Origin of the sequence: Curtobacterium sp. DN_7.5, assembly GCF_022655355.1 — a bacterium.
GTDB classification, from domain to species: domain Bacteria; phylum Actinomycetota; class Actinomycetes; order Actinomycetales; family Microbacteriaceae; genus Curtobacterium; species Curtobacterium luteum.
On the sequence record NZ_CP093378.1, the window covers coordinates 1770552 to 1884242 of the forward strand.

Genomic DNA, 113691 nt, shown 5'->3' on the forward strand with positions numbered 1-113691 from the left:
GGCCGGCCGCACTCGCGGCCGCCGTGCTCGTCCTGCTCGGGGCCGGGGTCCTGACGTACCGCTCGGTGCGGCACCGCCGTCGGGTACGCGCGGACGACTGACACCTGTCGTCGAACGGGGTGGGACCGCTCGGTCCCACCCCGTTCTGTGTTCCGGGAACAATGCCCGCCACCGCGCCGTTGGAGCGCTCCGAGGAAGTTCTCAGCGGCACCCCCTCGCGGTCGCCCGACAGGGCGTGCAACACTGGAGGGGCGCACTCGCCGTGGAGTCGTACCCACCACACACATCCACAGCTCGAGCGCGCAGCTCCTCGTCGTAGTCACGTCGTCGCCGTGCGCCCGGACGTCCCCAGCGAGGAGGTCAGCCCCGTGTCCACCACCACCCGAACCTCGGCCGTGCCCACGCACACGCGGCCGATCACCGTCACGACCGGATCGATCGTCGGCATCGCCGTGCTCGGTCTCGCCACGTTCTTCGCGATCACCACCGAGCTCATGCCCGTCGGGCTGCTCGGCACCATGAGTCGAGACCTCGGGGTGTCCGAGTCGACGATGGGTGTCGTCGTCACCGTGTACGCCGCGGCCGTCGCGCTGCTCGCACTGCCCCTGACGTCGTTCACCGCCCGACTGCCCCGCAAGACCGTGCTCGTCGCGACCCTCATCGGGTACGCCGTCTCGAACGTGATGGTCGCGCTCGCGCCGTCGTTCGCCGTGGTGTGCGCCGGCCGGGTCGTCGGTGGCGTCGCCCACGCGCTGTTCTTCTCGGTCGCTTCGGCCTACGCGACCCGCATCGTGCCGCCGCGGCTCGCCGGCCGTGCGATCGCGTTCGTGTACTCGGGCAGCTCGCTCGGCTTCGTGCTCGGCGTCCCGATCGCCACCTGGGTCGCCCAGACGATCGGGTGGCGGCCGGCCGTCGGCGCGGTCGCGGTCGCGTCGGCGCTCCTCGCCGGTGTCGCCCTCGCGTTCCTGCCGTCCGTCCGTGGCGCATCGTCCCCGCACATCGGCTCGCCGCGCGCCTGGGCCCGCACCGGGCTCCTCTCGGTCGTGGTCGCCGACCTGCTCCTCTTCGCCGGCCACTACGTCGTCTACACCTACATCGGTCCGTACGCGATCGACGCGGGCCTCGACGCCGCGCTCGTCTCCGGTGCCCTCCTCGTCCTCGGGGCGACCGGTGTGATCGGCCTCTGGCTCGCCGGACTCTTCGTCGACCGGGCCCCGCGCCAGACCCTCATCGCGGCCGTCGCGGTGATGGCGGCGGCGTTCGCGGTCCTGCCGTTCGTGCACGGCTCGCTGCTCGGCACGATGGTCGTCGCCGGCGTCTGGATGGCCGCGAACGGCACCACGGGCACGCTCTTCATGGCCGCCGCGATCCGCACTGGCGGGGTCTCGCCCGACATCGCCGGCGCCCTCGTCAACGGAGCGTCGAACATCGGCATCGCCGGTGGGGCCGCACTCGGCGGGCAGGCCCTCGGCGCCGTCGGGCTGCAGTGGCTGCCCTTCGCCGGCGGCGCGGTCCTGCTCGCCTCGCTGGGCGTGGTCGTCACTGCCCGGAAGGGCTTCCCCGTGCACACGCACGCGCAGGAGCACCTGTCGACGTCCTCGCTCGAGGCGATCACCTCGTCGCTCGCCGTGGTCACCACGTCGGTCCCGACGATCAGCCGCGCGATCCAGACGGTCACCGGCTCGGTCGCGGTCGTCACCGGCGCGGTCCGGACGCGGCGCTCCGGCGAGCCGACGACCTAGCCCGGGCCGGCGAACGCGAGCGGCAGGCCGCGCAGCACCCCGACGTCCTCCGGCAACGCGCTCAGTACGAGTCCGTCACCGTCCCCTGGACGCCTCCGCCGCGCAGCCACAACGTCAACGTCCCACTCCGGGACTGCGCGGACAGCGACACGCTGCCGTGCAGGGCGTCCTCCCGCGGGTAGCACGCCGTCGAGCTCTCGATCCGGTCGGCCGTCGCCACGAGGCAGATCGTCGACCGGTCCGTCCCGACGCCGGCCCACACGTTCCACGGTGTCTCGAGGTCGCCGCCGTCGAGCGCGCGGTTCGTGAAGACGAGGCGTGTGCTGTGCAGGCTGACCGGTGCCTCGACCGGTCCAGGGAGCTGGTCGGCGTACGTCTGGGGGACGTCGAGCAGCTGCTCGAGCGTCACCGCCCCAGCGGTGGGGGTGATGCTCGGCGCCGCCGGCACCGCCGGGCCGGCGGTCCCGACGACGGTGCCGGCCGCGAACGCCACGCCGACGGCCGCCGCGGCACCCATTGCGATCCAGACGCGTGGCCGTCGCGTCCACAGGAGCGCGTGCACGCGGTCGCGCCACCCCGTCGGGAGGCCCGGGGCACTCCCGTCCTGATCCGCTGCGTCCGCCTCGTGGTCCGGCCGCGTCCCGTCGGTCGCCGTCGCCGTCCCGGTCGCGTCGGCCGAATCGCCCTCGACGCTCTCCCAACGGTCGTGCCCGACGGGGTCGGTCGCGCGCGGCACACCGCCCACGGGGCTGCTCGGCACCTCCGGACCGTGGACCGGAACCGGGGCCGGACCGACCGACGGCGAGCCCGCTGTCGAGGGTGTCCGGCGGAGGTCCCTCGTCGGTGCCGGGCCGCCAGGGGACCCGCCCCGTCGTGGTCGTCGCCCGCTCCGGAGGTCCTCCAGCCGGATGCGGGCCCGGGCCGCCTCGGCGGGGGACGCGTCCGCGCCCCACGCCAGCGCCTCGAGCCGTGCTCGCTCCGCAGCCACGTCGTCGTCGGCCATGCCTACTCCCGTTCCGGGTCCTGCTGCCCGCTCCATGCTCGCACCCAGACACCGATCGTGTCCGCCCGGTGCGCTGTGTCCACCCAGTCCGCAGGGAGTACCACGGGTCCATGAGCACCCCGGCGAACGACCAGCCCCGACCGGCCGACGGCGAGACCCTCGAGCCCCTCAGCCACGACACCCAGTCCGGTGAGGCGGACTACGTCGCGACGAGCCCCGGCGGGACCGGCACCGAGCGGCACGTGCCCACGGCCGACGAGGAGCAGGGCCGCGGCACCGAGTACGACCCCGTCGACCAGGGTCCGCAGCAGGAGGGCCAGGGCGGCTGACCCCGACCGGCCGCGCGGTCAGCGCACCAGACGACGCAGGACCGCCCGCTCGCCCAGGGTCCAGCAGGCACTCGTCACCACGTACACCGCCGCGGCGAGCGGCGCGATCGCCGCGAACAGCACCGACACGAAGGGTGCGACCCTGGCGATCCGCGCCGGCGCGGCTGCCAGAGGATCGGCCTCGGGTACGGCGTTCCAGTGCCGGTCTGCCCGGCGACCTGCCTCGACCACGGCGACGAGGACCGCGAGGAGGACGAGCACGACCCACGCGTGCGTCCACAGCGGCGAAGCGAGCACGGCGACGAGCGAGTGCCCGAGGGGGACCCCGACGAGCGTGCCCTCGAGGAGCGTGTTCGTCGCCCCGCCGATCGTCGCGTGCGTGAAGAGCGTGTACACGAGCGACACCACCGGCGCCTGGGCCAGCGCCGGCAGGCACCCGGCGAGCGGTGAGACCCGCTCCGAGGTGTACAGCTGCTGGACGGCGCGCTGGAGCCGTTCCCGGTCGCCGCGGTGGCGACGGCGCAGGCGTGCGAGTTCCGGTGCCAGCCGTCGGCGGTCCCGTTCCGCACGGACCTGCAGGACGGCCAGCGGGACGAGCAGGGCGCGGACGGCGACGGTGACGACGACGACCGCGAGGGCCGCCGCGAATCCGTCGGCGACGGGGGTGAGTGTGGTGGTCAGGGTGGCGATCACGTCGGCGCCGGCGTGCAGGAGCGCGCCGACGACGGGCAGGGTGGAGATGTCCATGGTGGTCCGATCGGTCGAAGTGGCAGGGTCGTGGGACGGCCCGACCAGCGACGCGGTCAGACCGTGACGACACCGCCCGGCGCCCGCGGGCGCGCGTGCCCGTCGGCATCGGGGTGCGACGACGCGATGCGGGTCCGGAGGCGCGACCACTCCCGGTGTCCTGCCGGCACCGCTCGCGCCGACGGCAGGAGGAGTGCGGCGACGACGACGCTCAACACCAGGACCGCGGCGGCCGTCGCGCATCCCAGAGCGGCGAGGGCGGCCACCGGCAGCAGGTGCCCGGGTGTGCCGACCGCAGCGGGGTCGACGAGTCCCAGCGCGGTGACGATGCGCAGCAGGATCTCGACGACGGCCATGGTGGGTTCAGGCTACCGCCCGCGCGCCGCGGGGTCCGAGGCGGCTCGGGACGGCAGGATGCGGGCATGACCGCTGCATCGCCGAGCACCCCCGCGACGGTGGCCCTGGACCGCGCCGGCGTGCCGTACACGCCGCACGTGTACGAGCACCACGAGACCGCCACCAACTTCGGGGAGGAAGCCGCTGCCGCCCTCGGCCTCCGCGAGGAGCAGGTGTTCAAGACCCTCGTGGTGTCCGTCGACGACACCCTCGCGGTCGCGATCGTCCCCGTCGCGAACCGACTCGACCTCAAGGCCATCGCCGCGGCCGTCGGCGGGAAGAAGGCGACGCTCGCCGACCCCGCCCTCGCGGAGAAGCGCACCGGGTACGTCGTCGGCGGTATCAGCCCTGTCGGCCAGAAGACCGCGCTCCGCACCGTCCTCGACGAATCAGCACTCGCCTACGACAGCATCTTCGTGTCCGGCGGCCGTCGCGGCTTCGACATCGAGCTCACGCCCGCGGACCTCGTACGGGTCACGGACGCGGTCGCGAAGCCCATCGCTCGGACTTGAGTCGAGCCACCGCAAGTTCTTCCGCGGAACGGGAATGACCCCGGCCCTCCTGCGTTGCATTGAGTCGAAGGCACTCAAGTCCAACCAGGAGGTCCACTTGCCAGAGACGTTCGGCTCCGCCGGCAGCGACTCGTTCGACGAGTTCCTCGCCCGCCTGATCGCCGCCCAGCAGAGCGAGCAGCAGTGGGCGCGGCAGCAGCGTCCCGTGCCGTTCGGGCGCCCCGTCGACATCACGCGACTGCTCAGCCGTCGCACCCACCAGCTGCTCCAGCGCACCGCGGAGTACGCGACCGAGCAGGGCCAGCACGAGATCGACGCCCTGCACGTCCTGCACGTGCTCGTCCGCACCGACCCGTTCACCGCGGTCGTCCGCCAGGCCGGCGTCGACCCCGAGCGCCTCGCCGACGAGATCGAGCAGCGCCTGCCCGCGCCCGCCGACGACGCGGTCGCCACCGACGGCCGCCCGGCCCTCACCGGGACCGCGCAGCGCATCCTGCTCGAGGCGACCCAGGCCGCCAAGGGCTTCGGCAGCACCTACACCGACCCCGAGCACGTGTTCTTCGCGCTCGTGATGGACCAGGACACCGTGACCGGGCAGCTGCTCGCGAGCGCCGGCGTCACTCCGCAGGTGATGCAGGAGTACGCGCAGCAGGCCGCGGCGGCCGCACGAGAGGGACGCCCCATGCCCGGAACCACCGAAGCAGCGCAGCAGCAGCAGTCGGAGACCCCGACGCTCGACCAGTACGGCAGCGACCTCACGGCCCGCGCGCGCGAGGGTCGGATCGACCCGGTGATCGGCCGCGCGGACGAGATCGAGCAGGCCGTCGAGATCCTCCTCCGCCGCACCAAGAACAACCCCGTCCTCATCGGCGAGCCCGGCGTCGGCAAGACGGCGATCGTCGAGGGGCTCGCGCAGCGGATCGTTGACGGCGACGTGCCGGCGCTCCTCCAGGGCAAGCGCGTCGTCGCGATCGACCTGCCCGGCATGCTCGCCGGCGCCAAGTACCGCGGTGACTTCGAGGAGCGCCTGACGAAGGTCGTCGACGAGATCGCCGAGCACGCCGAGGACCTCATCGTGTTCGTCGACGAGCTGCACACGCTCGTCGGCGCCGGTGGAGGTGGCGAGGGCGGCTCGATGGACGCCGGCAACATCCTCAAGCCGCGCCTGGCCCGCGGTGACCTGCACATGGTCGGCGCGACCACGCTGAACGAGTACCGCCGCATCGAGAAGGACGCCGCGCTCGAGCGACGCTTCCAGCCGGTGACGGTGGGGGAGCCGAGCGTCGAGGACGCCGTCGCGATCCTCACCGGTCTCGCCCCCCGCTACGAGGAGCACCACGACGTCAGCTACACGCCGGAGGCCCTCCGCGCCGCCGTCGAGCTGTCCCACCGCTACGTGACCGACCGGCACCTGCCGGACAAGGCCATCGACCTCATCGACCAGGCCGGTGCCCGGCGACGTCTCGCCCTCTCGGGCGACGTCGACGTCGCAGCGATCCGCGCCCGGGTCGCGGCGCTCGTCGCGTCCAAGGACGCGGCGGTCGCCGAGGAGCACTACGAGGAGGCGTCGCGCCTGCGCGACGAGATCGACGGCCTGGAGGCCCGGATCACCGCCGCCTCCGAGGCGGACGCGAGCCGCGCCTCCCGTCCGGTGCCAGGTGACCGGATCATCTCGGAGGCCGACATCGCGACCGTGGTGTCCCGCGCCACCGGGATCCCCGCGACGCGCCTGAGCCAGGGCGACCGTTCGCGGCTCGCCGTCCTCGAGGACGAGCTGCACGAGCGCGTCGTCGGCCAGGACGACGCCGTGCAGGCGATCGCCCGCGCGGTGCGCCGCAGCCGCACCGGCATGGGCGACCCGCGTCGTCCGGTCGGGAGCTTCCTGTTCCTCGGTCCGACGGGCGTCGGCAAGACCGAGCTCGCGAAGGCGCTCGCGTCCTCGCTGTTCGGGGACGAGACCGCGATGCTCCGCTTCGACATGAGCGAGTTCGGCGAGCGGCACACCGTCTCGCGGCTCGTCGGTGCCCCTCCGGGGTACGTCGGCTACGACGAGGCCGGGCAGCTCACCGAGCGCGTCCGCCGGAACCCGTACTCGGTGATCCTGCTCGACGAGGTCGAGAAGGCGCACCCGGACGTGTTCAACCTGCTCCTGCAGGTGCTCGACGACGGCCGGCTCACCGACGGGCAGGGTCGGACGGTGGACTTCCGGAACACGGTGGTCATCATGACCTCGAACATCGGGTCCGAGTTCCTCGCGTCCCGGTCCGGTGCGCTCGGGTTCGCTCCCGTGGGCTCCGCTGACGGGTTCGCCGAGGACGACCTGCGTGCACGGGTCACGGCGAAGCTCCGTGAGGCCATGCGGCCCGAGTTCATCAACCGCATCGACGAGATCGTGCTGTTCCGGAAGCTGACGTCGTCGCAGATCACGTCGATCGTGACGCTGTTGCTCGAGGACACCGCGCTCCGGGTGCTCGGCCAGGGGATGACCCTGTCGGTGTCCGACGAGGCCGTCGCCTGGCTCGCCGAGCACGGCTACGAGCCGGAGTACGGCGCCCGGCCGCTCCGTCGCCTCATCCAGCGCGAGGTCGACGACCGCATCGCGAGCCTCGTGGTCGCCGAGTCGGTCCGGGACGGCGACACCGTCCGGGTCGACGTGGTGGACGGAGCCCTGCGCGTCGGTGCGGCGCGACCGGCGGAGGTCTGATCCGGCGTCCCGGACCGCCGACGAACGGCCCGGTGTCCTCGTGACACCGGGCCGTTCGTCGTCGTCGGGAACAATTCCGATCAATTTCTGCGAAAGATGCTTGCGCAGGCATTCCCGGTGTGGATAGTGTTCTCGAGCACACCGTCAGTACGAGACCGAAAGGGGGCGAACACCCATGATGATCACCGCCATCACGACGCACGGCACCACGCCGTTCCGTGGGATCACCGGGCTCTTCGGCACTCCTTTCCGAGTCCGCTGACCGGAAGCATCCGCTCCACGACACCACTGCGCACCCAGCGCCGCTGAGCCTGAGCTCGCGACCGCTGTCCGCGACGTCCGCCGTGCCCGAACCGCCTCGTGCGATCGGGTACGGCGGCGCCGAGGAATGCGCACGGCATGTCCGTGGTCAACGACGCTCACCTCATAGGACTGCATTCCGAGAATGCACCCGCGTGCATTCTCGTCGTTGCCGATCCGCCATTCTCGCGTGCGCGCCGTCGCGTTCTTCGGCTCGCACCGCTTTCGTTCCTTCGGCCCGCACCCCGGGTCGGTTCGTCGTGCCCGGGGACCGCCCGGGCGACCATCCAGCAGGGGATCCACACCATGTCCACGAAGACCACCACCCGTCCTCCCGACACCCGCGCGGTGCGCCGGGTCTCGCTGCCCGACCGCATCGCACTCCGCATCGGCCTCTGGCTGATCCTGTGGAGCCGACGCACCACGCCCGTGCCGGTGACCGTCGACTTCGCGACCCGGCAGCGGATCGAGCGCGAGCGCCGTGAGCAGCAGCTGCGGGTCCTGCTGCGGAGCGGCACGATGCACCTCTGGCGCTGAGTGGCGCTGGGCGTCCGGCACCGTGGCGTGCGAGGTGCCGGACGCCCGCCATCGGCGCGCTCGTTCGGTGCGAGGTTTCGCGCATCGTGCGACGCTTCCCGCCTCGCACCCTGTGCGGAACCTCGCACGCTGCCGCAGCACCCTCGCACCGTGCGAGTGACCCGCCGGCACCTCGTACCGTGCGCGTCCATCCGAGCGCCTCGACTGCCGTACCGTTGTGCGGTGACCGAAACCGCTGCTGCCCTCGTCGACCGACTCACCGCGATCGTGCAGGACTTCCCGAAGCCGGGCATCCTCTTCCGCGACGTGACGCCCGTGTTCTCGGACCCGGTGGCGTTCGGCCGGGTGTGCGAGGCCCTCGCGGCACCGTTCGCCGTGGGGGAGGGGTTCCAGGCCGTCGCCGGCATCGAGGCCCGTGGGTTCGCCCTCGCCGGTGGCATCGCCGCCCAGCACCAGGTCGGCGTCCTGACCGTCCGCAAGGCCGGCAAGCTCCCGGGCGAGGTCCTCAGCGAGCAGTACGCGCTCGAGTACGGCGAGGCCGAGCTCGAGCTCCGCCCGGGCCAGCTCCCGCAGGGCACGCGGGTGCTCGTCGTCGACGACGTCCTCGCGACCGGCGGCACCGCGGCCGCGACCATCACGCTGCTCGAGCGCGCGGGCTACGAGGCGATCGGGTTCGCCGCACTGCTCGAGCTCGACGGCCTCGCCGGCCGGGAGCGCGTCGAGGCCCGCGTCCCGGTGACGACCCTCGGGGCCGTCCCGGCCTGACGGACCGCGCCGTCCCGGCCTGACGGACCGCGCCGTTCCGGTCTGACGGACCTGCCCCGACGGGACCGCGCCGCGACCGACGGACCCGCACCGACGGGACCGCGCCGCGACTGACGGAGCCGCACCGTGCCTCCCGGCCGTTCCTGCACACCCGCGCCATCGCCGGACCCGCTCCACAGGCGAGCCGCACCCGGGCCGCCGCGCACTAGTCTTGACCCACCCCTGATCGAACCGAGGAGCACCACGATCGTGACCGACGCAGTCGCACCAGAGCCCGCAGACCTTCCCCAGGCACCCGAGCCCCGCACCGCGACGACCGCCACGACGGGCACCGAACTCTTCGACGGCGAGCGCGGCGTCGTCGCCATCCGGGTCGACGGCGTCCTCAAGGACCTCGCTGCGGACGTCCAGGCGGGCGAAACCGCCGAGGCCGTGACGCTGCAGGAGCAGGACGGGCTGGACATCCTCCGCCACTCCGCGGCACACGTGCTCGCGCAGGCCGTCCAGCAGATCAACCCCGACGCCAAGCTCGGCATCGGCCCGCCCGTCACCGACGGCTACTACTACGACTTCGACGTCGCCGAGCCGTTCACGCCCGAGGACCTCAAGGCGATCGAGAAGGGCATGGACCGCATCGTCAAGCAGGCCCAGCGCTTCCGTCGCGTGGTCGTCACCGACGCCGAAGCCCGCGAACGCATGGCGGGGGAGCCGTTCAAGCAGGAGCTCATCGGCCTGAAGGGCGCCGCGGAGTCCGGCGACTCGGGCGAGAGCGTCGAGGTCGGCGCCGGCGAACTCACGGTGTACGAGAACGTCGACCCGAAGACGGGCGAGGTGCTCTGGCAGGACCTCTGTCGCGGTCCGCACGTCCCGCACACCCGCTGGATCGGCAACGCGTCGAAGCTCATGCGCGTCGCGGCGGCCTACTGGCGCGGTTCGGAGAAGAACCCGCAGCTGCAGCGCGTCTACGGCACCGCCTGGCCCGACAAGGACCAGCTGAAGGCGTACCTCGTCCGCCTCGAAGAAGCCGCCAAGCGCGACCACCGCAAGCTCGGAGCCGAGCTCGACCTGTTCTCGTTCCCGGACGAGATCGGCTCGGGCCTGGCGATCTTCCACCCGAAGGGCGGCATCATCCGCCGCGAGATGGAGGACTACTCGCGCCGCCGGCACGAGCAGGAGGGCTACTCCTTCGTCTACACGCCGCACATCACCAAGGGCGACCTGTTCGAGCAGTCCGGGCACCTCGGCTGGTACAAGGACGGCATGTTCCCGGCCATGCACATGGACGAGGCCCGCGACGAGGACGGCAACGTCACGCGGCAGGGGGCGGACTACTACCTCAAGCCGATGAACTGCCCGATGCACATCCTGGCCTACCGTTCGCAGGCCCGCTCCTACCGCGACCTGCCCCTGCGGATGTTCGAGTTCGGCACGGTCTACCGCAACGAGAAGTCGGGTGTGATCCACGGGCTCACCCGTGTCCGCGGCATGACCCAGGACGACGCCCACATCTTCACCACACAGGAGAAGATGAAGGAGGAGCTCACCACGACCCTCGAGTTCGTGCTGTCCCTCCTGCGCGACTACGGTCTCGACGACTTCTACCTCGAGCTCTCCACGAAGGACCCGGAGAAGTACGTCGGTGACGACGGGGTCTGGGAGGTCGCGACGAACACCCTGCGCGAGGTCGCGGAGGAGTCCGGGCTCGAACTCGTGCCCGACCCCGCCGGCGCGGCGTTCTACGGCCCGAAGATCTCGGTCCAGGCCCGCGACGCCATCGGCCGCACCTGGCAGATGTCGACCGTCCAGCTCGACTTCAACCTGCCCGAGCGCTTCGAGCTCGAGTACACGGCACCGGACGGCACCCGGCAGCGCCCCGTGATGATCCACCGGGCCCTGTTCGGCTCGATCGAGCGGTTCTTCGGCGTCCTCACCGAGCACTACGCGGGCGCCTTCCCGGCCTGGCTCGCACCGGTGCAGGTCGTCGGCATCCCGGTCGCCGCCGAGTACGGCGACTACCTCGACGAGGTCGTCGCGAAGCTCCGGTCGCACGGCGTCCGCGCCGAGGTCGACCACTCGGACGACCGCATGCAGAAGAAGATCCGCACGCACACCAAGGCGAAGGTGCCGTTCCAGCTCATCGCCGGCGGCGACGACCGCGACGCCGGGGCGGTGTCCTTCCGCTTCCGCGACGGTCGCCAGGACAACGCGGTGCCGGTCGACGAGGCCGTGGAGCGCATCCTCACCGCGATCCGCGAGCGCGCGCAGGTCTGATGCCCCAGCCAGGAGGCCCCGATCAGGTCCCCGGGACCGGTCACGTCGACGGCGTGGTCGGCTCCCGGGCCGCTGGTCGGTCGGATGGTGCGTCGGAAGCGTCCGGTGCGTCGGAAGCGGCTGCTGCGTCTGCTGTCCCTGGTGCCGACGATCCGCTGGTCATCCGCGACGCGGCGACCGGCGCGGCCGTCCCCGATGCCTTCCAGCGACTCTGGAACCCGCACCGGATGGCGTACATCGACGCCGGCCGCGAAGGACGGGGTCGCGGCCACGAGGACGACTGCCCGTTCTGCGAGGCGCCGCACAAGTCCGACGAGGACGCCCTCATCGTCGCCCGCGGGGAGCACGCCTACGTGCTCCTCAACCTCTTCCCGTACAACAACGGGCACCTGCTCGTGTGCCCGTACCGGCACGTCCCCCTCTACGACGAGGCGACGCCGGACGAACTCCGCGAGATGGGCGAGCTGACGCAGACCGCGATGCGGGTCCTGCGTGCGGTCTCGCACTGCGACGGGTTCAACATCGGGATGAACCAGGGCGAGGTCGCCGGTGCCGGGGTCGCGGGGCACCTGCACCAGCACATCGTGCCGCGGTGGCAGTCCGACTCGAACTTCTTCCCGATCATCGCCCGAACGAAGTCGATGTCCCAGCTGCTCGGGGAGACCCGCCGAATCGTCGCGGAAGGCTGGCCGACGGACCACTAGACTGTCGGCATCATGAGCGACAGCAGCAGCACCCCGAGCACCCCCGGCACCTCGATCACCGGCTCCGACCGCGTCAAGCGCGGCCTCGCGGAGATGCTCAAGGGCGGCGTCATCATGGACGTCGTCGACGCCGAGCAGGCCCGCATCGCGGAGGAAGCCGGCGCGACCGCCGTCATGGCGCTCGAGCGCGTCCCCGCGGACATCCGTGCGCAGGGCGGCGTCGCCCGCATGTCCGACCCGTCGATGATCGAGGAGATCATCGCCTCGGTGTCGATCCCCGTGATGGCGAAGGCCCGCATCGGCCACTTCGTCGAGGCGCAGGTGCTGCAGGAGCTCGGCGTCGACTACATCGACGAGTCCGAGGTGCTCTCGCCCGCCGACTACGTCAACCACATCGACAAGTGGAACTTCACCACGCCCTTCGTCTGCGGTGCGACCAACCTCGGTGAAGCCCTCCGTCGCATCACCGAGGGCGCGGCCATGATCCGCTCCAAGGGTGAAGCCGGCACGGGTGACGTGTCCGAGGCCACCAAGCACATCCGCACGATCAACAAGGAGATCGCTGCCCTCCGGTACCTCAAGGAGGACGAGCTCTACGTCGCCGCGAAGGAGCTCCAGGCCCCCTTCGACGTCGTCAAGGAGGTCGCGCAGACCGGCAAGCTCCCCGTGGTGCTCTTCACCGCGGGCGGTGTCGCCACCCCGGCCGACGCCGCGATGATGATGCAGCTCGGCGCGGACGGTGTGTTCGTCGGCTCCGGCATCTTCAAGTCGGGCGACCCGGCCAAGCGCGCCGCGGCGATCGTCAAGGCCGTGACCTTCCACGACGACCCGAAGGTGATCGCCGAGGTCTCCCGCGGGCTCGGTGAGGCCATGGTCGGCATCAACGTCGCCGACGTCCCGGCCCCGCACCGCCTGGCCGAGCGTGGCTGGTAGTCCGACCGCGCACCCCCGCATCGGCGTCCTCGCCCTCCAGGGCGACTTCCGCGAGCACATCGCCTCGCTGACGGAGCTCGGCGCCGACGTCGTGCCGCTCCGTCGTCCGGAGGAGATCGCGTCGCTCGACGGCGTGGTCGTCCCCGGCGGTGAGTCGAGCGTCATGGACAAGCTGTCCCGGGCGTTCGGCGTCGCGGAACCACTGGCGGAGGCCATCCGCGGCGGGCTCCCGACGTACGGCACCTGCGCGGGCATGATCATGCTGTCCTCCCGGATCGCCGCGGGCATCCCGGGCCAGCAGACGCTCGACGTCCTCGACACGACCGTGCGGCGGAACGCGTTCGGCAGCCAGAACGACTCGTTCGAGATCGACATCCCGATGCCGGAGCTCGGCGAGGCGCCCGTGCACGCGGTGTTCATCCGGGCGCCCGTGGTGGAGGAGCACGGTCCGGGCGTCGAGGTCCTCGGGGCGCTGCCCGACGGCCAGGTCGTGGCGGTGCAGCAGGGCAACGTCATCGCCAGCGCGTTCCACCCCGAGGTCGCGGGGGAGGACCGGTTCCACCGGCGCTTCCTCGATCTCGTGCACGCCTCCTGACGCGGAGCGCGGTCGCGCCCCGCGCGGCGGTGCCGCGAGACTCGCCGTGGGCGACAGTCCTCGCGCCGCCAAGCCCGAGAACTGTCGTTCACCGCGAGACTCGCCCACAGGCGGGCGGGGGACCGTTTGCGTGAGGAGGCCAGCGCGCCGGAGCCGCACCGTGCCTCCCGGCCCGGTACACTGACCAGGATTTTCCGCAAGACGCAAGGAGCACCGTGTCCGGGCATTCCAAGTGGGCAACGACCAAGCACAAGAAGGCGGTCATCGACCAGCGCCGTGCGAAGTCGTTCGCGAAGCTGATCAAGAACATCGAGGTCGCCGCGAAGATGGGCGGCGCCGACCTGTCGGGCAACCCGACCCTGGTCGACGCCGTGCAGAAGGCGAAGAAGACCTCGGTGCCGAACGACAACATCGACCGCGCCATCAAGCGCGGCGCCGGTCTGACCGGTGAGTCGATCGAGTACACGACGATCATGTACGAGGGCTACGGCCCGAACGGCGTCGCCATGCTCATCGAGTGCCTCACGGACAACAAGAACCGTGCCGCGGCCGAGGTGCGCACGGCGATGAGCCGCAACGGCGGCACCATGGCCGACCCGGGCAGCGTCGCCTACAACTTCTCCCGCAAGGGCGTCATCTCGGTCACGAAGACGGACGGCCTCGACGAGGACACCGTCATGGGTGCCGTCCTCGACGCCGGCGTCGAGGACGTCATCGACCAGGGCGGCGGCTTCGAGGTCATCACCGAGGCGTCCGACCTCGTCGCGGCACGCACCGCGCTGCAGGACGCCGGCATCGACTACGACTCGGCCGACGCCGAGTTCGTCCCGGGCCTCAAGGTCCCGATCGACGCCGACACCGCGCGCAAGGTGTTCAAGCTCATCGACGCGCTCGAGGACTCCGACGACGTGCAGAACGTCTACGCGAACTTCGACATCCCCGCGGACGTCCAGGCCGAGCTCGACGAGGACGAGGACTAGTCCGATGCTCCGGGTGCTCGGGGTCGACCCCGGGCTGACCCGGTGCGGCGTCGGCGTGGTCGAGGTCGCACCGAACCGGCGTGCCCGGCTCGTGCACGTGACCGTCGTCCGGACACCGGCGGACATGGCGCTCGAGCAACGGCTGCTGCGGATCGCCGACGGCATCGCCGCGGAGATCGACGAGCACCGCCCGCAGGCCGTCGCGGTCGAGCGCGTCTTCGCGCAGGCGAACGTCCGGACCGTCATGGGCACCGCCCAGGCGGCCGGGCTGGCCCTGCACGCCGCCGCGGCGCGCGGCCTGCCCGTCGGGCTCCACACGCCCTCCGAGGTCAAGGCGGCGATCACGGGCTACGGCAACGCCGACAAGCGACAGGTCCAGGCGATGATCGCCGCGGTCCTCGGCCTCGCCGAGGCCCCCAAGCCAGCGGACGCCGCCGACGCGTTGGCCCTGGCCGTCTGTCATGCCTGGAGGCTCGGATCACCCGACCAGGTCGGGTCCGGCCCGTCGACGCTCACGCCGGCCCAACGCGCGTGGCGGGACGCCCAGCAGGGGACGGGCGCGGATTCGCCCCTCGCGCGGGCAGCGGCGGCCGCGGCGCGCGGCGGCGCACGGGGCGTCGCGCGTGGTGCCGGGGCATCGTCGGTGGGCGGCCCTAGGCTCGGAGCATGATCGCGAGTCTCCGGGGCACATGCATCGACGTCGCCGGGTCGAGCGTGGTGATCGAGGTCGGTGGTGTCGGGTACGCCGTCACCGTCACACCCGCTCACGCCCTCACGATGCGGCACGGCGCCGAGGTCTTCGTGCGCACCGCCATGATCGTGCGTGAGGACGAGCACCTCCTCTTCGGGTTCGAGACCACCGACGCGCTCCGCGTCTTCGACCTCCTCCGCAGCGTCTCCGGCGTCGGGCCCAAGTCCGCGCTCGGCGTCCTGGCACACATGGACCCCGGCCAGATCGCGACCGCCGTCGCGCACGAGGACGACGCCGCCTTCCGCAAGGTGTCCGGCATCGGCCCGAAGACCGCGAAGCTCATCACGGTCGCCCTCGCCGGCAAGCTCGCCGCGTTCGAGCAACCGGCCGCTGTGACACCCGGTTCGGCGACGGGCGCGCACCCGGCATCGGACGACGTCGTGATCGCCCTGGTCGGTCTCGGCTGGCGCGAGGACGCCGCCCGTTCCGCGGTCGACGCCGTGGTCACCGAGGACCCGGCCGCCGCGACGTTCGGCACGCAGGCACTGCTCCGTGCCGCACTCGGGGCCCTGCGTCCCGCCGGTGCCGGCCGGTGAGCGGCATCACGGCAGCGGGCGCCGAGTCGCAGGAGGAACTCGCGTTCGAAGGGGCGCTGCGTCCGCGGTCGCTCGACGAGTTCGTCGGACAGCGCAAGGTCCGGGGGCAGCTCGACCTCCTGCTGAAGGCCGCCGCGATGCAGGAGCGCACCCCCGACCACATCCTGATGGCCGGGCCGCCCGGGCTCGGCAAGACCACGCTCGCGATGATCGTGGCGCACGAGTCGGGCAGGCCCCTGCGGATGTCCAGCGGGCCGGCGATCCAGCACGCCGGTGACCTCGCCGCCGTGCTCTCGTCGCTCGTCCCCGGCGAGGTCCTCTTCATCGACGAGATCCACCGGATGGCGCGTTCGGCGGAGGAGATGCTCTACCTCGCGATGGAGGACTTCCGGATCGACGTCATGGTGGGCAAGGGCGCCGGGGCGACGAGCATCCCGCTCGACCTCGCGCCGTTCACCCTGGTCGGCGCCACGACCCGCTCCGGGCTCCTGCCGAACCCGCTCCGTGACCGCTTCGGCTTCACCGCGCACCTCGAGTTCTACGAGAAGGACGAGCTCGAGCAGGTGCTCATCCGCGCCGCCCACCTCCTCGAGCTCGACATCGACCGGACCGCCCTGCGTGAGATCGCCGGACGGAGTCGGGGGACCCCGCGCATCGCGAACCGGCTCCTGCGCCGCGTCCGCGACTTCACGCTCGTGCACCGACCGCGCGACGGCATGGCCGCGGTGCAGGGAGCGCTCGAGCTGTACGACGTCGACGAGCTCGGACTCGACCGGCTCGACCGGGCGGTGGTCGAGACGATGCTGACCCGGTTCGATGGGGGCCCGGTGGGCCTCAACACCCTCGCCGTGGCCGTCGGGGAAGAATCCGAGACCATCGAGTCCGTGGTGGAGCCGTTCCTCGTCCGGGTCGGTCTCGTGACACGGACGCCACGCGGTCGGATCGCCACACCCCAGGCCTGGCGGCACTTCGGCCTGGCGCCGGGGCAGACGTCGGGCGGCCCCGCGCTGTTCGACGACGCGGACTGAGCCGACCGCACCCCTCCGCACAGACTGTGCACGAGCCGGGTGGACAGGTTCCCGTCCGGCGCGTGCCCTAGACTGCTACGGCCCGAAACCGAGCAACCAGAGAAGGCATCGCATCATGGGTCAAGAAGTCGTCCTCATCGTCATCGTCGTGGCGTTCGCGGCCTTCATGTTCTACAACAGCCGCAAGCGCAAGAAGCAGCAGGCCGACCTCGCCACCAAGATGGTGCCGGGCGCGCAGGTCATGCTCTCGTTCGGCCTCTACGGCAAGCTCCTGTCGGTCGACGACGAGAAGGTCACCGCCGAGGTCGAGATCGCCCCGGGCACGATCGTGACCGTGCACCGTCAGACGCTCTCGCGCGTGGTCGACGAGACCGCGGACGACGTCGACACCGCCGTCGCGCCGGAGGACGAGCCGAAGCGCGTCACCGAGCTCAACGGTCAGCCGGTCATCGACGACCAGGCCCCGACCTACGGTGAGCGCACCGACGAGACGAACCGCAAGAACGACCACTGACAACCTGGGCTGCCGGGTCGTGAGGCCCGGCGGCACCGCTCCTGCCGTCGGCTCCCGTCGTCGGTCCTGACAGAAAGACGAGACGACCGGTGGCACGATCGACACCCGTCAAGAAGGCGCTCCGCTCGCTCACCTGGCTGGTGATCCTGATGGCGGTCCTCGCGGGGCTCAACACCGCCGCGTCGATCCTGGCGAGCACCACCAAGGACGACACCGGGAAGTGGTTCGCCGGCGCGAGCTGGGTGCCGGAGCTGGCACTGGACCTCCAGGGCGGCACGCAGCTGACCCTGGCGGCGCAGAACACGGAGGGTGACTCGGTCACGAGCCAGCAGCTCAACCAGGCCGTCAACATCATCCGCCAGCGCATCAACGCGACGGGTGTGTCGGAGTCGCAGATCAACACCCAGGGGACGAACAACATCGTCGTCTCCATCCCGGGCAAGCCCGACAAGGCGACGATCGACCGGATCGAGGCCGCGGCGAAGCTGACGTTCCGCCCGGTGCTCTACACCGAGGCCGCGACGAACGCCGCGGTCGGCGGCAGCGGCTCCACCGCCTCACCCACGCCGTACACGCCGCCCGCGTCGCTCCAGGCGACGCCGAGCACGAAGCCGACGAACGGCAGCGACCTGTCGCAGGTGACCCCGGCGCTGCAGGCCCTGTACGACAACTACAACTGCAAGGCGCCGGACGACGTCACGACCGCCCCGGACGACGAGCCGCTCGTCACGTGCGACCAGGACGGCACCGCGAAGTACATCCTCGGTCCGGTCGAGGTCTCGGGCTCCGGCATCAGCAACGCCACCTCGGGCCTGGCCACCGACTCGCAGGGCGCCTCGACCGGTCAGTGGGCCGTCAACCTGACCTTCTCGGGCAAGAGCTCGGACGACTTCCGTGACGTCACGAGCCGCCTGGTCAAGCTGCAGGCGCCGCAGAACCAGTTCGCGATCGTCCTGGACGGCACGATCATCACGGCCCCCGCCGCCAACGCCGCGATCACGAACGGCAAGGCGCAGATCTCCGGCAACTTCACCGCGGAGTCCGCGAAGACGCTCGCCGACCAGCTCAAGTACGGCGCGCTGCCGATCAACTTCCAGGTGCAGTCGAACGAGAACATCTCGGCGACGCTCGGTACGGCGCAGCTCGTCGGCGGACTCGTCGCGGGCCTGATCGGCCTCATCCTGGTGATCATCTACTCGGTCATCCAGTACCGGGCACTCGCGTTCGTCACCGTCCTCTCGCTGGCGGTCGCCGCGGCCCTGACCTACCTCGTCATCGCGATCATGTCGTGGCGCGTCGACTACCGGCTCTCGCTCGCGGGCGTCGCCGGTCTGATCGTGGCGATCGGCATCACGGCGGACTCGTTCATCGTGTACTTCGAACGCATCCGCGACGAGCTGCGCGACGGACGCGGTCTCGAAGGCGCGGTCGAGGCCGGTTGGCGCCGAGCCCTCCGCACGATCCTCGCGTCCGACTCGATCAACTTCCTCGCCGCGGTCGTGCTCTACATCCTCGCGGTGAGCGACGTGAAGGGCTTCGCGTTCACGCTGCTCCTCACGACCCTGATCGACGTCGTCGTGGTGGTGCTCTTCACGCACCCGATGATGCAGCTCATCGCCCGCAGCCGGTTCTTCGGCGAGGGGCACCGGTTCAGCGGGCTCGACCCGTCGGCCCTCGGCGCGGTCTACCGCGGACGCGCGCAGTTCCGCGCACCGGTGGTCGACGGCAAGCGCCAGCGACGCAGCGCCGGTGAGGCGCAGCGCCGCCAGACCATCGCCGAGCGCAAGGCCCGCGAAGCCGCGGGCGACACCGGCAGCACGCCGGACGGGAAGGACGACTGATGGCCAGCTTCAGCCAGTTCGGCAGCGACCTCTACACGGGGAAGCGGTCGTACGACATCGTCGGCCGGCGCCGCACGTGGTACCTCGTCGCGATCATCGCGATCGTGCTCTCGCTCGGGGTGCCGTGGCTCCGGGGCGGGTACCAGCTCGGGATCGAGTTCACCGGCGGTTCGGAGTTCACGATCTCCGACGTCAAGACCACCGACCAGACGATCGCGACCGACACCGTCGAGTCGATCGTCCCGGAGGGCATCCCGCGCGTCTCCCAGCTCGGCCAGCACGGTATCCGCGTGCAGACCGGCCAGCTGACCGACCGAGAGACCACCGAGGTCCAGGACGCCCTCGCGAAGGCGTACGGCGTGCCGGACAGCCAGGTCGCCGCGACCTTCATCGGTGCGACCTGGGGTGCGGACGTCCTCGCGCAGGCGATCCGGGGCCTGGTGATCTTCCTCGCCCTCGCCGCCGTGGTCATGGCGCTCTACTTCCGTACCTGGAAGATGTCGGTCTCGGCGATGGTGGCGCTGCTGCACGACCTGCTGATCACGGCGGGCGTCTACGGCATCGTCGGCCTCGAGGTCACGCCCGCCGCGGTGATCGGCTTCCTGACGATCCTCGGCTACTCCCTGTACGACACCGTCGTGGTCTTCGACAAGGTCCGGGAGAACACCTCCCAGGAGAGCTCGCGGACGTTCACGCAATCGGTCAACCTCGCCGTGAACCAGACGCTCGTCCGGTCGATCAACACCTCGGTCGTCGCCCTGCTGCCCGTCGCGGCGATCCTCTTCATCGGGTCCTACGTCCTCGGCGCCGGCACACTCCGCGACATCTCCCTCGCCCTGTTCATCGGCATCATCGTCGGCACCTACTCGACGATCTTCATCGCGTCGCCGATGTACGCCCACCTGCGCGAGAACGAGCCGAAGATCCGCCAGGCCGACGCCAAGAAGGTGCAGGCGGCGGCGAAGCGGCAGCAGCAGGTCGACGCGACGGCCGACGTCTGATGGCGGTCGAGATCACCGACATCGACGTCGCCGAAGCCCGTCGTCGTCTCGCTGCGGGCGCGAAGCTCTTCGACGTGCGCGAGCAGTCCGAATGGGACGAGGTGCACGCCCCCGAGGCGACGCTCGTCCCGATGTCGGAGCTCGTCGCCCGGTGGCAGGAGATCGACGGCGGGGACACCCCGGCGATGGTCATCTGCCACTCGGGTGGCCGCTCGGCCCGGGTCGTCGCGGCCCTCGAACAGTCCGGCGTCCCGGCGGTGAACGTCGTCGGCGGGATGACCGCGTGGGAGCAGTCGGGCGCCGAGGTCGTCCGCGGTGCTCAGAGCGAACCGCGTCACGAGCACTGACCGGACGCGCGTAGTCTTGTTGGATCGAACGCGGAGCGAATCCGCTCCGGACGAGGTCTCGGGAGGCGCATCATGACCGACACGCGCGAATCCACGCCGTCGGACGCGCCGAGCCGCCCGGCCTCGCCCGCCCGCCCGACGAGCCCCATCGGTCCGAACACGACCGGCAACATCGGGTCGCTCCGGTCGTTGCTGCCGCGCCTGTTCTCCCGCGCACAGCCCGCCGGCGCCGTGGACACGCTGATCCGCACGGTCCGCTCGCACCACCCGAAGGCCGACGTCACGCTCATCGAGCGGGCGTACTCGACCGCCGAGCAGGCACACGACGGCCAGAAGCGCAAGTCCGGCGAGCCGTACATCACGCACCCGGTGGCGGTCGCGCAGATCCTCGCCGACCTCGGCATCGGGACGATCACCATCGCCGCGGCGCTCCTGCACGACACGGTCGAGGACACCGACTACCAGCTCGATCAGCTCCGTGCCGACTTCGGCGACGAGATCGCGATGCTGGTCGACGGTGTCACGAAGCTCGACAAGGTGAAGTACGGCGACAGCGCGCAGGCCGAGACGGTCCGCAAGATGGTCATCGCGATGTCGAAGGACATCCGCGTGCTCGTCATCAAGCTCGCCGACCGCCTCCACAACGCCCGCACGTGGGGCTTCGTGGAGTCAGCGTCCGCGACGCGCAAGGCCAAGGAGACGCTCGAGATCTACGCGCCGCTGGCGCACCGGCTCGGCATCCAGATGATCAAGCTGGAGCTCGAAGACCTCTCGTTCGCGGTGCTCCACCCGAAGCTCTACGTCGAGATCGACAGCCTCGTCAAGGAGCGGCAGCCGAAGCGCGAGCAGTTCGTGCAGAACGTCATCGGCACCTTGAAGAAGGACCTCAAGGCCGCGAAGATCCGCGGCGACGTGATGGGGCGCCCGAAGCAGTACTACTCGATCTACCAGAAGATGATCGTGCGCGGGCGCGAGTTCGACGAGATCTACGACCTCGTGGGCATCCGGGTGCTCGTCCCGACCGTCCGCGACTGCTACGCGATGCTCGGGTCCGTCCACGCCCGGTGGACGCCGCTGCCGGGTCGCTTCAAGGACTACATCGCGACGCCGAAGTTCAACCTCTACCAGTCGCTGCACACCACGGTCCTCGGGCCGCAGGGGCGGGCGGTCGAGATCCAGATCCGCACGCACGAGATGCACCAGCGCGCCGAGTTCGGTGTCGCCGCGCACTGGAAGTACAAGCAGCGGGTCACCGGTCGCGACGTCGACACCTCGAGCCAGGACGACCAGGACATGGCCTGGCTCGCCCACATCACGGACTGGCAGGCCGAGACCAGCGACCCGGGCGAGTTCCTCGACTCCCTCCGCTACGAGATCGGCGCGAAGGAGACCTACGTCTTCACCCCGCAGGGCAAGGTCATCGGCCTGCCCTCCGGCGCGACCCCGGTCGACTTCGCGTACGCCGTGCACACCGAGATCGGGCACCGCACCATGGGCGCCAAGGTCAACGGTCGGCTCGTCCCGCTCGAGAGCGCGCTGTCGAGCGGCGACGTCGTGGAGATCTTCACCTCGAAGAACCCCGACTCCGGCCCGAGCCAGGACTGGCTGCAGTTCGTGCGGAGCCCCCGCGCCCGGAACAAGATCAAGCAGTGGTTCACGAAGGAGCGCCGCGAGGAGGCGATCGAGCAGGGCCGCGACGCCATCGCACGCGCGATGCGGAAGCAGAACCTGCCGTTGCAGCGCATCCTCAGCCAGGACACCATCGCCGAGGTCGCCTCGTCGATGCGCTACGAGGACGTGTCCGCGCTCTACGCCGCGATCGGCGAGGGTCACGTGTCGACCCAGTCCGTGATCGAGAAGGTGCTCGGGAGCGTCCAGACCGAGACCGAGACGGACGAGCCAGAGCTCGCGTTCCCGCGACAGATCACCAGCCGGCAGCTGCGCAACAGCGACTCGGGCGTGCTCGTCCGCGGCGCCCCGGACATCCTCGTGAAGCTCGCGAAGTGCTGCACCCCGGTGCCGGGCGACCAGATCGTCGGCTTCATCACCCGCGGGCAGGGCGTGTCGGTGCACCAGGCGGCGTGTTCGAACGTCAAGTCGCTGATGAACGAGCCCGACCGGATGATCGAGGTCGAGTGGGCGCCGTCGTCGAAGTCGGTCTTCCTCGTGCAGATCCAGATCGAGGCGCTGGACCGTTCAGGCCTGCTCAGCGACGTCACACGGGTGCTGACCGACCACCACGTCAACATCCTCTCGGCGACGGTCTCGACGTCCTCCGACCGCCTGGCGCTCAGCCGGTTCGTGTTCGAGATGGGTGACACCACCCACCTCGACCGCGTGCTGAACGCCGTACGCCGGATCGACGCCGTGTACGACGTCTACCGCGTCAGCGCCGGCTGACGCGGCCCCGCGCCGGGCTCACGCACCGGGCGCAAAGAACACGGTGGCCATCCGCCGCTCCGCCTGGCGGGCCATCGGGACAACGCCGAGCCGTTCGAGGGCGTGCCGGAGGTCGTCGAGCGGTACGAGCCCGGTGGCGACCAGGCCCCGCACGGCGTCCTCGTCCGCCCGGTGCATGCGACCCGCGGACGGCCCCGGGGCCCGCAGCAGGTCGACCGCCGTGCGCAACGGGACCGTGAGGCGAAGCCCCGCCAGTTCCGTGACGTCCTCCGGAGCGAGTCCGACGTCACGGACCCGGACGGTCGGGTCGTCGACCCGCAACCGGACTCGTCCGGGCAGCACGCACTCGTGGGGGAGCGGCGACCGCGAGAGCGCTCCCCACACCCAGGCTGCGGTGCGGGTCGCGGCGACGAGGCGCCGGTCCGGCAGCGACCAGGCGGCGGCCGCGGCGCGCAGCGCCGCGTCCTGCGGCTCTGCCGGGGACGCCCAGCACTCGCCGACGGCGACGAGTTCGCCGGCCAGGACGGCCGCGCGGAGTTCTGCCTCCGGCCAGTCGTCGGTCGTCAGCAGGCGCGGTCGGGGCACCTCGTCATCCTGCCCGACGCGCGTGCTCCAGCCGGCCGCCTGTGGACAGGACGGGCGTGCCGGAGGGCTGCCGTGCCTCCCGGCCGCAGCGCGTCAGCGCCCGACGACGCCGCACAATCGCTCCCGGTCAGCGCAGCACGTCGGCGCGGTGCACGAGTGCCGCAGCGCCGATGAGCGGCCCGTCCTGCGACAGCCCGGTCGGGACGATCCGCACCTTCGTGACGAAGGGGAACTCGGCCCGCTCCGCGACCGCCTGCCGCGCGTACTCGAAGAGGTCGGGGGAGACGTGTGAGAAGCCCCCGCCGATCGCGACGACCTCGAGGTCGACCAGGCTCGTGGCGGCGGCGATCGCCTGCCCGAGCGCGCGACCGCTGCGCTGGACGGCGGCCACCGCGACCTCGTCACCCGCGGCGTACGCGGCCGCGAGCTCCTCGCCCGTCGTGCCGGTGAACCCCTGACGCTGCGCCCATGCGACCGTCTTGGGGCCGCTGGCCACGGCCTCGAGGCAGCCGGTCCCGCCGCACGCGCACGCGTCGTCGAAGCCACCGCACTCGACGTGCCCGATGTGCCCGGCGTTGCCGGTGGGGCCGCTCACGGTCCGGCCGTGCAGGATCAGCCCGCCGCCGACGCCCGTCGACACGATCATGCCCATGACGTGGTCGGACCCCTGCGCGGCACCGACCCAGTGCTCCGCGAGCGTGATGGCGAGGCCGTCCATCCGGAGCGTCACCGGCACGCCGGCGGGGACGTGCTGCGCGACGCGGTCACGGAGCGGGTAGCCGCGCCAGACCGGCATGTTGAGCGGCGACACGAGACCGTTGACCTCGTCCACGGGGCCGGCTGACCCGATCCCGACACCGATGAGCGTCGCGTCCGCGGGCAGGGTCGCCAGGGTCGCGGTGACGACCTCGTCGACGGCGGCCTGCAGTTCGTCGGAGGTCCGGCCGGGGCCGGTCGGGCTGCGGTGCCGCGTCCCCGGCAGGACGACGCCCTGGTCGGTGACCAGGGCCGCCTCGACCTTGGTGCCGCCGAGGTCGACCGCCAGGGCGAGGGACGGGGACTGGGTGGTGCTGTCGGTCATGATCGCTCCGGTGCGACGGCCTGGAGGCTCACAGCACGTCCGGTGCGCACGCTGGCGCCCGGCGGGTGCTCGCCCCCGGCGGGGGGTTGAGGGTCAGTAGGACGAGGTGTCGTCGCCGAGTGACGACGCCGCACCGGTCTCGGTGCGGTGCGCGAGCTCGTCGAGGATGCGGGCGGAGGCGCTCGTGCCGATGCGGTCCGCGCCGGCTTCGACCATCTCGAGCAGGGTGTCGAGCCCGCGGACGCCGCCGGAGGCCTTCACGCCCGTGTCCGGCCCGACGGTCTCGCGCATGAGGCGGATGTGCTCGGCGGTCGCCCCGCCACCGGCGAACCCGGTGGAGGTCTTGACGAAGGCGGCGCCGGCGCGCTGTGCGGCGCGGGAGGCGGCGACGATCTCGTCGTCGGTGAGGAACGCGGTCTCGAGGATGACCTTCACGACGGTGTCGCCCGCGGCGTCGACCACGGCGCGGACGTCCTGCTCGACGCGCTCCCAGTCGCCGGACTTCGCGGCACCGACGTTCTGCACCATGTCGAGCTCGAAGGCGCCGTCGGCGAGGGCCTGCAGCGACTCGGCGACCTTGGTCGCGGTGGTGGTCGTGCCGTGGGGGAAGCCGATCACGGTCCCGACGCCGACCCCGGTGCCGGTCAGCCGCTCGACCGCGTGCGCGACGTCGCTCGGTCGGACGCACACGCTGAACACCCGGTAGGCCGCTGCCTCGTCGAGCTGGGCGTCGACGTCCGTGCGGGTGAGCTCGGGCTTCAGGATCGCGTGGTCGATGAGGGCCCGGACCGCGTCGGCGGTGACGGCGTCGGGGGCGCTGGGGATCGCTGCGTTGTCCACCCGGCAAGCCTACCCGGAGGCGACGCGCGTACCGTGCCCCGCATGCACGTCCTCGTCACCGGCGCCACCGGGTACATCGGCGGTCGCCTCGTCCCGCGGCTCCTCGAAGCCGGCCACACCGTCCGTGTCTACGCGCGGACCCCGCGGAAGCTGCAGGACGTCCCCTGGCACGACGACGTCGAGATCGCCGAGGGCGACCTGATGGACGCCCGAGCGGTCCGCGCAGCCGTCGAGGGGATCGACGCGGTCTACTACCTCGCGCACGCGATGGGTGCCGACGGCGACTTCGAACGCGCCGAGACGCAGGCGGCCGGGACGATGGGCCACGAGGCACGCGTCGCCGGGGTCCGGCGCTTCGTCTACCTCGGCGGTCTGCACCCGGACGGCGAGCTGTCGAAGCACCTGCGGAGCCGCAAGGAGGTCGGGGACGTCCTGCTGCGGTCCGGAGTCCCGACGATCGCGTACCAGGCCGGCGTCGTCATCGGCTCCGGGAGCACCTCGTTCGAGATGATCCGCCACGTCACCGACGTCCTGCCGTGGATGCCGGCGCCGAAGTGGGTGCGCAACCACATCCAGCCGATCGCCATCCGCGACGTCCTCTACTACCTCGTGCAGGCCCTCGAGATCCCGGCCGACGTGAACCGCACGTTCGACATCGGCGGCCCGGACGTCCTCCGGTACGGGCAGATGCTCAACGGGTACGCGGTCGAGGCGAAGCTGCCGCAGCGCGGGATCGCGTCGCTGCCGGTGCTGACGCCCGGACTCGCCGCCCACTGGTTCAACATCGTCACCCCCATCCCGCGGAAGCTCGCGCGGCCAATCATCGAGTCGCTGCAGTTCGAGTGCGTGCAGCGTGAACACGACATCGACCAGTACGTCCCCGCGCCACCAGGGGGCCTCACACCGTACCGGCGCGCGGTCCGCCTGGCGCTCGCGCGCATGCGGACGGGCCAGGTCGAGACGAGCTGGCGCAACGCGACGCTCGCCGCGACGCCCGCGGACCCGCTGCCGAGCGACCCGGACTGGGCGGGGCACACCGTCTACGTCGACGACCGCAAGCGGCACACCGACGCGTCCGCGGCCGACGTCTGGCGCGTCGTCGAGTCGATCGGCGGCGACAACGGCTGGTACTCGTTCCCGCTCGCCTGGGTGGCGCGGGGCTGGATGGACAAGATCGCCGGCGGCGTCGGGCTCAGCCGTGGCCGACGGGACCCGCAGCGTCTGGAACAGGGCGACGCACTCGACTGGTGGCGCGTGGAGCGGCTCGACCGCGGGCGCTACCTGCGCCTCCGGGCAGAGTTCAAGTCGCCGGGCCGCGCGTGGCTCGAGATGACGGTGACGCCGTCCGTGGACGGCGGGAGCGACTACCACCAGCGGGCGATCTACTTCCCGCAGGGGCTGTCCGGACGCCTCTACTGGTACTCGATCCTGCCCTTCCACGGCGTGATCTTCCCGGGCATGGTGGAGCGCATCACGGCAGCCGCCGAGCGGGAGTCGCACAACACCGACTCGACCTCCCGCAACCGGACCCAGCACAATGGGTCCGCGGAGACGTCGCACGAGGAGGCAGCATGACCGAGGACCGACCCACCGTCCTGTTCCTGGGGGACAGCATCACCGAGGCAGGGGATTGGGAGAACCGGCTGCCGGGGGAGCGCACCGCCAACCACGGCGTCGGCGGTGACACCACCGACGGGGTGCTCGCCCGACTGGACGCCGTCGTGGCCGCGGAGCCCGAGGTGATCGTCCTGCTCGTCGGCACGAACGACTTCGGCAACCACCGGGCGAGCGTCGAGCACGTCGTCCGCAACGTCGAGACGATCCTCGTGACCCTGCGTCGCCAGCTCCCGGGTGTGCGGCTCCTGCTCGTGTCGGTGCTGCCCCGGCAGGCCGAGTTCCGGTCGAAGATCGAGGAGGCGAACCGCCACCTCCGGCAGTTCGTCGCCACCTGCCACGCGCAGTACCTCGACGCCTGGCCCGCGCTGGCCGACGGCGACCACCTCGCCGACCGCTTCACCGACGACGGGCTGCACCTCAACGACGAGGGGTACCGCGCCTACCTCGACGAACTCGAGCCGGCGCTCGAGCGGGTGCGCGGCCTCCCGCCGATGTCGCGGCCGTTCCGCGCGATCGACCTCGACGGCGCCTCCGCCTGATGGCGGCACGGAAGGGACGACCCACCATCGGGTCGTCCCAGCAGGGCGTGCCTGCGCGTCCCGCTCCCCGCACGCCGGCTCGTCCGGCCCCCCGCAGCTCGGGCAGCGACAGGGAACTCCCGCCGTACACGCGGCCGGCGCTCGCACCGTCGCTGCTCGCGGCCGTGGTCCTCCTCGCGTGCGTGGCACTCGTCGACTCGTCGGCCTTCGTGTTCGCACGGTGGGGCGTCACCGTGCTCGCCCTCATCGTCCTGGTCTTCGCCGTCCGCGGTCGGACCTGGTGGGCCGGACTCCTCATGGTCGCCGTGGCGGTGTGCTGGAACCCGCTCGTCGTCGTCCCGGTCCCCGGCGAGGCGTGGGCTGCGCTCCAGGTGGTCGCCGCGGCGCTGTTCATCGCCGTCGGGCTCGCGGTGAAGGTGCCACGGGAGACCGACCCGACCCGGCCCTGAGCGGCCGCTGCGTCGCCGACGGGAGGGCCGTGACGGGCGCGACCCGCGCCTCCCGTCCGACGGCGACGGACGTGCCCCGACCGCCCAGCTGCCGCGCGCACCCGCGGTCTGTCCGGACGGTAGGATCAGTCAGTCGGGTGCAGGACCCGGCCGATCGACCCGAAGGGCATGGATGAGCGACGAGACCGAGCCGGTGACCGAGAGTCCACTGCTGAACCCTCGACCGTCGTCCGGCGGTCTCGACCGGCCCGACGTCGTGGTGCGCAAGGGTCGGCTGACGCTCATCAACGGCCACCTGACGCCGCAGCAGTCCATGATCGAGGACCTACTGTTCCTCGACGACGCCCTCACCGCCGGTGACGTCGACCACCTCCTCATCCGCGGCAACGACCAGCGCCCCGTCATCGCCGTGGACGAGCGGGACCGCCAGCGTGCCGAGAGCGCCGTGATGGCGGCGGCCGCGAACGAGCCCTTCTACGCCAAGCCCCCGAAGCGCCCGGCCGTCCTGGTGCTCGACGACGGCTTCGGCGCTCCCGACGAGCCCGTGCTCCGCCTCTTCCGTCCGCGGCTCGAACCCCTCGGACGCCTCCGCTACGGAGCCGAGACGAGCGTGCAACTCGAGTTCTGGCGCGTCACGGACATCGAGGTGCTCGCGCCCGTCGAGAACGCCCTCATGCGCCGCAGTCTCCCCATCGACGAGTTCGTGGTGGCGGACATCGAGCGGTACGGGCGGACCTGGCGCACGGTCGAGCACATGTTCGACGACCACGTCTCCGACATCCGTTTCCCGATCGACATCGTGTTCTCGTGGGTCGACGGCAACGCGATCGAGTACCAGCGCGCCCGCCAGGCCGCGCAGGCGACCGCCGTCCTCGGGGAGGGCGACGACGCCCCCGCCCGCTTCCGGCAGATCGACGAGCTGAAGTACGCCCTGCGTTCGGTGCACACCTTCGCGCCGTGGATCCGGCAGATCTACATCGCGACGGACTCGCCGGCGCCCAAGTGGCTCGCCGACCACCCGAAGGTCCGGATCGTCCGGAGCGAGGAGTTCTTCGCCGACCCGTCCGTCCTGCCGACGCACAACTCGCAGGCGGTGGAATCGCAGCTCCACCACATCCCGGGCATCAGCGAGCACTTCATCTACTCGAACGACGACATGTTCTTCGGGCGGCTCGCAGACCCGTCGGTGTTCTTCAGCCCGGGCTCGGTTACGAAGTTCATCGTCGCCGACACCCGCATCGGCCTCGGGTCGAACAATCCGGCGCGCAGCGGCTTCGAGAATTCGGCCCGGGTGAACCGGCGGCTCCTGCAGCAGCGGTTCGGCGCCGTCACGACGCGACACCTCGAGCACGCACCGACTCCGCTGCGCGCGTCGATCATGACCGAGATGGAGCACGAGTTCGCGGACGAGTTCCGTTCGACGGCGGCGTCACGGTTCCGTGCGGCGGACAACATCTCGGTGACGAACTCGCTGTACCACTACTACGCGCTGCTCACCGGCCGGGCGATCATCCAGGAGAACTCGTCGGTCCGCTACGTCGACACGACCATGCAGTCCGGGCTGAAGACCCTCGACGACCTGTTGAAGAAGCGCAACGTCGACTTCTTCTGCCTCAACGACGGCAGCTTCCCCGAGGTGAGCGACGAGGAGCGTACGGAGCGTGTGACGGACTTCCTCGAGAAGTACTTCCCGTTCCCGGCGCCGTGGGAGCGGCCCGGCGCGTAGGACGCGCCAGCGTCCGCCTGGGCCTGGGCCTGAGTCTGGGTCTGGGTCTGGGCTGGCCGTGGGTGTGGTCGCGAGACGCGCGCGCTCCGACGCTGCACCCGTCGATCGACCGGTGTTCCGTCGGAGCGCGCGCGTTGCCTCGGGCGACGACTACGGGTGGACGGGGGAGAGCGGTACCGAGTCCAGGGTGAAGACCGGGATGCTCGACGTCACCGGAGCCGGCTCGACGGCCGGGGGGATCCGGACGCCAGCAGCCGCGAGCCGCGCCTCGGTCTCGACGGCCGACACCGGTTCACCCACGGTCGCGTAGTGCCCGATCGGCACGACGGAGTGGACGACGTTGCGGCCGTACACGTGGACGAGGTTGAACGACTGTGCTCCGTCGCGACCCCGGGTCCCGGCTTGGAACTCCATGAGGTCCTGCGTGTAGCAGGTGGCGCTCGCGACCGACACCGGGATGCCCGCGAACACGGCGCTCGTCGAGTAGTGCAGGTGCCCGGCGATGATGCCGATCACGTCGCTGCCCTCGACGACCTCGGCGAGGCTCGCCTGGTCGCGCAGTTCGACGAGCACGGCGAGGTCCTGCACGCTCGGGACGGGCGGGTGGTGCATCGCGAGGATCGTGCCGTGCGGAGCCGCCTCCGACAGGACCTCGGCGAGCCAGTCGAGCTGCTCGGGGGAAACCTCGCCGTGGTGCGCGCCCGGCACGCTCGTGTCGAGGGTGATGACCCGGAGGCCGTTCACGTCGTAGACGAAGTCCACCGGGCGATCGGTGGGGTGCAGGCCGAAGAGCTCCTGGCGGAACGCGCCGCGCTCGTCGTGGTTGCCCATCGCCCAGATGATCTGTGCGCCGATGCGGGCCGCGGCGGGCTCCAGGAGGTCGCGCACCCGCGCGTAGGCTCCCGGCTCACCCTTGTCGGCAACGTCGCCGGTGACGACGATCGCTTCGGGGCGCGCCCCGGAGGCTTCGATGTCGGCGATGATCTCGGCCAGTCGCGCGGCCGGGTCGACGTCTCCGTAGAGGGGCCCGTCACCGCTGACGAGGTGGGTGTCGCTGAGGTGGAGGAGGAAGTGGTTCGGCCTGGGGTGTTCGGCCGTCCGGCTGTCCATCGGTTTCTCGTTCCGTTGGCGGATGCGTTGCACAACACGCTGCCACAGGAATCTGAATCGTTGATGAACTGCAGGGGGTGTTTCGGGACGAACAAAACGGCGAACCCCCCGACCACGACGTGGCCGAGGGGTTCGCTGTGCTTCGCGCGGGGGTGAGACCGCTTCCGACCGTCAGTGGTTGCCGGCGCCCACAGCGGCAGCGGGGTGCTCACCCTCGGTCAGCTCGGGCCCGTGGTGCGCGGCGTGCGCAGCCTCGAGCTCGGCCTTCGTGACCGGGGCGATGCGGTCCTCGAAGAAGAACCGGGACACATTCGCGCGGGCCTTCTGGAGACCGGTGATCCGACCCCGAGCATCCGGACGGACCATGAGCGGCTTGTACTCGTTGAACTGCAGCAGGCGCCAGCGCTCGTACTCGTCGAGGGGCTCGTGCACCTCGATGTACTCGCCGTGGGGGAGTCGGACGATGCGGCCCGACTCGTAGCCGTGCAGCACGATCTCGCGGTCCTTCTTCTGGAGGGCCAGGCACACGCGCTTCGTGATCCAGAAGGCGACGAACGGGCCGAGGACCGTCGTGGCCTGGATCACGTGGATCACGTGGTCGATCGACACCATGAAGTGCGTCGCGATGATGTCCGACGAGGCCGCTGCCCAGAGGCTCGCGTAGAGCGTGATGCCGGCGGCACCGAGGCCCGTGCGGGTCGGGGCGTTGCGCGGACGGTCGAGGATGTGGTGCTCGCGCTTGTCGCCCGTGACCCAGGCCTCGACGAACGGGTAGATGAACATCGCCACGATGAGGCCCAAGAGGACCGCGATCGGCACGAGGATGTTGAACGACACCGTGTAGCCGAACCAGACGACCTCCCAGTGCGGGGGCACCAGTCGGAGCGCGCCGTCGGCGAAGCCGATGTACCAGTCGGGCTGCGTACCGGCCGACACCGGGGAGGGGTCGTACGGTCCGTAGTTCCAGATCGGGTTGATCGTGAACAGCGACGCGATGAGGGCGAGGATGCCCGCGACGATGAAGAAGAACCCACCGGCCTTCGCGGCGAACGCCGGGAGGATCGGGACGCCCACGACGTTGTCGTTGGTCTTGCCCGGACCGGCGAACTGCGTGTGCTTGTTGATGACGACGAGGACGAGGTGGACGCCGAGCACGGCGACGAGGATCGCCGGCAGCAGCAGGATGTGCAGCGTGTAGAGGCGACCGACGATGTCCGTGCCCGGGAACTCGCCACCGAAGAGCAGGTAGGCGATCCAGACACCGATCACCGGGACGCCCTCGATCATGCCGACGATGATCCGGAGACCGTTGCCGGACAGCAGGTCGTCGGGGAGCGAGTAGCCGGTGAAGCCCTCGGCCATGGCGAGCACCCAGAGGACGAAGCCGAAGACCCAGTTGAGCTCACGCGGCTTGCGGAACGCGCCGGTGAAGAAGACGCGGGCCATGTGCAGCATCACCGAGGCGATGAAGAGCAGGGCGGCCCAGTGGTGGATCTGTCGGACGAACAGGCCACCGCGGATGTCGAACGAGATGTTCAGCGTCGACTGCAGCGCGGTCGACATCTCCACGCCCTTCAGCGGGACGTACGCGCCCTGGTACACGACCTCGGCCATCGACGCCTGGAAGAAGAACGTCAGGAACGTGCCCGACAGCAGGATGACGACGAAGCTGTACAGCGCGACCTCGCCGAGCATGAAGCTCCAGTGGTCGGGGAAGATCTTGCGACCGACCTCCTTCACCAGGCCCGAGATGCTCGTGCGCTCGTCGATGTAGTTGGCAGCGGCCCCGATGATGCGGGAGCCGCGTTCGGGCGCCGGCTTCGTGGCCGACGTCGTCGCGGGACGGGTGGTTGTGCTCATCAGCGCTCACGCTCCCAGAAGGACGGTCCGACCGGCTCGTGGAAGTCGCTCTGCGCAACCAGGTAGCCGTCGTCGTCGATCGCGATCGGAAGTTGGGGGAGGGGACGTGCGGCCGGTCCGAAGATGACCTCGCAGTTGTTCGAGACATCGAACGTCGACTGGTGGCACGGGCAGAGCAGGTGGTGCGTCTGCTGTTCGTACAGGGCGACCGGGCACCCGACGTGGGTGCAGATCTTCGAGTACGCGACGATGCCGTCGTACCCCCAGTTCTCCTGCCCCTTGGCGGGGTGGAGGTCCTGCGGGTCGAGGCGCATGAGGAGGACGGCGGCCTTGGCCTTCTCCTCCAGCATGTCCTCCTTGTCGAGCATGCCGTCCGGGATGACGTGGAACACCGAACCGATGGTCACGTCGGACGCCTTGATCGGCAGACCCGTCGGGTCCTTCGTCAGGCGTGTGCCCTTCGCCCACATGGTGTGGCGGAGGAGTTCGTTCGGGTCGGCCGCGGGCGCGAGGTCGCGCACGAGGACGATCCCGGGGAGCGGGAACGCCGCCAGGGCACCGATCATCGAGTTGCGGATCAGCTTGCGACGGCTGAACCCGGACTCCTTGTCGGCGAGCTGGAAGGCCTCGACGGCCTTGGCACGGGTCGCGTCGGTCCCGCGGGTGCCGTGGCGCATCTCGGTGATCTCACGGTCGACCACGAGGGACTTCGACCAGTAGACGGCACCGAGGCCGAGTGCGAGGAGCGCGAGCGTGATCGACAGCCCGAGCCAGAGGTTCGCGAGCCGGACCGTGCCGAAGTCGTCTTCCTTGATCGGGAAGGCGACGTACGCGGCGATGGCCAGCACGCTGCCGACGATCGACAGGTAGAAGAACGTCGCGACCTGGCGCTCGGCCAGCCGCTGCTTCTTCGGGTCGACGTCGGTGCGGCGCGCGCGGTGCGGCGGCTCGCCCGGGTTCTCGAACGGGTCCGCGGGCACGACCGCGGTGCCGACCGAGGCGGTGGTGCCGTGCGTCGTGCCGTGCTTCTCGACAGCCGAGGACGAGTTCAGTGCCTCGTCGTCGTGCTCTGCCATGGTGTTCCCTTCAGTGTCGTTCGACACGGACGATCAGTTGGACTTCGCGGTCAGCCAGACGGTCATCGCGACGACCGCGCCGAGTCCGAAGATCCAGATGAACAGACCCTCTGCCACCGGCCCGATGGAGCCGAGGGCGAATCCGCCGGGCGACTTGTTGTCCTGCACGTACTTGAGGTACGAGATGACGTCGGCCTTCTGCTGCGGGGTCAGGTTCAGGTCGTTGAAGACCGGCATGTTCTGCGGGCCGGTGAGCATGGCCTCGTAGATGTGCTTGCCGGAGACCTTCTGCAGGTTCGGGGCGTACTTGCCCTCGGTCAGGGCACCGCCGGCGCCGGCCACGTTGTGGCACATCGCGCAGTTGATGCGGAACAGCTCGGCGCCCTCGGCCGCGTCGCCCTTGCCGTCGGTGAGGTCCGACGACGGGACCGCGGGTCCGGGGGCGAGCGACGCGACGTACTGCGCGAGCGCGTCGACCTGCTCGTCGGAGAACTGCGCGGGCTTCTCCTCGGCCTGGGGGCCCGAGGCGGCCATCGGCATGCGGCCGGTGCCGACCTGGAAGTCGACCGAAGCGGCGCCGACGCCGATGAGCGACGGGCCCTCAGCCGTGCCCTGGGCGTTCAGCCCGTGGCAGGTGGCGCAGTTCGAGGCGAAGAGCTTCTCGCCCTCGTTGACCTTCGACTGCGTCGACGCGGCGGACACCGAGCTGGTGCTGCTGTCGGCGTTCGCCGAGGAGCTGAACAGCGCGTACGCACCGCCGGTGGTCATCAGACCGACGACGATGAGCGAGACGGTCGCCAGTGGTGACCGGCGGCCCTTCTTGGACTTGGTTCTGTTGAACATGCTGTGGGGGCTATCCAGTTCCTACTTGAGAAGGTAGATGACGGCGAAGAGGCCGATCCAGACGACGTCGACGAAGTGCCAGTAGTACGACACGACGATGGCGGTGGTCGCTTCCTTGTGACCGAAGTTCTTGGCGGCGAACCCGCGACCGAGGGTCAGCAGGAACGCGATGAGGCCACCCGTGACGTGGAGGCCGTGGAAGCCGGTCGTCATGTAGAAGGCCGAGCCGTAGGCGCTGGAGGAGAGCGTGACGCCCTCGTGCCAGAGGTTGGCGTACTCGAAGACCTGCCCGCAGACGAAGATCGCGCCCATGCAGTACGTGACGAAGAACCACTCGGTCATGCCCCACTTGAAGGGGCTCCAGCTCGTCCGGTGGACCTGGAAGCGCTCGGCGGCGAAGACCGCGAACTGGCAGGCGAAGCTGGACAGCACCAGGATGATCGTGTTCACCGACGCGAACGGCACCTCGAGCTTGGCGGTCTCGGTGGCCCAGAGCTCGGGTGAGGTGCTGCGGAGCGTGAAGTAGATCGCGAACAGGCCGGCGAAGAACATGACCTCGCTGCCCAGCCACACGATCGTCCCCACGGCCACGGCGTTGGGCCTGTTCAGGACCGGTGCGGTGGCAGATCTGGAGAGAGGGGTGCTAGTCACAGACTCCATTATGGCCGAAACCACCGACAGTGTTTTCGCAGCCAACTGGTGGGTCGCTCGAATTCACTACGATCGGATCATGCACGACCAACTCACCTGGCCCTCGGTGATCAGCGCGCTCATGGCGTGCCAGGACCTCTCGATCAGGCAGTCCACATGGGCCATGGAGGAGATCGTCCAGGGACGCGCGACCGCCGCCCAGATCGCGGCCTTCGCCGTGGCCCTCCGCGCGAAGGGCGAGACGGTCGACGAGGTCGTCGGCTTCCGCGATGCGATCCTCGACGCCGCGGTCCCGCTGGACGTCGACCCGATGGCGCTCGACATCGTGGGCACCGGCGGCGACGTGGTCGGCACGGTGAACGTCTCGACGATGGCGGCCATCGTGGTCGCGGCCGCCGGCGTTCCGGTCGTCAAGCACGGCAACCGCGCGAGCTCGTCGAAGTCCGGGTCGAGCGACGTGCTCGCGGCCCTCGGGCTCGACCTGACGATGGACGCCGCGCGTGTTGCGGACACCTTCCGGCGTGTCGGGCTGACCTTCGCCTTCGCCAGCGCCTTCCACCCCGGCTTCGCGCACGCGGCCCCGGTCCGCCGCGAGATCGGCGTGCCGACGGTCTTCAACTTCCTCGGCCCGCTCGTCAACCCCGCGCGGTGCGAGGCCAACGCCGTCGGGGTGGCGCAGCTCGAGCTCGTCCCGATCATCACGGGCGTGTTCCAGACCCGCGGGGCGACGGCGCTCGTGTTCCGCGGCGACGACGGGCTCGACGAGCTCACCACCACCGGTCACAGCCACATCTGGGAGGTCACCGGCGGGCGCATCATCGAGCACGACCTCGACCCGCGCGACCTCGGCATCGCCCGCGCGCGCACCGATGACCTCCTCGGAGGTGACCCCGAGCACAACGCGGCCGTGGTGCACCGGGTCCTCGAGGGCGAGACCGGCCCGGTCCGCGACATCGTCCTGCTGAACGCCGCCGCCGGCCTGGTGTCGTTCCGCCTGGCCGAGGACCCGGCCGAGGCCGACCGTCCGATCCTCCAGCGCTTCCGCGAGCAGCTCGCCGTCGCGGCCGAGGCGATCGACTCCGGCGCGGCGACGCGGAAGCTCGCCGACTGGGTCGGCAGCGCCCCCGCCGCCTGACGAGCCGCCCGTACCTGGTCCCGCAGGTACGACGCGTGCCGTCGCAGGCACGACTCGCGTCGTCGACGGCGCCCCGCGCCCACCGCGACGCCAGGGAGGCGCGGTGCCGGTCTCGTGGACCGGCACCGCGCCTCCAGGCGGTCGCGTCAGGCGACGACTACTGCACGTCCTCGTCGACCCAGTCGAAGGTCTTGGTGACGGCCTTCTTCCAGAGCCGGAGCGTGCGCTCGCGCTCGGCCTCGTCGAGCTGCGGCTCCCAGCGCTTGTCCTCCTGCCAGTTGGCGCGGAGCTCGTCGAGGTTCGCCCAGAACCCGACGGCGAGACCGGCCGCGTAGGCGGCGCCGAGCGCGGTGGTCTCCGCGACGACGGGACGCACCACGGGCACGTTCAGGATGTCGGCCTGGAACTGCATGAGCGCGTCGTTCGCGGTCATGCCGCCGTCGACCTTGAGCTCCGTCAGGTCCACACCGGAGTCCGCGTTCACCGCGTCGAGGACCTCGCGGGTCTGCAGTGCGGTGGCCTCGAGGGCGGCGCGGGCGATGTGCCCCTTGTTGACGAAGCGCGTCAGGCCGACGATCGCACCGCGGGCGTCCGGACGCCAGTACGGCGCGAACAGGCCCGAGAACGCCGGGACGAAGTACACGCCGCCGTTGTCCTCGACGGTCTTGGCGAGGGCCTCGACCTCCGGGGCGCTGCCGATGAGCCCGAGGTTGTCGCGGAGCCACTGGATGAGCGAGCCCGTGACGGCGATCGAGCCCTCGAGCGCGTAGTGGGTCTCCTGGTCGCCGAGCTTGTAGCCGACGGTGGTGAGGAGGCCGTTCTCCGACCGGACGATGTCCGTGCCCGTGTTGAAGATGAGGAAGTTGCCGGTGCCGTAGGTGTTCTTCGACTCGCCCTCGTCGAACGCCGCCTGGCCGAACGTGGCCGCCTGCTGGTCGCCGAGGATGCCGGCGATCGGCACCTCGCGGAGGAGGCTGGACGACTCGACGTGGCCGTAGACCTCGGAGGAGCTGACGATCTCCGGGAGCATCGACGCCGGCACGCCGAAGTCGGCCAGGATGTCGTCGCGCCACGAGAGCGTCTCGAGGTCCATGAAGAGGGTGCGCGAGGCGTTCGTGACGTCCGTCTTGTGCACGCCGCCGTCGACGCCGCCGGTCAGGTTCCAGAGGACCCAGGTGTCGGTCGTGCCGAACAGGAGGTCGCCGGCCTCGGCCTTCTCGCGCGCGCCGTCGACGTTCTCGAGGATCCAGGCGATCTTCGTGCCGGAGAAGTAGGTCGCGAGCGGGAGCCCGACGATCGACTTGTACCGGTCGGTGTCCCCGTCGGCGAGCTTGTCGACGATCGACTGCGTGCGGGTGTCCTGCCAGACGATCGCGTTGTAGACGGGCTGGCCGGTGGTCTTGTCCCACACCACCGCGGTCTCGCGCTGGTTGGTGATGCCGACGGCTGCGACGTCGTGCCGCGTGATGTCGGCGCGGGAGAGCGCCTGGCCGATGACCTCGCGGGTGTTGTCCCAGATCTCGATCGGGTCGTGCTCGACCCACCCCGCGCGCGGGAAGATCTGCTCGTGTTCCTTCTGTCCGACGGAGACGATCGAACCGGAGTGGTCGAACACGATCGCTCGGGTGGAGGTGGTGCCCTGGTCGATGGCGACGATGTAGTCGGCCATTGGTGCTCCTTACGGGTGTTGGGTGTGCCGCGGCCGGCAGCGGTGCCGGCCGCGGCGGTGGTGAGAGAGGGAGAGGACTAGGAGACGATCGGCAGGAGGAAGGTCGAGGCGCCGGCCGCGAGTGCGCCGCCGATGAGCGGACCGACCACCGGGACCCAGGCGTAGGACCAGTCGCTCGAGCCCTTGCCCTTGATCGGCAGGAAGGCGTGCGCGAGGCGGGGACCGAGGTCACGGGCCGGGTTGATGGCGTAGCCGGTGGGGCCACCGAGCGAGACGCCGATCGCGATGACGAGGAAGGCGACGGGGACCGCGCCGAGTTCCTTCGGCGTGCCGCCGTTCGTGAACGCGAGGACGACGAACACGAGGACGAAGGTGCCGATGACCTCGGTGACGAGGTTCCAGCCGTAGCTGCGGATGGCCGGGCCGGTCGAGAACACGCCGAGCTTGGCGGCCGGGTCCGGCTCTTCGTCGAAGTGCAGCTTGTAGGCGAGCCAGACGATGACCGCACCGATGACCGCACCGATGAGCTGCGCGATCCAGTACAGGAACATCTCGCCGACGGTGATCTTGCCGAGCAGGGCCAGCGCGAGGCTCACCGCCGGGTTGAGCTGACCGCCCGAGCTGTACGACACCGTGACGCCGGCGAAGACGGCGAAGCCCCAGCCGATCGTGACCATGAGGAAGCCCGCGCCGAAGCCCTTCGACTTCGTGAGGGACACGGCGGCGACGACACCGCCACCGAGGATGATGAGCATCGCCGTACCGACGAGCTCGGAGAGGAAATTGACGCCGATGCCGTCCATCGGTGACCTCCAGTGCGTGAGGGTGGGGGTCCCGGTGGTGCTGCTGTCCGGCACTCCCCGTTGAGTGATTGGGGCGAGCATACTGACGCGGATCAAGGCTCCGCGACGGAATCGCGAGCGATCCGCGGGAAAGTGCACGAACGTGCATCTGGCCTGCGAGATCGCCCGTCCTGGCGGTGCTGGTGGCCTGGAACATGGTGCACGAACGTGCACGTCGGCCGAACGGTCGGCCGCTGTAGGGTGAACGCGTCACCGTCGACACAAGGAGTTCCGCATGAAGAAGCTCATCAACGACCCGCACGCCGTGGTCGACGAGACCGTCCGCGGCTTCGCCCGTGCACACGCCGGGCACGTGGTCCTGGTCGAGGATCCGATCCACCTCCACCGGGCGGACGCGCCGGTCTCCGGCAAGGTCGGGATCGTCAGCGGCGGGGGCAGCGGGCACGAACCACTCCATGCCGGGTTCGTCGGGTACGGCATGCTCGACGCGGCCGTCCCGGGGCCGGTGTTCACCAGTCCCACCCCGGACCCGATCGTCGCGGCGACGAAGGCCGTCGACGGGGGAGCGGGCGTGCTCCACATCGTCAAGAACTACACGGGCGACGTGCTCAACTTCGAGACCGCCGCCGAGCTCGCCGGGATGGACGACGTCCGCGTCGAGTCCGTCGTCGTCGACGACGACGTCGCCGTGCAGGACTCGCTGTACACGGCCGGCCGCCGCGGGGTCGCCGGGACCGTGGTCGTCGAGAAGTGCGCCGGTGCCGCGGCCGAGCGCGGGGACGACCTGGATGCCGTCGCCGCGGTCGCGCGCCACGTCAACGAGGTCACCCGGTCCATGGGGCTCGCCCTGTCCTCCGGCACGGTGCCGCACGCCGGCGAGCCGTCGTTCACGCTCGCGGACGACGAGGTCGAGCTCGGCATCGGCATCCACGGCGAACCGGGGCGCGAGCGCATCCCGATGGCGCCGGCGGACGAGCTGGTCGACCGGGTGCTCGAGCCGATCCTCACCGACCTCGACGCCCCCGCGGGCTCGAAGCTGCTGCTCCTCGTGAACGGCATGGGCGGGACGCCGCAGTCCGAGCTCTACATCGCCTACCGACGCGCCGAGGAGGTCCTCTCCGCCCGCGGCCACGAGGTCACGCGTAGCTTGGTGGGCAACTACGTCACGTCCCTCGAGATGCAGGGGTTCTCGTTGACCGTCACGGTGCTCGACGACGAACTCACCGCACTCTGGGACGCCCCGGTGGAGACGCCGGCCCTGCGCTGGGGCCGCTGACCCCGCCGGACCACGACCCCGGCCCGGGACACGGGCCGGCCGCAGGAAGGGACAACGCATTGGCGCTCGACACCGCATGGGCCATCGACTGGGTGCGTCGCTCGGCAGCGACCATCGACGACCACCGCGCCGAGCTCGTCACGCTCGACCGGGAGATCGGCGACGGCGACCACGGCGAGAACCTCGACCGGGGCTTCCGCGCCGTGGTCGAAGCCGTCGACGCCGGCTCGTTCGACACCCCCGGAGCGGTCTTCAAGACCGTCGCGACGAAGCTGATCTCCACGGTCGGCGGCGCGGCCGGACCGCTCTTCGGCACGGCGTACCTCAAGGCCGCCCAGGCCGCGGGGGAGGCCGAGGCGCTCGACGCCGACGCCCTCGTCGCGGTCCTCACGGCAGCGCGTGACGGCATCGTGTCCCGCGGCAAGGCCGAGGTCGGCGACAAGACCATGGTCGACGCCTGGACCCCGGCGGTCGACGCGGCCGCTGCCGCCGCCGGTGAGGGCGCCAGCCCGGAGCAGGTCCTCGCGGCGGCGGCCGACGCCGCGGCGACCGGCGCCGAGTCGACGGACGCCCTCGTGGCGCGGAAGGGTCGTGCGAGCTACCTCGGCGAGCGTGCCGTCGGGCACCGCGACCCGGGGGCCCAGTCCTCGGTGTACCTCCTCCGCGCCGCGGTGGACGCCGCGTGACCGTCGGCATCCTCGTCGTCTCGCACAGCGCGTCGGTCGCGACCGGCACGGTGGAGCTGGCGCGCCAGATGGCGGCGGACGTGCCGCTCGTCGCGGCCGGCGGCACCGAGGACGGCCGGATCGGCACGTCGTTCGAGGCGATCACCGCCGGGCTCGAGGAACTCCGCGACACCGACGGGATCGTCGTCCTGTGCGACCTCGGGTCGGCCTACCTCACGACCGAGACGGCGCTCGACTTCCTCGACGAGGACGACCGCGCGCGTGTCCACGTCTCACCGGCACCCCTCGTCGAGGGCACGGTGGCCGCGGCGGTCGCCGCCCAGACCGGCGGTGACGTCACGGCGGTGCTCACGGCCGCCGCGAGTGCCGCGGGCACCCCCGACACGGACCGGCCTGGAGGCACGGCACCGGACCCCACGCCGGCTGCAGTCGACGAGACGGCCGGGTCCTCCGACGGCGCTGTCGCGTCGGCCGCGGTCGAGCTGGTGAACGAGAGCGGGCTGCACGCCCGGCCCGCTGCGGAGTTCGTGAAGACGGCCGCGCGCTTCGAGGCGCGGGTCCGGGTGAACGACGTCGACGCGAAGAGCCTGCTCGCGATCATGGCGTTGGCGCTGCCGAAGGGCGCGACGGTCTCGGTCGAGGCGTCCGGTCCGGACGCCCGGCAGGCAGTGGACGCCCTCGTCGCGCTCGTGCGGTCCGGCTTCGGCGAGTGACGCCGCGGTCGGTCATCGCACGGCGGTGACCGAGAGGGTCGACGCGAGGTCGACGTCCTCAGGAGTGCCCGCGACGCCGGCTGCACGGAGCAGCGCGGCGCCGAACGCCGCACTCCAGAACGTCCGGACGTCGCGTGCCAGCGCTCCGGCGGCCCACCCTCGGTCGGCGGCCACCCGGGCGAGGTAGCGCTCCGACCGGCGGAAGAGCAGGTCGAGGAGCTGCGCGCTCCGCTCCGGCCCGCCGGTCGCGAGCGCCCCGACGACGAGGGGGAGCGACGGCATCGCCAGGGCGGTGCGGGCGAGCAGGTTGCGGAACGCCTCGGCCGACGCGACCCGTCGTCCCGCCGCCTGCATCCGGCTCGTGTCCCGGAGGAAGAGCGTGAACGCGGCGTCGAGGACGAGGCGGTCCTTCGATCCGAAGTGGTGCGTGATCTGGTTCGGGTAGACGCCGGCCGCACGCGCGATCGCACTCACCGTGACCTCGGTCGACGCACCCGCCGCGAGGAGCCCGGCGGTCGCCGCGATGATCCGTGCCCGCGTCGCGGTCCCGCGTGCGGTCGTGCCGTCCCCGTCGGTTGCCATGTCGGAATTGTACGTGGTACAACTCAACTTGTTCAACGTACAAGCAGGAGGTTCCGCGTGGACATCGTCATCACCGGGTACGGCACCGTCTCCCCGTTCGGCCACGGTGTGGACGCGCTCTGGGACGCCCTCGTCGCGGGCCACTCGGGGGTGCACGTCCTCGAGCGGGAGGGCGACCTCTGGGACCGCGTGCCGATCCGCGTGGGCGCCGACGCGCGCCTCGACGCCGATGCAGCCCTCGGACGAGTCCGCGCCGCCCGACTCGACCGCAGTCAACAGCTCGCGCTCGTCGCCGCACAGGAAGCCTGGGCCGACGCGGGCACCCCCGAGGTCGACGGCGACCGGCTCGCCGTGGTGGTCGGCACGGGCATCGGGGGAGTGGAGACGCTCCTCGACGCGCACGACGTCCTCGGGGACGCCGGAGCCCGGCGCGTCTCGCCCCGAGCCGTCCCGATGCTCATGGCGAACGGGGCCGCGGCACAGATCAGCATCGAGCTCGGAGCTCGGGCGGGCGCCTACACCACGGTCTCGGCGTGTGCGTCCGGTGCCGAGGCGATCGCGACCGCCGCGCGCCTCATCGCGACGGGGGAGGCCGACGTGGTGGTCGCCGGCGGGACCGAGGCCGCGGTCACCCCGGTCACCATGGCCTCGTTCGCACAGTCGCAGGCCCTCGCGAAGCCCGGCGACGACGACCCGACGACGCTGTCGCGACCGTTCGACGTCGACCGGCGGGGCTTCGTGCTCGGCGAGGGCGCCGGGATCGTCGTGCTCGAACGGGCCGAGCACGCTCGCGCCCGCGCCGCGCGCACCCACGGCCGGCTCGCCGGCTGGGCGGTCACCTCGGACGCGCACCACATCACCGCTCCGCTCGCCGACGGCAGCGAGCAGGAGCGGGCGATGCGCGCCGCGGTCCGGATGGCCGGGCTGGTCGGCGCCGACATCGACCACGTGAACGCCCACGCGACGAGCACTCCGGTCGGCGACGTCGGTGAGGCCGCCGCGATCGCCCGGGTCGTCGGCACCGGGGCCGCGGTGTCCGCGCCCAAGAGTGCCATCGGCCACCTCTTCGGCGCGGCCGGTGCCGTGGAGTCGATCCTGGCCGTCCGCGCGATCGAGACCGGCACCGTCCCGCCGACGCTCAACCTCGACCGGCTCGACCCCGCGATCGACCTCGACGTCGTGGCCGGGCAGGCTCGACGCGGTCGAGTCGGTGCCGCACTCAACAACTCGTTCGGGTTCGGCGGCCAGAACGCCTCGCTCGTGTTCACGGCTGCCTGACCACCCGCGTGACGGGCGTGGCGGCGGCGATCCATGCCTCCAGGCCGGACCACCGGCGTGGACGCGTCCGGCGCGTCAGCGCCCGGCGTCGTCGACCAACGCTGCGCCCCGCGGCCGACCCCGCCCGCCGCGCCGACGCAGGACCGCGGTGACCGCTGCGACGATCGCGACCACCACGGCGAGCCCGCCGATGACCCAGACCAGTCCGCTGGAGTGCCCGGCGTGCGTCGTCGCGCCTGCCGGTGCAGCGGTGGCCGTGGCCGCCGCCGCGGATGCGCCGGAGGAGGCCGCGGCCGACGGCGTGACGGGAGCCGGCGACGACGCCGTGGGTGACGGCGTCCGCGTCGGGAGCGACGCGGTGAAGCCGTACTCGCCGGTGATCGGGTGTCCGTCGGGGGAGACGTACCGCCAGAGCACGCGGTACCGCCCGGACCCGAGGTCGACGGCCTTGGACATCGCCGTGCCGGACACCTCGACGTCACCGGTCGAGACGTCGGCGCCCTGGGCGTCGCGGACCTCGATGCGGAGTCCGGCGTCGAGCCCGGCCAACGGCGCCTCGGAGAAGGTGAGGGTCACCCGGTCGAGCGGCGCGGACACGGTGCCCTCCGCCGCCGGGTCACTCGACACCAGCGCCGAGTGCGCGCTCGCCGGCGCCGCTCCCAGCAGGGTCACCAGCGCGACGAGGAGCAGTGTGACCAGGACGGACCGTGAACGCATGCTCAGGAGCCTACGGGGTACGACCGACCTGCCATGATGGGCGGGTGCGAGCAGTGCAGTACTCCGAGTTCGGTTCCCTCCCCGCCGTCGTCGAGGTCCCCGGGCCGGACCTGCCGCCGCACGGCGTCCTCGTCCGGGTGCGCGCGACCGGCGTCTGCCGGAGCGACTGGCACGCCTGGAAGGGGCACGACGACTCGGTGACACTGCCGCACGTGCCCGGACACGAGTTCGCGGGCGAGGTCGCCGCCGTCGGGGCCGAGGTCCGACGGGTCGCGGTGGGGGACCGCGTCACGGCGCCGTTCATCTTCGCGTGCGGGACCTGCGAGCAGTGTCGTGCAGGGGCGACGCAGGTGTGCACGGCGCAGCAGCAACCCGGGTTCGACCTCGCCGGCTCCTACGCCGAGTTCGTCGCGGTGCCGCACGCCGACCTCAACGTCGTCGCGCTGCCGGACGAGGTCGGCTTCGCGGAGGCCGCGAGCCTGGGCTGCCGGTTCGGTACGGCCTACCACGCACTCCACGCAGTGGGACGGGTGACCGCAGGTGAGTGGGTCTCCGTCTTCGGCTGCGGCGGCGTCGGCCTCTCCACCGTCCAGGTCGCCGTCGCCGCGGGCGCCCGCGTCGTGGCGTCCGACATCTCGCCCGCTGCGCTCGAGCGTGCTGCAGCCCTCGGTGCGGCGACCGTGCCCATGGATGCCGGGGCCGTCGGGGCGATCCGGACGCTGACCGGCGGTGGCGCGCACGTCTCCGTCGACGCCTTCGGGAGTCGGGCGACGTCGGTCGCGGCCGTCGGGACCCTGCGGCCGCGCGGTCGGCACGTGCAGGTGGGGCTGCTGCTCGGCGACGAGGCGACCCCGGCCATCCCGATGGGCCGGGTGATCGGTGACGAGCTCGAGATCCTCGGGAGCCACGGGATCGGCGTGCGGGAGTACGCAGCCATGCTGGACGACGTCGTGGCAGGTCGGTTGCGTCCGGCGGACTCGATCGGTCGGACGATCGGCTTCGACGAGCTGCCCGAGGCGATCCTGGCGATGGACCGCCCGGCCGTCGGGTCGGGGATGACGGTCGCGACGTTCTGATCACGGAGCTCGACGGTCGGACGGACACGAGCACCGCGTCGGCGGTGCGTCGTGGGTCGGCGCTGTCGAAGGGAACGCCATCGATCGGCGGGGGACGACCGGAGACGTCAGGATGTGGACCCACGATCCCCAGCACGGGCCTGACCGTGCAGCGCCGACGGCGTCCCGATCGCCCGGTTCGACCTCGCACCGGGCGTGCGGGTGCCCGGTGAGGAGCTGACCCGAGCGGGCGTGGAGTGGTCTCGTGACCGCACGTTCGTCGTCGACCTGGCACATGCCTCCCTCGAGGGTGTCGTCGCCGGTCTGCACCGGAACGCGAAGCGGTCGCTGCGTGCTGCTGCGAGCAACGGCGTCGAGGTGCGTCCGGCGCGACCGGGGGAGACGGCGGCGTTGCTGCCGCGGGTGCTGAGCGAGTCGTACACGGTCCGCGGGGTGCCCTCGCCCTACCCGGCCGACATCGGCGAACGCGTCGAGCGGTGGGCGGCTGGTCGTGATGACGTGTACATCGGCGCCGCGGTCGTGGAAGGGGAGACCTCGGGTGTGATCGTGGCGTTGGGCTCTCACCCGGTCGCGTCCGCGTGGGCGGGTGGCACCTTGCGCCAGCACCGGGCGGCGAACCCGAGCACCTCACTGTACTTCGACGTGCTCCGGTGGTCACTCGAACGCGGGCACACGGCCGTCGACCTCGTCGGACGAGTGGACGATGGGATCGCCCGGTTCAAGACCGGGATGGGCGGGGTCGAGACGCCGTACACGAACGTCGCTTCCTCGCCGCTGCCACGTGCGGTCCGGGACACCGGGGTGAAGCTCTGGCAGACGATGCAGCGAGGATGACCGCGCTCGATCGGCGCGGACGCTGCTGGCCGCGGCGTTCTCACTCACCTCGGCCTCGTGCTTGAGCGAGTTGACATAATATGCATTATCGGCGCTTGCCGGTCGTGACGTCTGACGGCTTCGCGCAGAGTTCTCGCACCCCAGCGTTCCCGTGCTCGGCCGATGCGTAGGCTTCGGGCGGGCTCTGAAGACGGTGTCCGCGAACTGGAGGTCGATGTGGGTGGGACGATCCGGTTCAGGCCGACCCGGGACGCGGCCGAGTGGGACGCGCTCGTCGCAGCACACCCCGGCGCGACCGGGTTCCACGACTGGGGCTGGCTCACGCTGCAGGCCGAACTGTTCGACTGGCGGTTCGAGCCGCTCGTCGTCCTGGTCGACGGCGCAGCGGTCGGCGTGTTCCCGGTGCTCCTGCACCATGGAGCGCTGCGTCGGCCGGTGCAGGCGCCGTTCCCGTTCGTCGGACCGCTCGTCCCGGAGCACCGCCTGGCAGCGACCCTCCGGGCGTTCCGTCGGTGGCAGCTCCGGCACGGCGTGCTCGTGGCACGGTACGACCTCGGCCCGGACGCCGCCGTCGCTCCGGCCTCGGCCACGACCCGCGCAGGTGTCCTCGGCGCACCGGACCGGACGTACGTCGTCGACCTCGTCGACGCGACGATCGAACGACTGGAGCAGGGCATGAAGCGCGGCGCCCGACAGGCGCTCCACGTCGCCGAGCGCAAGGGTGTCCGGATCAGGCCGTCGGAGCCGGGCGAGCTGACCGAGTTCCTCCCGCTCGTGCTCAGCGAGTCGTACTCGAGCCGAGGCGTCCCGTCGCCGTACCCGGACGACATCGGCGCACGGATCGAACGGTGGGCCGCCGAGAGCGGCGATGTCCACACGGCGACCGCACTCGTCGACGGGGTCGTCGCCGGTGTCATCGTCGCGCTGACGCGGCACCCCGTCGTCACCGGGTGGGCTGGCGGGACCCTCCGGGCGTTCCGGAGCGTGAACCCGAGCACGCCGCTCTACTTCGACGTGATCCGCCATGCCCTCGAGCACGGGCACACGGCCGTCGACCTCGTCGGGTGGGTGGACGAGGGCATCAGCCGGTTCAAGATGTCGCTCGGGGCGACGGAGCGACCGTTCACGACGGTCGTCTCGTCTCCCCTGCCACCCGCGGTCCGCACCGGCGCACTGGCGCTCCGGCAGCGGGTGTCCCGACGTCGCTGAGGTCCGTGCTGCCGTCAGGCGCGGTCGTGGAGCGTGACGTGGTAGCCGTCCGGGTCGGCGAACGTGAAGGTCCGCCCGAACGGGCCGTCGATCGGCGCACTGACGATCCGGTGGCCGTCCAACACGAGGGCGTCGTGGATCTCCTGCACGCCCTCGGCGTGGAACCAGGCGGCGATGCCGACGCCGGGCTGCGGCACCGTCGCGAGGTCGGTGCCCTGGACGACGTCGCGCAGCGCGAACGCGATCGGCTTCGTGTCGAAGACGACGGCGTGCGGTGGGCCGGCCGGTGAGCGGACGAGACCGAGGTACCGCTCGTAGAACGCCTGCGAGGCGTCGAGGTCGCGGACCTGGAAGGAGATGAAGTCGGGGCCGGTGACGGGCATGGTGTCGCTCCTCGGTTGATGTGTCAGTTTCCTGACATGGAGCCTATGTCAGAATGCTGACATGCGTCAAGACTCCCCCGGCATCGACCTCGAGACGTCACTCGGCTACTTGCTGAAGGAGGCCTCGAGCGCCCTGCGTGGCGCCATGGAGGACGTCCTCCGACCGCTCGGCATGAACATCACGCACTACTCGTGCCTCGAGCTGCTCGCCCAGCGCCCGGGGCTGTCGAACTCGGACCTCGCCCGCGGGGCGTTCGTCACCAGGCAGACGATGAACGTCCTGCTGCAGGCACTGGAGCGGGACGGTGTGGTGGTCCGCTCCCCCGAGGACGGGGCCGGGAAGGTCGTCCCGGTGACGCTGACCGACCGGGGACGCGAGGACCTGGCGCGGGCGACCGCCGCGGTCCGCGGCGTGGAGGACCGCATGCTCGCCGGCATGACCGTCGAGGAGCAGGCTGCAGCGCGTCGGGCGTTGCGCTCGATGGTGACGTCGCTGCGCGCGGCGTAGGACGTCGACCACAGGTCGGAGGGGCGGGTCGACGGGGAATCGATCCGCCCCTCCGGCTCGGATGGGCTGCTCGTCAGGCCGGTCTGGCGTCACGAGCAGGGGCACGTCACTCCCCCGCGGGGTCATCCTGTTCGGTGGCGTCGTCCTGCTCGGTGGGCACGTCGTCGGCGTCGATCTCGAGCGCGGCGTCCTCGCGTCCGGACTCCTCGAGGAACTGCTCGTCGGTGTCCGGCTGCTCGGGGGCTCCGCCCGCGGTGGTCTCTTCGGCAGGGTCAGGCTGGCTGTAGGTCATGCGCAGGACCGTACGCGCCGACTGCTGAGCGTGCCGGTCGTCAGCTCCCGACGAAGTCCGCGAGGTGCTGCGCGGTCAGCGTCGACCGAGCCGCGACCAGCGCCGCCGGCGTGCCCTCGAAGACCACCCGCCCACCGTCGTGCCCGGCGCCCGGACCGAGGTCGATGATCCAGTCCGCGTGCGCCATCACGGCCTGGTGGTGCTCGATGACGATCACGGTCCGACCAGCGTCCACCATGCGGTCGAGGAGACCGAGCAGTTGTGCGACGTCGGCCAGGTGCAGACCCGTGGTCGGCTCGTCGAGGACGATCACGCCGCCGGGCTCGCCCAGGTGCGTCGCGAGCTTGAGGCGTTGGCGCTCCCCGCCGGACAGCGTGGTGAGCGGCTGCCCGATCGTGAGGTAGCCGAGGCCGACGTCGGCGAGCCGCTCCAGGACGGCGTGCGCGGCCGGGATGCGGGCATCGCCCTCGGCGAAGAAGCGCTCGGCCTCCGTCACCGACATCGCCAGCACGTCGCTGATGTCCTTGCCGCCCAGGTGGTACTCGAGCACGGACTGGTCGAAGCGTCGTCCGTCGCACTCCGCACAGGTCGTCGAGACGCCGGCCATCATGCCGAGGTCCGTGTACACGACTCCGGCGCCGTTGCACGCGGGACAGGCGCCGTCGGAGTTCGCGCTGAAGAGCGCCGGCTTCACGCCGTTGGCCTTCGCGAACGCCTTGCGGATCGGTTCGAGCATGCCGGTGTACGTCGCCGGGTTGCTGCGGCGGGACCCGCGGATCGCGCTCTGGTCGATCGTGACGACGCCGTCGCGTCCGGACAGCGCCCCGTGCACGAGGGAGCTCTTGCCGGACCCTGCCACGCCGGTCACCACCGTGAGCACCCCGGTGGGGACGTCGACGTCGACCGCCCGCAGGTTGTGCGCCGACGCCCCGCGGATCTCGAGGGCCCCGGTCCGGTCACGGACCTCGGTCTTGAGCGGCTGCCGATCGCCGAGGTGTCGGCCGGTGACGGTGTCGCTCCCCCGCAGACCGTCCACGGTGCCCTCGAAGCAGACGGTGCCACCGGCCGTCCCTGCCCCGGGGCCGAGGTCGACGACGTGGTCCGCGATCCGGATCACCTCGGGTTTGTGCTCGACGACCAGGACGGTGTTGCCCTTGTCACGCAGACGCAGCAGCAGTTCGTTCATCCGCTCGACGTCGTGCGGGTGGAGCCCCGTGCTCGGCTCGTCGAAGACGTACGTGACGTCGCTCAACGCCGAGCCGAGGTGCTTGACCATCTTCACCCGCTGGCCCTCGCCACCGGACAGCGTGCCGGTGGGGCGGTCCAGCGAGAGGTACCCGAGGCCGATCTCGACGAACGAGTCCACGGCGTCCCGCAGGCCCTCCAGGAGGGGGCCGACGCTCGGCGCGTCGAGCTCGTGCAGCCACCGGGCAAGGTCGCTGATCTGCATCGCACAGACGTCGGCGATGTTCTTCCCAGCGATCCTCGATGACCGAGCCGTGTCGTTGAGGCGCGTCCCGTCGCAAGCCGGGCAGGTCGTGAAGGTCACGGCCCGGTCGACGAAGGCGCGGACGTGGGGTTGCATCGCCTCGCGGTCCTTCTGCAGGAACGACCGGCGGAACCGGAGGACGAGCCCCTCGTACGTCATGTTGATGCCGGCGATCTTGCGCTTCGTCGGCTCGCGGTACAGGAAGTCCTGACATTCCTGGTCGGTGTACTCCCGGATCGGCTTCGTCTTGTCGACGTAGCCGGACTCGGCGTACATGCGGACCATCCAGCCGTCCGTCCCGTAGCCCGGGATCGTGATCGCCCCCGCCGCGAGGGACTTCGTGTCGTCGTAGAGCTGGGAGAGGTCGATGTCCGTGACCTGCCCGCGGCCCTCGCAGTCCGCGCACATCCCGCCGAGCCGGTTGAAGGTGACGTGCTCGGCCTTCACGTCGGTGCCCTTCTGGACGGTGATGGCTCCCCCGGCCGACACGGTGGCGAGGTTGAACGAGAACGCGTTCGGGCCGCCGACGTGCGGCTGTCCGAGGCGGCTGAAGAGGACGCGGAGCATCGCGTTGGCGTCCGTCACCGTCCCCACCGTGGACCGTGGATCCGCGCCGATGCGCTCCTGGTCGACGACGATGGCGGTCGTCAGTCCGTCGAGCACGTCGACGTCCGGCCGACCGAGCGACGGCATGAACCCCTGCACGAACGCGCTGTAGGTCTCGTTGATCATCCGCTGGGACTCGGCCGCGACCGTGCCGAAGACGAGTGAGCTCTTGCCCGAACCGGACACGCCGGTGAAGACCGTCAGACGGCGTTTCGGCAGGTCGACGTCGACGTCGCGGAGGTTGTGCTCGCGTGCCCCGCGGACACGGATGCGGTCGTGCTGGTCGGCGGCGTGCCCGGAACCGGTGTGCATGCGGATCACGGTAGCGCGGACCCGTGCCCGACCGACCACCCTGTGGAGCGAGCCGACCCGGCGGCGGCGATCCGAGCCTCCAGGCCGCTGCGGAGCAGTCTCCTAACGGGACGGCGCGAAGCGACGGACCAGATCGGGGAGCTCGGCCGGTTCGAACGGTTCGGTCGTCGCGTCCAGCTCGTCCGCGGTCCACCACCGCGCGGCGGTGATGTCGACCCGCTCGTCCTCGGTCCACCCCGCGTCCGACAGTTCGAACCCGTCCGTCCGGACGACGTAGAACTCGGAGTGCCCGCGGTCGTGGTCGGCCTGGTCCCACGTGACGTCGAAGTCCCACGACCAGACGCTCTCCCCCGGGTCGTCGATGACGATGCCCGTCTCCTCGTGCAGCTCGCGCACCGCGGCCGTGCGGTGGTCCTCCCCCGGATCGACACCGCCGCCGGGGGTGATCCAGCGGTGGAAGCCGTCTGAGGAGGGCGCGGCCGTGTCCATGAGGAACACGCGTCCGTCCGGGTCGAGCAGCAGGATGCGGGAGGTGCGGCGCAGGCCGGGCTTCGCGGTCACCCCAGCGACGCTACGCCTCCGCGGAAGCCGGCGTGGGGTGTGGGCGGGGCATCCGCGGGTGGGGCGGCGCCGGCGCGGGTGCGTGCGTGCGCCGGGGCGCTACGCGCCGAAGCCGCTGACGTCGCCGACGAGCTTGGTGTGGTCGGCCGGGATGGGCTCGACCGCAGCGATTGCGATCTCGGCGGCGAACTCGGACACGCTGTACAGCTTGCCGACCTCCTGCCGACGGCCCTCGATCGCACCGGGGTTGAGGCGGTTGAGGAGGGTCGCGGTGATGGTGCCCTCGATCATGTCGCCGGAGACGACGACGAACTCGATGCCTGCGGCCTCGAGCTGCGGGATCAGCTCGCGGAGCGCCAGCTCGCCGGCGCGCTTGCTCTTGGCGACGGGCACGTACTCGTCCATCGTCTCGGCGGTCTCGACGAAGTGGGCCTGGTGGCTCGTGACGAAGACGACCCGGGACCCGGCGGGCATGTGCGGCACGGCGGTCTGCAGCATGTCGACCTGCGCGTCGCGGTTCAGGCGGAGGGCATAGTCCTCGCCGACACCGGACTCCATGCCGCCGGAAGCGTTCAGCACGAGGAGGTCGATGCCGCCCCAGGCCTCGACCACCTGGTCGACCATGGCCTGCACGGAGGCGTGGTCGGTGAGGTCCGCGCCGATCGCGAGCGCGGCGCCGCCGTCCGCGACGACCTGGTCGGCGATCTGCTCGGCGCGCTTGGCCTTGTTCCGGTAGTTGACGACGACCTTCGCACCGGCCCCGGCGAGGTACCCGACCGTGTCGGCGCCGATCCCGCGGGACGAACCCGTCACGAGGGCGCGCTTGTCGGCGAGGGATCCGGGGGCGAGGGGGTTGCTCACAGTCGTGCTCCTGGTGGGGTCGGAGGTCTCATTGCCGCAACGAGCCTACCGTCCGGCGCCCCCGTGTCGGTCGCAGTTGATATGTTGAACGGAGTTGGATCGGCCGTCGCGACGCAGCGAACGGCGTGCGCGACCGAGGGAGGGAGATCGCGTGTCCGGACCTGATTGGATCCAGACCATCGTGTGGATCGGCCTGGTGCTGATCCTGGGGGTGGTCGAGATCTTCACGCTCGACTTCATCTTCATCATGCTCGCAGCAGGCGCCGCCGGTGGCCTGGTCGCCGCGCTGCTCGGAGCGCCGTGGTGGCTCTCCGCGCTGGTCGCAGCCGCGCTGGCCCTGCTGCTGCTCCTGCTCGTCCGGCCACGGCTCCTGCACGCGCTGAACCGCGGCGCGGACCCGCACCGCACCGGCATCGACGGACTGGTGGGCCTCTCCGGCACGGTGGCCGTCGCCTTCACGTCCTCGTCGCCCGGTCAGGTCCGCCTCGCGAACGGCGAGACCTGGAGCGCGCGCCTCGCCGGTGACCCCTCCGATCGTCTGCCCGCCCTGGGCACCCCCGTCGTCGTCGAGTCCATCGAGGGCTCGACCGCCGTCGTCCGCATCAACCAGAAAGACGTCTCATGACCCTCTCAACGGGGACGATCCTGCTCCTCCTGCTCATCCTGGTCGTCGTCATCTTCGTGATCGTCGTGCTCGCTCGCGCCATCCGGATCGTGCCGCAGGCCACGGCGGGCATCGTCGAACGCCTCGGGAAGTACCACAAGACGCTCAGCCCGGGGCTGAACCTCCTGGTGCCGTTCATCGACCGTCTCCGGCCGCTCATCGACATGCGTGAGCAGGTCGTCTCGTTCCCGCCGCAGCCGGTGATCACCGAGGACAACCTGGTGGTCTCCATCGACACCGTCGTCTACTTCCAGGTGACGGACGCGCGGGCCGCGACCTACGAGATCGCGAACTACCTCGGGGCGGTGGAGCAGCTCACCACGACGACGCTCCGCAACGTCGTCGGTGGCCTGAACCTCGAAGAGGCCCTCACGAGCCGCGACAACATCAACGGTCAGCTCCGCGTCGTGCTCGACGAGGCGACGGGCAAGTGGGGCATCCGCGTCGGCCGCGTCGAACTGAAGGCGATCGAGCCGCCCGTGTCGATCCAGGACGCGATGGAGCAGCAGCTCCGTGCCGAGCGGAACCGTCGTGCGGCGATCCTGCAGGCCGAAGGAACGAAGCAGTCGGCGATCCTCGAGGCCGAGGGCCAGCGGCAGGCCGCGATCCTCCAGGCCGAGGGTGACGCCAAGGCCCAGGTGCTCCGAGCCGAAGGTGAAGCGCAGGCGATCGCGACGGTCTTTGACGCGATCCACACCGGCGACCCGGACGAGAAGCTGCTGTCCTACCAGTACCTGCAGACCCTGCCGAAGCTGGCCGAGGGCACGGCGAACAAGCTCTGGATGATCCCGAGCGAGTTCACGAAGGCGCTGTCCGGCATCGCCGAGGGCTTCACCGCGGGACGCAGCGGCGGTGCGCCGTCGGCCGGCGGCACAGGCGGAGCTGACTTCCTCGCGCGGATCTCGAAGCTGGCGAACGAGAGCCTGGCGAACACGGCTGCAGCGAACACCGCGGCCGGCGCTGCTCCACGTCCGGATGCGACCGCGGCCGACATCGTGCCGGAGTCCGACCTCGACCAGCGGCTGGCGGAGTCCGACAAGAGCGTTGACCAACGACTCGCGGCGGCTGACGAAGCGACCGACCGGGAGCTCGGCGACACCAAGTAGCCCGCAGCACGCGACGACGCCCGCCTCGGTTCCCCGTGGCGGGCGTCGTCGCGTTGCTTGGTGCTTCCGACCTCAGCCGTGTTGCAGCAGCGAGGTGGTCGATCAGTCGGTCAGGCTCCGCGGCGGGCGCGGAGGAACTGCAACCGTTCCTCGAGCAGTTCCTCGAGTTCCTCACGGGAGCGCCGCTCGAGCAGCATGTCCCAGTGGGTGCGCGGTGCCTTGACGTCCTCTTCGGCGACCTCGACGGGCACGCCGTCATCACCGAGCAGTCGTCCTTCGCGTCCGGAACGAGGGTCCGACCAGGTCGATGGGACCTCTGCTTCGGCCGAGAAGATCACGTCGAAGGTCTCGCCGGAGTCCGCCTGGTAGACGGCGCGCTTCCGGTCGGAGAGTTCGACTCCTTCTTCGCTCTGGAGACTCTGACTCCCGAGTCGCATGCCGCGAAGACTTCGATCAGCCATCTGTGTGCTCCTTCCGCTCGTCGTCCTGCCCTGCACAACACTGTTCCACCAGTGTTCGTTCCTCGACCCGTGCATTCACAGTGCGTTCCCAGAGGGCGGCGCCGGGAGCGGGGATGTCGCGCGATCCGGCGTCGTGCGGAGTGCGCGGGCGGGGTGGCAGCGGTCGGGGGACGTCGGTGCAGAACGACCGCGCCGATGTCGTACGACAACGGCGGTGTCGCTACCCCGCGCGCGCGATCGTCAGCGGGCGCAAAGAACGACGGCGCCGATGTCGCACGACAACGACGGCGTCGCACGACAACGACGGCGTCGTTCCGGGGCGACGACCCATCCCCCCGCGCGCGATCGTCATCACCGGCCGTGCCCGTCACGCCGACGCCGCGCCCACGGAGCGCAAGCGAGCAGCACGAGCAGCCCCCCGAGCGACACGAGCAACGTCACGGAGCCGGAGAACAGCGTCGCCGGCGTCGTCCCCGTCCCGAGCGGCACGTCCGTCACCATCGACGTGGCGGTGTACGCCGGCACCTTGTCGATCGTCCGTCCGCTCGGGTCGATCACCTGCGACGCCCCGACGGTCGAGATGTTCACGAGGGACCGCCCCGTCTCGATCGCCCGCATCCGCGCGATCTCGAGCTGCTGCAGGTTCTCGTCGGTGCCGTCGAAGTCGGCGTTGTTCGTCTGCGCCAGGATGACCTGCGCTCCCCCACGAGCCATGTCCGCCGTGAGGCCGTCGTCGACGATGTCGAAGCAGATCGAGATCCCGGCCTTGATGCCCGCGACGCTGAGGACGTTCGGCTTGGTGCCCGGGGTGTAGTCGCGCTGTAGCAGCCCGATGAGCGAGGGTGCGAGCTTCGAGAAGAACCACCGGTCCGGGACGTACTCGCCGAACGGGACGGGCCGCTTCTTGTCGTAGGAGGACTGCCAGCCGTCGGCGGTCCACACGAACGAGGTGTTGTGGAGCACGCCGGACCGCGTCTGGGTGATCGCGCCGGCGACGATCGGCGCCTCCACGGACGTGACGACGGAGTCGAGCGCCGACGCCACGGCCGGCTGCTGCCGCGGGTCGAACTCCGCGGACGCCTCCGGCCAGACGACGAGGTCGACGCCCTTCGCCTCGACGTCGGTGGCGGCGAGCTGCGCGGCGAGCACTTCTCCCGGGCTCGCGCCGTCGAAGTAGCCCGCCGGCCCGTTGCCCTGCACCGACTCGATGCGGATCGTGCCGTCGATCGCGGTCGGCCACGCAGGCACGGCGAGCACGGCGCCGACGAGGAGTCCGGCGGTCGCGATCCGCACCGGGAGCCGGAACGACCTGCCGAGCTCGGTGGGGACGACGAGCGCGAGCGACACGATGACCGCGACGCAGTAGACGACGACGAAGGTCAGGCCGAGCACCCCGACGTACGCGGCCAGGTGCGTGAACGGGCCCTGCGACTGCGAGAGGCCGACGCGCCCCCACGCGAACCCGCCGTAGGGCCAGCTCCCCGAGAACCACTCGCGCCCGGTCCAGAGTGCCGCGACCACCGCCGGGAGCCCCCACACCCGCCCGGCGGTCGACGGCACCACCCGTGCGAGCCACCGGTAGGCGAGCGCGATCGCGACGCTGCCGAGCGCGAGGTACGCGGCCTCGAGGAGCGCGAGGGCGAACCACGGGACCGGGCCCAGGTAGCGGCCGGCCCAGGAGATCGCGGGCACCCAGAACGCCACCCCGGCCAGGTACCCGAGCCATGCCGCGCGGCGGGCGCGCTGCCCCATCACGGCGACGAGCAGGCACGCCACCGCGGGGTACGCGAGGAACCACCAGCCGGGCGACGGGAAGGACAGCGCGAGCAGGATCCCGCCGATCACGGCGAGCGGGAACGCAACGCCGATGGGCAGCGCCCGGAACGGCTCCCCCGCACCCGTGTCGCCGACCGCCGGACCGACCGCGGCGCCGCGACGTCCACGCCCACGCGCTACACGGCGCCCGCCGGACGCGAAGCGTTCACCGGGCGCCAGGCCCGGGCCCCCCGCCCGCCCCCCGTCGGAGCGACGGCCCGCGCCGATCCACCGAGCAGGCGCGTCGGACCCGGCGCCCTGCGGACGCACGTCGGACCCGGCGTCCTGCGGACGCACGTCGGACTCGGAACCAGGCACCGGGCCTCCCGTCAGACCGTCGCGTAGGCGACGATGCCGCGGCGGACCGCGTCCGCCGCACGCCGCGCGGTCTGCGCGAGGTCCGGATCGCCCGCGTTGCGGACCTGGTCGAGGAGGTCGATCACCTGCTTGCACCAGCGCACGAAGTCACCGGCCGGCATGTCGAGCGTCCGCAGGACGTCGTCGAGCGCGGAGCCCGACGTCCACCGGAACATCCCGACCGCCATCGCCGGTGTGGGCGGCTGCGAGCCCGCGAGCCGCGCGTCCCGCTCGATGTCGTCGAGGCGGGCCCAGATCGTCAGGGTCTCGTCGAGCGCGGGGCGGAAGGCACCGCGCGGCAGGGCGTGCTCCGTTCCGGGGGCGTCCTCGCGTCGGGGCTGGTACACGATCGTGGAGGCCATCGCGGCGAGCTGCGCGGGCGTGAGCTCCTTCCACACGCCGGCCTCGAGGCACTCGGCGACGAGCAGGTCACGGTCGCCGTAGATCCGCTGCAGACGACGCCCACCGGCGGCGACCGTGGCCTCGCCGGAGCCGTCGTCCGTCGCGACGAGGTAGCCGAGCTGCAGGAGCACGTCCGTCACCCGGTCGAACGTCGTGGCGACGGCGCCGGTGCGCGACCGGATCTGCTGCACGAGCTTGTCGTTGGCGCGCTTCAGCTTGTACCAGCGCTCGGCCCAGCGGGCGTGGGCTTCGCGGTCGGGGCAGGCGTGGCAGGGGTGCCGCTGCATCCGACGTCGGACGTCGGTGATCGCGGCCTGGCGTTCCTTGCGGGCACCGTGCGAGGCCTCGCGGCCACCGGGGACGTTCGTGCGCTCGAGGTCCGAGAGCTCGCGCCGCAGCGCCGCGTACTCGGTGAAGTCGCCGAGGTGGCAGGTCATCGCCTGGCGGTAGCCGTCGAGGGACTCCTGCTGCGACCGCACCTTGCGCGCCAGGTCGACCACGGACCGGTCGGCCTGGAACTGCGCGAACGACGTCTCGAGGACTTCGCGGGTGCGACTCCGTCCGAACTGGTCGATGAGGTTCACGGCCATGTTGTAGGTCGGCTTGAACGACGAGTTCAGCGGGTAGGTGCGTCGGCTGGCGAGCGAGGCGACGGCCTGCGGGTCGAGGCCGTCGGTCCACTGGATCACCGAATGACCCTCGACGTCGATGCCGCGGCGGCCCGCACGACCGGTGAGCTGCGTGTACTCCCCCGGCGTGATCGGCACGCGCGCCTCGCCGTTGAACTTCTCGAGCTTCTCCAGCACCACGGTGCGGGCGGGCATGTTGACGCCGAGGGCGAGGGTCTCCGTCGCGAAGACGACCTTGAGGAGCTTCCGCTGGAAGAGGTCCTCGACGACCTCCTTGAACGCCGGGAGGAGCCCCGCGTGGTGCGCCGCGACGCCCCGCTCGAGGCCTTCGAGCCACTCCCAGTACCCGAGGACGGCGAGGTCCTCGTCGAGCAGGGTACGGCAGTGGTACTCCGCCGACTCGCGGATCTCCCGACGCTCGTCCGCGGTGGTCAGCGACAGCCCAGAGCGGAGGACGTTGCGGACACCCTGGTCGCAGCCGGCGCGGCTGAACACGAAGAAGATCGCCGGCAGGAGCATCCGGTCGTCGAGCATGTGGGCGATCTGCTCGCGGTACAGCTTCTCGGTGCGCGGCCCCCGACGGTCGTGGTAGCCGCCCCGGCCCCGTCCGCCGCGGTGTCCGCCGCCGTGCCGCGCGCTCCGCGACGCTCCCCCGACCAGGCGGAGGAGCTCGGGGTTCACGCGGTTCGTGGCTGCTGCGCCGCTGGAGTCGAACAGGTCGACCATCTTCGAGCCGACGAGGACGTGCTGTTCGAGCGGGACCGGGCGGTCCTCGGAGACGATGACGTCGGTGTCGCCGCGGACGGTCTGCAGCCAGTCACCGAACTCCTCGGCGTTCGACACGGTCGCGCTCAGCGAGACCAGCCGGACCTCGGTCGGCAGGTGGAGGATGACCTCTTCCCACACGGCGCCGCGGAACCGGTCGGCGAGGTAGTGGACCTCGTCGAGCACGACCCACGCGAGGTCGTCGAGGAGGTCGGAGTCCGCGTAGATCATGTTCCGCAGGACCTCGGTGGTCATCACGACCACGCGCGCCCGCGGGTTGACGTTGGTGTCGCCGGTGAGCAGGCCGACCTCGGTCTCGCCGTAGGCCTGGACGAGCTCGGCGTACTTCTGGTTGCTCAGGGCCTTCATCGGCGTGGTGTAGAACACCTTCGCCGTCGGCTGGCGCATCGCCAGCCAGATCGCGAACTCGGCCACGATCGTCTTGCCCGCGCCGGTCGGGGCCGCCACCAGGACGCTCCGGCCCTGGTCGATGGCGCCGCAGGCGGCGAACTGGAACGGGTCCAGGTCGAAGCGCAGGTCGGACCGGAACAGCTCGAGGTTGCGCGAGCGGTTCCGGACCTTCGCCGCCGCGTAGCGCTCGGCGGGGCTGAGGTCCGTGTTCGTCACAGTCCGTACTCTTCGTCCAGCTTCGCCTGCCGCTTCGCCATGCGTCGATCATGCACCCACGCCACCGCGCACGCTGCGATGTAGAGCACCACCATCGGGACGGCGAGCAGGAACATCGAGATGACGTCGGCCGAGGGCGTCACCATCGCGCAGAACACCAGGATGCAGAGGATCGCCACGCGCCACGACTTGATGATCGCGGACGCGGAGAGCACGCCGACGAAGTTCAGCAGCACCAGGAAGACGGGCAGCACGAACGCGATGCCGACCGCCACGATGAGCTTGATGACGAAGTTGTAGTAGGCCTTCGCGTCGACGATCGAGGTGTCCTGGGTCGACACGAAGCTGCCGAGGATCTGCACCACGTGCGGCAGGATGTACCACCCGAACCAGCAGCCGGCGAAGAACAGCGGGATGGCGGTGCCGAGGAACCCGAAGACGTACTGCTTCTCACGACGCACCAGCGCGGGCACGATGAACGCCCATATCTGGTAGAGCCACACCGGGCTCGAGATCACGATGCCGATGGTGATCGCGATCTGCAGCTTGAGGTCGAACGCGCCCGTGATCATCGGGAAGTTGAGCTCCGCGGTGTGCCCACCGATCTCGGCGAGCTGCGTGACCGGCTGCCGGAGCGCGTCGAGCACGAAGGGCGTCAGGAACCAGCCGCCGATCGCGCACACCACCACCGCGATGACCGCGCGGAAGAGGCGGTTGCGCAGCTCGATGAGGTGCTGCCCGAGCGACATGCGACCCTCGGCGTCCTTCTTCGGACGCCCGGGCCGCTTCGCTCGCCCGCTTGCGGTCGTCGAAGCCATGCGCCGATCTTACGGGACCCGACCGACACCGCACGCCGTGTGCGTGCGCTCGCACAGGCGGCCTGGAGGCACGGTGCGGGGCCGCCACGCGCCTCCCGGCCGGTGGGTGGTGACGGCGGCACCGACGCAGGCGGGCGTTCCCACGCGTCGCGCCCGCGACGGGATGGTCGGCCGCTCGGCGCTCAGGCCTCCGCGAGTGCGGCGGCGGCGAAGTCGCGGATCGCCGCCCGCGCTGCCGGCGGATCGAGCACCACGGCACGACCGGGCAACCCCGCGACGAGCCGCACGACTCCGTCGAACCCGTTCGACGCCGCGAGTCGGATCCGGACCCGACCGTCCGCATCGGGCAGGTCGGCGGTGTCCGCGAGGAAGTCCGCCACGAGCGGCAGCGACGACGAGTCGAGCTCGACCGTGACGATGACGTCCTCGCGGGACTGCTGGAACAGCGTGTCGGGGATCGCCACGTCCGCCGCAGTGGTCGTGACCGCGCGCTCCTCGATCTGCACGGCGGACATCCGGTCGAGCCGGAACGTCCGGAGCGCCTGCCGGTCGAGGTCCCACGCGCGGAGGTACCAGTCCGTGTCGATCGACTCGACGCGGAGCGGGTCGACCCGGCGCGTGCCGCCCTGGGTCCGGGGGCCGGCGTAGTCGAACACGAGCCCGCGCCCTTCGGCCATCGCACGGCGGATCGTCGCGAGGGTGGCGTCGTGGAGGTCCTGTCCGACGGCCACGGTCGAGGCGGCACCGCCGGCGCCGCGCGACAGCTTGGCCATGAGCGCACGGATGGCGTCGCGGTCGGCGGCCTCCGGGAGCGCCGAGAGGTACTGCAGCCCCGCGATGAGCGCCGATGCCTCACGGGCGGACAGCCGGGGCGAGTCGTCGATCGCGACGAGGTTCGTCAGCACGATCATGTCGTTCTGGTCGAAGTCGTCCCACGCGATGTCGAACAGGTCGCCGTGCTGGTACTGCATGGTCTCGCCGGGCACCCCGGACACCGCGATGAGCTCGACGGCCCGGCGGATCCGGGCTTCCGGTACCCCGAAGTGCCGCGCGGCCTCGGCCACCGAGACCCGCTCACGGTCGATGAGGTACGGCACGAGGGCGAGCAGGAACGCGAGCTTGTCCTGCGCCTGGAGCGGCTGCTGCTCAACCACGGACGTCCCCCTCGTGGTCGGCGACGAGCGCTCGGAGCCGGGCGGTCACCCGGTCGCGGAGGTCGTCGGGTTCGAGCACGCGGACCTCGGGCCCGAAGGCAGCGAGTTCCTCGGCGAGGATCTGCGGGTCGACGTGGTGGAGCACGAGCGTGCCGTCGGGTTCGGCCGCGGTGTCGCGACGACGGGAGAGCCGGCGCTCGGCGTCCGACCCCGGCACCACGTGGATGCGTGCGGTGCGGGTCGCCCAGATGCGGTCGAGCTCGGCGAGGGTCCGCTCCGCCGCGCCGGCCGGGGCCGGGTGTCGGCCGACCTCGTACTGGGTCACGGGGCCGACGATGCGCGACAGCAGGTAGTTCTTGTCGGAGTCCGTCGCGAACTCGTGCGCCGCGAGCATCCACCGCCCACCGTGCTGCACGAGGGCGAGCGGCGCGAGCTCGCGGCGGCGGGCCTCGTGCTGCCCGGGCGTGATGTAGTCGAAGCGCACCGCCGCGGCCCGGTCGAGCGCCGAACGGAGCGGTTCGAAGGCGGCGTCACGGGCGCGGAGCCGCGGCGCGTAGGCGTCCATCCCGAGCACGCCGGAGGTTGCGTCGTCCTCGGCGCCGGCCGACCGGACCTTCAGCAGCGCGCGGCGTGAGTCGGCGGACAGCGCGCCCTCGCGCCACGCCATCGCCGCGAGGGTCAGCAGCGCCGACTCGTCCGGCGTGAACCGGACGTCGAGGGGCAGGTCGTACTCGCCCTTCGGGATGCGGTACCGGAGTGTCTGGTTGTTGCCCGCCGCGCCGGGGGTCTCGATCGTCTCGAGCGGGATCCCGAGGTCGCGCACGTCGTCCTTGTCGCGCTCGAACTGGCGCTCGAGCGAGGCGTTGTCCCCGCCCTGGGTCCACCGCTGCCGGTAGCCCTGGACGTTCGCCAGGATCTCGGCCTTCGTCAGCCCGGACTCCGTGGACAGCAGCGCGAGCACCAGGCTGAACAGCCGCTCCTCGGCAGGCACACGGGCAACTCGGGACGCTGGCACAGGCCGATCCTACGGCAGCGCGGGTGCACCGGAGTGCACCCGCGCCGGGGTCCGTGGACGGTGCTCGCGGGTCAGCGCGGCATCGCTCCGAGGAGGTCGATCACGTAGACGTCAGTCGAGCCCTGGTTGTGCACGACGGCGAGCACCTGGTCGCCGACACGGTGTCCGACGATGGCGTTGCGGACGCCGTCGATGACCTGGCCCTTGGCGAGGGGCACGGCCTGCGCGCCCGAGCCGTCCGTCCAGCTCGACCCGGTGACCGACGGGTCCGAGCTCCAGGTCACGGCGGTGTACTTGATGATCGCCGTGTCCTTCGCGGTGAGCTTCGTGCCCGAGCCCTTGCGCAGCAGGTGCAGCTCGTCGGACTTCGGGGCGTCCCACGACGGGATGGTGATGCCGGGTGCTCCGGACGGCGCGAGCACGACGGCGGGCATGCCGTCGCCGGCGAGCTGCGGGGTGCCGGTCGCCCGGGAGTCGAACGCGCGCTTGACGTCGATGACGGCGATGACGGCGTCCTCGGCCTTGGTGCTCGACGACGAGCCCGCGGTGCCGGACGAGCTGCTCAGCGCGCTCTTCGGCAGCGCGACGGCGAGGCGGTCGCCGACGTGGGCGCACTCGACGGCCTCGCCGAGTGCGCCGTAGTTCGCGGCTCCGGCCGTGATCGGGGCGGTCGTGCCGGAGTAGCCGCTCGTCTGGGCGACCTTGCCGGTCTCGCCGTCGACGACCGTGTACTCGATCAGGACGGGCGTGCCGTCCTCGACCTCGCGCCCGGTGCCCTCCTTGAGCACCGACACCTGGGTGCCCTTCGTGGTGAGCCCGGCGGGGACGGAGACCTTCGGCTCCTCGCCGAACGCGCCGGTCGCCGTCACGGCCTCGGACGCGGCACCCGGACGGTCACAGCTCGACGGGGTCGTCCCGGCGCCGCTCGCAGCGCACGCCGTCAGCGACGCGGCGAGTCCGAGGGTGACCAGGAGCGCGGGGATGGTTCGATGCAGGACGGGCACGGTCGGTACTCTACCGGTCGTCCCCACGGGCCCCGGACGCGTCGTCCGCAGCCGGGGCGGCGTCCACAGCGTCGGACGCGGCTTCCGCGGCCGCGACCCGCCGAGCCTGCGCCGCCGCCTGCCGGGCGACCTTCCGGAGCTTCTTGTCGCTCGCGCTGCGCTCCCCCACCGCGCCGGGCGTCCAGGCCTCGACGTCCTCGTCCGCGAACTCCGCCTTGCCCGCGCGGCGCTTGAGGTTCGGCAGCACGACGCCGTCGGCGAGGCGCCGGGCGGTGACGAGGAACCCGGTGTGCCCCACCATGCGGTGGTCCGGACGCACGGCGAGGCCCTCGACGTGCCACGTGCGCACGAGCGTCTCGCTCGGCATCGGGTCCGTGAAGCGCCCGGTGTCGCGCAGGGCCTCGGCGGTGCGGGAGAGCTGGGTGACGGTCGCCACGTAGCAGACGATGAGGCCACCGGGGGCGAGGGCGTCGGCGGCCGCGTCGACGCACTCCCACGGTGCGAGCATGTCGAGGACCACGCGGTCGACGCTCTGCGGCTCGGTGGCCTCGGGCAGCGCCTCGACGAGGTCGCCCACGGTCACGGACCAGTTGTCCGGGACGGCGCCCAGGAACGTCCCGACGTTGCCGCGGGCGATCGCCGCGAACTCCTCGCGGCGCTCGAACGACTGCAGCCGGCCGGTCGGACCGATCGCACGGAGCAGGAAGAGCGAGAGCGCGCCCGACCCGACGCCCGCCTCGACGACGCGCGCGCCCGGGAAGACGTCGGCGAACGCGACGATCTGCGCGGCGTCCTTCGGGTAGACGATCGCCGCACCGCGCGGCATCGACATCACGTAGTCGTTGAGGAGCGGCCGCAGGGCGAGGTACTCGTCGCCGGTGGTCGCGCGGATGACGGAGCCGTCGGGCTGGCCGATGACGTCGTCGTGCTTCAGGACTCCGCGGTGGGTGTGGTACTCCCCGCCGGTCTCGAGCGAGAGCGTCGTCAGCTTGCCCTTCGGACCGGTCAGCTGCACGCGGTCGCCGGAGCGGAAGGGGCCCCGCGGCGGCGTGTGCGGGGCACCGCCGGCGGTGTGCGGCAGCGACGCTGCCGCGTCGTCCGGACAGGAGGCGCGGATCGCCGCCGCCTCGTCGCCGACGTGGTCGAGGTCGCTCACCGGGCACCGTCCTCGGTCACCGCGGCGTCCGAGGGCACCTGCACCGTGCCGCTCCCCACCGGCACGGCCTGCCCACCGCTGGCGCGTCGGTCAGGAACCGGCGGCGTGGGCCCGGGCTGCTGGTCGGACCCGGCGGCGCGCGCGGCGAGCGCCGGCGTCGTCAACTCGACCAGGCGGTCGACGTCGACGCCGTCGAGGGTCGTCAGGTGGACGTCGCCACCGGCGATGTCGTCCAGCGGCACGATGTGCTCGACCGCGATCGTGACGGCGCCGGAGGCGACGGCCGACGCGACACCCGTGGCGGAATCCTCGATCGCGACGCAGGCGGTCGGCTCGACGCCGAGCTGGGCGGCGGCCGACAGGTACGCGTCCGGGAACGGCTTCGGGCGCTCGACGTCGTCGCCGGCGACGACGACGCAGAAGCCGCGCGCGCCGAGGGCGTCGGCGGCGACCAGGGCCATCGACCGTCGCGACATCGTGACGAGGGCGGTCGGGATGCCGCGGTCGTGCAGCTCCTCGACGAGCTCGCGTGCACCGGGCCGCCACGGCAGGTCGTCGTGACGGAGGCGGTCCGACACGTACTCGGTCATCCAGAGGACGATCTCCTCGACCTCCATGTCGACGCCACGGTCGCGGAGGATCTCGCCGGAGCGCTCGAGCCCGGAGCCGACGAGCGACAGGCCGTCCTCGTGCGTCCAGGTCGCACCGAAGCGTTGGGTCAGCTCGACCTGGGACTGCTGCCAGATCGGTTCGGTGTCGATGATCGTGCCGTCCATGTCCCACAGCACGGCTGCGGGCAGGACTCGGTCGGGGCGCTGGGCGGTCACGGGCGACGAGTCTACCGGGCGGTGCCCGGGGTCCCGGGCCGCCCGGCGTTCCGCTGCGGGCGGATTGCTGCTCGGCGGGGCGCAGGACGGGCCTACAGTGGTTGCCTGGTCAACGTCCCACGCGCGCGGTCCGCCCGAGCGGCCCACGCCATCTCCAGGAGGTCCGCTCCGTGCCACAGCACTCCCCCTTCAGCGACGGCCGACTCCTCGTCGTCGCGTTCGAGGGCTGGAACGACGCGGGCGAGGCCGCGAGCGGTCTGGCCCGGCGGATCGTCGACGCGCTCGAGCTCGACGAGCTCCGCGAGATCGACGGGGAGCGCTACGTCGACTACCAGTTCAACCGTCCCACGGTCGGCTCGGACGACGACGGCACCCGCGGCATCCAGTGGCCCCGCATCGTCCTGCACGGCCCCGGGGCGGACGGGCGACCCGTCGTCGGTGCGACCGGCTCCGAGAGCGAGCGGGACGTCTACGTGCTCGTCGGGCCCGAGCCCTCGCGGACCTGGCGGGCGTTCTGCGCCGAGGTGATCGACCTCATCGACGTGTACTCGATCGACGCCGTCGTGTTCGTCGGCGCGATGCTCGCCGACGTGCCGCACACCCGGCCGATCTCGGTCTTCGTGTCGAGCGAGAACGCGGGCGTCCGCGCCGCGTTCGACGTCGACAAGTCGTCGTACGAGGGGCCGACGGGCATCCTCGGGGTGCTCGCCGACGCCGTCGACAAGGCCGGCCTCACGACCCTGTCGCTCTGGGCGTCGGTACCGCACTACGTGCACAACTCCCCGTCGCCGAAGGCCACCCTGTCGCTGCTCGACAAGATCGAGGAGCTCACGGACGTCACCGTTCCCCGGGGCTCCCTGCTCGACGACGCGACGGAGTGGGAGGAGGGCATCGACGCCCTCGCTGCCGACGACGAGGACATGGCGAGCTACATCGGGCAGCTCGAGCAGGCGCGGGACACGGTGGACTCGCCCGAGGCCTCGGGTGACGCGATCGCGCAGGAGTTCGAGCAGTACCTCCGCCGACGGGAGCGCAAGGACGGCGGGACCGCGGGCGGCGAGGGCTTCCGGCCGCCGCAGCCGCCGCAGTAGGGCGACGCGGCGCGGGCACGGCGCGCTCGGACCCGGGCGTGCCGCCGGTCACGACTCCCCGCTCAGGTCCGTCGAGCGGTCAGGAACGGTCGCTCAGCCCGCCCTGGACCGACGGTTCGTGACCGCCCGCCGGCATCCGCGCGGGGTGGGCGCCGAACACCAGGGAGCACGAACACGGGCACAAGCGCGAACACACGCACCCGCACGCCGGACCGCCCGGCAGCCCGCGGATCAGCCCAGGCGGATGCCGAGCAGGGCGTCGATGACGTCGACGAGCTCGGGCGTCGCCGCCGTCCCGCCCGCGAGCGCCGTGTCGACCGCGGCGACCGCACCCGGCGTGTCGAGGTCGTCGGCGACGCGGGCGCGGACGTGTGCGATGACGTCCGCTGCGTCGTCGGCGTGCGACGGGGCTCCCTCGGCCCATGCGTCCCACGACGCCAGCCGCGTGGTGGCCGACTCGAGCTCGGCGGGGAACCACTCCCAGTCGTCGGAGTACTTGTGCGACAGGAGCGCGAGGCGGATGGCGCGCGGGTCGGCACCGTCGTCGAGGAGCCCTCGCACGGTGACCAGGTTGCCGAGCGACTTCGAGATCTTCTCGCCCTGGTAGGCGATCATGCCCGTGTGGACGTAGGCGTTCGCGAGCGGCTGGTGCGCGAGCGCAGCGGCGTGCCCGGCGCTCATCTCGTGGTGCGGGAAGACCAGGTCGCTCCCGCCACCCTGCACGCTGATCGGCAGACCCAGCTTGTCGCCGGCGATCACGCTGCACTCGATGTGCCACCCCGGACGGCCCGGGCCGAGTTCGGTGTCCCAGCTGGGCTCGCCGTCACGTGCGGCACGCCAGAGCAGCGGGTCGAGCGGATCGCGCTTGCCCGGACGTTCCGGGTCGCCGCCGCGCTCAGCCGAGAGGGCGAGCATGGTCTCGCGGTCGAGGCGGCTCTCGTCGCCGAGCGCCCATGCCTCGGTGGGACGGTTGACGTCGAAGTAGACGTCGTCGCCCTCGGAGTCGTCGGTCGGCACGTCGTAGGCGTACCCGGTCTCCTGCAGGAACGCCACGGCCTCGGCGACCCGGTCGACCTCGTCGGTGACGGCCACGTAGTCGTCCGGCGGGAGGATCCGCAGCGCCTCCATGTCCCGTCGGAAGAGGTCGATCTGCGACGCGGCGAGCTCGCGCCAGTCGACGCCGTCGCGCGCCGCGCGCTCGAGCAACGGGTCGTCGACGTCGGTCGTGTTCTGCGCGTAGTCGACGTCGAGACCGGCGTCCCGCCAGGCGCGGACGAGCGTGTCGAACGCGAGGTACGTCGCGGCGTGCCCGAGGTGGGTGGCGTCGTACGGGGTGATGCCGCAGACGTACAACGCCGCGCGCTCCTCACCCCGCGTCGGGTCGACGGGTTTGCCCGCAGCCGTGTCGTGCACGACCGGACGCGGACCGGTGCCGGGGACGGACGGGAGGACGGGGGCCTGCCAGGCCCTCACGGCTGGATCACACCAAGCGACAGCAACACGATGAGAACGATACCGAGTGCGATCCGGTAGACCACGAAGGGCAGGAAGCTGCGCTTGCTGATGTAGTTCATGAACGCGGCGATCACGACGAACCCGACCACGAACGCGACCCCCGTGGCGACGAGGGTGTCGACCAGGCCGAACGGTGCGCCGCTGTCACCGAGGCTCGTCGCTGCCTCGTAGAGACCGGACAGGAACACCGCCGGCACCGCGAGCAGGAACGCGAAGCGGGCGGCCGCTGGGCGGGTGTAGCCGAGGGCGAGCCCCATCGAGACCGTTGCACCCGAGCGGGAGACGCCCGGCACCAGGGCGAGCATCTGCGCCACGCCGATCAGCAAACCGCCGCCGAACGTCATGTGTTCGATCCGACGGGTCTTCTTGCCCACGACGTCGAGGACGCCGAGGACGATGCCGAACCCGATGAGCACGATCGCCACGATCCACAGCGATCGGAACGTGGTCTCGATCGAGTCCTTCAGCAGCAGACCGGCGACACCGATCGGGATCGTGCCGAGGATCACCAGCCACCCGAGGCGGGCGTCGGGGTCGTTCCGCGGGACCGTCCGGCCGGACAGCGACCGGAACCAGCGCCCGACGATCCGGGTGATGTCCTTCCAGAAGTAGATGAGCACCGCGGTCTCGGTGCCGAGCTGCGTCACGGCCGTGAACGCTGCGCCGGGGTCCTGCGCGTCCGGCAGGAACAGCCCGACGATGCGCAGGTGCGCGCTCGACGAGACGGGGAGGAACTCGGTGAGCCCCTGGACGAAGCCGAGGAAGATCGCCTCGAGGATGTGCATGGCACCGGCCTTCCGGGGAGGAGGTCTGTCAGGACACCGCCACGAGGGCGACCGTGGACACTATCAGTAGGTCGCGAACAGGTCGCCGAGGACACGCCGCCCGAACGCCAGGGCGTCGAGCGGCACCCGCTCGTCGACGCCGTGGAACATCGCGGGGAAGTCGACGCCGGCCGGCAGCTGCAGCGGGACGAACCCGTAGCCGGCGATGCCGAGGGTCGACAGGGCCTTGTTGTCGGTCCCGCCCGAGAGCAGGTACGGCAGCACCGGAGCACCCGGGTCGTGGCGACCGAGGACGTCCCGCACCGCGTCGACGAGCGGCCCGCCGAAGTCCTGCTCGAGCCCGATGTCACGGAAGGACATGACGACCTCGACGTCGTCGCCGGCCAGCTCGCGGACACGTTCGAGCACGGACTCCTCGTCGCCGGGGAGGCACCGGATGTCGATGAGCGCCTCGGCGGCGTCCGGGATGACGTTGTGCTTGTAGCCCGCCTGCAGGACCGTCGGGTTCGTCGTCGTGTGCAGTGCCGCGTGGATGAACCGCGAGGCGGACCCGGTCGCGAGCGCGACCTCGTCCGGGCCGGTGACGGCGGGGTCGACCCCGAGGAAACGCGCGACCTCGGCCACCATCGCGTCCGTCGTCGCCGAGAGCCGGACCGGCCACTCCTCGCTCCCGATCCGAGCGACCGCTGCGGCGAGCTTCGTCACGGCGTTGTCGCGGATGACGTGCGATCCGTGCGCAGCGGTGCCCTTCGCGACGAGCTTGATCCACATCAGGGCCTTCTCGCCGGTCTGCAGGAGGTAGGCGCGACGGTCGCCGAGGGTGATCGAGTACCCGCCGACCTCGCTGATCGCGGCGTCCGCCCCCGCGAAGACCTCCGGGTGGTTCTCCACGACGTGGTGGGAACCGAGCACACCCCCGGCTTCCTCGTCGGCGAAGTAGGCGATCACGAGGTCGCGCTCGGGTGCTCCCTGACCCGCGACGACGTCCGCGAGGGACGTCAGCATCATCGCGTCCATGTTCTTCATGTCGACCGCGCCACGACCCCACAGCATGCCGTCCTGCACCACGCCGCCGAACGGGTCGACGCTCCAGTTCGCCGGGTCGGCCGGGACGACGTCGAGGTGGCCGTGCACGACGAGCGCGGGCTTCTCCGGGTTGCGTCCGCGCACCCGGGCGACGACGCTCACCCGGTCCGGCTCCGACTCGAAGAGCTGCGGCTCGAGCCCCAGGTCACGGAGCTTCGCCTCGACGTAGTGCGCGGCCTCGGTCTCACCGCGGGACTTCCCGTCGCCCCAGTTCGTCGTGTCGAACCGGATGAGGTCCCGAGCGATGGACGCGGTCTCCTCGAGCTCGATGTCGGCCGCCGTGCTCCCCTGGAGGTCAGTCATGCCCCCACGCTACCGGGCCGCTCCGACACCACCGATCCCCGGGTCCACAGCGGGACGCGCCCGGGATACGCGCCCGTGTTCATCGGGCGTTCAGACCCGTGCTAGTGTCTTCTCTCGGCAGGAACGCCGGGGAAAACGCCCCGGACGACCGGCCAGCACAACAGAACAACACCTGTCCGGGTGGCGGAATTGGTAGACGCGCTAGCTTGAGGTGCTAGTGCCCGTATTAGGGCGTGGGGGTTCAAGTCCCCCCTCGGACACACGAGATGGATGCCCCTTGGCCTTGCGGCCAAGGGGCATTTCGCGTTCGTGCTTCGCGGCGAGCATCGGCGTCGCTCCACTCGGGGCACCCCTCACCGCGACCACGACCGGACGGGAGGCGCGGGGCGGGCCCGCACCGCGCCTCCCGTCCGGTGTGCGTCACCGAGCGGGCGGTCACCGACCGCGACGTGCCCGCGCGATCCACCGGACCACGAGGACCGCGCCACCGACGGCGGCCGACCACCCCCAGTTCGCGACCACCGGGTCGAGGATGCCGTGCCTCCAGTCCCGCCGCGACGAGCGGACGCGGGACGCGACCGGGTGCCCGGTGCCCTCCGCCCGGACGCCCGTCTCGCGCACGACCCGGTCGGGCCGACCGTGCAGCGCACCCGTCACCCGGTGGGTCGCGACGTCGATCCGGTCACCGAGGACGAGGAGCAGCCAGTGGGCCAGCCGCCCCTCGCTGAACCGGGCGTACGCGACCCGCCGCACCGCCGCGGCGGGTCCGCGGTGTACGGGGTGTGGTCGGTCATGGCGCGCTCCTTCACGGGACGATCACGGGCTTGATGATGCCGTCGAGCTTCGACGACTCGTGCCCGAAGGTGTGCCCGACACGGGTGTCCGGCATCATCCCGTGGTACAGGTGCAGGTCCGACCCGCAGATCGCGGCTCGTTCGACACGGACGACGGCATCGTTCTCGTGGTCGATCCTCGGATCGGGCTTCTCCTCGACGCGGACCCGGGAGGGCCCGCGGAACGTCATGGCGCGCATGGACGCTCCTCTCGCTGGTGTCGTCCACGCTGACGACACGGGCGTCCGAGCCGTCCCAGATCCGCACGGATCGGACACCGGGTCGCGCGGACCCGGCCGGGTTCACCCGTCGCGCTGCGCTCCGCCCGCGAGGTGCGCCCTGAGCCAGTCGCGGAGCCAGTCCCGCGCCCCGCCGAGGTCGGTGAAGACGCCGTCGTCCTCGGCGTCCGTCGCTGCTGCGAGCACCTCGCGGAACCGCGGTCCGGGGGTCAGCCCGGCGTCCAGGAGGTCCCGTCCGGTGAGGAGCCCGGCACGTGTGCGCGTCGACACGTCGCGCAGCATCACCGCGAACCACTCCCGGGCAGCCGACGGTCCGGATGCCGGACCACGCCCCCGGGAGTCCGCCTCGCACACCCGGGCCCAGGCCTCGGCGGCCGACAGCGTCCCACCGAGCCGACGGAACAGTCGCCGCGTCGCCGCCACCGAGGGAGGTGCTCCCCCGGCCGAGTGGACCACCATGTGCTCCCGGACGAGGGGCACCACGCGATCGACGACGGCGCGCGGCGCACCGAGCCGACGCAACAGCTCGCGAGCCGCCACCGCGCCCGACACCTCGTGTCCCAGGCTCCGGATGCGAGGGGTTCCCTCCTCCGAGGAGACCTGCGTCCCGGAACCGGCCTTGCCGAGGTCGTGGAGCACGGCCGCGAGCACGATCACCACGCGGTCGTCGCCGCGGACGCCGTCCTCGGTGCAGGCACGGGCTGCGGCATCGCCCGCCAGGCCGGCGTGCACGTGGACCGGTCCCTCCGGGTGCCAGTGCGGGTCCTGCGGCACGTCGCGGAGGGCGGCGAGTTCCGGCAGGTGGACGTCCCACCCGGTGTCGTGGAGGACCTCCAGGGCCGCGGAGACGTGGTCGCCCAGCGCGGTCTTCCGGATCTCCGGCCAGACTCGCTCGTGTGCGACCTCGCCGAAGCGGTCGACGAGCGTGCGGGCGAGCGTGACCGTCTCGTCGTCGACCTCGAGACCGAACCTGGCGACGAGCTGCACCGCGCGCAGCACCCGCAGCGGGTCGTCGCCGAAGCGCTCGGACGTGTGCCGCAGGACACCCACGACCGCGTCGTCGATCCCCCCGAACGCGTCGACGTACTCGTTCGTCACCGGGTCCCAGGCGACCGCGTCGACGGTGACGTCGCGGCGCGAGGCGGCCGCCGTGAACGACGCGTCACCACCAGCACTCGCCACGGTCGCCACGTCGAGGTGCGTCCCGTCGAGCACGACCTTGAGGACCTCGAACCGGACGCCCGCCCGGACGACCACCGCGCCGACCGCCCGCAGTGCAGCCGAGACCGCGTCGAGATCCGTGCCGTACACCTCGATGTCGACGTCCGGCACGGCCGTGGCCGGGACCGTCCGACCGGACTCGCGGAGCAGGGCGTCACGGACGGTGCCGCCGACGACGACCGGGGATCCGACCGTGCGCAGCGCCTCGAGCGCGACGACCGCGGCTCCTCCGAGACCGAGGGCCGCAGCCGGGTCGGCTGGTCCGGGGCACCGGTGGACGCCCGTCGAGGGTCGCGCCGTTCCACAGCGCTGGCAGGTGATGGTGTCGATCATGGTCACGTCTTCCGGACCGTCGCGCCGCCGCGCGAGGGAGTCAGTCTGCCGCACCGTGCGGTGCGGGCGCCACCACGACACGGACGGGAGGCGCGGTGCCAGCCGACACCGCGCCTCCCGTCCGTCAGGTGGTCGCGTCTAGCTCTTCGACGCCTCGACGAAGTTGCGACGCGGGTCCGTCTCCTTGATGAGCGAGGTCGCGTCGCGACCGGACACCGCTCCGGTGACCCAGCCGATGACGATCCGGGCCTTGCGGTTGAGCGTCGGCATCGCGTACACGTGGTAGGCGCGGTGCGCGAGCCAGGCGAGCAGGTTCGTCATCTTGACGCCCTTGATGTTCGCCGCGCCCTTCGCGACGCCGTAGGACGCGACGGTGCCGATGGACGGGTGGCGGTACTCCTCGAGCGGCTTGCCCGTGATGGTCGCCACGACGTTGTCGGCCGCAACGACGGCCTGCCGGACCGCGTTCTGCGCGTTCGGCGGGTAGTACGCCGGCTGCTTCTCCGCGGTGAGGTCGGGCACCTGTGCGACGTCGCCGAGGCCCCAGACGCCGGGGACGACCTCGTGCGTCGACTCGTCCTCGACCTGGAGCTTCGCGTTCGCGGCGAGGTGGCCCTTCGGTCCCCGCGGCAGGTCGGTGGCGTCGAGGAGCGGGTTCGGCTTGACGCCGGCGGTCCAGACGAGGAGGCCGGCAGCGAACTCGTCGCCGTCGGAGAGCTTGATGACGCCGCCCTCGGCGCTCGGCATCGTCGTCTTGAGGCGGACGTCGATGCCGCGGGCGCGCAGCGACTCGAGGGTCCACTTCGACAGCTCGGGGCCGACCTCGGGCGCGACACGGTCGAGGGCGTCGATGAGGACCCAGCGGGGGTGCTCCCCCGCGAGCGACGGGTACGTCTTGATGGCGGCCTGCGACACGTCGAACAGCTCACCGATCGCCTCGACACCGGTGTAGCCACCGCCGACGAAGATGCTCGTCAGGAGGCGGCGGCGCTCGTCCTCGTCGCGGGTGGCAGCGGCCTTCGCGATGTTGTCGAGGAGCTTGGCGCGGACGTACGCGGCTTCCTCGACCGTCTTGAAGCCGACGCCGTACTCCTCGAGCCCGGGCGTCGGGAAGGTCCGGGTCACCGATCCGAGCGCGACGACGAGCTGGTCGTAGCCGAGCGTGCGGTCGTCACCGCCCGCGGTCGAGATCGACACGGTCTTGTCCTTCGACGAGATCCCGGTGACCTTGCCCTGGATGACCCGCGTCTTCTTGAGGGCGCGGCGCAGCTCGAAGGTGACGTCCTTCGGCGCGATGTGGCCGCCGGCGACCTCCGGCAGGAACGGCAGGTACGTGTAGTAGGTGTTCTGGTCGACGAGCGTGATGCGCATCGGGACCGTCGCGGCGTGCTTCTGCAGCTGCTTGACGGTCGTGTAGCCGGCGGAGCCGCCACCGAGGACCAGGACGTGCGGGATCGAATCTGCCATGTGTCCGGTCTACCGGAGTTTCCCTGGCGGCGTCACCAAGCCGCGCCGTCGGTCGGCGGTGTCGTCGCTCCGCGGATGGGTACGGTCAGGGCATGACGACGTCGATCTCCGTCCGGTCCGCCACGCTCGAGGACGCCGAACCGATCGCCCTGGTCCACGCGACGTCGTGGCGCGAGACCTACGGCCGCTTCGTGGAGGACCCGGACACCAGTCCGTGGTTCGCCGTCGAGCCGCGGATCGCGATGTGGCGGACGAACCTGACCGAGCACGCGTTCTCCACCGTGGTGGCCCTCGACGGCGACGACCTGGTCGGCTTCGGTGCCGTGCGACCGACGCCGTCCTCGCCGACCGACGAGGACCCGGTGCGGCCGGAGGAGCTCACGATGCTCTACGTGCTGGCGCGGGCGCACGGATCCGGTGCCGGGCAGCGACTCCTCGACGCGGTGCTCGGCGACCGTCCGGCGTCGCTGTGGGTCGCGGAGGACAACCCGCGGGCGCAGGCGTTCTACCGACGCAACGGGTTCGCCACCGACGGGGCGAGGTCGTCGTTCGGCCCGATCGAGCGGTCGGTCCGGATGGTGCGCTGAGCTCCGCCCGCCTCGCTGGTGGGCGCTGTCGCTGGTGGGCGCTCTCCCCGGTCGGCGCTGTCGCCGGTGGGTGCTGTCACTGTTCCGTGCTCGACCGACCGGGCTCGGCGGGGGTGCTCCGGCGACGGTGCTGCAGCAGGTCGGCCGACCGGACGAGGCGCAGCGCGGTCACGAGGACCACACCACCGAGGACGTTGAACACGAGGGTGTACCCGAACCACCCGAGCCACTGGCCGTAGCTGATCGACGCGCCGGCCTGGATGGCGCCGAAGACGAGCAGCGAGTCGAGGATCGAGTGGAACAGCTGGAGGCCGGACAGCAGGAACCCGCCGATGACCGCGGCGACGATCTTCGCCGGGTCGGAGTCCGTCCCCTGCTGCATCCGGGTCACCAGCGTGATCGTGCTGCCGCCGAGCACGGCGAGCACCGCGACCTGCAGCCCGAACGGCGCGTCCACGTAGTGGCGGGCCGACTCCTCGAGTTCGTCGCGCCACTGCGGGAACGCCTGGACGACGAGCCACATGAAGAGCCATCCGCCCGCGAGGTTGGCGACGAGGGTGCCGACCCACAGCCGGAGGAGCTGGCCGACCGTCCCCTCCTTCGCGACGAGCGCGACGATCGGCATCAGGAAGTTCTCCGTGAACAGCTCGCTGTGCGCGAGGTACAGCGCCACCAGCCCGACACCGAACGCGATCCCGGCGAGGAGGTGGTCGCCGGTCGCGTGCAGGACGGCGAGGTACGCCATCACGCCGAGCCCGATCTCGAGGCCGCCGGCGAACCCGGTGGCGAGCACGACCCGCGTCGTCCGCTGCAGCCGTTCGGTGCCCTCCTCGACGACGGCTTCGAAGGAATCGTGGATCTCGTCCTCGACGGGGGCATCAGCACGGCCGACTTCGCGGCGACGTTCGTCGGTCACGGATCGCACGCTAGACCGTGCCGGGCGTGCGTGCCCGGCGTCGGTCGTGCCTGGAGTGCACGCCCCGCGTCGGTCGCAGCTCAGTCTCGTCGGCGGTCGCGGAGACGCCACCACGCGGTCTCGGCGAGCTCGGGGCCCGTGAACACCCCGTGGGCAGTCCGACGCGACTCGGTGAGCGAGAAGCGGCGCAGCCGGTAGCCCCCGGCGAACCGGTCGATGATGGCCTCGGGCGAGGACTCCGCGTCCCGCTTGACGAGCCACGTCCGGTCGTCGACGGGCTCGATCACGGGAGGGTCACCGCCGTCCGCCGATGCGCGACCGGAGCACGTCGATGCGCTTCTGGATCTGCTCGACGCTCGCCTGCGCCACGGCCGGACCGCCGCTGATCCGTCGGAGCTCCGCGTGGATGGCCCCGTGCGGCTCGTTCGAGTGCCGGGACCAGATCGAGACGAGGCGTGCGAGCTCGGTCCGCTGCTCCTTGAGCGTCATGTACATCGGCCGGCTCTCGTCCGGCGTGGCCCTCGGCATCCCGTCCTTCGTCGGCCGCCCCTTGGAGCGTTTGGCCTGGGACGCCTGCCGGGCGCGGAGCAGGTCGCGCACCTGGTCGGGCTCGAGGAGCCCGGGGATGCCGATGAAGTCGAGTTCCTCGAGCGAGCCGACCTCGCCGCCGGACCCGAACTCGCCGCCGTCGTAGAGCACGCGGTCGAACGACGCCTGCGAGTCGAGGGCCTCGAACGGCTGCACCTCGAGCAGGCTCTCGGACGCGCGGTCCTCGCGGTTGGCCTCGGCGACCATCGCGTCCTCGGGGTTGTACATCCCGTCGTCCGCGTCCTTCGGGCGGTCGAGGGCGTGGTCGCGTTCGAGCTCGAGCGACGCCGCGAGGGCCATCAGGCCTGGAACGCTCGGCAGGAACACGGAGGCGGTCTCGCCACGACGGCGGGCACGCACGAAGCGACCGATCACCTGGGCGAAGAACAGCGGCGTGCTCGCGCTCGTGGCGTACACACCGACGCAGAGCCGCGGGACGTCGACGCCTTCGGACACCATGCGGACGGCGACCATCCAGCGTGAGTCGCCCTCGGCGAACGCTCCGATGCGCTCCGAGGCGGCGGCTTCGTCGGAGAGGACGACCGTCGGCCGCTCCCCCGTGATCTGCGTCAGCATCCGCGCGTACGCCCTGGCCGTCGTCGTGTCCGTGGCGATGACGAGCCCGCCGGCGTCGGGGACGCCCCGACGGACCTCGGTGAGCCGTTTGTCGGCGGCCGTCAGGACCGCGGGCATCCACTCGCCGTCGGGCGACAGGGCGGTGCGCCACGCCTGGGCGGTGATGTCCTTCGTGACCTGCTCGCCGAGCGAGGCCGACATCTCGTCGCCCATGCGGGTCTTCCAGCGCATCTGACCGGCGTAGGCCATGAACAGCACCGGGCGGACGACGCCGTCCTTGAGCGCGCGCCCGTAGCCGTAGTTGTAGTCCGAGATCGAGGTCCGGATCCCCTGCTCGTCGGGCGCGTACTGCACGAACGGGATGGGCGCGGTGTCGGAGCGGAACGGCGTGCCGGACAGCGACAGCCGACGGGTGGCCTTCGAGAAGGCTTCCCGGATGCCGTCGCCCCAGGTGAGGGCGTCGCCGCCGTGGTGGACCTCGTCGAGGATGACGAGGGTCTTGCCGCCGGCCGTGATGCGCTGGTGCACCTCGGGGTTCATGCCGACCTGGGCGTACGTGATCGCCACGCCCTGGTAGTGCCGGCCGAACATGCCGTCGCCGTTCTTGAACATGGGGTCGATCCGGATGCCGACCCGGTCGGCGGAGTCCGCCCACTGGCGCTTCAGGTGCTCGGTCGGGGCGACCACGACGATCCGGTCGACGGTGCCGCGGGCGAGCAGCTCGGTCGCGAGCCGGAGCGCGAAGGTCGTCTTCCCGGCGCCCGGGGTCGCCGCTGCGAGGAAGTCACGGGGCTCGGTCTCGAAGTACTTCGTCAGCGCCTCGACCTGCCAGGCGCGGAGCTTCGACGCAGTACCCCAGGCGGCGCGGTCCGGGAACGCGGGCGAGAGGTGCTCGGCGGCGGCGTTGCCTGCGGCTTCGGCCTGCGCGGCGGCTTCGTCGTGGGGCCGCGCGGCGGCTTCGTCATGGGGCCTGGCGGCGTGGCCGTCGGCGGTGGCCGGGCGCTCGATCGGGTTCGACGACGCATCGCCCCACAGCGTGGCGGCCTGCTGCTGGTTCTCGTACTCCGCTGCGCTCACTGCACGCGATTCTACCGTCACCCGGGGTCCTGCCGGGCGTGCGGGGCCCGCTGCTCGGGCGCGCCGCGGACGAGCGAGGCCGGCCGGAGCACGCCCGCACCGAACCGTGCCGCCACGGCGTCGACCGTGGTCTCGGTGTCCCGCCACGGCGCGTCGTCGTCCCACAGGGCGTTGCTCGCCGCCGCGGGAACGAGGTTCTCGCCACGGACGCCGATGAGCCGGATGCGGTTGCCCGGTCGGTGGAGGACGTCGTAGAGCTCGACGGCTTCGCGGTGGATCCGCTTGGCGACGTCGGTGGGCTCGGCGAGGGTGCGCGACCGGGTGAGCGTCGTGAAGTCGGTGTACCGGACCTTGAGCGCGACGGTCCGCGCCTGCACGTCGGCGCGACGGAGCCGGACGGCGACCTTGTCGGCGAGGCGCAGGAGTTCCCGGGCGACGTCGTCGCGTTCGGTGAGGTCGCGGCCGAAGGTGACCTCGTGCCCGATCGACTTCTCACCGACGCCGGTCTCGACGGTCCGTGGGTCGCGGCCCCACGACAGGTCGTGGAGCCGCTGGCCGCCAGCGGGACCGAGGGCAGCGACGAGCGACGGCAGCGGCGTCGTGGCGAGGTCGCCGACGGTGCGGATGCCCCGGCGTTCGAGGGTCTCCTGGGTCTTGCCGCCGACGCCCCAGAGCGCGGACACGGGCTGCGGGTGGAGGAACGCGACCGTGTCGGCAGCGGGGACGACGAGCAGGCCGTCCGGCTTCGCCCGGCTGGACGCGAGCTTGGCCACGAACTTCGTCGACGCCGCCCCGACCGAGCAGTGCAGCCCGGTCTGCTCGAGGACGGCGGCGCGGATGGCGGTGCCGATCTCCCACGGGGTGCCGTAGAGCCGGATCGCGCCGGCGACGTCGAGGAAGGCTTCGTCGATGCCGAGCCGCTCGACCCGCGGGGTGAAGCGGTCGAACACGGCCATCACGGCGGCGGACTGCTCGCGGTACTTCTCGAAGTGCGGCTCGACGATCACGGCGTTCGGGCACCGCCGCTTCGCGACGGCCATCGGCATCGCGGAGTTCACGCCGTAGCGTCGGGCCTCGTACGTGGCGGCCGTGACCACGGAGCGGTCGGAGTCGTGCCCGACGATCACGGGCAGCCCGACGAGGTCGGGACGGTCGAGCAGTTCGACGGAGGCGAAGAACGCGTCCATGTCGACGTGCAGCACGGTGGCGCTGACGTCGTCGACCGGTGCGCCGGAGACGAGCCGGTTGCGTCCGTCCTGCTTGCTCACACGGCGATGATGCCACCCACCACCGACAACGCCGGCTCCCCGCTCGTCAGCGGGCCGGACCGAGCAGCGCCGACGCGATCGTCCGCGCCGCGGAGTCGCGGGAGGACGGGTGGTACTGCCCCGCTCGGACGTCGCGCGCCAGGCGGGCGAGCTCGGCGTCGTTCCGGTAGGCCGCTCCGCCGACGACCCGCATCGCCTCGTCCACGACCTGCTGGGCCGCGTCGACCGTGCGGGCCTTGGTGCCGACGAGGAGCGGGAACCAGCGCGCCCCGTGGTCGACGAGCTCGTCGACGTCCCTGGCCAGGGCGTCGACCTGGAGCGCCACCGCGTCGACCACACCCTGGGCGTCCGCGAGGGCGCGACGCACCGCGGGGTCCTCGGACCGCGGCGTGCCGTCCAGCGACCTCCGTCCCCGGACGGCGTCGACGGCGAGTTCGACGGCACGCTCCGCGACGCCGACGTACACGGACGCCACGAGCAGCTCGAAGGCGGCGAACACGCCGAACACGAGCGGGTCCTGGTTCGGCCCGACCGGCAGCACCCGCGCGATGCGGTCGGCGGGGACGTGCACGCCGTCCAGGACGGTCGTGCGGCTCTGCGTCGCACGCATGCCGAGGGTGTCCCAGTCGTCGCGGTGGGCGACGTGGCCGTCGGACCGGAGCACGAACCCGTGCACGAGCACCGGCTCCGGCCCCGAGGTGTCCTTCCCGAACACGCTGAGGACGTCCCACGCGGACGCGAGCGAGGTCGACACCTTCGTGCCCGTGAAGCGGTAGCCGCCGTCGCCGTCCGGCTCCGCCGTCGTCAGCGAGTCGAAGAGCACGGCGTCGTTGCCGGGTTCGCTCACCCCGAACGCGAGCAGGTGGTCGTCCGCCGCGTGGTCGGTGACGGCCTGGAGGAACGCCCCGCCGCGCGCGCGCACGCTGCGGGCCGCCTGCACCCACACCTGGTGCATCCCGAGCCCGAGCGCGGTCGCGGGGGCGGACCGCGCGAGGGTGCGCTGGACAGCCGCGGTGTCGCGGAGTCCGAGGTCGAGGCCACCCTGCTCCGCGGGCACCCCGATCCGCAGGTAGCCGGCGGCGCGGAGCTCGTCGAGGTCCTCCGCGCAGAAGGCGTTCGCCGCGTCGTAGCCCGGCGCCCGCGCGGCGATGCGCTCGAGGAGGTCGGCGGGGATCGGGTTGGCCGTGCTCATGGCACGAGACTAGGGTCCGATGCGTGTCAGAACGTCATCCCTGGTCCAGGTACGTCGCGATCGGTGACTCGTTCACCGAGGGGATCGGTGACCCGGACCCCACGGTGCCCGGGGGCAACCGCGGTTGGGCGGACCGGGTGGCCGAGGTCCTCGCGCACCAGGCGTCCGCCGCCGGTGCGGGCGACGGCGACTTCGCGTACGCCAACCTCGCGATCCGCGGGCGTCTGCTGCAGCAGATCATCGACGAGCAGGTCGAGCCGGCCCTCGCGCTCCGGCCGGACCTCGTCACGGTGTCGGCGGGCGGCAACGACATCATCCGCCCCGGGACCGACCCGGACGACCTCGCCGAGAAGGTCGACGCGATGATCGCCCGGCTGCGCAGCGACGGCGCCACGGTCGTGATGTTCACCGGTCCCGACGTCGGCATGACGCCGGTGCTCGGGATGGTGCGGGGCAAGACGGCCATCTACAACGAGAACCTGCACGCGATCGCGCTGAAGCACGGGGCCCTCGTCGCGGACATGTGGGCGCTCCGGGTGCTCCGCGACCCGCGGATGTGGGCACCGGACCGGCTGCACCACTCGCCCACCGGCCACGCCACCGTCGCGGCCGCGGTCCTCGACGCGCTCGGGGTCGACCACGGGCTCGCGCCGTTCAACCCCGAGCCGCTCGAGGCGCGCCCCTGGCGGGAGGCCCGCGTCGAGGACCTCGGCTGGGCGCGGGAGTACCTCGTGCCGTGGGTCGTCCGGCGCATCCGGCACACGTCGTCCGGCGACGGCGTGCACCCGAAGCGGCCGGAGTTGCAGGACGTCGTCGACCACCGGTCCGACACGCCCTGACCGGCCTCAGTCGGCGGGCCGTCGGAGCGTCGTCGGTCCGTCGTGCAGCGGCTGGGTCACCCAGGCGAAGGTGGCGTCGCCCGTCGCGGTGGCGACCCGGACGTGCGCGGCGTGCGGGGTCTCGACGAACCGGACGGACACGAGCACCGCCGCGCCGTCGTCGACCAGGGCCGCGCTCCCGGCGAGCGGCCCCTCGACCGCCCACGCCCCCTCCGCGACCGGGACGGACAGGTGCCCGCCCTCGACGTCCAGCTCGAGCCGCCACCCGTGACCGTCGCGGTGCAGCGGTCCGACGGCAGCGACGTCCGGGAGCCGCTCCCCCGCGACCGGTGGCAGCCCCAGCGAGGCGATCCGTTCCTCCAGGCCGGGGTCCGCAGCCGCGCCGGGGTCCGCGGCGTCGACGGCGGGCAGGAGGTGCTCCCAGGCCGCGTCGAGCACGGCCTGCATGTCGAGGCTCTGCCCGGTCAGGGCGAGCACGACGTCCTGCTCCGGCAGGACGACGCAGAACTGCCCGTAGGCACCGTCGCCGCGGAACCCGTGCCGGGCCATCCAGAACTGGAAGCCGTAGCCCTGGCTCCAGTCCGGGTTCTCCTCCTGCGGGTTCTCGACCTGCACGCGGGTCGCGGCGTCGACCCAGTCCTCGTCGAGGATGCGCTGCCCGTCCCACACGCCCCGCTGCAGGTACAGCTGCCCGAGCTTCGCGACGGCCTCGACCGGGGCGTAGCACCCGCTGAACCCGAGCTCGTTGCCCTGCTCGTCGCGCTTCCAGGCGAGGTCCTCGATGCCGAGCGGGTCGAGCAACCGCGGCCGCAGCCAGTCGACGAGCGACCCGCCGGACACCCGCCGGACGATCTCGGCGAGCGTGTACGTGCACGGCTGGTTGTACGCGAACACCGAGCCCGGCTCCTCGTCCGGCCGCAGCAGCAGGAACCCCCGGACGATGTTCGTCGGGTCGATCGCCCGAGCGCGCTCGAGCGTCTCCTCGCGGTGGCCGCTCGCCATCGCGAGGACGTGCCGCACGCGGATCCGACGACTGCGCTCGTCGGTCACCTCGGCGTCGAGCTCCGGGAAGTACGACAGCACGGTGGCGTCGAGGTCGACCAGGCCCTCGCGCACGGCGATGCCGACACCGGCCGCGGTGAAGCTCTTGCTGAGCGAGTACAGCAGGTGCACCGACTCCGCGCGGTACGGGTCCCACGTGCCCTCCGCGGCGACCTGACCGTGGCGGAGCAGCACGAACGAGTGCGCTTCGACGTCCGGCGTGGACTCGAGGGCGTCGAGGAACGCGGCGACCCCGCGTGCGTCGATGCCGAGGGCGGACGGGGAGCTGCGCGGGAACGTCGTCGTCACACGGTCGACCCTACGGCCCGGACGGTGTGCGTGTCAGGTCCCCTGGAACGGGTTGGTCCAGCGCCACCAGACGCCCGGGTCCGCGATGGAGCGGTCGAGCTCCAGCGGGACCGTCACGGCCGGGTGGTCGGAGATCGTGAAGCGCACCCGCCCCACGCGCTCGCCGCGGTCCCCGAACGTCACGCGGTCGAGCCGGGTCTTCGCCGTCACCGTGGTCCGGCCCCACACGAGCACCTGGGACGCCTCTGCCGCGACCGCGTCCGCCCCGTCCTGCCACGGCGTGCTGTAGGTGCCGAAGGTCTGCCCCTGGTGCGTCAGCGTCACGACCTGGAAGTCGTCGGCGACCGACCGCAGCAGCCGCTGGACGTCCTCGTCGAGCGAATCGTGGTCGACGCCCCCGAGCATCGCGCCGACGACGGTCACCTTCCGACCGCCCCGCTCGTACGTCGCGGCGAAGAGCAGGCACGCGCCGGCCTCGTCGAGCGTGCCGGTCTTGATGCCCTCGACGCCGTCGAGACCGAGGAGCTTGTTCGAGTTCTCGATCTCGCCGACGCCGGGCACGGTGACCTGCTTCGTCCCGACGATCTCCTTCACCACGGGGTTCGCGAGGGCCAGCTGGCCGAGCTCGACGAGGTCGGTGGCCGTCGCCGTGTTGTCGGGGTCGAGGCCGGTCGGCTCGTGGATCCGCGTGTGGTCGAGACCGTGCTCGTCGAGCCACGTGTCCGCGGCCCGCTCGAACGCGTCGAGCGACCCGAACGCCCACAGCGCCAACGCGCCGGCGTAGTTGTTCGCCGACTTCATCAGCATGACCTGGAACGTCTGGTACTCGGAGAGCTGCAGCCCGGCGGGCATCGGCGCGACCTCGCCGTTCTGCGCGAGGTACTTCGCGTACAACCCCTGCATCTGCTTCGTGAACGTGATCGTCGGACCCCGCTCGCCGCGTCGCATCGGCTTCTCGTCGAGGACCACGAGCGCCGTCACGACCTTCGAGATGCTCGCGATCGACCGTTCCTCGCGGTCGCCGCTCGTCCGCAGGCTCTCCGGGAAGTCCGTCGCCTCGACGGCGGTCGCACCGTAGCCCGGGAACGACAGCTCCGGGGTCGTGGTCGTCGGTGCGGCGTAGGTGGTGGTCGCGGCGCTTGCCGGGGCGAACGGCACCACGGCCGCCGCGACGAGGTAGCCCACCGTGAGCAGGAGCACGGCGACCACGGTGATCGTCACGGGGTGCCGGACGGCGGAGCGGGGGCGGCGGACGACTCGTGGCACAGCAAGGGAGCGTACTGGAGGCGCGTGGCGGCTCCCCGGGTGTCCGCCCGGTCCGGCGGGGCGCCGCCGGGCCGCGCGTCCGGCACGGTGCGAGGTTCCACGCACTGTGGCAGGGCATTCCCCTCGCACCGTGTCGACAACCTCGCACCGAGCGGGGCGCAGCGCAGCGCCGGACGGCCGCCGCGACCGGCCGACGCGAACCGTCGGGAGAGCTCCTCGTCGGCGTGCGGTCAGCGCGCCCGCTGGGCGTGCGCCACGGCCCAGAGTCCGACGGCGCTCGCCGCGGCCACGTTGAGGGAGTCGACGCCGTGCGACATCGGGATCCGCACCGTCGTGTCCGCCGCCGCGATCGCCCGGTCCGTGAGGCCCTGCCCCTCCGTCCCCATCACGAGCGCCACCCGCTCCGGGACCTCGGCGACGAACGCGTCGAGGTCCACCGACCGGTCCGTGAGCGCCATCGCCGCGAGGTGGAACCCCTGCGCCCGGAGCTCCTCGCCCGCCGCCGGCCACTCCCCGATGCGCGTCCACGGCACCTGCAGCACGGTCCCCATGCTCACGCGGACGCTCCGGCGGTAGAGCGGATCGGCACACCGCGGGCTGACGAGGACCGCGTCGGCACCGAGGCCGGCGACGCTCCGGAAGACCGCCCCGACGTTGGTGTGGTCGACGATGTCCTCGAGGACGACGACGAGCCGTGCGTCCCGGACCACCTCGGCCACCGACGGCAGCACGGGGCGGTGCATCGCGGCGATCGCCCCGCGGTGCATCCGGAAGCCGGTGAGCTCCTCCAGCAGGGCGTCCGCACCGACGAACGCCGGGCCGTCGTGCTCGGCCACGAGCGGGAGGACGTCGTCGAGCCACTTCTCCTGCACGAGCACGCTCCGCGGCACGTGGCCGGCACGGACCGCCCGCTCGATGACCGTGTTCGACTCCGCGATGTACAACCCGCCCTCGGGCTCGGTGACCCGGCGGAGCGCCACGTCGGTCAGCCGTGCGAAGTCGTCGAGGCGCGGGTCGTCGAGGGAGTCGATGCGGACGGGGTGCACGGGGCTCCGATTCGTGGGAAGTGCGCTGGACGGTCGGCTGTTGAGGGTACCGTGAACACGATGCCCACGAGCGACGAGCACAGCACCGCGGCCGACCTCGACCGCGCCGTCGAGCTGCTCGCGGGCAAGCGCCTCGCCGTGCTCTCCGGAGCAGGGCTCAGCACCGACTCGGGCATCCCCGACTACCGGGGCGAGGGCCGTGTCGTCCGGAAGCCGATGACCTTCCAGGAGTTCCGCTCCGACCCGGCCAAGCGCCAGCGGTACTGGGCCGGCTCCCACCTCGGTTGGCGGACCTTCGCCGCGGCCGTCCCGAACGACGGGCACCGGGTGCTCGCCGAGCTCGAGCGCGCCGGGGTCGTCACCGGGGTGATCACCCAGAACGTCGACGGGCTGCACCTCCGCTCCGGCTCCCGTCGCGTCGTCGAGATCCACGGCTCGATGGACCGCGCCGTGTGCCTGACGTGCGGCCAGGTGTTCTCGCGGTCCGACCTCGCCGCGACGCTCGACCGCGCGAACCCGTGGATCGACGAACCCGGCTCCGTGCAGCTCCAGCCGGACGGCGACGTCGAGATCACCGACGTCGAGCGCTTCGTGGTGCCGGACTGTTCGGTGTGCGGCGGTGTGCTCAAGCCCGACGTGGTGTTCTTCGGCGAGTTCGTGCCGGCCGAGAAGTTCCGGGAGTCGGTCTCGCTCGTGGCCGACGCCGACGCGCTCCTCGTCGTGGGTTCCTCGCTGACCGTCAACTCGGGCGTCCGCCTGGTCGACCACGCCGTCCGCCGGAAGCACCCGGTCGTCATCGTCAACCGCGGGACGACCCGGAGCGACCGCCGCGCCGCGGTGAAGCTCGACGCCGGCACCACCGAGACACTCGTCGCACTCGCGGAACGCCTCGGCACGGCAGCGGCCGCGGCGACGGCCGCGATCGATCTGGGATGATCGTCGGGTGACGACCCACCTGTCCCTGGTCCGCCACGGCGAGACCGACTGGAACCGGCAGCGACGCATCCAGGGGTCGACCGACATCCCGCTCAACGACGTCGGTCGCGACCAGGCCGCCGGTGCCGCCGAACTCCTCGCCCGTCGCCGGTTCGACGCGGTCGTCGCCTCGCCGCTGTCGCGGGCCCGCGAGACGGGGGCCATCATCGCGACCCGGCTCGGACTCGCCGAGCCGGACACCTACGCCGGGCTCGCCGAACGGTCCTACGGCGATGCCGAGGGCCTGACGGACGTCGAGATCCGGACGCGCTGGCCCCACGACGACGTGCCCGGACGGGAGTCGCGGACGGCGTTGCTCACTCGGGTGACCGAGCAACTCGCCGAGATCGCGATCCGGTTCGACGGCGCGTCCGTCGTGGTCGCGACCCACGGCGCCGTCATCCGCAGCGTCGTCAACGCCGCCGCGCCCGGGACGGCGGACCGGCACCGCACACCGATCCGCAACGGGTCGATCCACTCCTTCCGGTGGGGCCCGGAGCGGTTCCAGGCCGAGCTCGTCCGGTTCGACGACCCGATCGACGACGCCTCCGACGGCCCCGGCGGCTTCGCGTTCGAGTACCAGAACCCCCTCGAACGCCGAGGCTGATCCGTCCTCACGTCCACCGGGACTAGGCTCCGACCCACTCCGCGATGCGGATCGGATCCGGACCCGCCCCGGCCCGTCCGGTCCGCTCGAGCGGGCTGACTCGTCCGCCCGCTCGAGCGGGATCGGTCAGCTCGACCGACAGCAGCCGTCCGCACCACCGGCGGCCCTGAGAGGAGGACGGTATGAGCACGGAGCGGCCAGGAGGGCAGCTCGACCCCGAGGACGACGACCTCGACCGCGCCTTCGGCCCCGACACCGGCTCGGTGACGATCCGCACCACTCCCCAGCGGGTCCGGCGGGGTGCCCTCGTCACCGTCGGGGTGGTCCTCGCGGCCGGGGTGCTCGTCATCGCCCTCGGGACGATCATCAGCAGCGTGCAGAACGGTGTCGGCGGGGTGTTCCCGCAGCCCGAGGCCGCGCTCGCGCGGTTCGACACGGCGGCGCGGGCCGTCGACGGCGTCCGTTCGGTGGAGGGCGTGCGCACCGTCAAGACCGGCTTCGCGAGCTACGACGTCGTCTCGGTCGCGACCGCTGAGGACGGGTTGGCCCCGGACGCACAGGACGACCTCGTCGCCGCGCTCAGTGCGGCAGCCGCCACGACCGGCGGCAACGGCGTCCGCGTCTTCGCGGTCGTGCAACTCGACACGATGCGGGTCGGCCTCTCGGCGGACGCGGATGTCACCGCCGCGCGGCTCGACCTCGCTCGCCGGGTCGACGCGATCGGCGGGGTCCGTGCGGTGCGCTGCGCCTGGGCCACGGACGCACCCTCCGACGAGGCGACGGCGCAGGAGGTCACCCTGCAGACGATCGGCCGCGGCGCGGCGCTCGACGCGGTCATGGCGAAGGCGCAGGAGTCGACGCAGGCGGCGTTCCGCGGGGCGACCGTCACGGCCGTGCGACCACCCGCCTGACCGCGAGCCCGAGCGGGCAAGCGCCCAAGCCTGAGGGCACGAGCGGGCAAGCGCCCGAGCCCGAGCACCCGAAGGGCCGAGCGCCCGAGCGGGTGCCCTACCGCCGCGCGGCGCCGTCCCGCGCGGCTCGGTCCCGCACGGCTCGCTCGACCGCCCCGACGACCTGCTCCGCGGAATCGGCCCACCGGAACCGTGCGGCCTGCTCGACGGACTGCTCGGACCGAGCGCCCCAGCGCTCCTCGAGCCGCCGGACCGCGGCGGCGACCGCGGACGGCGACGACGGGTCGAAGTACTCCGCCGCGGCGCCCCCGATCTCGCGGAAGATCGGGATGTCACTGACCGCGACCGGTGTCCCGACGCCCATGGCCTCGACGAGGGGGATGCCGAAGCCCTCGTCGTACGACGCCGTCACCAGGGCCGTGGCCGAGCGGAGCACGTCGAGGTAGACCTCGTCGCTGGCGCCGTCGTGGAAGACGAGTGACCCCGCTGGTGCGAGCCGTTCCAAGCGGGCGCGGTCGGCAGCGGACACCCGCGACATGCAGTGCAGCCGCCAGTCGGCACCGAGGAGCGGCAGCGCGGCCGCGAGGGTCTCGACGTTCTTGTACGGCATGAACGACCCCATGTACACGAGGTCGTGCCGGCGCGGCCCGTCGACCGGTCGGCGAGGGGCCGGGTCTGCCGCGTTGTACGCCACGGTGACCGGCCGCCTGGTCAGCCGGTGCTCCCGGATGAGTCCGGCGGTCGTCTCCGAGACGGTGACGACGCCGTCTGCCCCGTTCAGCAGGAACCGCTGCGGCGCCCAGCTCAGGTGGAACGCCCGCCACCCGAGGCGGAGCGGCCACGAGAACTCCCGCGGAGGCGTCCGGTTCCGGTAGTAGATGAGGTCGTGCAGCGTCAGCACGAGGGCGTACTCGCGGCCGCGCGACCCCATCGTCTGCATCGGCGAGAACACCGCGTCGAGGCCGAGCCGGTTCACCCTCCGGGCAACGAGGGGTTCCCCGGGATCGGTCGGCGCGGGCAGCACGGCGTGCGGCAGACCGTCCGGCAGGGACTCGAGCTGCCGGACGTCGTGCACGAGCAGCGTGTAGTCGTGCCGGTCGGGCAGGTGCGCCACGATGCCGGCGGTGAACCGCGAGATGCCGTCGTGGCGACCGATGCGCACGTAGCGGCAGTCGATGCCGATGCGGAGGCGGCTCACGACGCGTGCTCCGCACCGTCGGACGGCCGGGAGGCGCGGGTCGACCCCGACGAGTCCGCCGACGCCGTCTCCGCTCGCGCCCCACGCCGGTCGCCTCCACCGCGCCGCGCTCCGCCGCGACGGGCACCACGGGAAGTCGTGCCCGGGTCCCCCATCCGTCGGAGCACCGCGGAGGCTGCCGCAGCGGGCGTCTCGTAGTGGACGAGGTGTCCGACACCGGGAACCACCACGAGCTCGGCGTCGGCCAGGCGCGCTTCGAGGGCCTGTTGCTCGGGGACCGCGGTGATGTCGTCGTGCTCGGCGGCGATCATCAGCACGGGCACGTCGATGCGGTCCGCGTACTCCGAGACGTCGTGCGTCACCGAGGTGCGGAACGCTTCGAGCACGGACGTGCGGTCGGAGAACGCCGAGAAGTAGCGGTCGTGCTGGTCGTGCACCCACCGTCGCAGGTCGCGGTCGTGCGACTTCAGCATCGCGATGCTCATCACCCGCACGATCGCCGGGTTGCGCAGGAGCGCCAGGCCGAGGGGGCGCGGCAGGACGGCACCGGCCCGGTAGTACCCGATCGCCACGCCCGTCGCGATCGCCCGCGGACCCTGGAGCGCCGGGGCTGCGATCGGGTTCACGAGGACCAGGAGGCGCGTCCGCAACCCGGCGGCGACGGTCGCCGCGACGACGATCGATCCGAAGGAGTGTCCGAGCACGACGGTGTCCGCGCCGAGTCCCAGCGCGCGGTGGAATCCGTGCAACCAGGCCACGTACGAGTCGATGTCGGACGACGACAGCGGGTCCGACACACCGAAGCCGGGCAGGTCCGGGAGGATCACCCGCACGCCCTGCAGGTGCGCCGCGATCGTCTCGAGTCCGTGGTGGTCGCCGCGGAACCCGTGGACGGCCAGCACCGTCCGTGCTGCGTCTTCGGGCCCGTACACCCAGTAGTGCGTCGTCCGACCGTCGACCTGCACCGCGCGGTGCACGACCGGGGTCGCGGCCATGAGGGACTGGTACGGGGACAGCACGGGCGGTTGCATCCGGGCCAGTCTAGGGAAGCCGGCCCGACCAGCCGCCGCAGCGCGGTGCAGATGTGGAGAACTCGCAGACGCGACGTGTGCCGGGCGGTGATCCGTGCCTCCAGGCCGGATCCGCGTCTTCCTGCGGACAGCGGCAGCCGCGCGGCCTAGCGTGTCCAGGGTGACGTTCACGGCCCCGATCCAGCTCCCAGGCCTGACCCTGGACCCGCAGTGGTACAAGCGATCCGTCTTCTACGAGTGCATGATCCGCTCGTTCGTCGACTCGAACGGCGACGGCATCGGTGACATCCAGGGCGTGATCGGCAAGCTCGACTACCTCCAGTGGCTCGGTGTCGACGCCATCTGGCTGCCGCCGTTCTTCCAGTCGCCGATGCGCGACGGCGGGTACGACATCGCCGACTACAAGGCGATCCTCCCTGAGTTCGGCACCCTCGACGACTTCCGCGAACTCGTCACGAAGTCGCACGAGCGCAACATGCGCATCGTCATCGACATGGTGATCAACCACACGTCGGACCAGCACGAGTGGTTCCAGCAGTCGCGCGAGGACCCGGACGGCCCCTACGGCGACTTCTACGTCTGGCGGGACACCGACCAGGAGTACGAGAACATCCGGATCATCTTCGTCGACACCGAGGAGTCGAACTGGACGTTCGACCCGGTCCGGCGGCAGTTCTTCTTCCACCGGTTCTTCTCCCACCAGCCCGACCTCAACTTCGAGAACCCCGCCGTCGTCGAGGCCGTCTACGACGTCGTCCGGCACTGGCTCGACATGGGCGTGGACGGGCTCCGACTCGACGCGATCCCGTACCTCTTCGAGTCCGAGGAGGGCAACGGCGAGGGCGAGCCGGAGACGCACGAGTTCATCAAGAAGCTCCGTGCGATGGTCGACGACGAGTACCCCGGCCGCGTGCTCCTGGCCGAGGCGAACCAGTGGCCGCGCGAGACCGCCGCGTTCTTCGGCACCGACGAGGAGCCCGAGTGCCACATGGCGTTCGACTTCCCCGTCATGCCGCGCATCTTCTACTCGCTCCGCGCACAGCACGCCTCCGAGCTGAAGGCGATCCTCTCCGAGACGCTCGACGTGCCGGAGTCCGCCGCGTGGGGCGTGTTCCTCCGCAACCACGACGAGCTGACGCTCGAGATGGTGAGCGAGGAGTACCGCCAGGCGATGTACGGCTGGTACGGCTACGACCCGCGGATGCGCTCCAACATCGGCATCCGTCGTCGCCTCGCTCCCCTGCTCGACAACTCGCGTGCCGAGCTGGAGCTCATCCACGCGCTCCTGTTCTCGCTGCCCGGGTCGCCGTTCCTCTACTACGGCGACGAGATCGGGATGGGCGACAACATCTGGCTCCCGGACCGCGACTCCTCCCGCACGCCGATGCAGTGGACGCCGGACCGGAACGCCGGGTTCTCGACGGCCGACCCGGGGAAGCTCTACCTGCCCGTCGTCCAGTCGCTGGTCTACAACTACCAGCAGGTCAACGTCGAGGCGCAGCTGGCACAGTCACGCTCGCTCCTGCACTGGGTGCGCAACGTCATCCACGTCCGCAAGGCGCACCCCGTCTTCGGCCTCGGGACGCTTCACGTCAAGGACACCTCGAACGAGTCCGTGCTGGCGTTCGTCCGCTCGTGGGAGGGGTCGGGGCAGCAGTTCGGGCCGTCCGCCGAGGACGTCCTCTGCGTGTTCTCGTTCGCGACGAACCCGACGTCGGTGACGATCTCGGTGCCGGAGTACGCCGGACGTCCGCTCTACGACCTCTTCGGTGGGAGCGTGTTCCCGTCGTTCGACGAGAGCGGGTCGGTCACGCTGACGCTCGGCACGCAGTCGTTCTACTGGCTGCACGTGGGTGCGGCGCCGGCCGTCGCGTCCGTGGCAGCGCCGCCGGCTTCGGCCACGGCGTAGGGGCGGGCGGGCGGCTCGCACCGTGCGGTGCCGCCGGTCGCGAGCTTGTCGGTCGCGCCGTGGTGCGAGGTTCCCGGCACGGTGCGAGGTGCTTCAGGTCGCACGCCGCGTGCAACCTCGCACCATCGGGCTGTCCCTCGCACCGTGCGACCCGGCCTGGAGGCCCGGCCCGGCCCCGCCAGGCGGGTCGCGTCGTGCGGGCGGTCGGCTTCCCCGCCAGGCGGGTCGCGTCGTGGGTGTCGGTGCGTCCCGTTAGCCTGGCCGGGTGACGTACTCCCCCGCGACCGCAGTGGTGACCGACGTACCTCCGGCACCGGTGCCGCAGGACCTCTCGGGCCGGCCGTGGTGGCACGCCCTCGGCGTCTTCGACCTCGAGACCACCGGCGTCGACGTCGAGACCGCCCGGATCGTCACCGCGCACGTCGGCCTCATCGACATGACCGGCCGATCCATCGTCGAGGGTGCCTGGATCGCCGACCCCGGCATCGCCATCCCCGAGGGTGCCGCGGCCGTGCACGGCTACACCACCGAGCGCGCACAGGCCGAGGGGCGTCCCGCCGGAGAGGTCGTGGCCGAGGTCATCGCCGCGGTCGAGGCCGTCTTCGCCCGCGGCATCCCGCTCGTGATCTACAACGCCCCGTACGACCTGACCGTCCTCGACCGGGAAGCCAAGCGTCACGGCCTGGCCTCCCCCGTGATCGGCAACGTCGTCGACCCGCTGGTGATCGACAAGGCCCTCGACACGTACCGCAAGGGCAAGCGCACGCTCGAGGCCGCTTCGGAGCTGTACGGCGTGACGCTGTCGGACGCGCACGACGCCGGGGCGGACGCGATCGCTGCCGGCCGCGTGGCACAGGCGATCGCCGCGAAGTACCCGGACGAGCTCGGCGTCTCCGCCGAAGAGCTGCACCGCAAGCAGGTCGGCTGGTGCGCCGATCAGGCCGCGTCGTTCCAGGAGTACATGCGCACGAAGCGCGACCCGTCGTTCACCGCCGACGGTCGCTGGCCGCACCGCAACGGTTCGTAGGGCCGGCGTCGCAACGGTTCGTAGGGCGTCGCGCGCCGCTGCGGTCGGGTGGCTCCGTTCTCCTGCCCGTCGGCCGTTGGTGCGCCACGCGACCGGCGCCAGTGCGCGCCCGCACAACCGGAGTCGCCGCGGTGCGGGACGACTCCGGTTGTGCACTGACGAACTGCACCGCAACCCGGCTGACGAACTGCACCGCGGCCCGACTGCCGATCCGTGCACCCGACCAGGCACCCGTGCACCCGACCACGCGCCCACCCCGGGAACGCCGAACGGGCGGCCCTCCCGGAGGAGGACCGCCCGTTGCGGAACGCGAGGCTGCCTACTTGGAGAAGCCCTTGAAGCGCTGGTTGAACTTCTCGACGCGGCCGGCCGAGTCGAGGATGCGCTGCTTGCCCGTGTAGAACGGGTGCGACGCGGACGAGATCTCGACGTCGATGACCGGGTAGGTCGCACCGTCGAGCTCGATGGTCTTGTCGCTGGTCGCGGTCGAACGCGTCAGGAACGTCTCACCGGAGGCCAGGTCGCGGAAGACGATGGCGTTGTACTCGGGGTGGGTGTCGGTCTTCATGGAGATTCCTCGGTTGCAGATGGTCGGACTGCGCTGCGCTCGAGTGAGCACCGCGCGGGAAGTCGTCGGCGTGCGCCAGCCGTCCACGTTACCAGATCGGCCCGGCGAGCCGCTACGACGCGCGGGCGCTCCAGCGGCCGTCGTCCTTGATCACGACGAGGTCGACGCCGAACGCCTGCGTGAGGGTCTCGTTCGTCAGGACCTCGTCGATCGGACCCGCGGCCTGCACGTGCCCGTCGGTGAGAACGAGCGCGTGCGTGAAGCCCACGGGGATCTCCTCCACGTGGTGTGTCACGATGACGATCGCCGGCGAGTCGGGGCTCTGGGCGTACCCGCCGAGCGTCCGCACGAGGCTCTCGCGTGCGCCGAGGTCGAGCGAGGCCGCCGGCTCGTCGAGGAAGAGCACCTCGGGGTCGGTCATCACCGCGCGGGCGATCTGGACGCGCTTCTGCTCACCGTCGCTGAGCTCGCCGAACGTCCGCTCGGTGAAGGCCGCGAGGCCCCACTCGTCGAGCACGCGCTGCGCACGACGGACGTCGAGTTCCTCGTACTCCTCGTTCCACCGACCGGTGACCGAGTAGGCCGCGGTCAGCACGACGTCGAGGACGGTCTCCGTGAACGGGATCCGCCGGGCCAGGGCCGTCGAGGCGAAGCCGATGCGGGGACGGAGCTCGGCGAGGTCGGCGGTCCCGAGCTCGGTGTCGAGGACGTGCACCGACCCCGAGGTCGGGAAGGTCTGCGCGCCGGCGATCTGCAGCAGCGTCGTCTTGCCGGCACCGTTCGCGCCGAGCACGACCCAGCGCTCGTCGTCCTGCACCTCCCACGAGACGGAGTCGAGGATGGTGGCCCCGTTGCGGACCACGGAGACGTCTGACAAGCGCACGACCGAGGGCATGCCCCCAGCCTACGGGGTCGGACCGGGGCGTCCGTGGCGCGACACCGGTCGGCGCGCGCCACGGACGAGGCCGCGTCAGCGCCCGGCGAGCACCTCGTCGTACACGGCACGGGTCCGGTGGGCGATGGCGTCCCACGTGAACTCGGTCTCGACACGGAGCCGTCCAGCGCGGCCCATCAGCTTCGCGAGCCCTTCGTCCTCCAGCACCTCGTTCAGGGTGGCGGCGAGGTCGGCGACGTAGCGGTCCGGGTCGGTCGGTGTCCCGGTGCCGTCCTGGGCCTGGTCGATCGGCACGATCCGGCCGGTCAGCCCGTCCGCGACGACCTCGGGGATGCCGCCGGTACCGGTGCCGACCACGGGGATGCCGCACGCCATGGCCTCGAGGTTGACGATGCCGAGCGGCTCGTAGATCGAGGGGCAGACGAACACCGTGCCGGACGACAGCACGTTCACGATCTCCTCGTGGGCGAGCATGCGGTCGATCCAAACGACGCCGTCACGCTCGGCGCGGAGCGACTCCACGAGCGCCGTGACCTCGGCCATGATCTCCGGCGTGTCCGGCGCGCCGGCGCACAGGACGATCTGCACGTCCGAAGGGAGCGAGGCCACCGCGCGGAGGAGGTACGGCAGGCCCTTCTGGCGCGTGATCCGGCCGACGAACACGACGCTGCGCCGCGTCGGGTCGATCCCGAGCGAGCGGACCGCGTCCTCGTCGACGGTGGGCTTCCACGCGTCGATGTCGATGCCGTTGTAGACGACCTGCACCCGGGAGGGGTCGATCGACGGGTAGGAGCGGAGGATGTCCGCCCGCATGGCCTTCGAGACCGCGATGACGCGGTCGGCACGCTCGAACGCCTCGCGTTCCATCCAGCTCGACAGCCGGTACCCGCCGCCGAGCTGCTCGGCCTTCCAGGGGCGCAGGGGCTCGAGGCTGTGCGCGGTGACGACGTGGGGGATGTCGTACGTCAGCTGCGCGATCCGACCGGCCGCGTTCGCGTACCAGGTGTGCGAGTGCACGAGGTCGGCGCCCTCGACGTCCGCCGCGATCGCGACGTCGGTCCCGAGCGCCTGCAGCGCGCCGTTGGCCTGGCCGAGCGCGTCCGGCGTCCGGTAGGCCCAGACGTCGGCCTCGTCCCGGAACGCCCCGAAGGCGCGGACACGCACCTCGGTGTCCGTGCCCGACCGCAGCGCTGCGGTGAGCTCGGCGACGTGGACGCCCGCTCCGCCGTACACCTCTGGTGGGTATTCCCTGGTCAACAGATCGACTCGCACGGGTTCAACGTAACCGTTCACCGGTCCGGACGCATACTGTGAGCGGTATGGCACCAAAGAAGGTCTTCGGCATCGTCCTCGCCGGCGGGGAGGGCAAACGCCTCATGCCGCTCACGGCGGACCGTGCGAAACCAGCAGTCCCGTTCGGCGGCAACTTCCGGCTCATCGACTTCGCGTTGTCGAACCTCGTGAACTCCGGGCTGCAGAAGATCGTCGTGCTGACGCAGTACAAGTCCCACAGTCTCGACCGGCACGTCGCCGAGACGTGGCGCATGGAGGGCCTGCTCGGCTCCTACGTGGCGTCCGTCCCCGCCCAGCAGCGACTCGGCAAGCGCTGGTTCGCCGGTTCGGCCGACGCGATCCTGCAGTCCCTCAACCTCCTCCGCGACGAGCGCCCGGACATCGTCGTCGTGGTGGGCGCCGACCACGTCTACCGGATGGACTTCCACCAGATGGTGGAGGCGCACATCGCGTCCGGCCGCAGTGCCACGGTCGCCGCGATCCGCCAGCCCATCGGCCTCGCCGACCAGTTCGGCGTGATCCAGGTCGCCGACGACGACCCGACGAAGATCGAGGCGTTCCTCGAGAAGCCCAAGGACGCGGTCGGCCTCGCGGACTCCCCCGGCGAGATCCTCGCGTCGATGGGCAACTACGTCTTCGACGCGGACGCCCTGGTGGACGCGGTCCTCCGCGACGGGCAGATCGAGACGTCGAACCACGACATGGGCGGCGACATCGTGCCGGACTTCGTGGCGCGCGGTGACGCCGGCGTCTACGACCTGCAGCGCAACGACGTCCCCGGCTCGAACGAGCGCGACCGGTACTACTGGCGCGACGTGGGCACGATCGACTCGTTCTTCGACGCCCACATGGACCTCATCGCCCCGGTGCCGGTGTTCAACCTGTACAACCAGGACTGGCCGATCTTCAACCAGCAGACGAACCTGCCCCCGGCGAAGTTCGTCCGCGACGCGAACGGGAACACCGGCTCCACGGTCGACTCGCTCGTCTCGCTCGGGTGCCTGGTGTCGGGTGCGCAGGTCGAGCGCAGCATGATCGGCCCGTGGTGCAGCATCGACTCGGGTGCGAAGGTGCTCGACTCGATCGTGTTCGAGCGCGCGGCGATCGGCGCCGGCGCGACGGTCAACCGCGCCATCCTCGACAAGGACGTGGTCATCGCGCCGGGCGCCCAGGTCGGTGTCGACCGCGAGGCCGACGAGGCCCGTGGCTTCACGGTCACCGAGTCCGGGATCACGGTGGTCGGCAAGGGCGTCAAGGTCGACGCCTGACCGCGAACCACCGAGGACGGTCTGGAGGCACGGCTCGCGTCACGGACGCAGCCGTGCCTCCGTCTGTCGGTACCGTTGGTCCGTGCCCCGCTTCCTCGTCGTCCTCGATGCCGATTCCACCCTCCTCGAGGACGAGGTGATCGAACTCCTCGCCGACGCGGCGGGGACCCGACCACAGGTCGCGGCGATCACGGAGCGCGCCATGCGCGGGGAGATCGACTTCGCGGAGAGCCTCCGGGAGCGTGTCGCGACCCTGGCGGGCCTCCAGGACGACGTCTTCCGCACCGCGCAGGAGGCGGTCCGCGTGACGCAGGGCGCTGCGGACCTGGTCCGCGGCGTGCAGGCCGCCGGCGGCTCCGTCGCGGTGGTGTCGGGCGGGTTCCACGAGGTGCTCGACCCCTTCGCCACCCGCCTCGGGCTCGACCACTGCCGGGCGAACCGGCTCGAGGTCGTCGACGGGGTGCTCACCGGGCGGGTCCTCGGTGAGGTCGTCGACGCGGCAGCGAAGGCCGCCGCGCTGCGCGAGTGGGCGGAGGCGGACGGCGTCGACCCGTCGCGGACCGTGGCGGTCGGCGACGGCGCGAACGACCTCGAGATGATGCGGGTCGCCGCGCTCTCCGTCGCGTTCGACGCGAAGCCGCGGGTGCGGGCCGAGGCCGACCTGGCCGTGGTCGACCGCGACCTGTCCGCCGTGCTGGCGCCACTGGGCCTGCGCGGCTGAGCGAACTCGGGCGCCGGCGCCGGCCGCGTCAGGCGGTGAGGACGGCCTTCGGGACGTGGTGCAGCGTCACCGCGCCGACCGCGGCGAACGGGTGCAGCGGGTCCGGTGTGCCGGAACCCGTCGGACCGCCGAGCTTCGAGTCGCCGACCGCGCTGAGCACGGCGTAGGCGTCCTCGGCGGTGAAGCCGTGGTCCTCGACCAGGAACGCGAACGCGTCCTCGTACCCGAGCCGCACGCTCTCCTGCACCGGGTCGCCGAGCCCGACGAAGAGCCAGTCGTCGGCGGTCTCGACGCGCGGCGCACGGAGCGGTCGACCGCCCCGCACCAGGTCGACGGACACGATCGCGGTGCCCTGCGCCTCGATCGCGACGAACGACGACTCCCCCTCGGCCATGATCGCGTGGATGTCGCCGATCGACAGCAACGCGCCCGGCACCCGGACCGGCAGGTACACCGTCGAGCCGGGGCGGGCCTCGGTGACGTCCATGTTCCCGCCCTCGGCGGTCGCGGGCATGATCGTCGAGTTCGTCCCCGACGCCGGCGCGACGCCGATGCACCCGATCATCGGCCGGACAGGGAACGCGTGCCGGTCGGTGACGTGCACGACGCCGTCCTCGATGGGGCAGCGGCGCGCGAAGACCCCCTCGGGCATGACGTGCTGGAGGGCGCCGGACCCGGGCAGCGACACCGACCACCCGTGCGTCGTGAGCGCGATGTCGTGGATGTGGACCGCCAGGGTGTCGCCGGGCTCGGCACCCTCGACCCAGACCGGTCCGGTGACGGGGTTGATCGGTGCCTGCAGCTGCGCGAGGTCGTGGTGCTCGTCGAGCTCGGCGTAGACCGCGTCGGTGGTCTCGAAGCCGATCGTCTCGCCGGTCCCCGGGGCGATCCGGAGCACGGGTTCCCGGTCGGCGGAGAAGCCGGGACGCCCGAGGGTGTTCGGCAGGAAGTGGTCGGGGGTGGTCATCGCTGGCCCTTCTCCGTGGTGGTGGCGGGGTCACCGACGGACCCCTCGCCCAGTGTGCCCGGTTCCTCCGACCCGACCTCCGTCGAGCGGCCGGTCGACCGGTAGTACAGGAACACGCCCGCACCGACCACGAGCCAGACGACGCCGCCGACCTTGGCCTCGACGGCGGCGTTCAGGAGCACGTAGCCGATGATCAGGAAGCCGATGAGCGGCACGACGAGGTGGAGCAGCCAGTTCCGCGACTTCCCCCGGACGACGTGGTGCACGAACACCGAGACGTGCAGGAGCATGAAGCCGAAGAGGGCACCGAAGTTCACGAGGGACGAGATGGTGTCGATCTGCCCCACGAAGAAGAGCACCAGGATCGCGGACAGGACCGACACGACGATGATGGCCGCGGCGGGCACCTGTCGACGGTTCAGACGGTGCAGGAACGCCGGGAGCTGCCGGTCGCGGCTCATCGAGAACAGGAGACGGCTCGTGGCGGCCTGCGCCGCCATCGCGTTCGCGATCCCGACCGCCAGGACGTTGACCGCGAAGAAGGCCGTGGCCCACCCGCTCGAGGACGCCTGCTGGACCACGGTGAAGAACGCGTTCCCCACCTCGCTGTCCGGGAAGGCGTCACGGCCGGCTGCCAGCGCGGACGCGAGCCAGGTCTGCACGACGAAGAGGAACGCGACGATGACGAGCGCGAGGATCATCGCGGTGCCCGCACCTCCGCGGCGACCGGTCGACTCCTCGGAGAGCGTGGAGATCCCGTCGAACCCGAGGAAGCTCAGCACCGCGATCGACAGCGCGGACGCGATGAGCGGCGCCGACACCTTCGCGGGGTCCCACACCTGGTCCGTCGAGAAGGACGCGCCGGGGACGGTGCCGCCGGTCAGTGCCACGATCGCGATCACGACGAAGATCGCCACGAACACGAGCTCGATCAGCAGGAACACCCGGTTCGCGACCTTCAGGGACGAGACACCGAGCAGGTTGATCACGGTGTTGACCGCGACGAACAGCAGGGCCCAGAGCCACCGTGGCGAGCCGGGGAAGATCCCGACCATGCTCTCGGCCGCGAACACGTAGAGGAGCGTCGGGACGAGCAGGTAGTCGAGGAGGATCGCCCAGCCGGCGAAGAACCCCGCGGTGGGGTGGATGCCCCGTCCGACGTACGAGAACACGCTGCCGGCGAGTGGGATCGACTTCGCCATCTGCGCGTACGCCAGCGCGGTGAAGATCATCGCGACCAGGCCGACGAGGTAGACCAGCGGCACCATGCCGCTGGAGGCGTTGTAGACGGTGCCGAAGATCGCCCACGGGGCGATCGGCACCATGAAGACCAGCCCGTACACGAGCAGGTCGGTGGTGGACACGGAGCGCTTGAGCTCCTGCTTGTAGCCGTAGGCCTCGAGCTGCTGCTGCGCGGAGAGCTCGCTGTGCTGCTGCGACATGGGGTTCCGTTCCGGGAGACGGTGCGTGGAGGGGGTGGCCGGACGGGCGGCGGGACGGGTGGTGGCCGCTCGGTCGGGGGACGGCGGATCCGCGGGCCGGCAGCCTGGTGGGTGTCGGCGGGTGGTCCGGGAGGGAGAGGACGGGAGGCACGGTGCGGGGGTGAGGGGCGCCTCCCGTCCGGCGTGGGGCCGGAGGACCCGCGCGTCGGTCGTCGGACGGACGCGCGCTGCTCAGTCGGCCGTGTCGTCGTGCGCCGCGAGGAACGTCGCGACGACGCGACGGAACGCCTCGGGCTGCTCCAGGTGGGAGCAGTGGCTCGCACCGGGGAAGACGTGCTGCTGGACGTCTGCGATCCGCTCGACGAACGGCTGCCAGGTCGCCGGGGTCGCTTCGTCGTGCTCGCCGGCGACGACGAGGGTCGGCACGGCGACGGCGTCCAGCCGGTCGACGATCGTCCAGTCCCGCATCGTGCCGATGACGTGGAACTCGTTCGGCCCGTTCATCGTGTGGTAGACCGTCGGCTCGGACTCCATCTGGGCCTCGGAGTCGATGAAGTCGGACGGCATCGGGACGACCCGGCAGACGTGGCGCTCGTAGAACACCCGCGTCGCCGCGAGGTACTCGGGATCCTCGACGGACCCGGCGGTCTCGTGCCGGGTCAGCGCGTCCTGGACGTCCGCGGGCAGCTGGGCGCGGAGCTCGGCGGCGCCGTCCACCCACAGTTGCATCGACGCCGGCGAGTTGCAGATCGCGAGACTCCGCAGGTGCTCCGGCTGCCGCACCGCGATCTCGGCACCGAGCATGCCGCCCCACGACTGTCCGAGGACGTGGTGGTCGCCGAGGTCGAGGTGGGCGACGAGCGCGTCGTACTCGTCGACGAAGAGCTGCGGCGTCCACGTCGACGCGGGTGCGTCCGGGCGGTGCGAGCTGCGGCCGCACCCGAACTGGTCGTGGTGGACCACGGTCCGGCCGGTCTCGTCGGCGATCGCGGCGAGGTTGCGGAGGTAGTCGTGGGCCATGCCGGGTCCGCCGTGCAGGACGACGAGGGGCAGCGCACCGGGCGTGGGCCGGTCGGGTTCGGTGATGCGGTACCAGGTGTGACCGTCCTGGAACGGCATCGTGCCTTCGGTGATGCGGGACATGACGGAAGCATGGCCCGCGCAAAGGTCTCGTGCAAGACCTTTTCGGGTCCTTTAACGTGGACGAAACGAACGAGGGGTCGGTCTTGTGGCGGAGCGGATGGTGGAGAGCCGGGTCGACGAGGTCGAGGACCGTCTGGTGACCGCGGTCGCCGTCGGCGAGTACCTGCCGGCGTCCCGCCTGCCCCCGGAGCGTGAGCTCGCCGGGCTCCTCGGCGTCGGCCGGGTCACCGTGCGCGCCGCCCTCGCGCGGCTCGTGGACCGGGGCCTGCTCGAGACTCGCCGTGGTCGCGGCGGCGGCACCTTCGTCCGGACACAGTGGCCCGACTCGTCGTCGGACGCGGTCGGACGCACGCTCCTCGCGCGGTGGGACGGCATCCGCGAGACCACCGACGCGATCGCGCTGCTGCACGGCGCGCTCGCGACTGCGGCTGCCGAGCGCATCACGCCGGAACAGGCGACCCTCGTCCGGGCACGCCTCGACGACTTCCGCGCGGCCACGTCGGGCCACGAGAAGCAACAGGCCGACGCCGTCCTGCACCGCACGGTGATCGACGCGGCAGGCAACGACGTGCTCGCGGACGCGTTGGCCGGACTCGAGTCACAGGTGTCGATCGCTGCGCCGGCACACCTCTGGGGAACCACCGAGGGCATGGCGGAGATGGAGGTCCGAGCGCTGCGGGAACACGAGGCGCTCGTCGAGGCGGTGTGCGCACACCGCGCGGCCGAGGCGGGCGAACTGGCCAGACGGCACGTCGGCATCGACCTCGAGCTGCTCGAGCGGGCGATGCTCCGGGCCGGTCAGGTCCCGACGGACTGACGGCGCCGACCGGCCTCCCCGGCTAGTGCCCCATCCCGAGGCCGCCGTCGACGGGGATGACCGCGCCGGAGATGTACCCGGCACCGTCGCCCGCGAGGAAGAGCGTGGCGTCGGCGACGTCGTCCACCGTGCCGTAGCGCGACGCCGGGATCTGCTTCTTGAACTCCGCGACGAGCTCGTCCGGCAGCGACGCCGTCATGTCCGTCTGGATGAACCCGGGCGTCACGACGTTCGCGGTGATGCCGCGCGATCCGAGCTCCCGCGTGATCGAGCGCGCCATGCCGATGAGCGCCGCCTTCGACGAAGCGTAGTTGACCTGGCCGACCTGCCCGTACGTGCCGACGACGCTGCCCATGAGCACGATGCGGCCGAACTTCGCCTTCATCATGCCCTTCGTGGCGCGCTTCACCACCCGGAACGTGCCCGTCAGGTTCGTGTCGACGACGCTCGTGAAGTCCTCCTCCGTCATGCGGAGCAGGAGCTGGTCGTTCGTGATGCCCGCGTTCGCGACCAGGACCTCGACCGGGCCGAGCTCCGCTTCGACCTGCGAGAACGCCGCGTCGACCGAAGCGGTGTCGGTGATGTCCGCCTGCACGGTGAGCGCACCCTCGGGGCCGCCCGTGCCGCTCCGGGAGGTGACGGCGACGCGGTGCCCCTCGGCGACGAAGCGCGCCGCCAGGGCGTGTCCGATGCTGCGGTTGCCGCCGGTGACGAGGACGGTACGGGGGGTGCTCATGGTCGCTCCGTTCGAGGTGTGTCGGTCGGGGTGCCGAGCGGTTCCCCGCCGGACACGCCGGGCGCGTCGGACGGATGGCCGGCGGACACGCCCGGACGAGCGTACCCGAGCCGTTCCGCGCACTCGGCTCGCGCGCGGCGGAACCGGAATGTCCGCTCCGGGCTTAGGGTTGTCCCAGGAGACGATGGACATCCGAATGAAGACCACGCACAGCATCACGGCCCTCCCCGAGTCGCCGGAACTGGACCGTGCGCACCGGCTCTCACGGTACGTCTGGCAGATGGCCGTCCGAGTGATCTGCTTCGTCGCGGCGGTGCTCATGTGGACCGCGTGGCACACCTGGCTCGTGGTCATCCCGATCGTCCTCGCGGGCGTCATCCCGTGGGTGGCCGTCATCCTCGCGAACGCCGGCAACCGCGCCGAGAACGACGTCGTCGCACCGGCGGGGGCCGTGCAGCTCTACGACGCCGCGGACGTCCGCATGCGCGAGGAGCAAGAGGCCGCTCGTGCCCAGGCGTACCGCGACGAGCAGGACCGGCTCCGCGACGCTGCCCAGCACGCGCAGGACGAGTGGCAGCGCAACGGCGACCACACCAACGTCTGGCCCCCGAAGACCGGCGGACGGCGCTGATGGGGGCGACCTTCGACCTCTTCACCGAGCCGGGGTCGACTCCCGTGTGCTCACGGGCCGGGTGCACCCAGACCGCCGAGTGGCGCGTCAACTGGCGGAACCCACGCATCCACGCGACCGACCGGGTGAAGATCTGGGCGGCGTGCGACGAACACCGTGACTTCCTCGCCGACTACCTCCGTTCCCGCTCGTTCCCCGTCCGCGTGACGGGCATGCTCGAGGACGTCGACCGGCTCGACGACCTCCGTGACCCGAACGCCGGGCCGAAGAACGACGTCGGGGTGCGCGCCACCGGCACCGAGCGATGAGCGACGGCTTCGACCCGAGCTCCCGGTACGGCCGGCGTCACGCGGCGAAGCTGCAGCGCAGCACGACGGCCGCGCCCGAGCACCGGCCCGGTGAACCGTTCGTCGGCTGGCGCTTCGTCCGCAGCCGTCGCTGGCTCGGGTACTTCGCGATCGCCGTCGCCTTCGCGATCGTCTGCGCCCTGTTCGGCATGTGGCAGTGGGACCGCCGCAACGAGGCCGTCCGCCAGAACGAGCAGATCGCCCAGAACTACGACCACACACCGGTGCCGCTCGACCAGGCACTCCCCCGGGCTTCGAGCTGGGACGCTGACCAGACCTGGCTCCGTGTCACAGCCACCGGCCGCTACGACACCGACGCCCAGCTGCTCGTCCGCAACCGCGTGCACAACGGACAGCCTGGGTTCGAGGTCCTCACCCCGCTCGTCACCGCGGACGGCCGTGCGTTCGTCGTCGACCGCGGATGGGTCCCGACCGGGAACCGGCAGGACGCGCCCGACCACGTCCCGGCGCCCCCGAGCGGCGAGGTCACGGTCGTCGTGCGCCTCCAGCAGAGCGAACCGCGCATCCCCGGCCGCTCCGACCCGTCGCACACCGACCAGGTGCAGTCGGTCACGTTGTCCGACGTCCGCGACAAGATCGACATGCCGATCTGGACCGGCGCGTACGGCCAGCTCGCCTCTGAGGACCCGGCGCCGACGCAGACCCCACCGCTCGGCTGGGAGCGCCCGTCGGCCGACACCGGTCTGCACCTCAGCTACTTCATCCAGTGGTTCCTCTTCGCGGCCGGCGGTTTCGGGTTCCTCGCGTACGTGATGGTGCAGGAGTACCGCAACCTGAACCAGGACGACCCCGAGGAACGCGAGCGAGCCGAGGAGCGTCGTCGACGCCGGGACGCGAAGCCGAAGTCCGACGCCGAGGTCGAGGACGAGTTGCTGAACGTCGGTCGCTGAACGCGACCTGTCACGGACGGGAGGCCCGTGGCGGTGTCGCCACGGGCCTCCCGTCCGATCGCGCGCGCCGCGCGCCCGCCGGTCAGGCGAGCTCGATGAGCTCCGCGTACTCCTTGTTCCAGTGGTCCTCGGTACCGTCCGGCAGCAGCAGGACACGCTCCGGGTTGAGGGCCTCCACCGCGCCCGCGTCGTGCGACACGAGCACGACCGCACCCTCGTAGCCCGCGAGGGCGCCGAGGATCTCCTCGCGCGAGGCCGGGTCGAGGTTGTTCGTCGGCTCGTCGAGGAGCAGCACGTTCGCCCCCGACACGACGATCATCGCGAGCGACAGCCGCGTCTTCTCGCCTCCCGAGAGGACGCCGGCCTTCTTGTAGCCGTCGTCGCCGGTGAAGAGGAAGGAGCCGAGCACACGTCGGGCCTCGGTCTCGTTGAGGTCGTTCGACGCCGACACCATGTTCTCGATCACGGTGCGGTTGACGTCGATGTTCTCGTGCTCCTGCGCGTAGTAGCCGATCCGCAGCCCGTGGCCGGGGAGGATCTCGCCGGTGTCCGGCCGGTCGGCGCCCGCGAGGATGCGGAGCAGTGTCGTCTTGCCCGCACCGTTGAAGCCGAGGATGACGACCCGTGAGCCGCGGTCGATCGCGAGGTCGACCCCCGCGAAGATCTCGAGCGAACCGTACGACTTGGACAGCCCCTCGGCCATGAGCGGCGTGCGGCCGCACGGCGTCGGGGTGGGGAACCGCAGCTTCGCGACGCGGTCGACGGCACGCTCGTCCTCGAGGCCGGCCAGGAGCTTCTCGGCTCGGGCGACCATCTGGTGGGCCGCCGCTGCCTTCGTCGCCTTCGCACCGAACCGCGCTGCCTGGTCCTTGAGGGTCGCGGCCTTCTTCTCGGCGTTCGCGCGCTCCTTGCGGCGACGTTCCTCGTCGGCGGCCCGCTGGCGCTGGTACAGCTTCCAGCCCATGTTGTAGACGTCGATCGACTGCCGGTTCGCGTCGAGGTAGAACATGCGGTTGACGACCTCGTCGACGAGCTCGACGTCGTGGGAGATGACGATCACACCGCCCGGGTAGGTCTTCAGGTGCTCGCGCAACCAGACGATCGAGTCGGCGTCGAGGTGGTTCGTCGGCTCGTCGAGGATCATCGTCTCGGCGTCCGAGAACAGGATGCGCGCGAGCTCGATGCGCCGACGCTGACCACCGGACAGGGTCTTCAGCTGCTGGTCGAGGATGCGGTCCGGCAGCTTGAGGTTCGACGCGATCGACGCTGCCTCGGCCTCGGCCGCGTAGCCCCCGAGCGCGTTGAACTGGTCGTCGAGTCTGCTGTACCGGCGCATCGCCTTCTCGGCCACGGCCGGGTCGTCGCTCGCCATGTCGAGGGTCGCGAGCCGGATGCCCTCGACGAGCTCGCCGAGACCCCGAGCATCGAGGATGCGCTTCCGCGCGGTGTCCTCCGGGTTGCCGGAGCGGGGGTCCTGCGGGAGGTACCCGATCTCGCCGCCGCGTTCGATCTTGCCCGCGGTCGGCTGCGTCTCCCCCGCCAGCGCCTTCGTCATCGTGGTCTTTCCGGCACCGTTGCGCCCGACCAGCCCGATCTTGTCGCCCTTCTCGACACGGAAGGAGACGTTCTCCATGAGGAGGCGGGCCCCGACGCGGATCTCGAGATCGTGCACGGCAAGCACAGTGGACGTCCAATCAGTTGGTGGTTTTGCACAACGACGTGTGCGGGAGGTGCACCGCTACGCTGACGGGACCGATGGTCTCAGAACGGGACCAGCAGTCCATTCTAGGAGAATCCATGACGAACGCCACCGGGTTCGCTCGCCGCGCAGTGCTCGCCGACCGTCTTCGTTCCCACGGCCTGGCCACCGACGCCGCCCTCGTCGCCGGCGGTGCCCTGTTCACCGCAGCGATGGCCCAGGTCGAGGTCCCGATGTGGCCCGTGCCGATCACCGGCCAGACCCTCGCGGTCGTGCTCGTCGGCGCCACGCTCGGCGCCCGACGCGGCATGCTCTCCCTCCTCGTCTACGCGGTCGCCGGCCTCGCGGGTGCGCCGTTCTTCGCCGGGTTCTCGGGCGGGTTCGCTGCCTTGACGTCGCCGAGCTTCGGCTACGTGATCGGCTTCATCCCCGCGGCCGGGCTCGTCGGCTGGTTCGCCCGTCGGAACTGGGACCGCCACGTCGGCCGGGCCTCGGTGGCGATGCTGCTCGCGAGCGCGATCCCGTTCGTGACGGGGCTGCCGTGGCTCGCGGTCGCGCTCGGCCAGCTCGGCGCGCCGAACGACCTGCAGTCGGTGCTCGCTGCCGGGCTGTACCCGTTCGTCCTCGGCGGTGTCGCCAAGGCGCTCATCGCGGCGGGCGTGCTGCCGCTGGCGTGGAAGGCCGTCGGCCGGCGCTGAGCGCGGCGCACCGCTCGGCAGCGGCCGGGGTCCCAGGGTGCTGGGACCTCGGCCGTTGTGCTGTCCGGCGGACGGGTGCGCGACACGCCCGGGTGCGGACGCCGAGGTCGCACGACATGCCGCACGCGTGACGCCGAGGTCGCACAAAGCGTCGCCAGCGCACCGCGGAAGCGACAGCTCGTGCGACCACGGCGAACCCCGCCGGGCGTGTCGTCGTCGCGGGGGCCAGCCGCCCGAGCCGCACGAGCCAACCGAGCCGCCGAGCCGCCCGAGCCGCACGAGCCGCACGACACGCCCGGGTGCGGACACCGAGGTCGCACGACATGCCGCACGCGTGACGCCGAGGTCGCACAAAGCGTCGCCAGCGCACCGCGGAAGCGACAGCTCGTGCGACCACGGCGAACTCCGCCGGGCGTGTCGCGACGACCAGCGCAGCCACATGAACGACGGGAGGCGCGGTGCCCACTGGCACCGCGCCTCCCGTCAGGTGTGGTCGCGACTAGATCGAGAAGCCGAGCGCACGCATCATCTCGCGCCCGTCGTCCGTGATCCGCTCCGGGCCCCACGGCGGCATCCAGACCCAGTTGATCCGGAAGGCGTCGACGATCCCGTCGAGCGCGTTCGCGGTGTCACCCTCGATGACGTCCGTGAGCGGGCAGCCCGCACTCGTCAGCGTCATGCTGATGACGAGCGCGTTCGCCTCGTCGTCCATCGCGAGGTCGTAGATCAGCCCGAGGTCGACGATGTTCACGCCGAGTTCCGGGTCTTGGACCTCCTTGAGGCCCTCGACGACCTCGTCGAACTTCTCCGGGGAGAGTGCGGTGATCATCAGTTGCCCGCCGCTGCGGCCTGGACGTACCGGTCGTAGCCCTCGTTCTCGAGGCGCTCGGCAAGCTCGGGGCCGCCCTGCTCCGCCACCTTGCCGGCGACGAACACGTGCACGAAGTCCGGCTTGATGTAGCGGAGGATGCGCGTGTAGTGCGTGATGAGCAGCACGCCGAGGCCGGTCGCACCCTTCGCGCGGTTCACACCCTCGGACACGATCTTCAGTGCGTCGACGTCGAGGCCGGAGTCGGTCTCGTCGAGCACGGCGAACTTCGGCTTGAGGAGTTCGAGCTGCATGATCTCGTGGCGCTTCTTCTCGCCGCCGGAGAAGCCCTCGTTGACGTTGCGCTCCGCGAACGCCGAGTCCATCTTGAGGTCGGCCATCGACTGGCGGAGGTCCTTCACCCAGCCACGGAGCGCGGGGGCCTCACCGTCGATGGCGGTCTTCGCCGTGCGGAGGAAGTTCGACACCGTCACACCGGGGATCTCCACCGGGTACTGCATGGCGAGGAACATGCCGGCGCGGGCGCGCTCGTCGACGCTCATCGTGAGGACGTCCTCGCCGTCGAGTGTGATGGAGCCGCCGTCGACGTTGTAGCGCGGGTGCCCGGCGATCGTGTACGCGAGCGTGGACTTGCCGGAGCCGTTCGGCCCCATGATCGCGTGGATCTCGCCCTCGTTGATGGTGAGGTCGACGCCCTTGAGGATCTCCTTCGTGCCCTGATCGGTGTCGATCGAGACCTGGAGGTCACGGATTTCGAGAGTGGACATTGCGTTCCTTCGGTTGCAGCTGGTGCGCGGCGTCAGCCGCGGGACGTGGTGGGGGCCGATCCGGCCCGGGACGGCGGGGTCAGTCGACGGGGACCGGGTCGTGCACGTCGACGTAGACGTCGCCGTCACGGACCTCGACCCGGAAGACCGGCACGGGCTCGTACGCGGGGAAGTTCTGCGGCTTGCCGGTGGTCAGCGAGAACTTCGACCCGTGCGCCCAGCACTCGAGAGCATCGCCCTCGACGAACCCCTCGGCAAGCGAGATGTCGCCGTGGGTGCAGGTGTCCCCGATGGCGTGCACGACGCCCGCGGAGTCCTTCACGATCGCGACGGCGGTGCCGTCGACGACGACCCGCATCGGGCTGTCCACCGCGATGTCGGCCTCGGCGCAGACCTTCTCGGCCATCAGGCGTCTGCCTGCGCGGTCTCGGGGTCCGCCTCGGCGATGACCGAGCGACCAGCGGCCAGCTCCTCCTCGACGGCGGCGATGAGCCGCTCCTCGAGTTCGGGCGCACCGATCTTCTGGATGACCTCGACCAGGAAGCCGAGCACGACGAGGCGCCGTGCTTCTTCTTCCGGGATGCCGCGAGCCTGCAGGTAGAACAGCTGCTCGTCGTCGAAGCGACCGGTGGCGCTGGCGTGACCGGCGCCCTCGATGTTGCCGGTCTCGATCTCGAGGTTCGGGATGCTGTCCGCGCGCGTGCCGTCGGTCAGGACCAGGTTGCGGTTCTGCTCGTACGAGTCGGTGCCGTCGGCCGGGCGGCCGATGAGCACGTCGCCGATCCACACGGTGTGCGCACCCTCGCCCTGCAGCGCCCCCTTGTAGTTGACCCGGCCGCGCGTGTTCGGCGCGTCGTGGTTCACGTAGACCTGCTGCTCGATGTACTGCCCGGCGTCCGCGAAGTAGACGCCGTACATCTCGGTGTCGGCACCCTGCGCGCCGAGGTGCGTCGAGGGGTTCACGCGGATGACGTCGCCGCCGAGGGACACCACGACGTGCTTGAGGAAGGCGTCGCGGCCGACCTCGGCGAAGTGCGTCGAGACGTGCACCGCCTCGTCGTCCCAGTCCTGCAGGCTGACCACCGTGAGTCGGGCGTTGTCGCCGACGACGATCTCGATGTTCTCGCTCAGGAGGGCCTTGCCGCGGTTGTCGATGACGACGATGCCCTGCGCGTTCGGCTCGGCCGTGATGACCGTGTGCGCCGCGCGGGGCTGCGTGCCGAAGTCCGAGCGCGTGATGGTGATGAACTCGTGCTGCTCGGTGGCCGTGACCGTGACCGCGAGCACCGCGTCGCGCGCCGTCCAGGCAGCGGCGGATGCGCGGTCCTCGGGGAGCCCGGCCGAACCGACGCGCGGGTCGTCGCTGCGGACCCACTCGACGTCGGCGCCGTCGGACTGCCGCGCGAGGTACGGGTACGGCGAACCGTCGAGTCCGCCGTCGAGCAGCGGCTGGAGCTTCGCGAGCGGCGCGAACTTCCAGTTGACCTCACGACCGGTGACCGCCGGGAAGGCGTCGAGGTCGGCCGACTGGAAGCGCTCCGACCGGGTCTGGACGGGGACCTTCTTCTCGGCCACGTCCCACCCGCCGTCGGAGTGCGCACGAGCGCCGTGCTGCTCGGTGCCGCCGGTCGCGGCGGCGCTGGGCTGTTCGGTGGTGCTGGACATCTAGCCGACGGATCCTTCCATGCTCATCTCGATGAGCTTGTTGAGTTCGAGTGCGTACTCCATCGGGAGCTCGCGGGCGATCGGCTCGATGAAGCCGCGGACGATCATCGCCATCGCCTCGTCCTCGGGCAGACCGCGGGACATGAGGTAGAACAGCTGCTCCTCGCTCACGCGGGAGACGGTGGCCTCGTGGCCGAGCTGCACGTCGTCGACGCGGATGTCGATCGCCGGGTAGGTGTCCGACCGGCTGATCGTGTCGACGAGCAGCGCGTCGCACCGGACGGTGTTCGCCGCGTGGTGCGCGTTCGGGTCGACACGGACCTCGCCGCGGTACCCGGCACGTCCGCCGCCGCGGGCGATCGACTTCGAGACGATCGAGGACGTCGTGTACGGCGCCATGTGGATCATCTTCGCGCCGGCGTCCTGGTGCTGACCGGGACCGGCGAAGGCGACCGACAGCGTCTCGCCCTTGGCGTGCTCGCCCGCGAGGTAGATCGACGGGTACTTCATCGTCACCTTGGAGCCGATGTTGCCGTCGATCCACTCCATCGTGGCGCCCTCGTGCGCGATCGCACGCTTGGTCACGAGGTTGTAGACGTTGTTCGACCAGTTCTGGATCGTCGTGTAGCGCACGCGGGCGTTCTTCTTCACGATGATCTCGACGACGGCCGAGTGCAGGGAGTCCGACTTGTAGATCGGCGCCGTGCAGCCCTCGATGTAGTGGACGTAGGAGTCCTCGTCCGCGATGATCAGCGTCCGCTCGAACTGCCCCATGTTCTCGGTGTTGATGCGGAAGTACGCCTGGAGGGGGATCTCGACGTGCACGCCCTTCGGGACGTAGACGAACGAGCCGCCCGACCACACGGCCGTGTTCAACGCGGCGAACTTGTTGTCGCCGGCCGGGATCACGGTGCCGAAGTACTCCTCGAAGATCTCGGGGTGCTCGCGGAGCGCGGTGTCGGTGTCCATGAAGATGACACCCTGCTGCTCGAGGTCTTCACGGATCTGGTGGTAGACGACCTCGGACTCGTACTGCGCGGCGACGCCTGCGACGAGGCGCTGGCGCTCGGCCTCGGGGATGCCGAGCTTCTCGTAGGTGGCGCGGATGTCCTCGGGGAGGTCTTCCCACGACTGTGCCTGCTTCTCGGTGGAGCGCACGAAGTACTTGATGTTGTCGAAGTCGATGCCGGTCAGGTCGGCACCCCACGTCGGCATCGGCTTGCGGCCGAACAGCTGCAGGCCCTTGAGGCGGTTCTTGAGCATCCACTCGGGCTCGCCCTTGAGGTTCGAGATGTCGGTCACGACCTCCTCCGAGATGCCACGGCGCGCGGAGGCGCCGGCCGAGTCGGAGTCGGACCAGCCGAACTCGTATTGGCCGAGCCCTTCGAGCTCGGGACGGTCGATGAGCACGTCGGACATGGTCTCCTCGTTTCCTTCTCGCGGCAGCGTCACCGGGACCAACCCGGCGCACCTGGACGCCATTCCACCCCGGACCACCGACACGGTCGGCCAGGGTGCTGCTGCCTCGCAACGCCAATGGTTCCACGCGGTGGCGGGCCGTAGTGACGATCTCGGCCCATTCGGAGCCGGCGCCTGCCTAGACTTGACTGCCGCTGAACCCTCGAATCCTACAGGTTCGGTGCACGGAACAACAGGAAGGCACCACCCTCGTGACTCGCGTCGGATCCCCCGTCGAGCAGGACGTCCGCACCCGGTGGTGGTCCCTCCCCCGCGCGGTCGACGTCCGCGTGATCTGGCTGGCGTGGGCGTCGTTCGTCGTGGAGGTCGTCCTCATCGGCACCGGCGGGCTCGTCCGGCTCACGGCGTCCGGCCTCGGCTGCCCGACCTGGCCGACGTGCACGTCGGACTCGCTCGTCTCCACGCCGGAGATGGGCATCCACGGCGTCATCGAGTTCGGCAACCGGCTGCTCACCTTCGTGCTGGTCGTCGTCGCGATCGCCACGTTCCTCGCCGTCGTGCGGATGCGACGCACCCGTCCCGAGCTGTTCTGGCTCGCCTTCGCCCAGGGTGCGGCGATCCCGGTGCAGGCCGTGATCGGCGGCGTCAGCGTCTGGACGAACCTCAACCCGTTCGTCGTCGGACTGCACTTCGTGGTCTCGGCCGCACTGACCTCGGTCACGGCCGCGCTCGTGTACCGCGCGATGAACGGGCCCCGCACCGCGGTCCGACTCGTCCCCGCGTGGTACACGAACGTCGTCCGCGGCACGGTCGCGGCCGTCGTGGTCACCGTCCTCGTGGGCATCCTCACCACCGGGAGCGGCCCGCACGCCGGCGCCGACGAGGCCGTCGACGGCGGACGACTGCACCGCACCGGGTTCGACCCCGCCGTCATGGAGCACGTCCACGCCGTCCCCGCCTACGTCCTCTTCGCCCTGACCCTCGTTCTGGTCGTCGGTGCGGTCCGGCTGCGACTCTCGAGCCGGTGGGCGCTGGCGCTCCTCGTCGTCGAGTTCGTCCAGATCGCGGTCGGCCTGACGCAGGCCCGGACGGGCCTCCCGGTCGGACTCGTCGGCACGCACATGGTGCTCGCCGGCCTCCTCGTCGCAGCGACCACGGCCGTCGTGCTCTCCACCCGCGGGAGCGCCGGTCGCGGCGCCGTCCGCGAGCCGCTGGACGCCTGACCGGCGTCCCGGAACGACGAAGCGCGCGTCGATCGACGCGCGCTCCGTCGTTCCCCGCGCAGTGCGTGATCCACCGCACGCCCGGTTCGACGACGCACCACCTCATCGACGCGCGGATCGTCGGAACGCGCGCGTTCCGTGGTCTGGTCGCGACCGCCAACCGGACGGGAGGCACGGTGCCGGCCCGCCCCGCGCCTCCAGGCCGCCGTCGTGGAGCGACGTCATCGTCGTCGTCCGACGACAGCGATGTCGTCGGTTGCGCGGCCGCGCAACCCGCGTGTGCAACGAACGACGGGGCCGCTGTCGTGCGACAGCGGCCCCGTCGTGCGACAGCGGCACCGACGGGCTCGTCGACAGCGGCCGCGTCGCGAACGTCGGGACCGGTCGCGGCCCTCCCTAGAAGGTGAAGACCTGCGGCAGCAGCGGGTCGATGCCCACCGCGATGAAGAGCAGGGTCAGGTACGTGATCGAGCTGTGGAACACGCGCATCGGGTGCACCTGCTCGACGTGCTGGATCGCCCGCGAGTACAGCCGGTGCGACTCGACGACGAACCAGATGCCACCCGCCAGTGCCACGACCGTGTACAGCGGCCCCATGTGGGCGACCGGGATCAGCAGGAGCGAGCACACCAGCGTCGCCCAGGCGTAGAGGACGACCTGCAGGCCGACGACCGTGCGGCCGCGCACGACCGCGAGCATCGGGACCTCGGCGGCGTCGTAGTCGTCGCGGTACTTCATCGAGAGCGGCCAGTAGTGCGGCGGCGTCCAGAGGAAGATCACCATGAACAGGATGATCGGCGCCCAGCTCAGCGACCCGGTGACACCGGCCCAGCCGATCAGCACCGGCATGCAGCCGGCGGATCCACCCCAGACGATGTTCTGCGGGGTGCGCCGCTTGAGCCAGAGTGTGTAGACGCAGACGTAGATCAGGATCGCGATGACGCTGAGCGCCGCGGCGAGCCAGTTCACGAAGACGACGAGGACGACCGTCGACACGATGCCGAGCGTCCACGAGAACACCAGGGCCTCACGGTCGGAGAGCTCGCCGGTCACGAGCGGCCGCGTGCTCGTGCGCTTCATGAGCCGGTCGATGTCGCGGTCGATGTAGCAGTTGAACGCCGACGCGGAGCCCGCCGACATCGCACCGCCGAGCATCGTCCAGAACACGAGCCAGAGGTCCGGGACGCCCCGCGCGGCGAGGAACATCGTCGGCGCCGTCGTGACCAGCAACAACTCCATGACCCTGGGCTTCGTCAGGGAGACGTACGCCCGGACCTTGCGCGAGAGCGTCGATCGGGGTCGATCGGTGTCCG

At 71.4% G+C, this 113691-nt stretch carries 110 protein-coding genes, 1 tRNA gene and 1 pseudogene (2 of these 112 running past the window's edge); 52 read left to right on the forward strand and 60 right to left on the reverse strand.

Annotated features, from left to right (window positions below):
- Both MON03_RS08245 and MON03_RS08250 read left to right on the forward strand, forming a co-directional pair.
- On the forward strand, positions 1–101 hold the 3' end of the coding sequence (locus MON03_RS08245; protein WP_242091380.1) for a carboxypeptidase regulatory-like domain-containing protein. Its footprint begins 1933 nt before the window's first position; 101 of the gene's 2034 nt are visible here — the last part of the coding sequence; the start codon falls outside the window, past its left edge; its stop codon occupies positions 99–101.
- A gap of 267 nt (positions 102–368) precedes the next feature.
- Positions 369–1742 (forward strand): MFS transporter, encoded by a 1374-nt coding sequence (locus tag MON03_RS08250; RefSeq protein ID WP_242091381.1) that lies wholly within the window; start codon positions 369–371, stop codon positions 1740–1742.
- A gap of 61 nt (positions 1743–1803) precedes the next feature.
- On the opposite strand, the gene MON03_RS08255 is transcribed toward MON03_RS08250, so the two are convergent.
- Positions 1804–2502: a hypothetical protein gene (locus tag MON03_RS08255; RefSeq protein WP_242091382.1), complete on the reverse strand. Its 699-nt coding sequence runs from the start codon at positions 2500–2502 to the stop codon at positions 1804–1806.
- 353 nt (positions 2503–2855) lie between these two features.
- On the opposite strand from MON03_RS08255, the gene MON03_RS08260 reads away from it, so the two are divergent.
- Entirely contained in the window at positions 2856–3074 is a 219-nt protein-coding gene (locus MON03_RS08260) for a hypothetical protein (RefSeq protein WP_022903669.1), read from the forward strand.
- Between the two features lie 18 nt (positions 3075–3092).
- Here the strand turns inward: MON03_RS08260 and yidC are convergent, their stop codons facing one another.
- Together yidC and MON03_RS08270 are read right to left on the reverse strand one after the other, a co-directional pair.
- A complete protein-coding gene (yidC, locus tag MON03_RS08265; protein ID WP_242091383.1) occupies positions 3093–3821 on the reverse strand; it encodes a membrane protein insertase YidC in 729 nt (242 codons plus the stop codon).
- A 56-nt stretch (positions 3822–3877) separates the two neighbouring features.
- Positions 3878–4177 (reverse strand): DUF6412 domain-containing protein, encoded by a 300-nt coding sequence (locus tag MON03_RS08270; protein WP_022903671.1) that lies wholly within the window; start codon positions 4175–4177, stop codon positions 3878–3880.
- Positions 4178–4243: 66 nt separating this feature from the next.
- Between MON03_RS08270 and ybaK the strand changes: the two genes are divergently transcribed.
- The 17 genes from ybaK to MON03_RS08355 all read left to right on the forward strand — a co-directional run bounded on the left by ybaK (position 4244) and on the right by MON03_RS08355 (position 22936).
- The gene (gene ybaK / locus MON03_RS08275; RefSeq protein WP_022903672.1) at positions 4244–4729 is read left to right on the forward strand and encodes a Cys-tRNA(Pro) deacylase; all 486 of its coding nucleotides are present in this window, start codon (positions 4244–4246) and stop codon (positions 4727–4729) included.
- Between the two features lie 97 nt (positions 4730–4826).
- Positions 4827–7433: an ATP-dependent Clp protease ATP-binding subunit gene (locus MON03_RS08280; RefSeq protein ID WP_242091384.1), complete on the forward strand. Its 2607-nt coding sequence runs from the start codon at positions 4827–4829 to the stop codon at positions 7431–7433.
- Between the two features lie 606 nt (positions 7434–8039).
- On the forward strand, positions 8040–8270 hold the full coding sequence (locus MON03_RS08285; protein ID WP_242091385.1) for a hypothetical protein: 231 nt from the start codon (positions 8040–8042) through the stop codon (positions 8268–8270).
- Positions 8271–8492: 222 nt separating this feature from the next.
- Positions 8493–9035, forward strand: coding sequence for an adenine phosphoribosyltransferase (locus MON03_RS08290; protein WP_175329263.1), 543 nt, complete (start codon positions 8493–8495; stop codon positions 9033–9035).
- 249 nt (positions 9036–9284) lie between these two features.
- The gene (gene thrS / locus MON03_RS08295; RefSeq protein ID WP_502798695.1) at positions 9285–11306 is read left to right on the forward strand and encodes a threonine--tRNA ligase; all 2022 of its coding nucleotides are present in this window, start codon (positions 9285–9287) and stop codon (positions 11304–11306) included.
- Positions 11306–12010 carry an HIT family protein gene (locus MON03_RS08300; RefSeq protein WP_350355095.1) on the forward strand — a complete coding sequence of 235 codons (705 nt, stop codon included), beginning with the start codon at positions 11306–11308 and terminating at the stop codon, positions 12008–12010. Before thrS ends, MON03_RS08300 begins: the two co-directional genes overlap by 1 nt.
- A gap of 12 nt (positions 12011–12022) precedes the next feature.
- Positions 12023–12943, forward strand: a complete 921-nt coding sequence (pdxS, locus tag MON03_RS08305; protein ID WP_175329260.1) for a pyridoxal 5'-phosphate synthase lyase subunit PdxS — start codon at positions 12023–12025, stop codon at positions 12941–12943.
- Positions 12933–13538: a pyridoxal 5'-phosphate synthase glutaminase subunit PdxT gene (gene pdxT / locus MON03_RS08310; RefSeq protein ID WP_175329259.1), complete on the forward strand. Its 606-nt coding sequence runs from the start codon at positions 12933–12935 to the stop codon at positions 13536–13538. Before pdxS ends, pdxT begins: the two co-directional genes overlap by 11 nt.
- 215 nt (positions 13539–13753) lie before the next feature.
- Entirely contained in the window at positions 13754–14518 is a 765-nt protein-coding gene (locus MON03_RS08315) for a YebC/PmpR family DNA-binding transcriptional regulator (protein ID WP_242091386.1), read from the forward strand.
- Between the two features lie 4 nt (positions 14519–14522).
- Entirely contained in the window at positions 14523–15188 is a 666-nt protein-coding gene (gene ruvC, locus MON03_RS08320; protein WP_022903773.1) for a crossover junction endodeoxyribonuclease RuvC, read from the forward strand.
- On the forward strand, positions 15185–15805 hold the full coding sequence (ruvA, locus tag MON03_RS08325; RefSeq protein WP_175329257.1) for a Holliday junction branch migration protein RuvA: 621 nt from the start codon (positions 15185–15187) through the stop codon (positions 15803–15805). The genes ruvC and ruvA overlap by 4 nt, the downstream gene beginning before the upstream one ends.
- The gene (gene ruvB, locus MON03_RS08330) at positions 15802–16833 is read left to right on the forward strand and encodes a Holliday junction branch migration DNA helicase RuvB (RefSeq protein ID WP_175329256.1); all 1032 of its coding nucleotides are present in this window, start codon (positions 15802–15804) and stop codon (positions 16831–16833) included. The genes ruvA and ruvB overlap by 4 nt, the downstream gene beginning before the upstream one ends.
- A gap of 115 nt (positions 16834–16948) precedes the next feature.
- Positions 16949–17347 (forward strand): preprotein translocase subunit YajC, encoded by a 399-nt coding sequence (locus tag MON03_RS08335; protein ID WP_022903934.1) that lies wholly within the window; start codon positions 16949–16951, stop codon positions 17345–17347.
- Between the two features lie 89 nt (positions 17348–17436).
- On the forward strand, positions 17437–19188 hold the full coding sequence (gene secD, locus MON03_RS08340; protein WP_175329255.1) for a protein translocase subunit SecD: 1752 nt from the start codon (positions 17437–17439) through the stop codon (positions 19186–19188).
- Positions 19188–20189: a protein translocase subunit SecF gene (gene secF, locus MON03_RS08345; RefSeq protein ID WP_242091387.1), complete on the forward strand. Its 1002-nt coding sequence runs from the start codon at positions 19188–19190 to the stop codon at positions 20187–20189. The genes secD and secF overlap by 1 nt, the downstream gene beginning before the upstream one ends.
- On the forward strand, positions 20189–20536 hold the full coding sequence (locus tag MON03_RS08350; RefSeq protein ID WP_175329253.1) for a rhodanese-like domain-containing protein: 348 nt from the start codon (positions 20189–20191) through the stop codon (positions 20534–20536). Before secF ends, MON03_RS08350 begins: the two co-directional genes overlap by 1 nt.
- Positions 20537–20608: 72 nt before the next feature.
- Complete coding sequence (locus MON03_RS08355; protein WP_242091388.1) at positions 20609–22936, forward strand: RelA/SpoT family protein; 2328 nt, start codon at positions 20609–20611, stop codon at positions 22934–22936.
- An 18-nt stretch (positions 22937–22954) separates the two neighbouring features.
- Here MON03_RS08355 and MON03_RS08360 read toward each other — a convergent pair whose 3' ends face one another.
- The 3 genes from MON03_RS08360 to deoC all read right to left on the reverse strand — a co-directional run bounded on the left by MON03_RS08360 (position 22955) and on the right by deoC (position 25442).
- Positions 22955–23521 carry a type IV toxin-antitoxin system AbiEi family antitoxin gene (locus MON03_RS08360; RefSeq protein WP_242091389.1) on the reverse strand — a complete coding sequence of 189 codons (567 nt, stop codon included), beginning with the start codon at positions 23519–23521 and terminating at the stop codon, positions 22955–22957.
- Positions 23522–23648: 127 nt separating this feature from the next.
- Positions 23649–24602, reverse strand: a complete 954-nt coding sequence (locus MON03_RS08365) for an ROK family protein (RefSeq protein ID WP_242091390.1) — start codon at positions 24600–24602, stop codon at positions 23649–23651.
- 93 nt (positions 24603–24695) lie between these two features.
- Positions 24696–25442, reverse strand: coding sequence for a deoxyribose-phosphate aldolase (gene deoC, locus MON03_RS08370; protein ID WP_284700059.1), 747 nt, complete (start codon positions 25440–25442; stop codon positions 24696–24698).
- Between the two features lie 42 nt (positions 25443–25484).
- On the opposite strand from deoC, the gene MON03_RS08375 reads away from it, so the two are divergent.
- The 4 genes from MON03_RS08375 (at position 25485) to MON03_RS08390 (ending at position 29773) form a co-directional block, all read left to right on the forward strand.
- A complete protein-coding gene (locus tag MON03_RS08375; protein ID WP_175329250.1) occupies positions 25485–27017 on the forward strand; it encodes an SDR family oxidoreductase in 1533 nt (510 codons plus the stop codon).
- Positions 27014–27598: a GDSL-type esterase/lipase family protein gene (locus MON03_RS08380; protein WP_242091391.1), complete on the forward strand. Its 585-nt coding sequence runs from the start codon at positions 27014–27016 to the stop codon at positions 27596–27598. Before MON03_RS08375 ends, MON03_RS08380 begins: the two co-directional genes overlap by 4 nt.
- A complete protein-coding gene (locus tag MON03_RS08385) occupies positions 27598–28047 on the forward strand; it encodes a DUF6804 family protein (protein WP_242091392.1) in 450 nt (149 codons plus the stop codon). Before MON03_RS08380 ends, MON03_RS08385 begins: the two co-directional genes overlap by 1 nt.
- 172 nt (positions 28048–28219) lie before the next feature.
- Complete coding sequence (locus MON03_RS08390; RefSeq protein ID WP_175329247.1) at positions 28220–29773, forward strand: stealth family protein; 1554 nt, start codon at positions 28220–28222, stop codon at positions 29771–29773.
- A 150-nt stretch (positions 29774–29923) separates the two neighbouring features.
- Here the strand turns inward: MON03_RS08390 and MON03_RS08395 are convergent, their stop codons facing one another.
- The 5 genes from MON03_RS08395 to ctaE form a co-directional block, all read right to left on the reverse strand.
- A complete protein-coding gene (locus tag MON03_RS08395; protein ID WP_242091393.1) occupies positions 29924–30883 on the reverse strand; it encodes a phosphodiesterase in 960 nt (319 codons plus the stop codon).
- Positions 30884–31054: 171 nt separating this feature from the next.
- A complete protein-coding gene (gene qcrB / locus MON03_RS08400; RefSeq protein WP_242091394.1) occupies positions 31055–32743 on the reverse strand; it encodes a cytochrome bc1 complex cytochrome b subunit in 1689 nt (562 codons plus the stop codon).
- The gene (gene qcrA, locus MON03_RS08405) at positions 32743–33819 is read right to left on the reverse strand and encodes a cytochrome bc1 complex Rieske iron-sulfur subunit (RefSeq protein ID WP_175329244.1); all 1077 of its coding nucleotides are present in this window, start codon (positions 33817–33819) and stop codon (positions 32743–32745) included. The genes qcrB and qcrA overlap by 1 nt, the downstream gene beginning before the upstream one ends.
- A 33-nt stretch (positions 33820–33852) precedes the next feature.
- On the reverse strand, positions 33853–34662 hold the full coding sequence (gene qcrC, locus MON03_RS08410) for a cytochrome bc1 complex diheme cytochrome c subunit (RefSeq protein WP_242091395.1): 810 nt from the start codon (positions 34660–34662) through the stop codon (positions 33853–33855).
- A 21-nt stretch (positions 34663–34683) separates the two neighbouring features.
- Positions 34684–35322, reverse strand: a complete 639-nt coding sequence (gene ctaE, locus MON03_RS08415; RefSeq protein WP_175329242.1) for an aa3-type cytochrome oxidase subunit III — start codon at positions 35320–35322, stop codon at positions 34684–34686.
- A 70-nt stretch (positions 35323–35392) separates the two neighbouring features.
- Here ctaE and trpD point away from each other — a divergent pair, with 70 nt between their 5' ends.
- Positions 35393–36448, forward strand: a complete 1056-nt coding sequence (gene trpD / locus MON03_RS08420) for an anthranilate phosphoribosyltransferase (RefSeq protein ID WP_242091396.1) — start codon at positions 35393–35395, stop codon at positions 36446–36448.
- Between the two features lie 157 nt (positions 36449–36605).
- Here trpD and glpK read toward each other — a convergent pair whose 3' ends face one another.
- Both glpK and MON03_RS08430 read right to left on the reverse strand, forming a co-directional pair.
- Positions 36606–38117 (reverse strand): glycerol kinase GlpK, encoded by a 1512-nt coding sequence (gene glpK / locus MON03_RS08425; RefSeq protein ID WP_175329240.1) that lies wholly within the window; start codon positions 38115–38117, stop codon positions 36606–36608.
- Positions 38118–38194: 77 nt separating this feature from the next.
- Positions 38195–38920, reverse strand: coding sequence for an MIP/aquaporin family protein (locus tag MON03_RS08430; RefSeq protein ID WP_175329239.1), 726 nt, complete (start codon positions 38918–38920; stop codon positions 38195–38197).
- A 274-nt stretch (positions 38921–39194) separates the two neighbouring features.
- On the opposite strand from MON03_RS08430, the gene dhaK reads away from it, so the two are divergent.
- From dhaK to dhaM, 3 genes are read left to right on the forward strand one after another with little or no spacing between them, the layout of a single operon-like run.
- Entirely contained in the window at positions 39195–40196 is a 1002-nt protein-coding gene (gene dhaK, locus MON03_RS08435) for a dihydroxyacetone kinase subunit DhaK (RefSeq protein WP_022904440.1), read from the forward strand.
- A gap of 59 nt (positions 40197–40255) precedes the next feature.
- The gene (dhaL, locus tag MON03_RS08440) at positions 40256–40882 is read left to right on the forward strand and encodes a dihydroxyacetone kinase subunit DhaL (RefSeq protein ID WP_242091397.1); all 627 of its coding nucleotides are present in this window, start codon (positions 40256–40258) and stop codon (positions 40880–40882) included.
- Positions 40879–41595 (forward strand): dihydroxyacetone kinase phosphoryl donor subunit DhaM, encoded by a 717-nt coding sequence (dhaM, locus tag MON03_RS08445; RefSeq protein WP_242091398.1) that lies wholly within the window; start codon positions 40879–40881, stop codon positions 41593–41595. The genes dhaL and dhaM overlap by 4 nt, the downstream gene beginning before the upstream one ends.
- Positions 41596–41607: 12 nt before the next feature.
- On the opposite strand, the gene MON03_RS08450 is transcribed toward dhaM, so the two are convergent.
- The gene (locus tag MON03_RS08450) at positions 41608–42177 is read right to left on the reverse strand and encodes a TetR/AcrR family transcriptional regulator (protein ID WP_175329236.1); all 570 of its coding nucleotides are present in this window, start codon (positions 42175–42177) and stop codon (positions 41608–41610) included.
- Between the two features lie 57 nt (positions 42178–42234).
- Between MON03_RS08450 and MON03_RS08455 the strand changes: the two genes are divergently transcribed.
- Positions 42235–43455, forward strand: coding sequence for a beta-ketoacyl-[acyl-carrier-protein] synthase family protein (locus MON03_RS08455; protein ID WP_242091399.1), 1221 nt, complete (start codon positions 42235–42237; stop codon positions 43453–43455).
- Positions 43456–43530: 75 nt separating this feature from the next.
- On the opposite strand, the gene MON03_RS08460 is transcribed toward MON03_RS08455, so the two are convergent.
- The gene (locus tag MON03_RS08460; protein WP_242091400.1) at positions 43531–44172 is read right to left on the reverse strand and encodes a copper resistance CopC family protein; all 642 of its coding nucleotides are present in this window, start codon (positions 44170–44172) and stop codon (positions 43531–43533) included.
- A 44-nt stretch (positions 44173–44216) separates the two neighbouring features.
- Here MON03_RS08460 and MON03_RS08465 point away from each other — a divergent pair, with 44 nt between their 5' ends.
- From MON03_RS08465 to MON03_RS08475, 3 genes are all read left to right on the forward strand, one after another.
- Positions 44217–45248 (forward strand): alcohol dehydrogenase catalytic domain-containing protein, encoded by a 1032-nt coding sequence (locus MON03_RS08465; protein ID WP_242091401.1) that lies wholly within the window; start codon positions 44217–44219, stop codon positions 45246–45248.
- Between the two features lie 201 nt (positions 45249–45449).
- Positions 45450–46082: a GNAT family N-acetyltransferase gene (locus MON03_RS08470; RefSeq protein WP_242091402.1), complete on the forward strand. Its 633-nt coding sequence runs from the start codon at positions 45450–45452 to the stop codon at positions 46080–46082.
- A 216-nt stretch (positions 46083–46298) separates the two neighbouring features.
- Positions 46299–47291, forward strand: coding sequence for a lipid II:glycine glycyltransferase FemX (locus MON03_RS08475; RefSeq protein WP_022902729.1), 993 nt, complete (start codon positions 46299–46301; stop codon positions 47289–47291).
- 14 nt (positions 47292–47305) lie between these two features.
- Here the strand turns inward: MON03_RS08475 and MON03_RS08480 are convergent, their stop codons facing one another.
- A complete protein-coding gene (locus MON03_RS08480; RefSeq protein WP_242091403.1) occupies positions 47306–47674 on the reverse strand; it encodes a VOC family protein in 369 nt (122 codons plus the stop codon).
- 61 nt (positions 47675–47735) lie between these two features.
- Here MON03_RS08480 and MON03_RS08485 point away from each other — a divergent pair, with 61 nt between their 5' ends.
- Positions 47736–48182 carry a MarR family winged helix-turn-helix transcriptional regulator gene (locus MON03_RS08485; protein ID WP_175329230.1) on the forward strand — a complete coding sequence of 149 codons (447 nt, stop codon included), beginning with the start codon at positions 47736–47738 and terminating at the stop codon, positions 48180–48182.
- 106 nt (positions 48183–48288) lie between these two features.
- Here MON03_RS08485 and MON03_RS08490 read toward each other — a convergent pair whose 3' ends face one another.
- The 4 genes from MON03_RS08490 to MON03_RS08505 all read right to left on the reverse strand — a co-directional run bounded on the left by MON03_RS08490 (position 48289) and on the right by MON03_RS08505 (position 52303).
- On the reverse strand, positions 48289–48474 hold the full coding sequence (locus MON03_RS08490) for a hypothetical protein (RefSeq protein ID WP_242091404.1): 186 nt from the start codon (positions 48472–48474) through the stop codon (positions 48289–48291).
- A gap of 40 nt (positions 48475–48514) precedes the next feature.
- Positions 48515–50881, reverse strand: coding sequence for an ATP-binding cassette domain-containing protein (locus MON03_RS08495; protein ID WP_188888861.1), 2367 nt, complete (start codon positions 50879–50881; stop codon positions 48515–48517).
- 102 nt (positions 50882–50983) lie between these two features.
- Positions 50984–51442, reverse strand: coding sequence for an NUDIX hydrolase (locus MON03_RS08500; RefSeq protein WP_242091405.1), 459 nt, complete (start codon positions 51440–51442; stop codon positions 50984–50986).
- Positions 51443–51541: 99 nt separating this feature from the next.
- Positions 51542–52303, reverse strand: a complete 762-nt coding sequence (locus MON03_RS08505; protein WP_022902734.1) for an SDR family oxidoreductase — start codon at positions 52301–52303, stop codon at positions 51542–51544.
- Between the two features lie 151 nt (positions 52304–52454).
- Between MON03_RS08505 and MON03_RS08510 the strand changes: the two genes are divergently transcribed.
- Both MON03_RS08510 and MON03_RS08515 read left to right on the forward strand, forming a co-directional pair.
- A complete protein-coding gene (locus MON03_RS08510) occupies positions 52455–52928 on the forward strand; it encodes an NfeD family protein (protein WP_229727800.1) in 474 nt (157 codons plus the stop codon).
- Positions 52925–54073: an SPFH domain-containing protein gene (locus MON03_RS08515; protein WP_242091406.1), complete on the forward strand. Its 1149-nt coding sequence runs from the start codon at positions 52925–52927 to the stop codon at positions 54071–54073. The genes MON03_RS08510 and MON03_RS08515 overlap by 4 nt, the downstream gene beginning before the upstream one ends.
- Positions 54074–54183: 110 nt before the next feature.
- Here MON03_RS08515 and MON03_RS08520 read toward each other — a convergent pair whose 3' ends face one another.
- From MON03_RS08520 to MON03_RS08560, 9 genes are all read right to left on the reverse strand, one after another.
- Entirely contained in the window at positions 54184–54534 is a 351-nt protein-coding gene (locus tag MON03_RS08520; protein ID WP_022902737.1) for an RNA polymerase-binding protein RbpA, read from the reverse strand.
- A 351-nt stretch (positions 54535–54885) separates the two neighbouring features.
- The gene (gene lnt, locus MON03_RS08525; RefSeq protein WP_242091407.1) at positions 54886–56379 is read right to left on the reverse strand and encodes an apolipoprotein N-acyltransferase; all 1494 of its coding nucleotides are present in this window, start codon (positions 56377–56379) and stop codon (positions 54886–54888) included.
- Between the two features lie 299 nt (positions 56380–56678).
- Positions 56679–59129, reverse strand: a complete 2451-nt coding sequence (locus tag MON03_RS08530) for a DEAD/DEAH box helicase (RefSeq protein ID WP_242091408.1) — start codon at positions 59127–59129, stop codon at positions 56679–56681.
- Positions 59126–59878 carry a twin-arginine translocase subunit TatC gene (gene tatC / locus MON03_RS08535; protein WP_175329373.1) on the reverse strand — a complete coding sequence of 251 codons (753 nt, stop codon included), beginning with the start codon at positions 59876–59878 and terminating at the stop codon, positions 59126–59128. The genes MON03_RS08530 and tatC overlap by 4 nt, the downstream gene beginning before the upstream one ends.
- A gap of 251 nt (positions 59879–60129) precedes the next feature.
- Positions 60130–61101 carry a helix-turn-helix transcriptional regulator gene (locus MON03_RS08540; RefSeq protein WP_022902405.1) on the reverse strand — a complete coding sequence of 324 codons (972 nt, stop codon included), beginning with the start codon at positions 61099–61101 and terminating at the stop codon, positions 60130–60132.
- On the reverse strand, positions 61094–62116 hold the full coding sequence (locus tag MON03_RS08545) for a helix-turn-helix transcriptional regulator (RefSeq protein WP_242091409.1): 1023 nt from the start codon (positions 62114–62116) through the stop codon (positions 61094–61096). Before MON03_RS08545 ends, MON03_RS08540 begins: the two co-directional genes overlap by 8 nt.
- Before the next feature lie 71 nt (positions 62117–62187).
- The gene (locus MON03_RS08550) at positions 62188–63120 is read right to left on the reverse strand and encodes an FKBP-type peptidyl-prolyl cis-trans isomerase (protein WP_242091410.1); all 933 of its coding nucleotides are present in this window, start codon (positions 63118–63120) and stop codon (positions 62188–62190) included.
- Positions 63121–63130: 10 nt separating this feature from the next.
- Complete coding sequence (locus tag MON03_RS08555; protein ID WP_242091442.1) at positions 63131–64201, reverse strand: tRNA (adenine-N1)-methyltransferase; 1071 nt, start codon at positions 64199–64201, stop codon at positions 63131–63133.
- A gap of 71 nt (positions 64202–64272) precedes the next feature.
- Entirely contained in the window at positions 64273–65103 is an 831-nt protein-coding gene (locus tag MON03_RS08560) for an HAD family hydrolase (protein WP_242091411.1), read from the reverse strand.
- A 170-nt stretch (positions 65104–65273) separates the two neighbouring features.
- Between MON03_RS08560 and MON03_RS08565 the strand changes: the two genes are divergently transcribed.
- Positions 65274–66194 carry a proteasome assembly chaperone family protein gene (locus tag MON03_RS08565; protein WP_175329221.1) on the forward strand — a complete coding sequence of 307 codons (921 nt, stop codon included), beginning with the start codon at positions 65274–65276 and terminating at the stop codon, positions 66192–66194.
- Between the two features lie 231 nt (positions 66195–66425).
- Here the strand turns inward: MON03_RS08565 and mshC are convergent, their stop codons facing one another.
- From mshC to MON03_RS08580, 3 genes are all read right to left on the reverse strand, one after another.
- Positions 66426–67667 (reverse strand): cysteine--1-D-myo-inosityl 2-amino-2-deoxy-alpha-D-glucopyranoside ligase, encoded by a 1242-nt coding sequence (mshC, locus tag MON03_RS08570; protein WP_242088074.1) that lies wholly within the window; start codon positions 67665–67667, stop codon positions 66426–66428.
- Complete coding sequence (locus tag MON03_RS08575; RefSeq protein WP_242088076.1) at positions 67664–68494, reverse strand: undecaprenyl-diphosphate phosphatase; 831 nt, start codon at positions 68492–68494, stop codon at positions 67664–67666. The genes mshC and MON03_RS08575 overlap by 4 nt, the downstream gene beginning before the upstream one ends.
- A gap of 63 nt (positions 68495–68557) precedes the next feature.
- On the reverse strand, positions 68558–69883 hold the full coding sequence (locus MON03_RS08580) for a M20/M25/M40 family metallo-hydrolase (RefSeq protein WP_242088078.1): 1326 nt from the start codon (positions 69881–69883) through the stop codon (positions 68558–68560).
- A gap of 174 nt (positions 69884–70057) precedes the next feature.
- On the opposite strand from MON03_RS08580, the gene MON03_RS08585 reads away from it, so the two are divergent.
- A tRNA-Leu gene (locus MON03_RS08585) sits at positions 70058–70143 on the forward strand.
- A 175-nt stretch (positions 70144–70318) separates the two neighbouring features.
- Here the strand turns inward: MON03_RS08585 and MON03_RS08590 are convergent.
- The 4 genes and pseudogenes from MON03_RS08590 to MON03_RS08605 all read right to left on the reverse strand — a co-directional run bounded on the left by MON03_RS08590 (position 70319) and on the right by MON03_RS08605 (position 73976).
- Positions 70319–70636 (reverse strand): hypothetical protein, encoded by a 318-nt coding sequence (locus MON03_RS08590; RefSeq protein WP_242088079.1) that lies wholly within the window; start codon positions 70634–70636, stop codon positions 70319–70321.
- Between the two features lie 97 nt (positions 70637–70733).
- Positions 70734–70916, reverse strand: a pseudogene (locus MON03_RS08595) (alcohol dehydrogenase catalytic domain-containing protein); the annotation flags it as partial.
- Positions 70917–71018: 102 nt separating this feature from the next.
- Positions 71019–72509: an HD domain-containing protein gene (locus MON03_RS08600; RefSeq protein WP_242088081.1), complete on the reverse strand. Its 1491-nt coding sequence runs from the start codon at positions 72507–72509 to the stop codon at positions 71019–71021.
- 138 nt (positions 72510–72647) lie between these two features.
- Positions 72648–73976 (reverse strand): NAD(P)/FAD-dependent oxidoreductase, encoded by a 1329-nt coding sequence (locus MON03_RS08605; protein WP_022904238.1) that lies wholly within the window; start codon positions 73974–73976, stop codon positions 72648–72650.
- Positions 73977–74068: 92 nt separating this feature from the next.
- Here MON03_RS08605 and MON03_RS08610 point away from each other — a divergent pair, with 92 nt between their 5' ends.
- Positions 74069–74563 carry a GNAT family N-acetyltransferase gene (locus MON03_RS08610; RefSeq protein WP_022904237.1) on the forward strand — a complete coding sequence of 165 codons (495 nt, stop codon included), beginning with the start codon at positions 74069–74071 and terminating at the stop codon, positions 74561–74563.
- Between the two features lie 76 nt (positions 74564–74639).
- Here MON03_RS08610 and MON03_RS08615 read toward each other — a convergent pair whose 3' ends face one another.
- The 5 genes from MON03_RS08615 to MON03_RS08635 all read right to left on the reverse strand — a co-directional run bounded on the left by MON03_RS08615 (position 74640) and on the right by MON03_RS08635 (position 80180).
- Positions 74640–75479, reverse strand: coding sequence for a formate/nitrite transporter family protein (locus MON03_RS08615; RefSeq protein ID WP_242088082.1), 840 nt, complete (start codon positions 75477–75479; stop codon positions 74640–74642).
- A gap of 80 nt (positions 75480–75559) precedes the next feature.
- Positions 75560–75766 carry a hypothetical protein gene (locus MON03_RS08620; RefSeq protein ID WP_022904235.1) on the reverse strand — a complete coding sequence of 69 codons (207 nt, stop codon included), beginning with the start codon at positions 75764–75766 and terminating at the stop codon, positions 75560–75562.
- 7 nt (positions 75767–75773) lie between these two features.
- Positions 75774–77720 (reverse strand): DEAD/DEAH box helicase, encoded by a 1947-nt coding sequence (locus MON03_RS08625; protein ID WP_242088083.1) that lies wholly within the window; start codon positions 77718–77720, stop codon positions 75774–75776.
- A 17-nt stretch (positions 77721–77737) separates the two neighbouring features.
- Positions 77738–78988, reverse strand: a complete 1251-nt coding sequence (gene dinB / locus MON03_RS08630; RefSeq protein WP_242088084.1) for a DNA polymerase IV — start codon at positions 78986–78988, stop codon at positions 77738–77740.
- A 46-nt stretch (positions 78989–79034) separates the two neighbouring features.
- Positions 79035–80180 carry an acyl-CoA dehydrogenase family protein gene (locus tag MON03_RS08635; protein ID WP_242088085.1) on the reverse strand — a complete coding sequence of 382 codons (1146 nt, stop codon included), beginning with the start codon at positions 80178–80180 and terminating at the stop codon, positions 79035–79037.
- Positions 80181–80203: 23 nt separating this feature from the next.
- Between MON03_RS08635 and MON03_RS08640 the strand changes: the two genes are divergently transcribed.
- Positions 80204–81019, forward strand: a complete 816-nt coding sequence (locus tag MON03_RS08640; protein WP_242088086.1) for an SGNH/GDSL hydrolase family protein — start codon at positions 80204–80206, stop codon at positions 81017–81019.
- A 6-nt stretch (positions 81020–81025) separates the two neighbouring features.
- On the opposite strand, the gene MON03_RS08645 is transcribed toward MON03_RS08640, so the two are convergent.
- The 3 genes from MON03_RS08645 to MON03_RS08655 all read right to left on the reverse strand — a co-directional run bounded on the left by MON03_RS08645 (position 81026) and on the right by MON03_RS08655 (position 84681).
- Positions 81026–82369 (reverse strand): serine hydrolase domain-containing protein, encoded by a 1344-nt coding sequence (locus tag MON03_RS08645; RefSeq protein WP_242088087.1) that lies wholly within the window; start codon positions 82367–82369, stop codon positions 81026–81028.
- Positions 82370–82402: 33 nt separating this feature from the next.
- Positions 82403–83635 (reverse strand): D-alanyl-D-alanine carboxypeptidase family protein, encoded by a 1233-nt coding sequence (locus MON03_RS08650; protein WP_242088088.1) that lies wholly within the window; start codon positions 83633–83635, stop codon positions 82403–82405.
- 230 nt (positions 83636–83865) lie between these two features.
- On the reverse strand, positions 83866–84681 hold the full coding sequence (locus MON03_RS08655) for a TrmH family RNA methyltransferase (RefSeq protein WP_242088089.1): 816 nt from the start codon (positions 84679–84681) through the stop codon (positions 83866–83868).
- A gap of 60 nt (positions 84682–84741) precedes the next feature.
- Here MON03_RS08655 and MON03_RS08660 point away from each other — a divergent pair, with 60 nt between their 5' ends.
- The 3 genes from MON03_RS08660 (at position 84742) to MON03_RS08670 (ending at position 87174) form a co-directional block, all read left to right on the forward strand.
- A complete protein-coding gene (locus tag MON03_RS08660) occupies positions 84742–85617 on the forward strand; it encodes a Sir2 family NAD-dependent protein deacetylase (RefSeq protein ID WP_242088090.1) in 876 nt (291 codons plus the stop codon).
- 7 nt (positions 85618–85624) lie between these two features.
- The gene (locus MON03_RS08665; protein ID WP_242088091.1) at positions 85625–86263 is read left to right on the forward strand and encodes a histidine phosphatase family protein; all 639 of its coding nucleotides are present in this window, start codon (positions 85625–85627) and stop codon (positions 86261–86263) included.
- Positions 86264–86445: 182 nt separating this feature from the next.
- Positions 86446–87174 (forward strand): hypothetical protein, encoded by a 729-nt coding sequence (locus MON03_RS08670; RefSeq protein ID WP_175329205.1) that lies wholly within the window; start codon positions 86446–86448, stop codon positions 87172–87174.
- A gap of 97 nt (positions 87175–87271) precedes the next feature.
- On the opposite strand, the gene MON03_RS08675 is transcribed toward MON03_RS08670, so the two are convergent.
- Together MON03_RS08675 and MON03_RS08680 are read right to left on the reverse strand one after the other, a co-directional pair.
- A complete protein-coding gene (locus MON03_RS08675; RefSeq protein ID WP_242088092.1) occupies positions 87272–88372 on the reverse strand; it encodes a glycosyltransferase family 4 protein in 1101 nt (366 codons plus the stop codon).
- Positions 88369–89403: an alpha/beta fold hydrolase gene (locus MON03_RS08680; RefSeq protein WP_242088093.1), complete on the reverse strand. Its 1035-nt coding sequence runs from the start codon at positions 89401–89403 to the stop codon at positions 88369–88371. Before MON03_RS08680 ends, MON03_RS08675 begins: the two co-directional genes overlap by 4 nt.
- Before the next feature lie 160 nt (positions 89404–89563).
- On the opposite strand from MON03_RS08680, the gene treS reads away from it, so the two are divergent.
- Complete coding sequence (gene treS / locus MON03_RS08685) at positions 89564–91312, forward strand: maltose alpha-D-glucosyltransferase (protein ID WP_242088094.1); 1749 nt, start codon at positions 89564–89566, stop codon at positions 91310–91312.
- Positions 91313–91628: 316 nt separating this feature from the next.
- Positions 91629–92339, forward strand: coding sequence for an exonuclease domain-containing protein (locus MON03_RS08690; RefSeq protein ID WP_175329369.1), 711 nt, complete (start codon positions 91629–91631; stop codon positions 92337–92339).
- A 319-nt stretch (positions 92340–92658) separates the two neighbouring features.
- Here the strand turns inward: MON03_RS08690 and MON03_RS08695 are convergent, their stop codons facing one another.
- The 3 genes from MON03_RS08695 to glgA form a co-directional block, all read right to left on the reverse strand.
- Positions 92659–92907, reverse strand: a complete 249-nt coding sequence (locus MON03_RS08695; RefSeq protein ID WP_022905175.1) for a type B 50S ribosomal protein L31 — start codon at positions 92905–92907, stop codon at positions 92659–92661.
- Positions 92908–93019: 112 nt separating this feature from the next.
- Entirely contained in the window at positions 93020–93802 is a 783-nt protein-coding gene (locus MON03_RS08700) for an ABC transporter ATP-binding protein (RefSeq protein ID WP_242088096.1), read from the reverse strand.
- Positions 93803–93877: 75 nt separating this feature from the next.
- Complete coding sequence (glgA, locus tag MON03_RS08705; RefSeq protein ID WP_175329201.1) at positions 93878–95074, reverse strand: glycogen synthase; 1197 nt, start codon at positions 95072–95074, stop codon at positions 93878–93880.
- 47 nt (positions 95075–95121) lie between these two features.
- Between glgA and MON03_RS08710 the strand changes: the two genes are divergently transcribed.
- Positions 95122–96363 (forward strand): glucose-1-phosphate adenylyltransferase, encoded by a 1242-nt coding sequence (locus MON03_RS08710; protein ID WP_022905178.1) that lies wholly within the window; start codon positions 95122–95124, stop codon positions 96361–96363.
- An 82-nt stretch (positions 96364–96445) separates the two neighbouring features.
- Positions 96446–97084, forward strand: a complete 639-nt coding sequence (serB, locus tag MON03_RS08715) for a phosphoserine phosphatase SerB (RefSeq protein ID WP_242088097.1) — start codon at positions 96446–96448, stop codon at positions 97082–97084.
- Between the two features lie 28 nt (positions 97085–97112).
- On the opposite strand, the gene MON03_RS08720 is transcribed toward serB, so the two are convergent.
- The 3 genes from MON03_RS08720 to MON03_RS08730 all read right to left on the reverse strand — a co-directional run bounded on the left by MON03_RS08720 (position 97113) and on the right by MON03_RS08730 (position 100636).
- A complete protein-coding gene (locus MON03_RS08720) occupies positions 97113–98051 on the reverse strand; it encodes an acetamidase/formamidase family protein (RefSeq protein ID WP_242088098.1) in 939 nt (312 codons plus the stop codon).
- The gene (locus tag MON03_RS08725) at positions 98048–99493 is read right to left on the reverse strand and encodes an APC family permease (protein ID WP_229727795.1); all 1446 of its coding nucleotides are present in this window, start codon (positions 99491–99493) and stop codon (positions 98048–98050) included. The genes MON03_RS08720 and MON03_RS08725 overlap by 4 nt, the downstream gene beginning before the upstream one ends.
- 231 nt (positions 99494–99724) lie before the next feature.
- Positions 99725–100636 (reverse strand): proline iminopeptidase-family hydrolase, encoded by a 912-nt coding sequence (locus MON03_RS08730; RefSeq protein WP_242088099.1) that lies wholly within the window; start codon positions 100634–100636, stop codon positions 99725–99727.
- Positions 100637–100733: 97 nt separating this feature from the next.
- On the opposite strand from MON03_RS08730, the gene MON03_RS08735 reads away from it, so the two are divergent.
- On the forward strand, positions 100734–101453 hold the full coding sequence (locus tag MON03_RS08735) for a FadR/GntR family transcriptional regulator (protein ID WP_242088100.1): 720 nt from the start codon (positions 100734–100736) through the stop codon (positions 101451–101453).
- A 22-nt stretch (positions 101454–101475) separates the two neighbouring features.
- Here the strand turns inward: MON03_RS08735 and fabG are convergent, their stop codons facing one another.
- Positions 101476–102189: a 3-oxoacyl-ACP reductase FabG gene (fabG, locus tag MON03_RS08740; protein WP_175329196.1), complete on the reverse strand. Its 714-nt coding sequence runs from the start codon at positions 102187–102189 to the stop codon at positions 101476–101478.
- A gap of 196 nt (positions 102190–102385) precedes the next feature.
- Between fabG and MON03_RS08745 the strand changes: the two genes are divergently transcribed.
- From MON03_RS08745 to MON03_RS08755, 3 genes are read left to right on the forward strand one after another with little or no spacing between them, the layout of a single operon-like run.
- Positions 102386–102820 carry a DUF3099 domain-containing protein gene (locus MON03_RS08745; RefSeq protein ID WP_175329195.1) on the forward strand — a complete coding sequence of 145 codons (435 nt, stop codon included), beginning with the start codon at positions 102386–102388 and terminating at the stop codon, positions 102818–102820.
- Positions 102820–103128: a hypothetical protein gene (locus MON03_RS08750; RefSeq protein ID WP_083881989.1), complete on the forward strand. Its 309-nt coding sequence runs from the start codon at positions 102820–102822 to the stop codon at positions 103126–103128. Before MON03_RS08745 ends, MON03_RS08750 begins: the two co-directional genes overlap by 1 nt.
- A complete protein-coding gene (locus MON03_RS08755; protein ID WP_022903385.1) occupies positions 103125–104078 on the forward strand; it encodes an SURF1 family cytochrome oxidase biogenesis protein in 954 nt (317 codons plus the stop codon). Before MON03_RS08750 ends, MON03_RS08755 begins: the two co-directional genes overlap by 4 nt.
- A gap of 82 nt (positions 104079–104160) precedes the next feature.
- On the opposite strand, the gene MON03_RS08760 is transcribed toward MON03_RS08755, so the two are convergent.
- Complete coding sequence (locus tag MON03_RS08760; protein WP_242088101.1) at positions 104161–105759, reverse strand: ABC-F family ATP-binding cassette domain-containing protein; 1599 nt, start codon at positions 105757–105759, stop codon at positions 104161–104163.
- A 116-nt stretch (positions 105760–105875) separates the two neighbouring features.
- Between MON03_RS08760 and MON03_RS08765 the strand changes: the two genes are divergently transcribed.
- Positions 105876–106475: a biotin transporter BioY gene (locus MON03_RS08765; protein ID WP_242088102.1), complete on the forward strand. Its 600-nt coding sequence runs from the start codon at positions 105876–105878 to the stop codon at positions 106473–106475.
- Positions 106476–106974: 499 nt separating this feature from the next.
- Here MON03_RS08765 and MON03_RS08770 read toward each other — a convergent pair whose 3' ends face one another.
- The 5 genes from MON03_RS08770 to sufB form a co-directional block, all read right to left on the reverse strand.
- Complete coding sequence (locus MON03_RS08770; protein ID WP_022902786.1) at positions 106975–107304, reverse strand: metal-sulfur cluster assembly factor; 330 nt, start codon at positions 107302–107304, stop codon at positions 106975–106977.
- Positions 107304–108071 carry a Fe-S cluster assembly ATPase SufC gene (gene sufC / locus MON03_RS08775; RefSeq protein ID WP_175329190.1) on the reverse strand — a complete coding sequence of 256 codons (768 nt, stop codon included), beginning with the start codon at positions 108069–108071 and terminating at the stop codon, positions 107304–107306. Before sufC ends, MON03_RS08770 begins: the two co-directional genes overlap by 1 nt.
- Positions 108072–108150: 79 nt before the next feature.
- A complete protein-coding gene (locus MON03_RS08780; protein ID WP_372378814.1) occupies positions 108151–108477 on the reverse strand; it encodes a non-heme iron oxygenase ferredoxin subunit in 327 nt (108 codons plus the stop codon).
- On the reverse strand, positions 108477–109736 hold the full coding sequence (gene sufD / locus MON03_RS08785) for a Fe-S cluster assembly protein SufD (RefSeq protein ID WP_242088103.1): 1260 nt from the start codon (positions 109734–109736) through the stop codon (positions 108477–108479). The genes MON03_RS08780 and sufD overlap by 1 nt, the downstream gene beginning before the upstream one ends.
- On the reverse strand, positions 109737–111155 hold the full coding sequence (gene sufB / locus MON03_RS08790; RefSeq protein WP_022902337.1) for a Fe-S cluster assembly protein SufB: 1419 nt from the start codon (positions 111153–111155) through the stop codon (positions 109737–109739).
- 251 nt (positions 111156–111406) lie between these two features.
- Here sufB and MON03_RS08795 point away from each other — a divergent pair, with 251 nt between their 5' ends.
- Complete coding sequence (locus tag MON03_RS08795; RefSeq protein ID WP_175329188.1) at positions 111407–112378, forward strand: COX15/CtaA family protein; 972 nt, start codon at positions 111407–111409, stop codon at positions 112376–112378.
- 396 nt (positions 112379–112774) lie between these two features.
- Here the strand turns inward: MON03_RS08795 and MON03_RS08800 are convergent, their stop codons facing one another.
- On the reverse strand, positions 112775–113691 hold the 3' portion of the coding sequence (locus MON03_RS08800; protein ID WP_022902336.1) for a heme o synthase. Its footprint extends 10 nt past the window's final position; the window shows 917 of its 927 coding nt (coding positions 11–927); its start codon lies off the right edge, out of view — the gene reads right to left on this strand; its stop codon occupies positions 112775–112777.

Excerpts from the sequence above, each read along its gene's own strand:
- MON03_RS08390 (WP_175329247.1), top strand. The coding sequence starts at position 28,220 with ATGAGCGACGAGACCGAGCCGGTGACCGAGAGTCCACTGCTGAACCCT.
- MON03_RS08355 (WP_242091388.1), top strand. The coding sequence starts at position 20,609 with ATGACCGACACGCGCGAATCCACGCCGTCGGACGCGCCGAGCCGCCCG.
- MON03_RS08270 (WP_022903671.1), bottom strand. The coding sequence starts at position 4,177 with ATGGCCGTCGTCGAGATCCTGCTGCGCATCGTCACCGCGCTGGGACTC.
- MON03_RS08260 (WP_022903669.1), top strand. The coding sequence starts at position 2,856 with ATGAGCACCCCGGCGAACGACCAGCCCCGACCGGCCGACGGCGAGACC.
- MON03_RS08755 (WP_022903385.1), top strand. The coding sequence starts at position 103,125 with ATGAGCGACGGCTTCGACCCGAGCTCCCGGTACGGCCGGCGTCACGCG.
- MON03_RS08300 (WP_350355095.1), top strand. The coding sequence starts at position 11,306 with ATGCCCCAGCCAGGAGGCCCCGATCAGGTCCCCGGGACCGGTCACGTC.
- yidC (WP_242091383.1), bottom strand. The coding sequence starts at position 3,821 with ATGGACATCTCCACCCTGCCCGTCGTCGGCGCGCTCCTGCACGCCGGC.
- ruvC (WP_022903773.1), top strand. The coding sequence starts at position 14,523 with ATGCTCCGGGTGCTCGGGGTCGACCCCGGGCTGACCCGGTGCGGCGTC.
- MON03_RS08490 (WP_242091404.1), bottom strand. The coding sequence starts at position 48,474 with ATGACCTACAGCCAGCCTGACCCTGCCGAAGAGACCACCGCGGGCGGA.
- MON03_RS08385 (WP_242091392.1), top strand. The coding sequence starts at position 27,598 with ATGGCGGCACGGAAGGGACGACCCACCATCGGGTCGTCCCAGCAGGGC.
- pdxS (WP_175329260.1), top strand. The coding sequence starts at position 12,023 with ATGAGCGACAGCAGCAGCACCCCGAGCACCCCCGGCACCTCGATCACC.
- trpD (WP_242091396.1), top strand. The coding sequence starts at position 35,393 with ATGCACGACCAACTCACCTGGCCCTCGGTGATCAGCGCGCTCATGGCG.
- MON03_RS08575 (WP_242088076.1), bottom strand. The coding sequence starts at position 68,494 with ATGCACATCCTCGAGGCGATCTTCCTCGGCTTCGTCCAGGGGCTCACC.
- MON03_RS08480 (WP_242091403.1), bottom strand. The coding sequence starts at position 47,674 with ATGCCCGTCACCGGCCCCGACTTCATCTCCTTCCAGGTCCGCGACCTC.
- MON03_RS08720 (WP_242088098.1), bottom strand. The coding sequence starts at position 98,051 with ATGACCACCCCCGACCACTTCCTGCCGAACACCCTCGGGCGTCCCGGC.
- MON03_RS08600 (WP_242088081.1), bottom strand. The coding sequence starts at position 72,509 with ATGATCGACACCATCACCTGCCAGCGCTGTGGAACGGCGCGACCCTCG.
- MON03_RS08495 (WP_188888861.1), bottom strand. The coding sequence starts at position 50,881 with ATGCACACCGGTTCCGGGCACGCCGCCGACCAGCACGACCGCATCCGT.
- MON03_RS08680 (WP_242088093.1), bottom strand. The coding sequence starts at position 89,403 with ATGCAACCGCCCGTGCTGTCCCCGTACCAGTCCCTCATGGCCGCGACC.
- sufB (WP_022902337.1), bottom strand. The coding sequence starts at position 111,155 with ATGTCCGACGTGCTCATCGACCGTCCCGAGCTCGAAGGGCTCGGCCAA.
- MON03_RS08635 (WP_242088085.1), bottom strand. The coding sequence starts at position 80,180 with ATGAGCACGGCCAACCCGATCCCCGCCGACCTCCTCGAGCGCATCGCC.
- MON03_RS08580 (WP_242088078.1), bottom strand. The coding sequence starts at position 69,883 with ATGACTGACCTCCAGGGGAGCACGGCGGCCGACATCGAGCTCGAGGAG.
- MON03_RS08750 (WP_083881989.1), top strand. The coding sequence starts at position 102,820 with ATGGGGGCGACCTTCGACCTCTTCACCGAGCCGGGGTCGACTCCCGTG.
- MON03_RS08430 (WP_175329239.1), bottom strand. The coding sequence starts at position 38,920 with ATGGACGGCATCGGCGTCAATTTCCTCTCCGAGCTCGTCGGTACGGCG.
- ybaK (WP_022903672.1), top strand. The coding sequence starts at position 4,244 with ATGACCGCTGCATCGCCGAGCACCCCCGCGACGGTGGCCCTGGACCGC.
- MON03_RS08520 (WP_022902737.1), bottom strand. The coding sequence starts at position 54,534 with ATGGCTGATCGAAGTCTTCGCGGCATGCGACTCGGGAGTCAGAGTCTC.
- MON03_RS08460 (WP_242091400.1), bottom strand. The coding sequence starts at position 44,172 with ATGCGTTCACGGTCCGTCCTGGTCACACTGCTCCTCGTCGCGCTGGTG.
- ruvA (WP_175329257.1), top strand. The coding sequence starts at position 15,185 with ATGATCGCGAGTCTCCGGGGCACATGCATCGACGTCGCCGGGTCGAGC.
- fabG (WP_175329196.1), bottom strand. The coding sequence starts at position 102,189 with ATGAGCACCCCCCGTACCGTCCTCGTCACCGGCGGCAACCGCAGCATC.
- dhaK (WP_022904440.1), top strand. The coding sequence starts at position 39,195 with ATGAAGAAGCTCATCAACGACCCGCACGCCGTGGTCGACGAGACCGTC.
- MON03_RS08765 (WP_242088102.1), top strand. The coding sequence starts at position 105,876 with ATGACGAACGCCACCGGGTTCGCTCGCCGCGCAGTGCTCGCCGACCGT.
- MON03_RS08695 (WP_022905175.1), bottom strand. The coding sequence starts at position 92,907 with ATGAAGACCGACACCCACCCCGAGTACAACGCCATCGTCTTCCGCGAC.
- sufC (WP_175329190.1), bottom strand. The coding sequence starts at position 108,071 with ATGTCCACTCTCGAAATCCGTGACCTCCAGGTCTCGATCGACACCGAT.
- tatC (WP_175329373.1), bottom strand. The coding sequence starts at position 59,878 with ATGTCGCTCGGGCAGCACCTCATCGAGCTGCGCAACCGCCTCTTCCGC.
- MON03_RS08670 (WP_175329205.1), top strand. The coding sequence starts at position 86,446 with ATGAGCACGGAGCGGCCAGGAGGGCAGCTCGACCCCGAGGACGACGAC.
- MON03_RS08730 (WP_242088099.1), bottom strand. The coding sequence starts at position 100,636 with ATGTCCCGCATCACCGAAGGCACGATGCCGTTCCAGGACGGTCACACC.
- MON03_RS08515 (WP_242091406.1), top strand. The coding sequence starts at position 52,925 with ATGACCCTCTCAACGGGGACGATCCTGCTCCTCCTGCTCATCCTGGTC.
- MON03_RS08725 (WP_229727795.1), bottom strand. The coding sequence starts at position 99,493 with ATGTCGCAGCAGCACAGCGAGCTCTCCGCGCAGCAGCAGCTCGAGGCC.
- MON03_RS08380 (WP_242091391.1), top strand. The coding sequence starts at position 27,014 with ATGACCGAGGACCGACCCACCGTCCTGTTCCTGGGGGACAGCATCACC.
- qcrC (WP_242091395.1), bottom strand. The coding sequence starts at position 34,662 with ATGTTCAACAGAACCAAGTCCAAGAAGGGCCGCCGGTCACCACTGGCG.
- MON03_RS08770 (WP_022902786.1), bottom strand. The coding sequence starts at position 107,304 with ATGATCACCGCACTCTCCCCGGAGAAGTTCGACGAGGTCGTCGAGGGC.
- glpK (WP_175329240.1), bottom strand. The coding sequence starts at position 38,117 with ATGGCCGACTACATCGTCGCCATCGACCAGGGCACCACCTCCACCCGA.
- MON03_RS08375 (WP_175329250.1), top strand. The coding sequence starts at position 25,485 with ATGCACGTCCTCGTCACCGGCGCCACCGGGTACATCGGCGGTCGCCTC.
- MON03_RS08365 (WP_242091390.1), bottom strand. The coding sequence starts at position 24,602 with ATGACCGACAGCACCACCCAGTCCCCGTCCCTCGCCCTGGCGGTCGAC.
- MON03_RS08780 (WP_372378814.1), bottom strand. The coding sequence starts at position 108,477 with ATGGCCGAGAAGGTCTGCGCCGAGGCCGACATCGCGGTGGACAGCCCG.
- MON03_RS08660 (WP_242088090.1), top strand. The coding sequence starts at position 84,742 with ATGCCCACGAGCGACGAGCACAGCACCGCGGCCGACCTCGACCGCGCC.
- MON03_RS08350 (WP_175329253.1), top strand. The coding sequence starts at position 20,189 with ATGGCGGTCGAGATCACCGACATCGACGTCGCCGAAGCCCGTCGTCGT.
- MON03_RS08710 (WP_022905178.1), top strand. The coding sequence starts at position 95,122 with ATGGCACCAAAGAAGGTCTTCGGCATCGTCCTCGCCGGCGGGGAGGGC.
- MON03_RS08485 (WP_175329230.1), top strand. The coding sequence starts at position 47,736 with ATGCGTCAAGACTCCCCCGGCATCGACCTCGAGACGTCACTCGGCTAC.
- sufD (WP_242088103.1), bottom strand. The coding sequence starts at position 109,736 with ATGTCCAGCACCACCGAACAGCCCAGCGCCGCCGCGACCGGCGGCACC.
- MON03_RS08450 (WP_175329236.1), bottom strand. The coding sequence starts at position 42,177 with ATGGCAACCGACGGGGACGGCACGACCGCACGCGGGACCGCGACGCGG.
- MON03_RS08700 (WP_242088096.1), bottom strand. The coding sequence starts at position 93,802 with ATGCCCTCGGTCGTGCGCTTGTCAGACGTCTCCGTGGTCCGCAACGGG.
- MON03_RS08605 (WP_022904238.1), bottom strand. The coding sequence starts at position 73,976 with ATGGCAGATTCGATCCCGCACGTCCTGGTCCTCGGTGGCGGCTCCGCC.
- MON03_RS08610 (WP_022904237.1), top strand. The coding sequence starts at position 74,069 with ATGACGACGTCGATCTCCGTCCGGTCCGCCACGCTCGAGGACGCCGAA.
- MON03_RS08285 (WP_242091385.1), top strand. The coding sequence starts at position 8,040 with ATGTCCACGAAGACCACCACCCGTCCTCCCGACACCCGCGCGGTGCGC.
- qcrA (WP_175329244.1), bottom strand. The coding sequence starts at position 33,819 with ATGGCAGAGCACGACGACGAGGCACTGAACTCGTCCTCGGCTGTCGAG.
- qcrB (WP_242091394.1), bottom strand. The coding sequence starts at position 32,743 with ATGAGCACAACCACCCGTCCCGCGACGACGTCGGCCACGAAGCCGGCG.
- MON03_RS08745 (WP_175329195.1), top strand. The coding sequence starts at position 102,386 with ATGAAGACCACGCACAGCATCACGGCCCTCCCCGAGTCGCCGGAACTG.
- MON03_RS08395 (WP_242091393.1), bottom strand. The coding sequence starts at position 30,883 with ATGGACAGCCGGACGGCCGAACACCCCAGGCCGAACCACTTCCTCCTC.
- MON03_RS08335 (WP_022903934.1), top strand. The coding sequence starts at position 16,949 with ATGGGTCAAGAAGTCGTCCTCATCGTCATCGTCGTGGCGTTCGCGGCC.
- ctaE (WP_175329242.1), bottom strand. The coding sequence starts at position 35,322 with ATGGAGTCTGTGACTAGCACCCCTCTCTCCAGATCTGCCACCGCACCG.
- MON03_RS08735 (WP_242088100.1), top strand. The coding sequence starts at position 100,734 with ATGGTGGAGAGCCGGGTCGACGAGGTCGAGGACCGTCTGGTGACCGCG.
- secF (WP_242091387.1), top strand. The coding sequence starts at position 19,188 with ATGGCCAGCTTCAGCCAGTTCGGCAGCGACCTCTACACGGGGAAGCGG.